This window comes from Nonomuraea sp. NPDC050540, from assembly GCF_044457485.1.
In the GTDB taxonomy this organism is placed as follows: Bacteria; Actinomycetota; Actinomycetes; order Streptosporangiales; family Streptosporangiaceae; genus Nonomuraea.
The window spans coordinates 1-113,104 of sequence record NZ_JBITHA010000019.1; the positions used below are offsets into that span (position 1 = coordinate 1).

Annotated in this window: 101 protein-coding genes and 1 riboswitch (1 of these 102 cut by a window edge); of the genes, 53 read left to right on the plus strand and 48 right to left on the minus strand. The window is 71.6% G+C overall.

Annotated elements, in window-relative coordinates; all coding sequences use genetic code 11:
* Window positions 1-240 precede the first annotated feature (240 nt).
* Window positions 241-1,047, plus strand: coding sequence for an SMP-30/gluconolactonase/LRE family protein (locus ACIBI5_RS43685; RefSeq protein ID WP_397256114.1), 807 nt, complete (start codon window positions 241-243; stop codon window positions 1,045-1,047).
* 87 nt (window positions 1,048-1,134) lie between these two features.
* Here ACIBI5_RS43685 and arfB read toward each other — a convergent pair whose 3' ends face one another.
* Entirely contained in the window at window positions 1,135-1,542 is a 408-nt protein-coding gene (arfB, locus tag ACIBI5_RS43690) for an alternative ribosome rescue aminoacyl-tRNA hydrolase ArfB (protein ID WP_397256115.1), read from the minus strand.
* 134 nt (window positions 1,543-1,676) lie between these two features.
* On the opposite strand from arfB, the gene ACIBI5_RS43695 reads away from it, so the two are divergent.
* The 3 genes from ACIBI5_RS43695 (at window position 1,677) to ACIBI5_RS43705 (ending at window position 6,346) form a co-directional block, all read left to right on the plus strand.
* A complete protein-coding gene (locus ACIBI5_RS43695; protein WP_397256117.1) occupies window positions 1,677-2,453 on the plus strand; it encodes a hypothetical protein in 777 nt (258 codons plus the stop codon).
* 65 nt (window positions 2,454-2,518) lie between these two features.
* The gene (locus ACIBI5_RS43700; protein WP_397256119.1) at window positions 2,519-2,911 is read left to right on the plus strand and encodes a hypothetical protein; all 393 of its coding nucleotides are present in this window, start codon (window positions 2,519-2,521) and stop codon (window positions 2,909-2,911) included.
* 3 nt (window positions 2,912-2,914) lie between these two features.
* A complete protein-coding gene (locus ACIBI5_RS43705; protein WP_397256121.1) occupies window positions 2,915-6,346 on the plus strand; it encodes an NB-ARC domain-containing protein in 3,432 nt (1,143 codons plus the stop codon).
* On the opposite strand, the gene ACIBI5_RS43710 is transcribed toward ACIBI5_RS43705, so the two are convergent.
* Entirely contained in the window at window positions 6,343-6,591 is a 249-nt protein-coding gene (locus ACIBI5_RS43710) for a helix-turn-helix domain-containing protein (protein ID WP_397256122.1), read from the minus strand. The two genes, ACIBI5_RS43705 and ACIBI5_RS43710, sit on opposite strands and share 4 nt — an antisense overlap.
* A gap of 138 nt (window positions 6,592-6,729) precedes the next feature.
* On the opposite strand from ACIBI5_RS43710, the gene ACIBI5_RS43715 reads away from it, so the two are divergent.
* The 4 genes from ACIBI5_RS43715 to ACIBI5_RS43730 all read left to right on the plus strand — a co-directional run bounded on the left by ACIBI5_RS43715 (window position 6,730) and on the right by ACIBI5_RS43730 (window position 11,278).
* Complete coding sequence (locus ACIBI5_RS43715) at window positions 6,730-7,545, plus strand: hypothetical protein (protein ID WP_397256124.1); 816 nt, start codon at window positions 6,730-6,732, stop codon at window positions 7,543-7,545.
* Window positions 7,542-8,132 carry an HAD family hydrolase gene (locus ACIBI5_RS43720; protein ID WP_397256126.1) on the plus strand — a complete coding sequence of 197 codons (591 nt, stop codon included), beginning with the start codon at window positions 7,542-7,544 and terminating at the stop codon, window positions 8,130-8,132. The genes ACIBI5_RS43715 and ACIBI5_RS43720 overlap by 4 nt, the downstream gene beginning before the upstream one ends.
* 71 nt (window positions 8,133-8,203) lie before the next feature.
* On the plus strand, window positions 8,204-9,706 hold the full coding sequence (locus ACIBI5_RS43725; RefSeq protein ID WP_397256127.1) for a hypothetical protein: 1,503 nt from the start codon (window positions 8,204-8,206) through the stop codon (window positions 9,704-9,706).
* Between the two features lie 66 nt (window positions 9,707-9,772).
* Complete coding sequence (locus ACIBI5_RS43730; RefSeq protein ID WP_397256129.1) at window positions 9,773-11,278, plus strand: alkaline phosphatase D family protein; 1,506 nt, start codon at window positions 9,773-9,775, stop codon at window positions 11,276-11,278.
* A gap of 21 nt (window positions 11,279-11,299) precedes the next feature.
* Here ACIBI5_RS43730 and ACIBI5_RS43735 read toward each other — a convergent pair whose 3' ends face one another.
* A complete protein-coding gene (locus ACIBI5_RS43735; protein WP_397256131.1) occupies window positions 11,300-12,688 on the minus strand; it encodes an FG-GAP and VCBS repeat-containing protein in 1,389 nt (462 codons plus the stop codon).
* 67 nt (window positions 12,689-12,755) lie between these two features.
* Between ACIBI5_RS43735 and ACIBI5_RS43740 the strand changes: the two genes are divergently transcribed.
* Genes ACIBI5_RS43740 through ACIBI5_RS43750 form a run of 3 tightly spaced genes read left to right on the plus strand, consistent with a single transcriptional unit; the run spans window position 12,756 to window position 18,115 of the window.
* Window positions 12,756-13,985, plus strand: coding sequence for a cytochrome P450 (locus ACIBI5_RS43740; RefSeq protein ID WP_397256133.1), 1,230 nt, complete (start codon window positions 12,756-12,758; stop codon window positions 13,983-13,985).
* 42 nt (window positions 13,986-14,027) lie between these two features.
* The gene (locus ACIBI5_RS43745) at window positions 14,028-15,794 is read left to right on the plus strand and encodes an HSP90 family protein (protein WP_397256135.1); all 1,767 of its coding nucleotides are present in this window, start codon (window positions 14,028-14,030) and stop codon (window positions 15,792-15,794) included.
* Window positions 15,791-18,115: a hypothetical protein gene (locus ACIBI5_RS43750; RefSeq protein WP_397256137.1), complete on the plus strand. Its 2,325-nt coding sequence runs from the start codon at window positions 15,791-15,793 to the stop codon at window positions 18,113-18,115. Before ACIBI5_RS43745 ends, ACIBI5_RS43750 begins: the two co-directional genes overlap by 4 nt.
* Here ACIBI5_RS43750 and ACIBI5_RS43755 read toward each other — a convergent pair.
* From ACIBI5_RS43755 to ACIBI5_RS43770, 4 genes are all read right to left on the minus strand, one after another.
* Window positions 18,106-19,515 (minus strand): MFS transporter, encoded by a 1,410-nt coding sequence (locus tag ACIBI5_RS43755; protein WP_397256139.1) that lies wholly within the window; start codon window positions 19,513-19,515, stop codon window positions 18,106-18,108. The two genes, ACIBI5_RS43750 and ACIBI5_RS43755, sit on opposite strands and share 10 nt — an antisense overlap.
* A 54-nt stretch (window positions 19,516-19,569) precedes the next feature.
* Complete coding sequence (locus ACIBI5_RS43760; RefSeq protein ID WP_397256140.1) at window positions 19,570-20,154, minus strand: TetR/AcrR family transcriptional regulator; 585 nt, start codon at window positions 20,152-20,154, stop codon at window positions 19,570-19,572.
* Between the two features lie 27 nt (window positions 20,155-20,181).
* The gene (locus tag ACIBI5_RS43765) at window positions 20,182-20,823 is read right to left on the minus strand and encodes a heme oxygenase (biliverdin-producing) (protein WP_397256142.1); all 642 of its coding nucleotides are present in this window, start codon (window positions 20,821-20,823) and stop codon (window positions 20,182-20,184) included.
* A gap of 206 nt (window positions 20,824-21,029) precedes the next feature.
* The gene (locus ACIBI5_RS43770) at window positions 21,030-22,382 is read right to left on the minus strand and encodes a phenylacetate--CoA ligase family protein (protein ID WP_397256143.1); all 1,353 of its coding nucleotides are present in this window, start codon (window positions 22,380-22,382) and stop codon (window positions 21,030-21,032) included.
* A 140-nt stretch (window positions 22,383-22,522) separates the two neighbouring features.
* On the opposite strand from ACIBI5_RS43770, the gene ACIBI5_RS43775 reads away from it, so the two are divergent.
* The 6 genes from ACIBI5_RS43775 to ACIBI5_RS43800 all read left to right on the plus strand — a co-directional run bounded on the left by ACIBI5_RS43775 (window position 22,523) and on the right by ACIBI5_RS43800 (window position 30,230).
* A complete protein-coding gene (locus ACIBI5_RS43775; RefSeq protein ID WP_397256145.1) occupies window positions 22,523-23,854 on the plus strand; it encodes an ABC transporter substrate-binding protein in 1,332 nt (443 codons plus the stop codon).
* Complete coding sequence (locus ACIBI5_RS43780) at window positions 23,851-24,726, plus strand: carbohydrate ABC transporter permease (RefSeq protein ID WP_397256147.1); 876 nt, start codon at window positions 23,851-23,853, stop codon at window positions 24,724-24,726. The genes ACIBI5_RS43775 and ACIBI5_RS43780 overlap by 4 nt, the downstream gene beginning before the upstream one ends.
* Window positions 24,723-25,532, plus strand: coding sequence for a carbohydrate ABC transporter permease (locus ACIBI5_RS43785; RefSeq protein ID WP_397256149.1), 810 nt, complete (start codon window positions 24,723-24,725; stop codon window positions 25,530-25,532). Before ACIBI5_RS43780 ends, ACIBI5_RS43785 begins: the two co-directional genes overlap by 4 nt.
* Window positions 25,529-27,247 carry a glycoside hydrolase family 36 protein gene (locus tag ACIBI5_RS43790; protein ID WP_397256150.1) on the plus strand — a complete coding sequence of 573 codons (1,719 nt, stop codon included), beginning with the start codon at window positions 25,529-25,531 and terminating at the stop codon, window positions 27,245-27,247. The genes ACIBI5_RS43785 and ACIBI5_RS43790 overlap by 4 nt, the downstream gene beginning before the upstream one ends.
* On the plus strand, window positions 27,244-28,236 hold the full coding sequence (locus ACIBI5_RS43795) for a LacI family DNA-binding transcriptional regulator (RefSeq protein WP_397256152.1): 993 nt from the start codon (window positions 27,244-27,246) through the stop codon (window positions 28,234-28,236). The genes ACIBI5_RS43790 and ACIBI5_RS43795 overlap by 4 nt, the downstream gene beginning before the upstream one ends.
* A 65-nt stretch (window positions 28,237-28,301) precedes the next feature.
* Window positions 28,302-30,230: a hypothetical protein gene (locus tag ACIBI5_RS43800; RefSeq protein WP_397256154.1), complete on the plus strand. Its 1,929-nt coding sequence runs from the start codon at window positions 28,302-28,304 to the stop codon at window positions 30,228-30,230.
* Window positions 30,231-30,248: 18 nt separating this feature from the next.
* On the opposite strand, the gene ACIBI5_RS43805 is transcribed toward ACIBI5_RS43800, so the two are convergent.
* The gene (locus ACIBI5_RS43805; protein ID WP_397256156.1) at window positions 30,249-30,908 is read right to left on the minus strand and encodes a response regulator; all 660 of its coding nucleotides are present in this window, start codon (window positions 30,906-30,908) and stop codon (window positions 30,249-30,251) included.
* Window positions 30,905-32,167, minus strand: coding sequence for a sensor histidine kinase (locus tag ACIBI5_RS43810; RefSeq protein ID WP_397256158.1), 1,263 nt, complete (start codon window positions 32,165-32,167; stop codon window positions 30,905-30,907). Before ACIBI5_RS43810 ends, ACIBI5_RS43805 begins: the two co-directional genes overlap by 4 nt.
* 153 nt (window positions 32,168-32,320) lie before the next feature.
* On the opposite strand from ACIBI5_RS43810, the gene lon reads away from it, so the two are divergent.
* The 8 genes from lon (at window position 32,321) to ACIBI5_RS43850 (ending at window position 42,725) form a co-directional block, all read left to right on the plus strand.
* Window positions 32,321-34,681, plus strand: coding sequence for an endopeptidase La (gene lon / locus ACIBI5_RS43815; RefSeq protein WP_397256159.1), 2,361 nt, complete (start codon window positions 32,321-32,323; stop codon window positions 34,679-34,681).
* A gap of 419 nt (window positions 34,682-35,100) precedes the next feature.
* Window positions 35,101-36,045 carry a methionine ABC transporter ATP-binding protein gene (locus tag ACIBI5_RS43820; protein WP_397256161.1) on the plus strand — a complete coding sequence of 315 codons (945 nt, stop codon included), beginning with the start codon at window positions 35,101-35,103 and terminating at the stop codon, window positions 36,043-36,045.
* Between the two features lie 355 nt (window positions 36,046-36,400).
* A complete protein-coding gene (locus ACIBI5_RS43825) occupies window positions 36,401-37,057 on the plus strand; it encodes a methionine ABC transporter permease (protein WP_397256163.1) in 657 nt (218 codons plus the stop codon).
* Between the two features lie 28 nt (window positions 37,058-37,085).
* Window positions 37,086-37,919: a MetQ/NlpA family ABC transporter substrate-binding protein gene (locus tag ACIBI5_RS43830; RefSeq protein ID WP_397256164.1), complete on the plus strand. Its 834-nt coding sequence runs from the start codon at window positions 37,086-37,088 to the stop codon at window positions 37,917-37,919.
* Between the two features lie 164 nt (window positions 37,920-38,083).
* Complete coding sequence (locus tag ACIBI5_RS43835) at window positions 38,084-38,674, plus strand: hypothetical protein (RefSeq protein ID WP_397256166.1); 591 nt, start codon at window positions 38,084-38,086, stop codon at window positions 38,672-38,674.
* Between the two features lie 112 nt (window positions 38,675-38,786).
* On the plus strand, window positions 38,787-39,815 hold the full coding sequence (locus tag ACIBI5_RS43840; RefSeq protein ID WP_397256167.1) for a C39 family peptidase: 1,029 nt from the start codon (window positions 38,787-38,789) through the stop codon (window positions 39,813-39,815).
* 18 nt (window positions 39,816-39,833) lie between these two features.
* Window positions 39,834-41,357, plus strand: a complete 1,524-nt coding sequence (locus ACIBI5_RS43845; protein ID WP_397256169.1) for an acyl-CoA synthetase — start codon at window positions 39,834-39,836, stop codon at window positions 41,355-41,357.
* A gap of 150 nt (window positions 41,358-41,507) precedes the next feature.
* Window positions 41,508-42,725, plus strand: a complete 1,218-nt coding sequence (locus ACIBI5_RS43850) for a S1C family serine protease (RefSeq protein ID WP_397256170.1) — start codon at window positions 41,508-41,510, stop codon at window positions 42,723-42,725.
* A gap of 80 nt (window positions 42,726-42,805) precedes the next feature.
* Here ACIBI5_RS43850 and ACIBI5_RS43855 read toward each other — a convergent pair whose 3' ends face one another.
* From ACIBI5_RS43855 to ACIBI5_RS43890, 8 genes are all read right to left on the minus strand, one after another.
* Window positions 42,806-43,546, minus strand: coding sequence for an ABC transporter permease (locus tag ACIBI5_RS43855; protein ID WP_397256172.1), 741 nt, complete (start codon window positions 43,544-43,546; stop codon window positions 42,806-42,808).
* Window positions 43,547-43,555: 9 nt separating this feature from the next.
* The gene (locus tag ACIBI5_RS43860) at window positions 43,556-44,437 is read right to left on the minus strand and encodes an ABC transporter ATP-binding protein (RefSeq protein WP_397256174.1); all 882 of its coding nucleotides are present in this window, start codon (window positions 44,435-44,437) and stop codon (window positions 43,556-43,558) included.
* Window positions 44,434-44,742 (minus strand): winged helix-turn-helix domain-containing protein, encoded by a 309-nt coding sequence (locus ACIBI5_RS43865; RefSeq protein WP_397256175.1) that lies wholly within the window; start codon window positions 44,740-44,742, stop codon window positions 44,434-44,436. The genes ACIBI5_RS43860 and ACIBI5_RS43865 overlap by 4 nt, the downstream gene beginning before the upstream one ends.
* Window positions 44,739-45,365, minus strand: a complete 627-nt coding sequence (locus ACIBI5_RS43870; RefSeq protein ID WP_397256177.1) for a hypothetical protein — start codon at window positions 45,363-45,365, stop codon at window positions 44,739-44,741. The genes ACIBI5_RS43865 and ACIBI5_RS43870 overlap by 4 nt, the downstream gene beginning before the upstream one ends.
* Before the next feature lie 79 nt (window positions 45,366-45,444).
* Entirely contained in the window at window positions 45,445-47,124 is a 1,680-nt protein-coding gene (gene cydC, locus ACIBI5_RS43875) for a thiol reductant ABC exporter subunit CydC (RefSeq protein ID WP_397256178.1), read from the minus strand.
* Window positions 47,121-48,800 carry a thiol reductant ABC exporter subunit CydD gene (cydD, locus tag ACIBI5_RS43880; protein ID WP_397256180.1) on the minus strand — a complete coding sequence of 560 codons (1,680 nt, stop codon included), beginning with the start codon at window positions 48,798-48,800 and terminating at the stop codon, window positions 47,121-47,123. Before cydD ends, cydC begins: the two co-directional genes overlap by 4 nt.
* A gap of 6 nt (window positions 48,801-48,806) precedes the next feature.
* Complete coding sequence (locus ACIBI5_RS43885) at window positions 48,807-49,538, minus strand: cytochrome d ubiquinol oxidase subunit II (RefSeq protein ID WP_397256181.1); 732 nt, start codon at window positions 49,536-49,538, stop codon at window positions 48,807-48,809.
* Between the two features lie 10 nt (window positions 49,539-49,548).
* Window positions 49,549-50,712: a cytochrome ubiquinol oxidase subunit I gene (locus ACIBI5_RS43890; protein WP_397256183.1), complete on the minus strand. Its 1,164-nt coding sequence runs from the start codon at window positions 50,710-50,712 to the stop codon at window positions 49,549-49,551.
* Between the two features lie 93 nt (window positions 50,713-50,805).
* Between ACIBI5_RS43890 and ACIBI5_RS43895 the strand changes: the two genes are divergently transcribed.
* Window positions 50,806-51,129: a helix-turn-helix transcriptional regulator gene (locus ACIBI5_RS43895; protein WP_379626893.1), complete on the plus strand. Its 324-nt coding sequence runs from the start codon at window positions 50,806-50,808 to the stop codon at window positions 51,127-51,129.
* Here the strand turns inward: ACIBI5_RS43895 and ACIBI5_RS43900 are convergent.
* On the minus strand, window positions 51,101-51,772 hold the full coding sequence (locus ACIBI5_RS43900; RefSeq protein ID WP_397256185.1) for a permease prefix domain 1-containing protein: 672 nt from the start codon (window positions 51,770-51,772) through the stop codon (window positions 51,101-51,103). The two genes, ACIBI5_RS43895 and ACIBI5_RS43900, sit on opposite strands and share 29 nt — an antisense overlap.
* Before the next feature lie 90 nt (window positions 51,773-51,862).
* Here ACIBI5_RS43900 and ACIBI5_RS43905 point away from each other — a divergent pair, with 90 nt between their 5' ends.
* From ACIBI5_RS43905 to ACIBI5_RS43915, 3 genes are read left to right on the plus strand one after another with little or no spacing between them, the layout of a single operon-like run.
* Window positions 51,863-52,207 (plus strand): VOC family protein, encoded by a 345-nt coding sequence (locus ACIBI5_RS43905; protein WP_397256186.1) that lies wholly within the window; start codon window positions 51,863-51,865, stop codon window positions 52,205-52,207.
* A complete protein-coding gene (locus ACIBI5_RS43910; protein ID WP_397256188.1) occupies window positions 52,207-52,548 on the plus strand; it encodes an ArsR/SmtB family transcription factor in 342 nt (113 codons plus the stop codon). Before ACIBI5_RS43905 ends, ACIBI5_RS43910 begins: the two co-directional genes overlap by 1 nt.
* On the plus strand, window positions 52,538-52,978 hold the full coding sequence (locus tag ACIBI5_RS43915) for an SRPBCC domain-containing protein (RefSeq protein ID WP_397256190.1): 441 nt from the start codon (window positions 52,538-52,540) through the stop codon (window positions 52,976-52,978). Before ACIBI5_RS43910 ends, ACIBI5_RS43915 begins: the two co-directional genes overlap by 11 nt.
* A 256-nt stretch (window positions 52,979-53,234) precedes the next feature.
* Here the strand turns inward: ACIBI5_RS43915 and ACIBI5_RS43920 are convergent, their stop codons facing one another.
* Window positions 53,235-53,609, minus strand: a complete 375-nt coding sequence (locus ACIBI5_RS43920; protein ID WP_379626905.1) for a thioredoxin family protein — start codon at window positions 53,607-53,609, stop codon at window positions 53,235-53,237.
* Window positions 53,610-53,947: 338 nt separating this feature from the next.
* Here ACIBI5_RS43920 and ACIBI5_RS43925 point away from each other — a divergent pair, with 338 nt between their 5' ends.
* Complete coding sequence (locus ACIBI5_RS43925; RefSeq protein WP_397256192.1) at window positions 53,948-55,330, plus strand: pentapeptide repeat-containing protein; 1,383 nt, start codon at window positions 53,948-53,950, stop codon at window positions 55,328-55,330.
* 166 nt (window positions 55,331-55,496) lie between these two features.
* Here the strand turns inward: ACIBI5_RS43925 and ACIBI5_RS43930 are convergent, their stop codons facing one another.
* Window positions 55,497-56,834, minus strand: a complete 1,338-nt coding sequence (locus ACIBI5_RS43930; protein ID WP_397256193.1) for a class II 3-deoxy-7-phosphoheptulonate synthase — start codon at window positions 56,832-56,834, stop codon at window positions 55,497-55,499.
* A gap of 100 nt (window positions 56,835-56,934) precedes the next feature.
* Complete coding sequence (locus ACIBI5_RS43935) at window positions 56,935-57,894, minus strand: NAD(P)-dependent alcohol dehydrogenase (RefSeq protein ID WP_397256439.1); 960 nt, start codon at window positions 57,892-57,894, stop codon at window positions 56,935-56,937.
* A gap of 67 nt (window positions 57,895-57,961) precedes the next feature.
* Between ACIBI5_RS43935 and ACIBI5_RS43940 the strand changes: the two genes are divergently transcribed.
* Complete coding sequence (locus ACIBI5_RS43940) at window positions 57,962-58,597, plus strand: TetR/AcrR family transcriptional regulator (RefSeq protein ID WP_397256195.1); 636 nt, start codon at window positions 57,962-57,964, stop codon at window positions 58,595-58,597.
* Here the strand turns inward: ACIBI5_RS43940 and ACIBI5_RS43945 are convergent.
* Window positions 58,594-59,799 (minus strand): FAD-dependent oxidoreductase, encoded by a 1,206-nt coding sequence (locus ACIBI5_RS43945; RefSeq protein WP_397256197.1) that lies wholly within the window; start codon window positions 59,797-59,799, stop codon window positions 58,594-58,596. The two genes, ACIBI5_RS43940 and ACIBI5_RS43945, sit on opposite strands and share 4 nt — an antisense overlap.
* 178 nt (window positions 59,800-59,977) lie before the next feature.
* Between ACIBI5_RS43945 and ACIBI5_RS43950 the strand changes: the two genes are divergently transcribed.
* Window positions 59,978-61,009 (plus strand): anti-sigma factor domain-containing protein, encoded by a 1,032-nt coding sequence (locus ACIBI5_RS43950; RefSeq protein WP_397256198.1) that lies wholly within the window; start codon window positions 59,978-59,980, stop codon window positions 61,007-61,009.
* Here ACIBI5_RS43950 and ACIBI5_RS43955 read toward each other — a convergent pair.
* Window positions 61,001-61,567: a TetR/AcrR family transcriptional regulator gene (locus ACIBI5_RS43955; RefSeq protein WP_397256200.1), complete on the minus strand. Its 567-nt coding sequence runs from the start codon at window positions 61,565-61,567 to the stop codon at window positions 61,001-61,003. The two genes, ACIBI5_RS43950 and ACIBI5_RS43955, sit on opposite strands and share 9 nt — an antisense overlap.
* A 65-nt stretch (window positions 61,568-61,632) precedes the next feature.
* Between ACIBI5_RS43955 and ACIBI5_RS43960 the strand changes: the two genes are divergently transcribed.
* Window positions 61,633-63,381, plus strand: a complete 1,749-nt coding sequence (locus ACIBI5_RS43960; protein WP_397256202.1) for an ABC transporter ATP-binding protein — start codon at window positions 61,633-61,635, stop codon at window positions 63,379-63,381.
* 128 nt (window positions 63,382-63,509) lie between these two features.
* Here the strand turns inward: ACIBI5_RS43960 and ACIBI5_RS43965 are convergent, their stop codons facing one another.
* The 10 genes from ACIBI5_RS43965 to ACIBI5_RS44010 all read right to left on the minus strand — a co-directional run bounded on the left by ACIBI5_RS43965 (window position 63,510) and on the right by ACIBI5_RS44010 (window position 75,108).
* On the minus strand, window positions 63,510-64,475 hold the full coding sequence (locus tag ACIBI5_RS43965) for a phosphotransferase family protein (RefSeq protein ID WP_397256204.1): 966 nt from the start codon (window positions 64,473-64,475) through the stop codon (window positions 63,510-63,512).
* Between the two features lie 52 nt (window positions 64,476-64,527).
* On the minus strand, window positions 64,528-65,376 hold the full coding sequence (locus ACIBI5_RS43970) for an aldose 1-epimerase family protein (RefSeq protein WP_397256205.1): 849 nt from the start codon (window positions 65,374-65,376) through the stop codon (window positions 64,528-64,530).
* Between the two features lie 48 nt (window positions 65,377-65,424).
* Window positions 65,425-66,432: a LacI family DNA-binding transcriptional regulator gene (locus ACIBI5_RS43975; protein ID WP_397256207.1), complete on the minus strand. Its 1,008-nt coding sequence runs from the start codon at window positions 66,430-66,432 to the stop codon at window positions 65,425-65,427.
* Entirely contained in the window at window positions 66,404-67,801 is a 1,398-nt protein-coding gene (locus ACIBI5_RS43980; protein WP_397256209.1) for a GH1 family beta-glucosidase, read from the minus strand. The genes ACIBI5_RS43975 and ACIBI5_RS43980 overlap by 29 nt, the downstream gene beginning before the upstream one ends.
* A complete protein-coding gene (locus tag ACIBI5_RS43985; protein WP_397256210.1) occupies window positions 67,798-68,622 on the minus strand; it encodes a carbohydrate ABC transporter permease in 825 nt (274 codons plus the stop codon). Before ACIBI5_RS43985 ends, ACIBI5_RS43980 begins: the two co-directional genes overlap by 4 nt.
* On the minus strand, window positions 68,619-69,707 hold the full coding sequence (locus ACIBI5_RS43990) for a carbohydrate ABC transporter permease (protein WP_397256212.1): 1,089 nt from the start codon (window positions 69,705-69,707) through the stop codon (window positions 68,619-68,621). The genes ACIBI5_RS43985 and ACIBI5_RS43990 overlap by 4 nt, the downstream gene beginning before the upstream one ends.
* Before the next feature lie 152 nt (window positions 69,708-69,859).
* Window positions 69,860-71,173 (minus strand): ABC transporter substrate-binding protein, encoded by a 1,314-nt coding sequence (locus ACIBI5_RS43995; protein ID WP_397256214.1) that lies wholly within the window; start codon window positions 71,171-71,173, stop codon window positions 69,860-69,862.
* Between the two features lie 609 nt (window positions 71,174-71,782).
* On the minus strand, window positions 71,783-72,712 hold the full coding sequence (locus ACIBI5_RS44000; protein WP_397256216.1) for an oxidoreductase: 930 nt from the start codon (window positions 72,710-72,712) through the stop codon (window positions 71,783-71,785).
* A gap of 576 nt (window positions 72,713-73,288) precedes the next feature.
* On the minus strand, window positions 73,289-73,981 hold the full coding sequence (locus ACIBI5_RS44005) for a CHAP domain-containing protein (protein WP_397256217.1): 693 nt from the start codon (window positions 73,979-73,981) through the stop codon (window positions 73,289-73,291).
* Between the two features lie 13 nt (window positions 73,982-73,994).
* Window positions 73,995-74,131: riboswitch (cyclic di-AMP (ydaO/yuaA leader) on the minus strand.
* Window positions 74,132-74,283: 152 nt separating this feature from the next.
* Window positions 74,284-75,108, minus strand: coding sequence for an aldo/keto reductase (locus tag ACIBI5_RS44010; RefSeq protein WP_397256219.1), 825 nt, complete (start codon window positions 75,106-75,108; stop codon window positions 74,284-74,286).
* A gap of 84 nt (window positions 75,109-75,192) precedes the next feature.
* Between ACIBI5_RS44010 and ACIBI5_RS44015 the strand changes: the two genes are divergently transcribed.
* Together ACIBI5_RS44015 and ACIBI5_RS44020 are read left to right on the plus strand one after the other, a co-directional pair.
* Window positions 75,193-76,113: a hypothetical protein gene (locus tag ACIBI5_RS44015; RefSeq protein ID WP_397256221.1), complete on the plus strand. Its 921-nt coding sequence runs from the start codon at window positions 75,193-75,195 to the stop codon at window positions 76,111-76,113.
* Complete coding sequence (locus tag ACIBI5_RS44020; RefSeq protein ID WP_397256222.1) at window positions 76,110-77,291, plus strand: DUF6716 putative glycosyltransferase; 1,182 nt, start codon at window positions 76,110-76,112, stop codon at window positions 77,289-77,291. Before ACIBI5_RS44015 ends, ACIBI5_RS44020 begins: the two co-directional genes overlap by 4 nt.
* 12 nt (window positions 77,292-77,303) lie before the next feature.
* On the opposite strand, the gene ACIBI5_RS44025 is transcribed toward ACIBI5_RS44020, so the two are convergent.
* The 6 genes from ACIBI5_RS44025 to ACIBI5_RS44050 are packed head-to-tail and all read right to left on the minus strand — an operon-like array spanning window position 77,304 to window position 84,728.
* Complete coding sequence (locus ACIBI5_RS44025) at window positions 77,304-78,251, minus strand: FkbM family methyltransferase (protein WP_397256224.1); 948 nt, start codon at window positions 78,249-78,251, stop codon at window positions 77,304-77,306.
* Between the two features lie 42 nt (window positions 78,252-78,293).
* On the minus strand, window positions 78,294-79,535 hold the full coding sequence (locus ACIBI5_RS44030; RefSeq protein ID WP_397256226.1) for a polysialyltransferase family glycosyltransferase: 1,242 nt from the start codon (window positions 79,533-79,535) through the stop codon (window positions 78,294-78,296).
* The gene (locus ACIBI5_RS44035) at window positions 79,532-80,509 is read right to left on the minus strand and encodes a glycosyltransferase family 2 protein (protein ID WP_397256228.1); all 978 of its coding nucleotides are present in this window, start codon (window positions 80,507-80,509) and stop codon (window positions 79,532-79,534) included. Before ACIBI5_RS44035 ends, ACIBI5_RS44030 begins: the two co-directional genes overlap by 4 nt.
* Window positions 80,509-82,557 carry an N-acetylneuraminate synthase family protein gene (locus ACIBI5_RS44040; protein ID WP_397256229.1) on the minus strand — a complete coding sequence of 683 codons (2,049 nt, stop codon included), beginning with the start codon at window positions 82,555-82,557 and terminating at the stop codon, window positions 80,509-80,511. Before ACIBI5_RS44040 ends, ACIBI5_RS44035 begins: the two co-directional genes overlap by 1 nt.
* 60 nt (window positions 82,558-82,617) lie before the next feature.
* The gene (locus tag ACIBI5_RS44045; protein ID WP_397256231.1) at window positions 82,618-83,283 is read right to left on the minus strand and encodes a response regulator; all 666 of its coding nucleotides are present in this window, start codon (window positions 83,281-83,283) and stop codon (window positions 82,618-82,620) included.
* Window positions 83,280-84,728 (minus strand): ATP-binding protein, encoded by a 1,449-nt coding sequence (locus ACIBI5_RS44050; protein ID WP_397256233.1) that lies wholly within the window; start codon window positions 84,726-84,728, stop codon window positions 83,280-83,282. Before ACIBI5_RS44050 ends, ACIBI5_RS44045 begins: the two co-directional genes overlap by 4 nt.
* 100 nt (window positions 84,729-84,828) lie before the next feature.
* Here ACIBI5_RS44050 and ACIBI5_RS44055 point away from each other — a divergent pair, with 100 nt between their 5' ends.
* The gene (locus tag ACIBI5_RS44055) at window positions 84,829-86,166 is read left to right on the plus strand and encodes a cation:dicarboxylate symporter family transporter (RefSeq protein WP_397256235.1); all 1,338 of its coding nucleotides are present in this window, start codon (window positions 84,829-84,831) and stop codon (window positions 86,164-86,166) included.
* A gap of 232 nt (window positions 86,167-86,398) precedes the next feature.
* Here ACIBI5_RS44055 and ACIBI5_RS44060 read toward each other — a convergent pair whose 3' ends face one another.
* The 5 genes from ACIBI5_RS44060 to ACIBI5_RS44080 form a co-directional block, all read right to left on the minus strand.
* Window positions 86,399-87,220, minus strand: a complete 822-nt coding sequence (locus ACIBI5_RS44060) for an SAM-dependent methyltransferase (RefSeq protein ID WP_397256236.1) — start codon at window positions 87,218-87,220, stop codon at window positions 86,399-86,401.
* A 32-nt stretch (window positions 87,221-87,252) separates the two neighbouring features.
* Window positions 87,253-88,641: a sensor histidine kinase gene (locus ACIBI5_RS44065; protein ID WP_397256238.1), complete on the minus strand. Its 1,389-nt coding sequence runs from the start codon at window positions 88,639-88,641 to the stop codon at window positions 87,253-87,255.
* Between the two features lie 81 nt (window positions 88,642-88,722).
* Window positions 88,723-89,751 (minus strand): LacI family DNA-binding transcriptional regulator, encoded by a 1,029-nt coding sequence (locus ACIBI5_RS44070; RefSeq protein WP_397256240.1) that lies wholly within the window; start codon window positions 89,749-89,751, stop codon window positions 88,723-88,725.
* The gene (locus ACIBI5_RS44075; RefSeq protein ID WP_397256242.1) at window positions 89,748-90,908 is read right to left on the minus strand and encodes an MFS transporter; all 1,161 of its coding nucleotides are present in this window, start codon (window positions 90,906-90,908) and stop codon (window positions 89,748-89,750) included. The genes ACIBI5_RS44070 and ACIBI5_RS44075 overlap by 4 nt, the downstream gene beginning before the upstream one ends.
* Window positions 90,905-91,801 carry a hypothetical protein gene (locus ACIBI5_RS44080; RefSeq protein ID WP_397256244.1) on the minus strand — a complete coding sequence of 299 codons (897 nt, stop codon included), beginning with the start codon at window positions 91,799-91,801 and terminating at the stop codon, window positions 90,905-90,907. Before ACIBI5_RS44080 ends, ACIBI5_RS44075 begins: the two co-directional genes overlap by 4 nt.
* Window positions 91,802-91,864: 63 nt before the next feature.
* Here ACIBI5_RS44080 and ACIBI5_RS44085 point away from each other — a divergent pair, with 63 nt between their 5' ends.
* The 3 genes from ACIBI5_RS44085 to ACIBI5_RS44095 are packed head-to-tail and all read left to right on the plus strand — an operon-like array spanning window position 91,865 to window position 95,437.
* Window positions 91,865-92,773: an NAD(P)-dependent oxidoreductase gene (locus tag ACIBI5_RS44085; RefSeq protein ID WP_397256245.1), complete on the plus strand. Its 909-nt coding sequence runs from the start codon at window positions 91,865-91,867 to the stop codon at window positions 92,771-92,773.
* Window positions 92,766-94,004, plus strand: coding sequence for a M24 family metallopeptidase (locus ACIBI5_RS44090; RefSeq protein ID WP_397256247.1), 1,239 nt, complete (start codon window positions 92,766-92,768; stop codon window positions 94,002-94,004). Before ACIBI5_RS44085 ends, ACIBI5_RS44090 begins: the two co-directional genes overlap by 8 nt.
* A 14-nt stretch (window positions 94,005-94,018) precedes the next feature.
* On the plus strand, window positions 94,019-95,437 hold the full coding sequence (locus ACIBI5_RS44095; RefSeq protein WP_397256249.1) for an NAD-dependent succinate-semialdehyde dehydrogenase: 1,419 nt from the start codon (window positions 94,019-94,021) through the stop codon (window positions 95,435-95,437).
* Here the strand turns inward: ACIBI5_RS44095 and ACIBI5_RS44100 are convergent.
* Window positions 95,427-95,918, minus strand: a complete 492-nt coding sequence (locus ACIBI5_RS44100) for a VOC family protein (protein WP_397256250.1) — start codon at window positions 95,916-95,918, stop codon at window positions 95,427-95,429. The genes ACIBI5_RS44095 and ACIBI5_RS44100 overlap by 11 nt on opposite strands.
* A 45-nt stretch (window positions 95,919-95,963) precedes the next feature.
* On the opposite strand from ACIBI5_RS44100, the gene ACIBI5_RS44105 reads away from it, so the two are divergent.
* The 12 genes from ACIBI5_RS44105 to ACIBI5_RS44160 all read left to right on the plus strand — a co-directional run bounded on the left by ACIBI5_RS44105 (window position 95,964) and on the right by ACIBI5_RS44160 (window position 106,625).
* The gene (locus tag ACIBI5_RS44105; RefSeq protein ID WP_397256252.1) at window positions 95,964-98,141 is read left to right on the plus strand and encodes a thiamine pyrophosphate-dependent enzyme; all 2,178 of its coding nucleotides are present in this window, start codon (window positions 95,964-95,966) and stop codon (window positions 98,139-98,141) included.
* 6 nt (window positions 98,142-98,147) lie between these two features.
* Complete coding sequence (locus ACIBI5_RS44110) at window positions 98,148-99,455, plus strand: dihydrolipoamide acetyltransferase family protein (protein WP_397256254.1); 1,308 nt, start codon at window positions 98,148-98,150, stop codon at window positions 99,453-99,455.
* Between the two features lie 65 nt (window positions 99,456-99,520).
* Entirely contained in the window at window positions 99,521-100,033 is a 513-nt protein-coding gene (locus tag ACIBI5_RS44115) for a flavin reductase family protein (protein WP_397256256.1), read from the plus strand.
* A gap of 14 nt (window positions 100,034-100,047) precedes the next feature.
* Entirely contained in the window at window positions 100,048-101,106 is a 1,059-nt protein-coding gene (locus ACIBI5_RS44120; protein ID WP_397256257.1) for an LLM class flavin-dependent oxidoreductase, read from the plus strand.
* A 13-nt stretch (window positions 101,107-101,119) separates the two neighbouring features.
* Complete coding sequence (locus ACIBI5_RS44125; protein WP_397256259.1) at window positions 101,120-101,629, plus strand: DoxX family protein; 510 nt, start codon at window positions 101,120-101,122, stop codon at window positions 101,627-101,629.
* Window positions 101,626-102,471, plus strand: coding sequence for an ABC transporter permease (locus ACIBI5_RS44130; protein ID WP_397256261.1), 846 nt, complete (start codon window positions 101,626-101,628; stop codon window positions 102,469-102,471). The genes ACIBI5_RS44125 and ACIBI5_RS44130 overlap by 4 nt, the downstream gene beginning before the upstream one ends.
* A complete protein-coding gene (locus tag ACIBI5_RS44135; RefSeq protein WP_397256262.1) occupies window positions 102,468-103,268 on the plus strand; it encodes an ABC transporter permease in 801 nt (266 codons plus the stop codon). Before ACIBI5_RS44130 ends, ACIBI5_RS44135 begins: the two co-directional genes overlap by 4 nt.
* Window positions 103,265-104,023 carry an ABC transporter ATP-binding protein gene (locus ACIBI5_RS44140; protein ID WP_397256264.1) on the plus strand — a complete coding sequence of 253 codons (759 nt, stop codon included), beginning with the start codon at window positions 103,265-103,267 and terminating at the stop codon, window positions 104,021-104,023. The genes ACIBI5_RS44135 and ACIBI5_RS44140 overlap by 4 nt, the downstream gene beginning before the upstream one ends.
* 10 nt (window positions 104,024-104,033) lie before the next feature.
* Window positions 104,034-104,990: an ABC transporter substrate-binding protein gene (locus tag ACIBI5_RS44145; RefSeq protein ID WP_397256266.1), complete on the plus strand. Its 957-nt coding sequence runs from the start codon at window positions 104,034-104,036 to the stop codon at window positions 104,988-104,990.
* Window positions 104,991-105,029: 39 nt separating this feature from the next.
* Entirely contained in the window at window positions 105,030-105,449 is a 420-nt protein-coding gene (locus ACIBI5_RS44150) for an ester cyclase (protein ID WP_397256267.1), read from the plus strand.
* On the plus strand, window positions 105,446-106,138 hold the full coding sequence (locus ACIBI5_RS44155) for a Crp/Fnr family transcriptional regulator (RefSeq protein ID WP_397256268.1): 693 nt from the start codon (window positions 105,446-105,448) through the stop codon (window positions 106,136-106,138). The genes ACIBI5_RS44150 and ACIBI5_RS44155 overlap by 4 nt, the downstream gene beginning before the upstream one ends.
* Before the next feature lie 178 nt (window positions 106,139-106,316).
* Window positions 106,317-106,625 (plus strand): hypothetical protein, encoded by a 309-nt coding sequence (locus ACIBI5_RS44160; RefSeq protein ID WP_397256270.1) that lies wholly within the window; start codon window positions 106,317-106,319, stop codon window positions 106,623-106,625.
* Here the strand turns inward: ACIBI5_RS44160 and ACIBI5_RS44165 are convergent.
* Both ACIBI5_RS44165 and pulA read right to left on the minus strand, forming a co-directional pair.
* On the minus strand, window positions 106,594-107,145 hold the full coding sequence (locus ACIBI5_RS44165; RefSeq protein WP_397256272.1) for a TetR/AcrR family transcriptional regulator: 552 nt from the start codon (window positions 107,143-107,145) through the stop codon (window positions 106,594-106,596). The two genes, ACIBI5_RS44160 and ACIBI5_RS44165, sit on opposite strands and share 32 nt — an antisense overlap.
* 9 nt (window positions 107,146-107,154) lie before the next feature.
* Complete coding sequence (gene pulA, locus ACIBI5_RS44170; protein ID WP_397256274.1) at window positions 107,155-111,783, minus strand: pullulanase-type alpha-1,6-glucosidase; 4,629 nt, start codon at window positions 111,781-111,783, stop codon at window positions 107,155-107,157.
* Between the two features lie 250 nt (window positions 111,784-112,033).
* Here pulA and ACIBI5_RS44175 point away from each other — a divergent pair, with 250 nt between their 5' ends.
* Together ACIBI5_RS44175 and ACIBI5_RS44180 are read left to right on the plus strand one after the other, a co-directional pair.
* Window positions 112,034-112,432, plus strand: coding sequence for a hypothetical protein (locus ACIBI5_RS44175; RefSeq protein WP_397256275.1), 399 nt, complete (start codon window positions 112,034-112,036; stop codon window positions 112,430-112,432).
* On the plus strand, window positions 112,429-112,767 hold the full coding sequence (locus ACIBI5_RS44180; protein WP_397256277.1) for a hypothetical protein: 339 nt from the start codon (window positions 112,429-112,431) through the stop codon (window positions 112,765-112,767). Before ACIBI5_RS44175 ends, ACIBI5_RS44180 begins: the two co-directional genes overlap by 4 nt.
* 20 nt (window positions 112,768-112,787) lie before the next feature.
* Here ACIBI5_RS44180 and ACIBI5_RS44185 read toward each other — a convergent pair whose 3' ends face one another.
* Window positions 112,788-113,104 carry the 3' end of an alpha-amylase family glycosyl hydrolase gene (locus ACIBI5_RS44185; RefSeq protein WP_397256279.1) on the minus strand. 1,021 nt of this gene lie beyond the right edge of the window, so the window shows 317 of its 1,338 coding nt (coding positions 1,022-1,338); its start codon lies beyond the right edge, outside the window; it ends in the stop codon at window positions 112,788-112,790.

The following is a 113,104-nucleotide window of genomic DNA, read 5'->3' on the forward strand; positions in this document are numbered from 1 at the left end:
ATCCGCTGCCTCAAACGCTACATCGCCCGCGAGCTCTACCAGATCATCACCAAAAACGATCAAGAATCCGCCGCTTGACATCTATAGGAGCATCCAGCCCGCCCCGCTTTCCACCGGCCCCGGAGGTTCCGGCCGGGCCGCGGAAAATTCGTGAGGAATCTTGGGCCCGTCATGTCGAGAACGCCGCTTCGGCTTCTACGTCCCGGATGAGAACACAACCTCACAACAGGAGGAAGTCAGATGGAGGCTCTCATCGGCGGCGGCGCGTTCTTCGAGGGTGCGCGCTGGCACGAGGGGCGGCTGTGGGTGTCGGACTTCTGGCGGCGCCACGTCCTGGCGGTCTCGATGGACGGCACCGCGGAAGTGGTGGCCGAGGTCCCGGGGTCACCGTCCGGGCTGGGCCGGCTGCCCGACGGAAGCCTGCTGGTCGCCTCAATGATGGACCGCAAGGTGCTCAGGATCGCCGACGGTAGGACGAGCGTGCACGCCGACCTGTCCGCACTGACCGAACTGCCGGTGAACGACCTGGTCACGGACCCGTCCGGCCGCGCCTACGCGGGGGCGTGCGATTTCGGCGGGGCGCCGACCGCCCTGTACCGGGTGGACCCGGACGGCGGCGTGCACGAGGCGGCCGCCGGCATGGCCTTCCCGAACGGCCCGGCCATCACCCCGGACGGCCGCACCCTCATCATCGCCGAGTCCTACGCCAACCGGCTGACCGCCTTCGACCTCGCCCCCGACGGCGCTCTGGTGAACCGCCGCGTCTGGGCGGACCTGGGCTCCGCCAACCCCGACGGCATCGCGCTGGACAGCGAGGGCGCGGTCTGGGTGGCCGACGCGGGCGGCAACCGGGCGATCCGGGTGCGGGAGGGCGGCGAGATCGTCCAGGAGATCAGCACCGGGGACGTGGGCGTCTTCGCCTGCGCCCTCGGCGGCCCGGACGGCCACACCCTCTTTCTGTGCACCGCCCCCACCTACGACCCGGAGGAGGCCGCCCGCATCCTGAAAGCCGAGATCCGCACCATCCGGGTGGCCGTCCCCGCCTGACCCCCGCCGGAAGGCCCGCGCACAGGGCGCGGGTGGTGATGGCTCGGGGGTCGTTGATCGGGTACGGCAGGCGCGCCGCCGTACCCGCTAGACGTCGCGGCGCAGGCGCTTCACGTCGGAGCGGGCCTTCTTGGAGGCCAGGCGGCGCTCGACCGAGCCCCGGGTGGGCTTGGTCGCGCGGCGGCGCTTGGGCGGCGGTGCGATGGCCTCGCGCAGCCGCTGGGCCAGGCGCTGGACGGCGGCCTCACGGTTGCGCAGCTGGGAGCGGTACTCCGAGGCGGCGATGGTGATCAGCGGCCCGCCCAGCCGGGCCAGCGCGCGCTCCTTCAGGGCGGGCGGCAGCGCGGTCGTGGCGGAGACGTCGAAGAGGAGTTCCACGCGGCTGTCGGTGGTGTTCACGCCCTGGCCGCCCGGCCCCGACGAGCGGGAGAAACGCCAGACGAGCTCGGCGTCCGGGATGACGACCGAGTCGTTGACGACCAGCGGGGCGGGCATGGGAGATCTCCTTTGGTGAGTGCTCCTCTACGGTATCTGCCCGGTATGTGCGGCCAGCAACGGATTTTCCGGATGTGCCGAACAGGGCGCGCGTGTGACTATGAGGGGAACGCTCTGCGGGAGAGGCGGATTCCATGGACGACCTTGCCGTGCGCATAGGCCTGACGGTGGTGCTGGCCGTGATCTCGGCGACGGCGTTCCTGCTCCTGCGCTGCCAGGGCAAGGGCCGGCCTTTCGGACCGGAGGGACGCTGGCTGGCGGTGTCCATCATTATGCTGACCGGGCTGGTCTCGGCGGGGGTCGCCCTCCTGTTCGGCGCGATGCTCAACGACAACCTCGCCACCCTGCTCGGCGCGGTGGCGCCCAGCGGGTTATGGCTCAGCCAGGTACGCGCCCACGAGGAGGGCCGCCGCTCGCTGGCGAAGGAGGCGGCGACGTTCTGGCTGGTCTCGCTGCTGGCCAGACTCGACCAGGCGATGGCCGAGGACCAGCGCGCCTGGTGCGAGCGACGGATCGACGACGAGTGGAGCGTGTACGAGCTCAGCATGGCCGCCAACCGCTACCACGAGCGCATCGGCGAACGCCTGACCCCCGACGAACGGCGCCGCGAACGCATCCACGCCCGCCTGGACGCCATCGACAGAAAACTCGACGTGGCCGCCCTGATCGAGGACGGCGCCCCGCGCTCCAAGGTCGTCACCGCCCTGGGCGGCTCCCGCCACACCCGCCTGGCCCGCTACGACCGCTACCTCAACGACCTGACCCGCCTGCGCGGCATCCTGCGCCACGACGCGGAGAGCGAACTGCTGCGCCTGCTGTCGTCGGCCTATCGCAGCGGTTACCGTTCGCTACCCCTCTACACTCCGCCCTCACGTCTTGCCGCCGCCGGGCCCGTGCGCCCGCATCCCTAGCGGGAACCGGCTGCCGCGCGGGAGCCTGAGGTGACACCATGGCCGCATCTCCCAGAGGAGGCGGGATGGATCCGGTCACCTTGGTTGTGACGGCGCTGGCCGCAGGCGCGGCGCTGGGGCTGAAGGACACCGCGTCGGCGGCGGTCAAGGACGCGTACGAGGCGTTGAAGGGGCTGGCCAAACGGCGGCTCGACGGCCGTCCCGACGGTGAGCTGGCGCTGGATCGCCACGAACAGGCACCCGACACCTGGCGCAATCCCCTGCTGGCCGAGCTGGCCGCCGCCGGCGCCGAGGGCGACGGCGAACTGGTCACGGCGGCGCGGGCGCTGATGGAACTGGCCGACGCCGCGGGGTCGCGGGCGGGCAAGTACACGGTCGACGTGCGCGGCGCCCAAGGCGTGCAGGTGGGTGACAACAACCAGCAGGCCAACGTGTTCCACGCCCCGCTCGGCCGGTGACGGGTGGACGCGCGCGCCGCCCAGGGCGTCCAGATCGGCGACGGGAACCAGCAGTTCAACACGTTCATGATGGCGCCGGGGGCCGCGGACGCGCCGCCGTTCACGGCGCCCGGCCTGCCGCGCCACTTCGTGCCACGGCCCAGGGAGCTCGAAGGCGTCGTCGGGCGCCTGCTCGGCGGGGCCGTCGTGGTCGTGCACGGCGGCGGCGGGTTCGGCAAGTCGACGCTGGCGGCCGCCGCCTGCCACGACGACCGCGTCCGCGCCGCCTTCCGCGACGGCATCCTGTGGCTGCGCTTCGGCCAGGCCACCACACGCGAGGGCGCGGTCGCGCTGCTGCACGACCAGATCCGGCTCCTGGCCCCGCACACCCACGCGGCCAACGACCTCGGCGCCGCCTCCGCCCAGCTTCGCTCCCTGCTCGCCGGCCGCGCCGCCCTGCTCGTGCTGGACGACGTCTGGTCCGCGGGCCTGCTGCCGTACTTCCTCTTCACCGGTACGCCCTGCCTGGTCACCACGCGGCTGGACGCGGTCCTGGGCAGGGCGGGCGGGCGGCCGGTGCCCGTCGGGGAGCTCACCGCGGAGCAGGCCGCCGAGCTCCTCATGAGGTGGCAGCCGGAGCCGCCGGACGCCGTGGCCGCCGCCCTGCTGACCGCCCTGGCCGGGCGGCTGGGGGAGTGGCCGCTCATGCTCGAACTCGTCGGCGCAGAACTGCGCTCGCTCGTGGCGGCCGGCCGTACGACGGCAGAGGCGGTGGCGCACGTGGAGCGTCGCCTCGCGCTCGACGTCGGCTACCTCGACCGCCACAGCGACGAGGACCGCAACGCGGCGATCTCGTCGTCGCTGGACGCGAGCGTGTCGCTGCTCAGGCCGGAGCACCGGGCCCGCTTCGCCGAGCTCGCCGTCTTCCCGGCGGGCGCGGACGTCCCGTTCGGCACGATCTGGCGGCTGTGGCGGGCGACGGCGGGCTACGACGCGCTGGCCGCCGAGGACGCGGTGGAGGAGATGTACCGGCTGGCCCTGTTCACCCGCTACGACGTCAGGCGCCGCCTGCTGCGGCTGCACGACGTCGTCCAGCGGCTGATCGTGGGCAGGGCCGGCGACCTGGACCTCCTGCACCGCCGCCTCCTGGAGTCGTGGGGCGACCCGCGCCACCCGCCCGACGCGTACGCCTGGACCTTCCTCATCCACCACCTGCACCAGCTCGGCAAGGACGAGGAGATCAGGCGGCTGCTGTCCGACTTCGACTGGGTGTACCGCAGGCTCCAGGCGACACCGGCGGCCGGGCTCATCGCCGACTTCGCCGAGCGCTGCCCGGATCGCGACGGCGAGTTCGTCACCGCCGCGCTGCGCATGGCGGGGCCGGCGCTGTCGGACCCGGCGCAACTGGCCGCCCAGCTCGTGGGACGGCTCGCCGGCGTGCCGCCGGGCCTGCCGATGGTCGAGCGGCTGCTGGAGGAGGCCCGCCGCTACGAGTCCGCGCCGTCGCTGCTGCCCGAGCGGGTTCACCTCCTGCCCGCCGACCGTGGCGTGCACACCAGGGTGCACGTGGGCTCGCCGATCCTGTCCGCGGCGCTCAGCGAGGACGGCGCGTACCTGCTGACCGGGCAGAACGACGGCACGATCGGCGTCTGGGACTGGCGCCGCCACGAGCGCGTCTCCGTCCTGGACTGCGGGGTCGGGCAGCCGTGGTCGCTGGCCGTCCAGGGTGAGCTGGTGGCCGTCGGCGGCGCCCACGGCTCGCGGTCCGAGCAGGCGCCGCGGGCGCCCGTCCAGGTCTGGAACTGGCGCACCGGTGAGCACGTCCGCGACCTCGGCGGTGATCTTCCGGACGTCGGCGAGGGCTACTGCACGCACGTGTGCGGGACGCTGGCCGCCGTCACGAACGGGGAGATGAACAACCGGATCGAGCTCCTGGACTGGATCCGGCACACGCGCCTGACGCTCGACGCCGACACCGGATCCACCGGCAACAGTCCCGACGAGGTCTTCCTGGCTCCGCCGTACCTGCTGCACCACTCCAGGTCGTCGCGCCACACCCACGTCTACGACCTGCGCCGGCAGGAGTGGCTCGGGGGCACGAACGGGCAGGTCGGCATCCGCACGATCCCGTTCGTGGTGGGCGAGGCGGTGTGCCTGGCGGCGCGCTGGACGGACGTGCCCGACGTGCCGGGGCTGCTCTTCCGGCGGAGGGCGGAGGCCGCGCGGCAGGGCGGTCAGCCGCGGTCGGCCGACGCGGTGTGCGACATCTGGGGCTATGCGGCGACGGTCTCGGCGGTCGCCCGCGACGGGGCCCGCACGCTCGTCGGCGGCCACGTCGTGGACGTCTACGACCGGCTCGACCAGCCCCCCGTCGGCTGTCTCGAAGGCCACTCCGAGCTCATCACGAGCATCCACCCGGCGGGCGACGCGCTGCTCACGACCTCTCACGACGGCACGATCAGGATCTGGGACCGGCGGCGCCCGCAGGCGCCGCCCGCGGGCGGGCGCTTCCATCAGCCCCCGATCTCGGCGCTCGAAAGGGAAGGCGAGTCCGTCTTCGCCGGGACGCTGTCGGGCACGATCGAGGAGTGGGACTGGCGCACGGCCACGCTGCGCGCGAGCGCCTCGGCCGGTACGGCGGTGCGCGTCCTCGCCGCCAACGACCGGTGGCTCGTCCACAGCACCTTCGACCATCCGAAGCGCAGCGAGTTCACCGTCCGCGACCGGCGCCGGTGGACCGATCCGGCGGCGTCGGCGCCCGTGCGCGCCGGCGGGTCGGCGCGCGCGGCCATCCTGGAGGCGCACCAGGCCGTGGTGGGCGCGCGGCTGTGCGGCGACTCCTGCGCCGTGGTCGTGCGGCCCTACTACACCCCGGACAACTCCCTCGGCGGCGGTCCGTTCACCGGCAACTGGATCTGCGTGGCCGACCTGGCCACCGACACGGTCGAACTCGTCGTGGGCGAGTGGGTCTCCGCCGTCGACCTGTCCGCCGACCTGGTCGTCGCGGGCACGGCCGGGGGCGAGGTCAACCTCTGGACCAGGAGCGGCGCCCCCGTGTGGAAGTTCCCCGCGCACGAGGGCCTCGTGCTCGACCTGCGCGTCTGCGGGGAGTGGCTGTTCACCTGCGGCGTCGACCGCATGGTCAGGAGCTGGCAGCTGCGCACGGGTATCGCGCGCCGCGCGTTCGGCCCCTTCGCGGGCCCGGTGACCGGGCTGCACGTGCGCGGCCGGCTGCTGGTCACGGCGGCCGAGGACCAGTGCGTCACGGTCTTCGACCGCTACGACGGGCGCGAGCTGGCCCGCTTCGACGACGACGTCGCGGTGACCAGGGCGGTGGCGCTGGGGGATGACCTGGCCACGTTCGCGGCCGGCGGGATGTCGGGCTTCCTGCACGTGCTGCGGGCCAACGGGCCGCTGCGCGCGGTGTTCGGGGCGAGCCCCGGAACGGGTGCCTAGGTGTGCCGGTCCTCGGCGTCGGAGAGGGTGAAGTCGAGGCGGGCGCCGAGGGCCGTGACGACGGCGCCGAGCGTGCGCAGGGTGAGGTTCTCGTCGCCCGAGAGGATCTGGCTGACGCGGCCCGCCGACACGCCCATGGAGGCGGCCAGGTCAGCGCGAGTGATCTTGTGTTCGCGCATGTACCAGGTGATCTCGTCCACGACTTCCTGCGCGAACGGCGACGTTTCCTCGCGTCTGCTGGCCATCTCCGGCTCACTCTCTGCTGACTGACTCCACTTTAGCTCTACCTAAACCTTTAGGCAAGCCTAAAGGTGGTCAATCCAACTGCAAGTCGGATATGCCACGATCTTGCCGACATCAACGGGGCCAAGTGGGGAGGCGCTGTGACGGCGATCGTCGGCGTGCACGGGATCGGCAAGTACAAGTACTACCTGGAGGCCGGCAACGACGTCGCCCGCGCGGCGACGGCGATGCGCGCCAAGTGGGACCGCTACCTCCACGCGTCGCTCGGGGGCGAGACGCGCGCGTACTTCGCCGAGGTCGCCTACTTCGCGCATCTGCTCAACGACCCGCGCCCGCCCGGAGTTCGCGAGGCCGAGGCGATGCGGGTGCGCGAGCAGATGGTGCTGGCCGCCTGGGCCAAGGAGCTCGGCGTCGGCGAGCACCTCACCGGGGCGCTCAAGACGTTCGCCGGCTGGCTCCTGGACCGGCTCGACGGGCGGGCGGCGGCCTTCGCCAAGCTGTTCTGCCCCGAGGTGGCCACCTACCTGGCCGACGCGGGCCGCCGCGAGGAGGTCCGCGGGCTGGTGGCCGCGTCGCTGCGCCGCCACCGCCCGAAGGTGGTGATCGCCCACTCGCTCGGCAGCGTGGTCACCTACGAGACGCTCTGGGCCAACCCGGACATCGAGGTGGACCTGCTCATCACGCTCGGCAGCCCGCTCGGCATGCGCAACGTGATCTTCGAGAAGCTGCTGCCCGCCCCGATCGACGGCCGCGGCGAGCGCCCCCGCGGCGTCGGGCGCTGGGTGAACATCGCCGACAAGGACGACATCGCCGCCATCCCTCCCGAGCTGCGCGAGAGCTTCGCCGGCGTCGACGAGGAGCAGCTGGTCAACCTCGACTGGATCGACTTCCACACCGCGGGCAAGTACCTCGGATGCGGCGCGCTCAACCCGTACCTGCGACCCTATCTGGCATGACCTGGATAGTTTTCGACTACGGCGAAGTCCTTTCCCTGCCGCAGCCCGCGGCCGACGTCGCGGCCATGGTGCGCGCCGCGGGCGCCGAGCCCGCCGCGTTCGAGCGCGGGTACTGGGCGCACCGGCTGGAATTCGACCGGGGCGCGCTGAGCGATGAGCAGTACTGGTCGAAGGTGCTCGGGCGCGAGGTCCCGCGCGGGGAGGTGTCGCGGCTGGTCGCGCTCGACGTGGTCAGCTGGACACACCCGCACGACGGTACGGTGGCCGTCCTGCGCGAACTCCTCGACCGGGGCCAGGACGTGGCGCTGCTGTCCAATGCCCCGGTCTCCATGGCCGACGGCGTGGACCGGCTGCCGTGGATCGCCGGGATCGGCCCCCGCTTCTACAGTGGCCGCCTCGGCCTGGTGAAACCCGACCGGGAGATCTTCGAGCTGATGGCCCGCGAGCTGGACGCCCCACCGCGGGAGATCGTCTTCATCGACGACCGGCAGCTGAACGTGGCGGGCGCCGCGCGGGCGGGCCTGACCGGCCTGCACTTCCGCGATCCCGAGACCCTGCGGCAGGAGCTCGGCGCGCTGCTGAGCTGACACCCGGCCGCCTTCTGGATCCCCAATAAATGTGGGCGGTTTGTCGGGGTTGGTGATCTATGGTGACCGGCATGGACGTGGAGAGCCTGCTCGGTGAGGCGTACGGCATGCCGTACGGCGAGGCCAGGACCGTCGTGACCGAGCGCGCGCTGCGTGCGGCGCAGGCGGCCCGTGACCCCGGGCTGGTGGTGCTGACCCGCTTCGAACTCACCGCCGCCTACCAGCTCGGCGGCGAGCCGGCCAAGTCGTTCGCGGTCTTCTCGCGCAACCTGGCCGACTACGACCGCGACCCCTCGCTGTTCGGCGAGCGCCGGCTGTGGCGGCTGCTGTGGCAGTACAAGTGGATCGTCGGCAGCCTGCGCAGGTTCCCGGAGATCCCGCTGCGCCGCGCCCTGGACGGCCTGGACGACATGGAGCGGCGCTACCGCGAGGCCGGCGAGGGCCTGCAGGCCGTGTACGCCCGCCGCTGCCACGTCGCCCAGCACCTCGGCGACCGGGCCGCCGCCGAGGAGTGGTTCCACCGGTGGCGTACCGCGCCGCGCGACGAGCTGTCCGACTGCGCCGCCTGCGACGTGCGCGGGGTGATCGCCTACCTGTCCTGGACGGGCCGGGACGAGGAGGCCATCGTGGCGGCGGCGCCGGTCCTGTCCGGGGCCATGACGTGCAGTTCCCAGCCGCAGGGCATCCTGGAGGCGCTGCTGCTGCCGTACGTGCGCACGGGCCGGCTGGAGGAGGCCGCATCGGCGCACCGGCGGGCGTACCGGATCGTTCAGGGGCGGCTGTCCGACCTCGACGACATGGGCACGCACCTGCGGTTCCTGGCCCTGACCGGCAACGAGAGCCGCGGCCTTGAGATCCTCCAGCGCGAGCTGCACCTGCTGGAGCGGCCGCCCTCGCCCAGCGCCGCCCGCGCCTTCATGACCGGGGCGGCCGTGCTGCTGCGCCGCCTGGAAGAGCTCGGGCACGGCGGCACACCGGTACGGCGCGGCGGCGCCGACGTCCCGGTCGCCGGGCTGCGGGCCGAGATGGAGGCGGGCGCACGCGGCGTCGCGGCGGCCTTCGACGCCCGCAACGGCACCGGCGAACACATGCGCGACCTGGAGGAGGTGCTGGCGGCGGCGCCGTACCTCACGCGACTGGTGCTCGCGCCCGCGGCCGGGGAGAGCGACCCCGCCAGGCTGCTCGCCCGCGCGGGAAGGCTGCGCGGCGACGGCGAGGACGCCGAGGCGGCGGCGCTGTTCGAGCGCGCGGCGAGCCTGTACCGGCGGGCGGGCGACCGGGCGGGGGAGGCGCGGGCCATGCTCGCCTACGCCAAGTCCGTGTACTACGCCGCCGACGAGGAGGAGGAGATCCGCGCCGCCTACGCGCGGGCCCGCCCCGTCGTCGAGGCGGCGCAGGAGGAGTCGCCGCAGGATCTCGCCGAACTGGCCTACGACGAGGCGGTCGCGCTCGACTGGCTGGAGCTCCACGAGGACGCCCTGCGCGCCTGCCGCGAGGCCGTCGCCCGCTACACCGCGCTGGGAATCACCCACGACGGGGCGATTTCCCTGCTTGAGGTGCTTGAGCATGACTGACGCTGTTCATCTGCCCTTGACTCCAGGGTCACGACCGGGTCAGCGGAGCCGGACATATCTGGAATCGTGGACCGCAGATCCTTCCTCGCAGCGGCAGCCGCCACCCTCGTGCTCCCCGCCCCCGTCACCTCCTCCTCCCGGACCCTCGCCCGCGACCCCTTCACGCTCGGGGTCGCCTCGGGAGATCCCTCGGCCGACGGCTTCGTGCTCTGGACCCGCCTCGCGCTCGACCCGCTCGGCGCCAACGGGCGCGGCGCCATGCCCTCCCGCGACGTCGAGGTGGACTGGCAGTTGTCCGCCGACGAGCGCTTCGGCACCATCCTCCGATCCGGTACGGCCACCGCCCGCTGGAAGGACGCCCACAGCGTCCACGTGGAGCTGGACGGCCTGGAGCCGGGCAGGGAGTACTTCTACCGCTTCCGCGCCGAAGGTCGCCTCTCGCCCACCGGCCGCACCAGGACGGCCCCGTCCGGCGCCACCCAGCCGCTGGCCTTCGCCGTGGCCGCCTGCGCCCACTACGAGCACGGCTTCTACACCGCCTACCGCCGCCTGGCCGAGCAGGAGCCCGACCTGGTGCTCTTCCTGGGCGACTACCTCTACGAGTACGGCCCCTCGGGCTACACCGCCCTGGCCGGCCGGGTGCGTACGCACACGCCGGGCAAGTGCGCCACGCTGGCCGACTACCGGCTGCGGCACGCCCAGTACAAGAGCGACGCCGACCTGCAGCGCGCCCACGCCGTCGCGCCCTGGCTGGTCTCCTTCGACGACCACGAACTGGAGAACAACTGGGCCGGCCCCGTCTCCAGCACCGGCGCCCCCGCCTTCGCCCACCGGCGCGCCAGTGCCTTCCGCGCCTACTACGAGAACATGCCGTTGCGCCGGGCCAGCCTGCAGGGCGCCGTCCTGCGGGTCAACCGCCGCGTCTCCTGGGGCACGCTGGCCCGCTTCCACCTGCTCGACACCCGCCAGTTCCGCGACGACCAGGCCTGCCTGGACGGCGTGCGGGCCGGGTGCGACGAGCGCCTGTCCGAGCGGCGCACGCTGCTGGGCGGCGACCAGTGGCGCTGGCTGTCGGACGGCCTGCGCGCCTCCACGACCCAGTGGAACCTGCTCGGCCAGCAGATCCTCATGATGCAGCGCGACTACAAGCGCGGCCCCGGCCGGGAGGTCAACCTCGACGCCTGGGACGGCTACGCCGCCGAGCGCGCCCGCCTGCTGGAACTGATGTCCACCACGTCCAACCCGGTCGTCCTGACCGGCGACGCCCACATGCACCACGCCGCGTCGCTGAAGCTGAACTTCGACGACCCCGACAGCCCGGTCATCGCGCCCGAGCTGGTCGCCTCCTCGATCGCCAGCGACGGCGACGGCTACCGCGACAAGGTGTGGATCGAGGAGGGGCTGGCGGAGAACCCGCACATCTCCTACATCGACCAGCGGCGCGGCTACATCATGGCCCGCCTGACCTCCACGGAGCTGTCGGCGGAGTTCCGCACGCTGGAGTACATCTCCCGCAGGGGCGCCCCGGCCAGGACCACCCACCGCGTCACGGTCCCGACCTCCGCGCCCTGACCTCTGACGGAGCCGGCCGGGTCAGCCGAAGGCGTAGCCGTACAGGCCGGAGCCGGCGCCCAGCTTGGTGGCCTTGTTCGCCCGCAGGCCCGGGTGCGCCCCCGGGCGGCGGGCGCCGGGCAGCAGGGTCAGGACGCCGTCGCCGGGGGCCGCCACCACCAGGCCGTAGATCGGGCGGGAACGGCCCAGCAGCCTGTAGCGCGGGGTCGAGGCCAGAGCGGTCATCGCGGCGCCGAAGTCGCGGCCCTTGCCCTTGATCAGCAGGTCGCCGTGGCGGGTGAGGCCGCCGGAGCGGGTTCCGGCCAGCACCTGGACCGCGCGCTCGCCGGGCACGCCGATGGCCAGTTCCGCGTCGCCGTCGCCGTTGAAGTCGCCCGCGGCCAGCGACGCGCCGAAGCGGTCGTAGTAGCGGGGCTCGCCGTTCAGGACCCGCTGCGTCCACGCCTCGCTGCGCGTGGTCCGCAGCCCCGAGCGCGAGCCGTAGATCACGTGGACCATCCCGTCGCCGTAATCCATGGCGCGCTGGTTGGCGCTCAGCCCCTCGCCGGGCGCGCCGATCGCCAGGTCCGCGCGGCCGTCGGCGTTGAAGTCGCCGGTGGTCAGCGAGGCGCCGAACGCGTCCCACTTCTCCGAGGAACCCTTGATGCCGCGGCTGTCCTGGGTGATCTGGACCGCGTGCCGGCGTACCGGGTCGAGGACCGTGGCCGAGCCCTGCCCGTCCGTGGTCACGCTGTCGGCGGGCGCGCCCACGACGAGCTCGGCGCGGCCGTCGCCGTCGAAGTCGCCGGTGGTCAGCGCCGCGCCCCACTGGTCGGTGACGCGCCCCTGCTGGCCGACCCAGCGGGTCTGCTGGGTGATCTGGTACGGCTTGCGCTTCTTGAGGAAGTGCACGACCACACCGCCTCCCGCCCCGAGGCCGGGGGCGCCGACGGCCAGCTCGTCGTCGCCGTCGCCGTCGAGATCGCCGGCGGCCAGCGCGGCGCCGTACCTGTCGCCACGCGGCCTGCCCAGGGCCAGCTGCCGCCAGGCGACCAGGCCGCGCGGGCCGCCGCGGTACACCTGCACGACCCCGTCGCCGTCGGCGCCTGGCCGGGCCGTACCGGTGAACTCCTCCGACACCCCGACCGCGAGGTCGGCGCAGCGGTCGCCGTCGAAGTCGCCCACGGCCAGCGCGGAGCCGAAGGAGTCGCCGGTCTCCGCGCCGTCCTGGCGCAGCGTCGCCTTGCGGCCGGAGCCGTAGAGGACGTTCACGGATCCGGCCCTGGAGCCGGTGTACGGCGCCGCCACCGCGAGGTCGGCGCGGCCGTCGTCGTCGAAGTCGGCGAGCCGCCCGCCGCACCCGGCGGAGGCGCCCGCGGAGGCGGGGGAGAGCAGGGGCACGACCAGGCAGGCGGCCAGCAAAGCGTTCATGTCTCCAGTCATGTCCGCACCGGCCGAACCCGGCATGAACACGGCAGGAACGTGCCACGATAGGCGGGTGAGCATCGACCTCGCGGATCTGGACTTCTGGCGCAGACCCCTCAAAGAACGGCACGAAGCCTTCGCCCGGCTCCGCCAGCTCGACCGGCCGGTGTTCTTCCCGGAGAAGAAGATCCCCTTCTTACGCTCCGGCGCCGGCTTCCACGCCCTGGTCCGCCACGCCGACGTCGTGGAGGCCAGCCGCAACGCCAAGGTGTTCTCCAGCGAGCCCGCGGTCACGAACCCGGAGCCGCCCGGCTGGGTCAAGCACGTGTTCGGCGAGTCCATGGTCAACCTGGACGATCCCCGGCACGCCCGGCTGCGCCGTATCGTCACCCGCTCCTTCAGCCCCCGCATGCTGGGCAACCTCCAGAACGACATCGACGCCGCCTGTACGCGCATCGTCGACGACGTCGTGGCCCAGGGCCCCGGCGACTTCGTCGGCCAGGTGGCGGCCCGCCTGCCCATCCACGTCATCTGCGACATGATGGGCATCCCGCAGCAGTACCGGGCCAAGGTCCACGAGCACGTCGACGTCTCCACCGCCTACACCGGCGTGCGCCCGAGCCTGCTGCGCAGCGTCGCGCTGGCCGGGCAGAACATGCTGGCCCTGCTCGCCCTGCAGCGCCTGGTCATCAAGCTCGGCCACGAGCGCCAGCGCGAGCCCACGGGCGACCTGGTCTCGCTGCTCGTCAACGCCAACCCCGACGGCGAGCGGCTGACCGACAAGGAGCTCGGTTCGTTCTTCGCCCTGTTGCTGGTCGCCGGCAACGAGACCGCCCGCAACACGATGGCCCACGGCATCAAGCTTCTCACCGACCACCCCGCCCAGCGCGAGCTGCTGCTCGGCGACTTCGACGCCCACATCGGCGGCGCGATCGAGGAGATGGTCCGGCACGTCTCGCCGATCATCCAGTTCCGCCGCACGGTGACGGAGGACTACGAGCTGCGCGGCCTGCACCTGAAGAAGGGCGACAAGGTGGTGCTCTTCTACGGCTCCGCCAACCGCGACGAGAGCGTCTTCCCCGACCCGGACGCCTTCGACATCACCCGCGACACCAAGCCGCACGTGGGCTTCGGTGGCCCGGGGCCGCACTTCTGCCTCGGCGCCAACCTGGCCAGGCAGGAGATGCGCTCCATGTTCCGCGAGCTGTTCACCCGGCTGCCGGAGATCAGGACGGTGGGCGAGCCCGAGCTCCTGCTGTCGAACTTCGACAACAGCGTCCGCACGCAGCGCTTCACAAGCTAACAATTCGGCTTATGTCACCTCGGGGAACTAGGGTGACTCGGCGTGGAGAACGCCTTTCAAGTTGACCTGCGCGGTGTCGTCGATCTCCTGAGCCGGCACCTGTATTCCAGCCCGCGCGTCTACGTGCGCGAGCTGCTGCAGAACGCCGCCGACGCGATCACGGCCCGCCGTACCGGTGACCCCGACGCCCCCGCGGCGGTGACGATCGAGGTCGGCGACGGCCGGATCGAGGTCAGCGACAGCGGCGTCGGGCTCACCGAGGACGAGGTGCACCTCCTGCTGGCCACCATCGGCCGCTCCTCCAAGCGCGACGAGCTCGGCTTCGCCCGCCACGAGTTCCTCGGCCAGTTCGGCATCGGGCTGCTGTCCGGCTTCCTCGTGGCCGACGAGATCCGCGTGGAGACCCGGTCCGTCACCGGCGCGCCCACGGTCGTGTGGACCGGCCGCTCCGACGGCCGCTACAGCGTCGAAGCCGCTCAGGCCGAACGCGCCGAGCCGGGCACCACCGTCACCCTGGCCGTGCGCGCCGACGCCGCCGACTGGGTCACCGAGCGCACCGTCACCGAACTGGCCGAGCTCTACGGCTCGCTGCTGCCGATCGACGTCACCGTCAACGGCCGCCCCACCACCGTCGGCGGCCCGCCCTGGCAGGCCCGCCACGAAGGACCGGAAGACCGGCGCGCCGCCCTCATCGCCTACGGGCGCGACCTGTTCGGCTTCACCCCGTTCGACGTGCTCGACCTGAACGTCCCGGAAGCCGGGCTGAGCGGCGCCGCGTTCATCCTGCCCAGCCAGGCCAACCCCGCCGTCAAGGGCGCCCACCGCGTCTACCTCAAGCGCATGCTCCTCACCGAGCACGCCGAAGGGCTGCTGCCCGGCTGGGCGTTCTTCGCCCGCTGCGTCGTCGACGCCGGCGAACTGCGCCCCACCGCCTCCCGCGAGGCGCTCTACGAGGACGACCTGCTGGAGCACGTACGCGAGCAGCTCGGCGCCCAGCTGCGCGCCTGGCTGGTACGGCTGGCCGAGACCAACCCGGACGGCCTGCGCGCCTTCCTGCGCCTGCACCACCTCGGCGTCAAGGCCCTGGCCCTGCACGACGACGACATGCTCCGCCTGGTCGACCGCTGGCTCGAGTACGAGACCAGCTCAGGACCCATGACCCTCGCCCAGTTCCGCGCCCTGCACCCGCGCGGCCGCTACACCGCGAGCGTCGACGAGTTCCGCCAGCTCGCCGGCGTCTCCGGCGCCCAGGGCGTCGGACTGCTCAACGGCGGCTACGTCTACGACGGCGACATCCTGCGCGGCCTGTCCCGCATCGACCCCGAGGCCCGCCTCGAACCGCTCGACCCCGCCGAGCTGGCCACCCAGCTCGCTCCGGTCGACCCGGCCGCCGAGCTGGCCGCCCGCCCCTTCCTCAACGCCGCCGCCCGCGCGCTCGACCCGCTGGGCTGCGAGGTCGTGCTGCGCGACTTCGACCCCGCCTCGCTGTCGGCCCTGTACCTGACCAGCCGCGCCGCCGAGCACCACGCCCAGCTGCGCGAGGCCAAGGACGCCAGCGACGAGCTGTGGGCCGACGTGCTCGGCGCGATGGAGCGCTCGCTGGCCGCCGACCGGCCCCGTCTCGTGCTCAACCACCGCAACCCGCTCGTCCGCAAGGTGCTGTCGCTCAGCGACATGAACCTCGCCGGAACCGCCGTCGAAGCCCTCTACGGCATGGCGCTCCTGCACGGCCACCACCCGCTGCGCCCGGCCGACAGCGCCGCACTCAACCGCTCCTTCCTCGGACTCCTTGATTGGGCCACTTCGTGATCGACATCGACGACCTCATCGACGAAGCCTCCGACCTGCCCTACGGCGAGGCCAGGACCCTGCTCCTGGAGCAGGCGCTGCGCCACGCCGAGTCGGGCGGCGACCGCGAACAGATCCTCGCGGTGCGGATGGAGCTCACCGAGGCCTACCAGTTCGGCTCGGAACCGGCCAAGTCGTTCGCCACCTTCTCCCGCTGCGTGGCCGACTTCGACGCCGACCCCGAACTGTTCGACGACTGGCAGACGCACACGCTGCTGTGGCAGTACAAGTGGATCGTCGACTCCATGCGCGACTTCCCGCAGGTCCCGCTCGGCCGCGCGCACGACGCGCTGGCCGAGATGGAGCGCCGCTACCGCGAGGCGGGCGCCGGGCTGCACGCCGTGCACGCCCAGCGCTGCATGGTCGCCGGGCACGTCGGCGACCGGGCCGCCGCCGAGGAGCACTTCCACCACTGGACCATCACGCCGCGCGACGAGATGTCCGACTGCGAGGGCTGCGACCCCGACGGCAAGATCATGCATCTGGCCGCGCTCGGCCGCGACGAGGAAGCGGTCGCGCTCGCCGCCCCGGTCGTCGCCGGGCACCTGACCTGCGAGAACCAGCCGCAGAGCATCCTCAGCTGCCTCCTGCTGCCCTACGTCAGGACGGGCCGGTACGCCGAAGCCGCCCAGGCCCACCTCAAGGCGTACCGGCTGATCCAGGCCCTTCCCCACTACACCAGCAACCTCGACCTCCACCTGGAGTTTCTGGCCCGCACCGGCAACGAGAACCGCGGGCTCGAGATCCTGCAGCGCGAGCTGCCGCGGCTGGAGGAGCGGGCCTCGCCGCACACGCTCATGAGCTTCCTGGGCGCGGCCGGGCTGCTGCTGCGCCGCCTGGAGGAGCTCGGCCACGGCGACCTCGCCGTCGCCGTGGGCGGCGCCGAGACGTCGGTCGCCGCGCTGCGGGCCGAGGTGACCGGGCGGGCGCGCGAGCTCGCCGCCGCCTTCGACACCCGCAACGGCACCCGGGAGCAGAGCGCCAGGATCGAGGCCTGTCTGACGGCGGAACCGCTGGTCGACCACCTTCCCCTGGTGCCCCACGCGCGCCGGGTCACCCTGTCCGGTACGGCGCCGCGCGAGGGCGAGGGCGAGGCGCCCGCGGCGGAGACCCTCCCCTCGATCAAGGTGCCCGGCGGCGACCAGGCCGTGGCCGAGCTCACCCGGCTGGCCCAGGAGCACGCCGAGGCCGGACGCCGCCAGGAGGCCCTCGACCTGCTCGCCGGCACGCGCGACGGCTCACTGCTGTTCCTGCGCGCCCGCCTGGAAGAGCCCGTCACGGCCGCCCGCACCCTGCGGGCCGCCCGCGTGGCCCTGCGCGCCGAAGGCGACCTCGCCCTGCTGGCCACCGCCGCCCTGACCCACGGCGAACTCCTGCGCCACCTGGCCACGACCCCCCAGGACGCCGAGCTGGACACCACCCCGGACGAGCTGCCGGAGGAGCCGGGCTCGCTGGAGGAACTGCTGGCCGCCTACGGCGAGGCCGCCGCGGTGAGCAGGGACCCGGAGCAGAGGGCCGTCGCCCACGCGGTGCGCGGCGAGGTGCTGGTCGCGGTCGATCGGCCCGAGGAGGCGGCCGAGGACCTGATCGAGGCGGTGGCCCTGTTCACCGCGCTGGGCGGCACCGCCAACGCCGCGCTGGCCCGCGTCGACCTGGCCGCCGCGTACCTGTCCACGGACCGGGTGGTCGAGGCCGCCATCGCCGCCGAGGAGGCGCTCGGCCTCCTGGAACCCGGCGACTACGACAACCGCGTCAACGCCCAGTGGACCAGGGCGCACGCCCGCCGCATGCTCGGCGAACGGGAGGCGGCGCTGGCCGACTTCACCGAGCTGGCCGGGCTCTACGCCGAGCCGATCCGCGCCGCCCGCGCCTGGGAGGCCGCCGGCATGCTGCTGGGCGAGCTCGACCGGGACGAGGAGTCGTCCGGCGCGTTCTCCCAGGCCGTCCAGAACTACGTGGACGCCGGCGCCCGCGAGGAGGCCGGCACCGCGATGCGCAAGCAGCTGTCCGCCCTGTACTGGGCCGACCAGGCCAAGGCCGCGCTGGAGGCGGTGGCGCCGGTCAGGGACTTCCTGCGTACGCTCGACGGCGAGCAGGCGGCGTTCGAGCTGGCGGCGCTCGACTACGACGAGGCCAGGATGCTGCTCTCGCTCGACCGCCACGCGGAGGCGGCGATCCGCGCCCGCGAGGCGGTCGCCGCCTTCACCGCCCTCGACCTGGCCGACCTCGCGGAAGCCGCCGCCGACCTCCTCGAGCACCTCGAACAGCCGGATCAGGACTGAACGCTCTCGTCCTCCTCGTCGGGGGCGAGCACGTTCCGCCGGATCGTGACCACGGTGATCAGCGCGGCCACCAGCATCATCCCCGCGCTGATCAGCATCGCCGTCTCGAAGCCCGCGTCGAACACCGCGGGCTTCTTGAAGGCGTCGCCCACCAGCCCCACCACCGGCGGGATGGCGGCCACGGCGAACAGGCTGCCGGTCCTGGCCACCGCGTTGTTGACGCCGCTGGCCGTACCGGCGTAGCGCTCCTCCGCGCTGGCCAGGACGGTGGCGGTGAGCGGGGCGACCACCGCGGACAGGCCCAGGCCGAAGAGCGTGACCGACGGCATGACCTGCAGCCAGTACGAGGAGCCTTCGCCGATCGTGCCCATCCAGAGGAACGCCGCACCGGCCACCAGGATGCCGATCGTCATGGGCCAGCGCGGCCCGGCCCGCTTGGCCAGCTCGCCCGCCCGTGACGACAGCAGCAGCATGAGGATCGTCACCGGCAGCATGGCCGAGCCCGCCGCGATCGGGCCGAACCCGGACACCACCTGCAACTGCACCACCAGCAGGAAGAAGACGACGCCCATGGCCGCGTACACGATGAACGTGACCACGTTGATCGCGGTGAACACGTGGTCGCGGAAGATCCCGACCGGTACGAGCGCGTCGGGCGAACGCCGTACCTGCACCCAGACGAACGCGGCGCCCAGCAGGAGTCCGGCGATGAGCGGGACGGGGGTGCCCGTCTCGATGAGGCCGTAGGTGATGCCGGCCAGCGCGAGCGCGGCGAGCGCGGCGCCGAGCACGTCGAAGCGGCCCGTGGCCTGCTCGTCGCGCGTCTCGGGCACGTGCCTGATCGTCACCCACACCACGAGCGCGGCGAACGGCAGGTTGATGAGGAACGCCCACCGCCAGCCGGCCGACTGCACCAGCCAGCCGCCGAGCAGCGGGCCGATCGCGCTGGCCACGCCGCCGAGCCCGGACCAGGCGCCCACCGCGCGCGGACGTTCGCCGCGCACGAACGACGCCTGGATGATCGCCAGGGAGCCCGGTGTGAGCAACGCGCCGCCGATGCCCTGCAGGGCGCGGGCGGCGATGAGCATTTCGATGTTCTGCGCCGCCCCGCACAACGCGGAGGCGATCGCGAACCAGACGGTTCCGATGAGGAAGACCTTGCGCCTGCCGTAGCGGTCGCCGAGCGAGCCGCCGAGCAGGATGAGACCGGCCAGCGTGAGCGTGTAGGCGTTCACCGTCCACTGCAGCCCGGCCATTCCGGCCTTCAACTCCTCGCCCAGAGCCGGCAGCGCGACGTTGACCACGGTGCTGTCGAGCATGGCAAGTCCCGAGCCCAGCACGGTCGCCGCGAGGATCCACCGCCCCTGTGCGGATTTAAGAGTGATGTGGCCGTTGTCCATGGGGCAATCCTGTCACCGGGCTCCGCGAACGCTCGGCCGCCCCCGGGTTCCGCGTCAGCCCTGGCCGAGCGCGCGCAGGACGAAGCCGGAGACCAGCTTCTCCGCCTCCTCCGGCGTCAGCGTGCCGCTGATCAGGGGAACCCGCTCGGCCCCGATCACCGCGAGGATCATCCGCGCGGTCGCCTCCACGTCGGTGACCTGGAAGGCCCCGCTCTCCAGGATCTCGACGAGCACCCGCTGCATCGGCGCCACGTGCTCGGCCAGCTGCTGGTAGGCGTCGGGGCCGAGGGTGGCGCTCAGGTCGGCGGCGCCGGGATGCGGGTGCGCCAGCAGCCCGGCCAGCTGCAGGCGGATGAACGCGCGCAGCCGGTCGGCGGGGGAGGCGTCCGCGGGCAGGTCACGCTCGTAGCTGTCGAGAAAGTACTGGGTGACCCGCTCGGTGAAGGCCAGCAGCAGCGCGGCCTTGTCCGGGTAGTAGTTGTAGAGCACCGTGCGGGTGATGCCGGCCTCGCCGGCGACGTCGGTCATCGAGATGGCGTCGATCCCCTGCACGCGCGACAGCCGCGAGACCGCCTGCAGGATGCGGTCCTGCGTCTGGGCGCGGTGCTCACCTATGGTCGCGGCGCTGATCCGGGGCATAACCTCATGTTAGGCGTACGGCGCCGCCTAAGCCGCTGCCTTGACCGTGTGAAGGAGTTCGGCCAGCACCTCGGTGTTGAGCTGGTAGGCCAGTTTGACCTCGCGGATCACCCGCCGCTGCTCGCGATCGTCGAGGTCGAGCGCGTCGAGGCGGGTCCGGTACTCGTTCTTGAACCGGGGCAGGCTGCCCACCTGGTCGAAGATGTAGAAGTCGACGCCGCCGCCCTTGGCGTAGCCGTAGATCTTCTGCAGCTCCATGCGGATGAACTGGCCGCCGGACAGGTCGCCCATGTACCGGGTGTAGTGGTGGGCGATGTAGCCGCAGGGCCAGTCGGCGACCTGGTTGATCCTGGCCACGAGGGTGCGGGTGGCCTTGGAGGGGGCGATCCGGTCGCGCCAGGCGGGGCCGTAGACGGTGTGGAGGTCGCGCTCCAGGGCTTCCTGGCGGTAGAGCTCGGGGAAGACGAAGCGGCCGGCGACCGGGTCCCCGGCCAGGGCCTTGGACGCGCCGTCGAGGGCCAGGTAGGCGAAGTAGTGCTGGGCGATCATCTCGCCGTACTCCTCCGCGCTCAGGCGGCCGCCCATGAGCTCCTTGAGGTAGCTCTCGTCCTCGGCCGACTCGTGGTCGGCCCAGGTGGCGGTCTTCAGGATCTCGGAGAACGACGTCACGGCTCACCCCGTACTGGACTGGTGTTTCACGACACAGTGTCACAAAGCGTGGGGCGGCCGTCAAGCTGACACGATGTCATCAACCTTTGGGGAACCCTGTTCGGAGCGCGTAACCGCGAAGATCACTCCTGAGCGTGGAGGAGGGCGCGTGGGTCCCGCGTGTGCTTGCCGGGGGTTCGGGGGAGCGTCTCGTGTGCGGGCGGTGGTTACTGGGGTGGGCGGGTGTAGCGGTGTTTGGTTCCGGGTGGGAAGTAAGTCGGGTCGGCGGTTTCGCGTAGGCGGATTATGGGGGTTTGGTGGGGTTGGGGGACGTAGGCGGTGAACTCGCTGTTCAGGCGGTTCAGCTGGGTGCGGATCGAGGTGGCGGCCAATCTGGACAGGGAGGGGGTGGGTGGGGTGCCGGGGGAGAGTTCTATGGTGATGATCAAGTGGCGGTTTCTCGTCTTGTCCTCTTCCACTTCCATCACGAATTTTCCGGTGACCGAGCCGGCGATCTCCGGTTGTTCCAGGCCGATGGCGATGTTCTCCGGGTAGATGTTGGCGCCGTAGTACGACACGGTGAAGTGGCTGCGGCCGAACACGTACGCGAACGGGTGCTCAGGGCCTCGGGCCGACGGAGTGAGGCCGTGGGACCGGGCGAAGGCGAGCATGCCGGCGTACGGGATGAGGCCGCCTTCGTCGGCGATGTGGTAGCGGATCAGCGGGATGCCGTTGTCGCCGGTGAACACCAGCGTGCCCGCGTGCTCCTCGAAGTAGCGCACGGACGGGTCGTACTGGACCAGCGTGGGCAGCCGGGACTCCCCGAACAGGCGCCTGGCCAGGTCGGGACGGCCTGACAGGAAGCGGCGCAGTTCGATGGAGAGCGGGGTCTCGTTGCCGAGGACGCCCGCGTCGGCGGTGCCGTACAGGCTGGCGGTGGAGGTGACGGGGTCGGCGATGCCGGCGCGCTCGCACACCAGCGTGCGCCACTCCTCGCTGAAGACCTCGCCCGCGGTGACCAGCTTGAGGTGGTACGCGGGCCAGCCGGACCCGGCGTCGATCACGTCCTTCAGGAACGGCGGGTAGCCGAGCAGGACGATCTGGTCGAAGTGCGGCGCCAGCGGCGGGATCACCCGCAGGATCTCGCGTTTGTCGCTGCCGGGCGCGATCGTGGTGACGCGGTGGCCGCGCTCGGCCAGGTGGCGCACGCAGTTGAGCGTGAACAGCCCGCCCACCCAGGTGCCGAGGGCGAAGCAGACGACGGCGAGCGTACGGCGGGAGCGGGTCTCGAAGGCGTCGAACACCTCCTCGAAGCGGTCGGCGATGACCCGCTCGTCGGCGACGGAGCGGGGCCAGAAGGACGGTTCGCCGGTCGAGCCGGAGGAGACGGCGATCATGTCGCCGATCACGCCGCGCCTGCACAGGTCGGGCAGGGGGTAGCGGCGCGTGTAGGTGTCCTTGGTGGTCAGCGGGAGGTCGTGGAACGGCGTGGCGCGGGGGTCGGCGCCGTGCGCGGCGAGGAAGGCGCGGTAGGCGGGCACGCTGTCCGCCACGTCGTGGAAGAGCTGGACCGGATCCACGGTGCGACTGTACGCCACGCCGGACTTGCGGCGCAGCCGTCACAGAAAAACGAAAGTTTTCATCGAAGGATTGCAAGCGCGGAAATGCCCCGGTAACGTCCCGGGCAATCCTCGCGAACCCCCCACAGGAGAGACCGCCCATGGACCGTCGCCGTTTCCTCCAGCTCAGCGCCCTGACCGCCGGAGGCACCCTGCTCAGCGCCTGCGGCGGAGGTGGCGCCCAACCGGTCAAGGCGGGTCCCACCGGCACCGCCGCGACCGGCGAGATCACCGTGTGGAGCTGGCAGGGGCCGGCGGCGATGATGAAGGAGCTGGTCCCGGCCTTCACCAAGCGGTTCCCCGGCGTCAAGGTCGACGTCCAGGACATCGGCAACCCGGCCATCTGGGACAAGATCACGACCGGGCTGGCCGCCGGTGGGCAGGGGCTGGGCGACGTGCTGCACATCGGCGTCGACTACCTGCCCGCCTATATCGAGAAATTTCCGGATGGCCTCGCCGACCTCGTCCCCCTCGGCGCCGACAGGCACAAAGGCGGCTTCGCCCAGGGCATGTGGGAGACCGTCAGCCGCGACGGCAAGGTCTACGCCCTGCCCTGGGAGGCCAACTCCGCCGGCTTCTACTACCGCGCCGACCTGTTCGAGAAGGCCGGCGTCGACGTCGAGGCCGTCCAGACCTGGGACGAGATGATCGAGGCCGGGATCACGCTCAAGGAGAAGACCGGCGTCCAGCTCCTCGGCATCGACAAGGCCGCCACCCAGGCCGACTCCGCCAACCTCTTCCAGGCGCTCATGCAGCTCCAGGACGCCTTCTACTTCGACATGCGGGGCAACATCACCCTCGACTCGCCCGCCGGGGTCACCGCGCTGACCATCATCAAGAAGCTCAACGACGCCGGCCTGGTCGCCGACTACGGCGGCGGCTGGGAGGCGATGATCGGCTCGATCAAGAAGGGCGGCGTGGCCGTCCAGCCGATGCCCACCTGGTTCGGCGGCATCATCGAGGAGACCGTCCCGGCCGAGAAGGGCAAGTGGAAGGTACGGCTCCCGCCCGCCGTCACCCGGGGCGGCAAGACCTCGGCCGTCGTCAACTCCACCCACCTGGCCGTCACCGGCACCAGCAAGCACCGCGAGGCGGCGTTCGCCTTCGCCGAGTTCGTCCTGACCCGCCCGGAGAACCAGGTCGCGATCTACAAGGGCAAGGGCATCGCGCCCGCGCTCATGTCCGCCTACGAGGACCCGGCCTTCCACCAGGCTTCGCCGTTCTTCAGCGGCCAGAAGAAGGGCGAGATCTTCCTCGACTCGCTCAAGCAGCCCTCCTACGTCACCAACTACTCCGCCGACTACCCGCGCGCGCTCAAGGCCGTCACCGACGCGCAGACGAAGGTGCTGCTCAAGGGCGCCGACCCGGCCGCGGTTCTCAAGGAGGCGGCCGACCTGATCGCCGGCCAGACCGGCCGCAAGGTGCTGCGGTGACGGCGAGCGCCCTCAGGTCGCCGATGCGGCTGGCGCCGTACCTGTTCGTGCTGCCCGCCGTCGCGCTGTTCGCGATCTTCAAGCTGTATCCGATCGCCTGGTCGTTCGTGCTCAGCCTGTTCAGGACCGACGGGGCGCTGCAGACGTTCGCCGGCGCCGCCAACTACGAACGCCTGGCCGGCGACCCGCTGTTCTGGACGGCGCTGCGCAACACCGCGCTCATCATGGTCGTGCAGGTGCCGCTGATGCTGGGGATCGCGATCGCGCTGGCGGTGGCGTTCAACTCGCCACTGCTGAAGCTGAAGGCGTTCTTCCGGCTGGGCTTCTTCCTGCCGATGGTGACCGGGCTGGTGGCGTACGGCATCCTGTTCGGGGTCCTGCTCAATCCGCAGGGCGGGCTGGTCAACTGGTTCCTCGGGCTGTTCGGCGTCCCGGAAATCCCCTGGCTCACCGACACCCTGTGGGCGCGCGTCGCCGTCGGCCTCGCGCTGACCTGGCACTACACCGGCTACAACGCGGTCATCTACCTGGCCAGACTGCAGGCGCTGCCCCAGGACCACTACGACGCGGCCTCGGTCGACGGCGCGGGCGCCTGGCGCCGGTTCTGGCACGTGACGCTGCCGGGACTGCGGCCGGTGCTGCTGCTCACGGTGGTCATGTCGACGATCGGCACGCTGCAGCTGTTCGACGAGCCGTACGTGCTGACCGGTGGCGGCCCCGACAACGCCACCCTGACGCTCGGCATGTACCTCTACATGAACGGCTTCCGCTACTTCGACTTCGGCTACGCCTCGGCCATCGCCTACGCGCTGGCGGTCATCATCGCGATCCTCGGCATCGTGCAGTTCAAGTTCCTGGGTGAAAAATCGTGAAAAAGGTGATGCTGACCTCGACACTGCTCATCACCGTCACCGTCGTCCTGGTGCCGTTCTACTGGCTGGCCATCGCCGGCACCCACAGCACCGGCGACATCTTCGGCAGCCCGCCACCCCTGCTCCCCGGCGGCCACCTCCTGGACAACCTCGCCAACCTCGAAGAGGGCATCGGCTTCAGCAGGACCGTGCTCAACTCCCTGCTGATCTCGCTGATCTACACGATCCTGTCCGGCGCCGTCTGCACCCTGGCCGGGTACGGCTTCGCCAAGTACTCCTTCAAGGGCAGGGAACTCCTGTTCGGCCTGCTCATGCTCGGCCTGGTCATCCCGAGCCAGGTGACGCTGGTGCCGTTGTTCAAGATGATGCTGGCTCTCGACTGGCTCAACACCTACCAGGCCATCGTCCTGCCGAACCTGGCGCTGCCGTTCGGGATCTTCCTGATGCGCCAGAGCATGTCCGCGCTGCCGGACGAGCTCCTGGCGGCCGGTCGCGCCGACGGCTGCGGCGAACTGCGGCTGTTCGTCCGCATCGTCCTGCCACCGATGCGCCCGGCGCTGGCCGCCCTGGGCATCTACCTGTTCCTCTACCAGTGGAACGACTTCGCCTGGCCCCTCATCGCGCTCCGCACCAAGGACGCCTACACCATCCCGCTGGCCATCGCCTCCCTGCAGGGCGCCACGGAGACCGACTACGGCCAGATCCTCGCCGGAACGGCCGTCGCCGCCCTCCCGATGGCCGTGCTGTTCCTGTTGCTGCAACGACACTTCGTGTCCGGACTTCTCGCTGGAGCTGTGAAAGAGTGAGCGTCACGACGGCGGGGCTGATGCCCGCGCCCACCGCCCACCTGCTCGATGACGTACGGCTGGCGGTGCTGCCCGCCTCCGCGCGCCGGGAGCTGAAGCGGCTGCCCGGCGGCGCCGCGGTGCTGGAGATCCACTCCGGGCAGGAGATGGAGATCCGGCTGTCGGTGGCGCTTGGGGACGCGGTGGGGTTCTGGCACCCCGACTGCCGCTGGAGCCGGACGATCGTGGCCGACTGGGCGGGGCGGGCCGACATCTCGCTGGTCAAGGGGGCCGCGGCCGGATGCCTCTATGACAGTTCCGGACGGACGATGCTGGCCTTCGCCGCCGCCGATCCGGTGCCCGAATGTTCGATGCGGTTCGGGGTGTCGGAGGAGAACAAGGCGTTCGTGGTGCATCTGCGGGCGCCCGCCGGGACCTACCGGCTCTACCTCGCGCCCCGGTCGGACAGCGTCGCGGTGGCGATGCGGCTGCTGCGGGCCGAACTGGGACGAGGGCCGGCGCCGGTGCCCGCCGCGGCTCGCGAGCCGGTCTATTCCACCTGGTACGGCTTCAGCCAGGCCGTCGAGCAGGAGGCCGTCGAGCAGGAGGCCCGGCTGGCGGCGGATCTGGGTTGCGGTGTGGTCATCGTGGACGACGGCTGGCAGGAGAAGGGGAACGGGCGCGGCTATCCGGGCGTCGGCGACTGGCAACCCGATATCACGAAATTTCCGGATCTTAAGGGTCATGTCGCTCGCGTGCGGGCGCTCGGCCTCAAGTACCTGCTCTGGGTAGCGCCCCTCCTGCTCGGGGCCGAGGCGGACCGCTTCGACGCGCTCGCCCAGTACGCCCCCGCCTCCAGCGGCCCGCCCGGCGCCCGTGTGCTCGACCCCCGCCACCCCGAGGTGCGGGCGCATGTCGTGGACACGTGCGCCCGCCTGGTCCACGACTACGGCCTCGACGGGCTGAAGATCGACTTCCTGGACGACGCCATGGTCTACGCCGGCAAGCCCACCCACGGCGACGTCGCCGACGTGGGCGAGGCCATGCGCCTCCTGCTGACCGAGGTGCGGGCGGCGCTGGGGCCCGAGGCGCTGATCGAGCTGCGCCAGCCGTACGTGGGGCCGGGCATGGCGGGCTTCGGAAACATGCTGCGCGCCGACGACTGCCCCGCCGACGCCGTGGCCAACCGGGTCCGCACGATCGACATCGGGCTGCTGGCCGTGCGCGGGGCCGTTCACTCCGACATGCTCATGTGGGATCCGGCGGCGCCGCCCGCGAGCGCCGCCAGGCAGCTGATCGGGGCGCTGCACGCCGTACCGCAGATCTCCGCGCGTCTGGCCGGCCTCGGCGCGGAGCAGCGCGAGATGCTGCGCTTCTGGCTCGCGCAGTGGCGGCGGCTGCGGCCGCTGCTGCTCGACGGCGAGGTCGAGCCGGGCCGCCCGGACGAGCTCTACCCCGTCGTGCGGGCCGGGCGCGGCGACGCGTGCGTCGTCACCGTCACGGCCGAGCGGGTGGCGGCCCTGGACACCGCCCGGCACCGTAAGATCACCTTGGTCAACGGTACGGCGGCGCCGCGCCTCGTCGTCGAGGTCGCCGGGCCGGGAGGGGTGTTCGCCACCGTGGTCCACGACGCCGCCGGCCGTATCATCGAGCGGGCGCGGCGCCGGCTGGAGCCAGGCCTGAGCGTGCTGTCCGTGCCGCCCTCCGGGCTGGCGATTCTGGAGGGGACCCCGTGAAGATCGGCATCACCGAGCTGGCCGCCCGCGCGGGCGTGAGTGAGGCCACGGTCAGCCGGGTCATCAACCGGCGCTCCGGGGTCGCCGCCAAGACGCGCGAGGCCGTCGAGCGCGCCATGAACGAGCTCGGCTACGAACGCTCCACCCGCGGCCAGATCGTCGCGGTGATCACGCCGTGGCTGTCGAACCCGTTCTTCTCCGAGGCCAGTGAGCTGATCGAGGCGGCGCTGGCGCCCCACGGGCTCAAGGGCGTGCTCTGCCCGGCGCTGCCCGGCGGCATACAGGAGCGCGAGTTCGTCACGTCGCTGGCCGACCACGGCGTCGCGGCGGTGGTGTTCCTGTCGGCCAGCAACACCGTCGAGGGCGCCGACCCCGAGACCTTCAACGTGCTGGCGGCGCGCCGCATCCCGTTCGTCGGCGTCAACGGCGGATTCGAGGGCCACGACGCGCCCGTCTACTCCACCGACGACTTCCAGTCGGCCGAGCTGGCCGTCGACCACCTGTGGGCGCTGGGACACCGCGCGATCGGCATCGCCTCGGGCCCGGTCGGCAACCAGCCCGCCGACCGGCGGGTCAAGGGCTTCCGCGCGGCGCTGGCCAGGCGCGGCGCGGCCGAGACCGAGCGGTGGATCGTCCGGCAGCACTACACCATCGAGGGCGGCCAGTCCGCCGCGCTGAGCCTGCTCAAGCAGGGCGTGACCGCGATCGTCGCGGCCAGTGACTTCATGGCGCTCGGCGTGATCCGCGGAGCCCGCCGCGAGGGCCTGTCGGTGCCCGCCGACCTGTCCGTGGTCGGGCACGACGGTTCCATGATCATGGAGTTCGCAGACCCGCCGCTGACCACCGTCCGCCAGCCGGTGGACCGGCTGGCCAAGGAGGTCGCCCGGGGCGTGGTCGCGCTGGTGAGCGGCCGCGAGGTGCCCACGGGCGAGCTGCTGTTCAACCCCGAGCTGGTCGTGCGCGGCTCCACGGCCGCGCCCCGCGCCTGACCTCTTTCGTCCCGGCTCCTTCCTTCCGTAGTACCGCACGATTCATCCGATCATCGGGAGACCCCATGAAACGCGTCGTGTTAACCTCCGCCCTCCTCGCCGCCGCTCTCGTCACCCCCGCCGAGGCCGCCTCCGCCGCGGCGCCGCTCGTCATCGTCAACCCCGGCTTCGAGAAGGGCCCCGAGGGCTGGACGTTCACCGCCGGCTCCGGCGTCGCCACCAACAACCCCCACGGCGGCGCGCGGCTCATCTACCTCGACTCCGGCCCCGGCAAGAGCGTCAGCCAGTCGATCACGGTGCCGGCCGCGGGCCGCTACTCGATCTCCGCGTGGATCGCCACCGGCGGCGCGGACGGCACGTTCTCCGCCAAGGTCAACGGCGCCGAGGCGGCGAGCGTCACGTTGCCCGCCCGCGGCGTCTACAGCCGCTACACCCTGTCGCGCCTGAGCCTGAACGCCGGCGACACCCTGGAGATCGTGTTCGGGTCCGGCTCCGGCTGGGTCAACGCCGACGACCTCATGATCTCCCCGGCCGCCCCCGCCGACCCGCGGGTGAGCTCGGGCAACCCCAAGGTCGTCGCGATGTTCGACTGGGCCAAGGCCAAGGCCGCCGGGTGGGTTCACCAGGACGGCGTCGTCGGTCCCATCAACATCGGGGCCACCAACCCGGTCGACCCGGGCGAAGCCCCGTACACCCCGACCTACTGGGGCGGATACGCCCACCGCACTGCGTACTATTCGCGTGACTTCGCCCACCAGCTCGCCGGCGCGCACATCCTGGGCTTCGACGCGGAGAACAAGAACATGCTGCGCTCGTTCGCCGCCAGCGCGACGCCGGAGCACAAGTTCTATCCGGTGTGGGCGATCAACTTCGACGCCAGGACCTGGCACACGATCGACTACAAGTCGCCGACGAACTTCGTGCGCGAGGTGCCGGCCACGTTCGAGCTGGTGGAGAAGGCCAACCAGGCCTTCCGCTGGACCGGCGACCGCGCCTACCTCGACGACCCGATCTTCTGGGACTACTACCGCAACGCCACGACCGGCTTCGTCGAGCAGCACGACGGCGCCAAGCCGAACGGCGTCGCCGAGGGCACCGGCAGGGGCATCTTCCAGGGCGTGGCCAGCTACAACGAGGTCAGCCGCGAGCCGCTGGCCGAGGCCGGCGACGGCATCGGCGCCCAGTACCAGGCCTACCGGGCGCTGGCCGACATGGCCCTGGACAAGCGCGAGGTGCGCCTGTCGATGGAGACCGGGGCCCGCGCCCGCGACCTCAAGCGCTACTTCAACCAGACGTGGAGCGTGAAGCCCGGCACGGATGAGTTCGTCCGCGCGTACACGATCGACGGCGCCCCGCTGACCGGCTTCGGCAAGGAGAACAGCTGGTTCATGCCGATGAAGGGCATCATCGACGCCGGCCCGCGCAACGACGCCTACCTCGACTTCGTCGACGCGCAGGCCTCGGGCCCCGACCGGCCGGCCAACATCGAGGCGATCACCTACCTGCCCGACACCTTCTTCCGCCACAACCGCAACGACACCGCCTGGAAGTGGATGCAGCACGTCTACGACCAGCGCGACGCCCGCCACGTCAGCAACCGCCAGGGCCTCAACGGGGACTATCCGGAGGTTCCGTTCACCCTGGTCAGCCAGACCGTCGAGGGCCTGATGGGCGTCCAGCCCGACGCCCCGAGGCGCACGGTCGCCACCCAGTCGCGCCTGCCCGGCGACATTCCCTGGCTGCGCGTGGACGCCGTACCGGTCGGCGGCGGCACCGTGGACGTCCGCCACGACGGCCGGACGTCGACCACCTTCACCAACCGCACCGGTGAGCTCACGTTCTGGGAGGCCCGCTTCCCGGCCGGGCACCGCTGGCTGACGGTCGCCGGACACCGCGTGCCGGGCGTCCAGAAGACGATCGACGGCGTCCGCCACACCGTCGCCGTCCTGCCCGTCCGCGACGGCCGGACGGTCACGGTCTCGGTCGCGAGCTGACGTCCCGGGAAGCCGTCGTCAGTCTCCCGGGCGGACGAGGCCGCTCTCGTAGGCGTAGACGATGGCCTGGGCGCGGTCGCGCAGGCCGAGCTTGGTCAGCACACGGCCCACGTGTGTCTTGACCGTCTGCTCCGACAGGACCAGCTTGGCGGCGACCTCCTGGTTGGACAGGCCGCGCGAGACCAGGACGAGGACCTCGGTCTCGCGCTCGGTCAGCCGGCCCAGGCGGCGGGTCGACGGGGCGCGCGGGCCGCCGAGGCGGGCGAACTCGCGGATGAGGCGCCGGGTCACCGCGGGGGCCAGGAGGGCGTCGCCGCCGGCGACCACACGGACGGCCTCGGCGAGCTGGACGGCCGAGGCGTCCTTCAGCAGGAAGCCGCTGGCACCGGAGCGCAGGGCCTCGTAGACGTAGTCGTCCAGATCAAAGGTGGTCAGGATCAGGATTCTGGCCGAAATATCCTCGCGTTGAGCGATGATTCGGGTTGCTTCGAGGCCGTCCATCACCGGCATGCGCACGTCCATCAGGATCACGTCGGGCCGCAGCTCCGCCGCCCGCTCGACCGCCTGCGCGCCGTCGGCCGCCTCGCCCACCACCTCGATGTCGCTCTGGGCGCCGAGGAAGACGGTGAAGCCGGTGCGCACCATGCCCTGGTCGTCGGCGATCATGACCTTGATCACGCCGCCTCCAGGGGCAGCCGGGCGACGACCTCGAAGCCGTCGGCGATCGGCCCCGCCTCCAGCGTGCCGCCGAGCAGCACCGCCCGTTCCCGCATGCCCACGAGCCCGTGCCCGGCCCCGGCCGAGGATTCGGCGGGCCTGGCGCCGGGGCCGTTGGCGACCCGTACGACCAGTTCGTCCCGCTCCCGCGCGACCTCCAGGGAGACGGTCGCCCCCGGCGCGTGCCGCATGACGTTGCTCAGCGACTCCTGCACGATCCTGTACGCCGACAGTCCCACGGCCTGCGGCACCTCCTCCACCTGCGGCGATCTTCTGAACAGCACGGCCAGCCCGGCCGCCCGCGCGTTGGCCACGAGCGCGTCGATCCGCTCCAGGTCCGGCTGCGGCGTGGTCTCCTTGCGCCCGTCGGCGTCGCGCAGCACGCCGAGCACCTGCCGGAGCTGGGCGATCGCGTCCAGCGACAGCGAGCGGATCACCGCCAGCCCCTCCTCCAACTGCCTGGCGTCCCCGGCCGCCTTGAGCGGCACCGCCTCGGCCTGAATGGCGATCACCGACATGTGGTGCGCGACCACGTCGTGCAGCTCGCGCGCGATGCGCGCCCTTTCCTCCAGAACGGCCTGCGCCCCCTCGGCCACCACCTTGAGCTGCGACTCCTCGGCCAGCCTGGCCGAGGCCCCGCGCCGGGCCCGCACGTTGTAGCCGAGCACCAGCGGCACCGCGAACACGGCCCCGGCCATGGGCAGCACGTTGGTGTTGACCACCCCGACGAAGGCCATCGAGACGACCCAGACGGCGATGGACACGCCCTCGGTGTTGCGTGAGGCCACGGTGTACAGGACCAGCACGTACGTCAGGACCAGAGGCCACGTGTAGGAGATGCCCTGAGGGGGAAACCCGTCGATCGTCCGGTCGACGAACACGTACGCCGGCAGCGTCACCAGCGCCGCCCGCCACGCGCCCAGCGGCCAGCGGTCACGCAGGGCCACGGGCAGGGAGAGCGCCAGGAAGGCCATCTGGAGCACCAGCGGCGAGGGCGCCTCCACCTTCTGCGCGTCCAGCCGGTCCCACAGGTCGGAGCCGGCCACGCCGTACAGGTAGAGGGCGAGGGCCAGCTCGGCCAGCCGTACCCCGTCGAGGGTGGTGAAGGGGGTCAGCCAGCGCGGCGCGGGGACGCGCGTGCGGCGGGTCGCGAAGGGAGGCGGCTCGGCTTTGCCCGTGAACAGTGCGAACTTCAGCGGCCGCACCAGGGCGGATATCACCTGAACGACCCTATGGCCGGTGCCGGGTAGCCGGCGTCACTCTCAAGGGCTACTTACATGATTACGATCGCCGTGAGCGAACATCGGCAAGCTTGGGAACATTCAGAGGCTCCGATGAATTGAGTCGGTATAACTCAACCCTTGGGAGTTCGCATGAGTGAGAAGCTGATCCTCCCGGTGCTGCCGCTGGACGACGAGGTCGTCCTGCCCGGAATGGTGGTGCCGCTCGACCTGTCCGACTCCGAGGTGCGTGCTGCGATAGACGCGGCCCAGGCATCCGGTGGCAACAAGCCACGGGTGCTTCTCGTTCCCCGGATCGACGGCAGATATGGCGCGATCGGTGTGCAGGCCGTGGTGGAGCAGGTCGGACGACTGCCGGGCGGTGAGCCCGCGGCGGTCGTACGCGGCGTGAACCGCGTGCGCGTGGGCACCGGCACCACCGGGCCCGGCGCGGCCCTGTGGGTCGAGGCCGACAGCGTCGACCGCGTGGAGCCCGGCGAGCACGCGCATGAGCTGGCCCGCGAGTACAAGGCGCTGGCCACGACCATCTTGCAGAAGCGCGGCGCGTGGCAGGTGGTCGACCAGGTCAACCAGATCGACGACCCCTCCGTGCTGGCCGACAGCTCCGGCTACACGCCGTGGCTGACCACCGCGCAGAAGGTCGAGCTGCTGGAGGCGCCCGACCCGGCCGACCGGCTGGCGAAGCTGGTCGACTGGTCACGCGAGCACCTCGCCGAGCTCGACGTCGCCGAGACGATCCGCAAGGACGTCCAGGAGGGAATGGAGAAGCAGCAACGCGAGTTCCTGCTCCGCCAGCAGCTCTCCGCCGTCCAGAAGGAGCTCAGGGAGCTCAAGGGCGACTCGGCCGAGAGCGAGGAAGAGGACTACCGCGTCCGCGTCGAGGCCGCCGACCTGCCCGAGAAGGTGCGCGAGGCCGCGCTCAAGGAGGTCGACAAGCTGGAGCGGACCTCCGACCAGTCGCCCGAGACCGGCTGGATCCGCACGTGGCTCGACACCGTCCTCGACATCCCCTGGAACACCAGGACCGACGACACCTACGACATCAACGGCGCCCGTGAGGTGCTGGACTCCGACCACACCGGCCTCGACGACGTCAAGGACCGCATCATCGAGCACCTGGCCGTGCGCAAGCGCCGCCAGGACAAGGGCCTCGGCGTGGTGGGCGGCCGCCGCAGCGGAGCCGTCCTCGCCCTCGCCGGTCCTCCCGGAGTCGGCAAGACCTCGCTCGGCGAGTCCGTCGCGCGCTCGATGGGCCGCAAGTTCGTCCGCGTCGCCCTCGGCGGCGTGCGCGACGAGGCCGAGATCCGCGGCCACCGGCGCACCTACGTGGGCGCGCTGCCCGGCCGCATCGTCCGCGCGATCAGGGAGGCGGGCTCGATGAACCCCGTCGTCCTGCTCGACGAGGTCGACAAGGTCGGCGCCGACTACCGGGGCGACCCGACCGCGGCGCTGCTCGAAGTGCTCGACCCGGCCCAGAACCACACCTTCCGCGACCACTACCTCGAGGTCGAGCTCGACCTGTCGGACGTGCTCTTCCTGGCCACGGCCAACGTCCTGGAGGCCATCCCCGGGCCGCTGCTCGACCGCATGGAGGTCGTCACCCTCGACGGCTACACCGAGGACGAGAAGTTCGCCATCGCCCGCGACCACCTGCTGCCCAAGCAGCTCAAGCAGGCCGGTTTCGAGGCCGCGGAGATCTCCTTCGAGGAGGGCGCGCTGCGCCGCCTGGCCACCGAGTACACCCGCGAGGCGGGCGTGCGCTCCCTGGAGCGCGCGGTCGGCCGGGTGATCCGCAAGATCGCGGCGAAGGACGAGGTCCCCGTCACCGTCAGCGCCGAGGCGCTCGTCGACTACCTCGGCCGCCCGCGGTTCGTGCCCGAGTCGTCGCTGCCGGAGTCCAAGCAGCGCACGTCGGTGCCCGGCGTGGCCACCGGCCTGGCGGTCACCGGAGCGGGCGGCGACGTCCTCTACGTCGAGGCGTCGCTGGCCGACCCCGAGACCGGCGACACCGGGCTCACGCTCACCGGCCAGCTCGGGGACGTGATGAAGGAGTCGGCCCGGATCGCCCTGTCCTACCTCCGCAGCCACGGCGCGGAGCTGGAGCTGCCGGTCACCGCGCTGAAGGACCGGTCGGTGCACGTGCACTTCCCGGCCGGCGCCGTCCCCAAGGACGGTCCGTCGGCGGGCGTCACGCTCACCACCGCCCTGGCCTCGCTGCTGTCCGGCCGCCTCGTCCGCAACGACGTCGCGATGACCGGCGAGATCTCGCTCACCGGGCGGGTCCTGCCGATCGGCGGCGTCAAGCAGAAGCTGCTCGCGGCGCACCGGGCGGGCATCACCACGGTGCTCATCCCGGCCCGCAACGAGCCCGACCTGGACGATCTGCCCCAGGAGATCCGCGACGAGCTGACCATCCACGCGGTCGGCGACGTGCGCGAGGTCCTGGACATCGCCCTCGCCCCGGCCAAGGTCGCCGCCTCCGCGGCCGCCTGACGCCTCCCGCGCCTGCCCCGCCGTACCAGCTGGATCTGGTACGGCGGGGCAGCTTGGCGTCCCACGCCCGTGAGGCAGCTCACAACCGGCCGGGGGAATAGGGCACGGTAAAGAGGTCGTTGGCACCAGCGTGAACGAGGCATACGCGAAAGACATGAGCGCCATGGGCGACGTCATGTGTCGTGGCATGCGCCGAATGCGCGCGATGGCCTGTCAGGCCCGCTGAGCGACCCGCCCGCCCGTTCTCGCCGAAGGTACCTCCTCATGATCGCACCACCCAGCTACGTGCTGCGCAGGCTCAGCCACCTGCCCTTCCACCCCGGCACGCGCTAGCCCTTCCCCCTCACCAGCCTGTTCCAGCTCGAGTTCGTCTCAGCGGCCCGCCCACGCGTGGTCGCCATCCGTGATGGGGAAATTTCGTGATCCAGGCTTCCGGCCTGCGCAAGCAGTACGGGGACACCGCCGCGCTCGACGGCGTCGACCTGCACGTGCGCAAGGGCGAGATCTTCGGCGTGCTCGGCCAGAGCGGCGCCGGCAAGAGCACGCTGCTGCGCTGCGTCAACCTCCTCGAACGCCCCGACGCCGGCACCGTCACCGTCGACGGCCAGGACCTGACCCGGCTCGGCGACCGCGAGCTCAACCAGGCCCGCCAGCGCATCGGCATGATCCACCAGCACTTCGCCCTGCTGTCGTCGCGGACCGTCGCGGGCAACGTGGCGTTCCCGCTGGAGGTCATGGGCGTGCCCCGGGCCGAACGCGAACGCCGCGTCGCCGAACTCCTCGACCTCGTCGGGCTCGGCGGCCGCGGCGCAGACCGCCCGAGGCAGCTGTCCGGCGGCCAGAAGCAGCGGGTCGGCATCGCCAGAGCCCTGGCCGGCAACCCGGCCGTGCTGCTGTCCGACGAAGCCACCTCCGCCCTGGACCCCGCCACCACCGACTCCATCCTGGGGCTCCTGAAGCGCCTCAACACGGAACTCGGCCTCACCATCCTGCTGATCACCCACGAGATGAACGTCGTCAAGGCGGTCTGCGACTCGGTGGCCATCATGGCCGGCGGCCGCATCGAGGAATCCGGCACCATCGCCGGCCTCATCTGCACCCCGGGCTCGCGCCTGACCCGCGAGATCTTCCCCCTGCCCGCACCGTCACCGGGCGACATCACCCTCACCTTCACCGGCCACGCCGACGAGCCGGTGATCTCAGAGGTCGTCCGCAAGTTCGACGCCGACATCAACGTGCTGGGCGGCGCCATCGAAGACCTCGCCGGGTCCCGCGTGGGCCGCCTGCGCGTCACCCTCTCCGGCGACCCGGCCGCGCTTTCGTACCTGCGCGACAAGGGCCTGCTGGTGGAGGTGGCCTCGTGATCTTCCCGCTCTCCCCTGCCGCGCGTCCGTTGCGACGACTCGCCGTTCGCCCGCTGCCCGTCCGGGCGGGCGCCGCTCTTCCGCTACGGCGGGGCCAGGTGGGCGCCGCCCGCCGCCGTGGGCTCGCGCCGATCATCCGAGCGCCGCGCACGTCGGACGTGGCCCTCGCCGCCACGACGCGTACGTGGCCCGCCACCGTGCCCCTGTCACCCGCCGCACCTGCTGCGCCGCCCACCCCCGACCACCACCCCGCCGTCTCGGCGCAGGGAACCGGGCCGGGGCGGGTGCGTGGTGCGCTGGGCTTTCAGGTCGGTGGGGCGGGAGCTGCTTCGGTGGCTGAAGGGTGGGGGGTTCTGTGAGCTGGGATGAGATTGTTCCGCTGCTCTGGGAAGGCGCCGGGCAGACGGCGGCCATGGTGGGGCTGGCCACTCTGTTCACCGTGGTGCTCGGGCTGCCGCTCGGCGTCTCGCTGGTCGTGTTCGATCGGGGTGGGCTGCGGCCGGTTCCGGCGCTCAAGGCGGTGCTCGGGGCGGTCGTCAACGTCGGGCGGTCGCTGCCGTTCATCGTGCTGATGATCGCGATCATCCCGTTCACCCGCCTGGTCGTCGGGACGACGATCGGCACCATCGCCGTGGTCGTGCCGTTGACCGTGGGCGCGGTGCCGTTCTTCGCGCGGCTCGTGGAGACGGCGCTGCGGGAGGTCGGCGGGGATGTGGTCCAGGCGGCCCAGGCGATGGGCGCCGGCCGTACCGCGATCGTGCGGAAGGTTCTGCTGCCGGAGGCGCTGCCCGGGATCGTCGCGGGGATCACCGTCACCGTGGTCGCGCTGGTCGGGTACTCGGCCATGGCGGGGACCGTCGGCGGCGGCGGGCTTGGGGACCTGGCCGTCCGTTATGGGTATCTGAGGTTCGAGGGGCAGGTCATGGTCGCCACGGTCGTGGTGCTCATCGTGCTCGTGCAGCTGATCCAGAGCCTCGGGGACCTCGTCGCGCGGCGCATGTCGCACAAGTAGTTCTTTTCACATCAAAAGGAAGATCAATATGAAGATTCGCGCTTTCGTGGGTGTCGCTGCCCTGTCGTTGTTGCTCGCCGCATGCGGTACGTCGCAGTCCGCCACCAGTTCGGCCAAGCCGGCCGCCGAGTCGGCCGACACGGTGCTCAAGGTGGGCGCCAGCCCGGTGCCGCACGCGGAGATCCTCACCTTCGTCAAGGACAACCTGGCCAAGCAGGCCGGGCTGAACCTCGAGGTGGTCGAGTTCACCGACTACGTGCAGCCGAACGTGCAGCTCAACGAGGGCCAGCTGGGTGCCAACTTCTTCCAGCACAAGCCGTACCTGGACGACTTCAACAAGTCCAAGGGCACCAAGCTCAGCTTCGTCACCCCGGTCCACCTGGAGCCGCTGGGCCTGTACTCGAAGAAGATCACCAACGTCGCCGCGCTGGCGAACGAGGCGACCGTCGCGGTGCCGAACGACGCCACGAACCTCGGCCGCGCGCTCAAGCTGCTGGCCGACAACGGCCTGATCACGCTGAAGGAGGGCGTCGGCACCGCCGCCACCGAGCGCGACGTCACCGGCAACCCGAAGAAGCTGACCTTCAAGCCGCTGGAGGCGCCGCTGCTGCCCCGCTCGCTGGAGGACGTCGACGCGGCGGTCATCAACGGCAACTACGCCATCGAGGCGGGCCTGAAGCCGGCCTCGCAGGCGCTGGTGCTGGAGAAGACCGAGGGCAACCCGTACGTCAACGGCCTGGTCGTGCAGGAAGGCCACGAAAAGGACGCGGGCGTCGTGACCCTGGGCAAGCTGCTGCAGGACCCGAAGGTCAAGGAGTTCATCAAGAGCAAGTACGCGGGCGCGGTCATCCCGGCCGAGTGACGCGGAAAATAAAGATCCCCCTCCACGGCGATTTCCGGAGGGGGATCTTTATTGTTTGTCAAAGATCGGGAAAAGAGCCTTATCAAGTAATTTGAAAGTGTTCGGCAATCCCCGCGGCGTACCAATGACGAGTCAGCACAACCTCTCCCGAGGAGGACCTCGAAGTGCGATTCGTCTCACGAATCCTGATCGGCGTCGCGGCGGCCACCATGGCCGCCGTCGCCGCCCCGGCCGTCGCCGGCGCGACGACCGCCACCACCGCGGCCACCACCACCGCTTCGCCCTACTACGAGGCGGACTGGGGGCCCTACTTCTCCAGCGACCACAAGTCCAGGGCCGAGGGTCACGTCAGCGTCGACAAGAAGCCCTACAAGTTCTGGTACTGGAAGACCTTCCACGTCAAGAAGCAGATCTGCTGGAAGGACAAGCACGGCGACAAGCACTGCAAGTGGGTCGTGGAGAAGGTCAAGAAGAAGGTGTGGAAGTGGAAGCACCACTACTTCTACACAGTCGACAGCAAGCTCACCAACACCAAGTGGTGGGGCGGCAAGAAGTGCGCGTGGGAGACGTTCAAGGTCGTCGGCTTCGACGGCTCGACCTCCTTCAAGAACTTCAGGAACTGCACCAAGAACCCGAAGCACTACTCGTTCTCCGGTAAGAACGCCGCGCACATCTACGTGGACGTGAGCCGGGGCGGTTTCTTCGGGCCGAAGAGCCACCACTCGGGCTGGCAGCCCGTGTACCACTTCTCCTGATCCCCGCGGTTGGGCGGCGAAGCCGCGATCTCTCCCCGTCGAGATCGCGGCTTCGCCGTACCTGGAGGAAATTTTGGGGTGGGACATGCGCGAATGCGGCCATGGATAAAAGGTGCGCATTCTGATCGCGATATTGATGGTGATGCCGGGGCAGGCGGGGGACGGGCGGGTCGTCTACCGGCGGGAGGCCGGTCTCGTGGCCGGTGGCTTCGTACGGGCGGGCGCCTGGGAGGTGGCCCGCTGGACCGGGCCGATGCGGCGGATCGGGTTCGCCGCCACCGAGATCGTGCCGTCGTGGACCGCCGCGACGCCGCCGGGCAGCTGGGTCAGGGTGGAGCTGCGGGTGCCCGGATCGGGGTGGTACGTGATGGGCCGCTGGTCCTATGACGGCGTGCGGACCACCGTGAAAGGGCAGGCCGACGCCCAGGGGCGGGTCGCCGCCGACGTGTTCAAGGCGGGGCGGGCGGTGACCGCCTACCGGCTGCGCGTGTCGCTGTATCGGCGGCCGGGCTCCGCCGCGCTGCCGGAGATCCGAACGCTGGGCGCGGTGGCCTCGCGCGCGGGCGGCACGCGAGCCCGCGGCGGGCGCGCCTGGGGGCGGGAGCTCGCGGTGCCGCGCAAGTCGCAGCTCGCGCACGCCGGCCACGGCGGCGCGGCGTGGTGCGGCCCGACCGCCACCGCGATGGTGCTGGCCTACTGGAAGAAGGGGCCGCGGCCGGAAGAGATGTCCTGGGTGCCGCGTTCCGACCCGGACCCGGCGGTCGACCACGCGGCCAGGCACACCTTCGACAAGGCCTACGGCGGCACCGGCAACTGGGCCTTCAACACCGCATATGCCGGAAGTTTCGGACTCGACGCGTCGGTGGCCAGGATGCGCTCGCTGGCCGAGGTCGAAGACCTGGTCGCGGCGGGGGTTCCGGTCGTGACCTCGCTGGCCTTCACCCGCGAGGAGCTCGGGTACGCCTCCGCCGGCCACCTCATGGTCGTCACCGGCTTCACCCGCGACGGCGACGTCATCGCCAACGACCCGGCGGCGCGTGGCGTGCGGGCGATCTACCCGCGCAAGGCCTTCGAACGAGCCTGGCAACGTTCCAGTACGGGCACCGTCTACGTCATCAGGCCCTTCCGGCCCGACGCTTAACCGAATATCGTTCGGTTCATGTATCCGGGAGCCATCGCAGCAGTCACCCCCGACAAGCCCGCTGTGATCATGGCGGGCTCCGGGGAGGTCCTCACCTACCGCCGGCTGGACGAGGAGTCGAACCGGCTGGCCCACCTGTTCCGCTCCGCCGGGCTGCGGCCGGGCGACCACATCGCGTTCATGCTGCCCAACCATCCGCTCTTCCTGGCCGTGGCCTGGGCCGCACACCGATCCGGCCTGTACTACACCGCGGTCAGCTCCCGGCTGCAGGCCGGCGAACTGGCCTACATCGTGGACAACTGCGAGGCCCAGGTCTTCATCACCAGCGCCGAACTGGCCGACGTGGCGCGGGCCGTGACCGGCGTACGGCTGCGCCTCATGCTGGACGGCGTGGCCGACGGCTTCGACTCCTACGAGCAGGCGGTGGCCGCGCAGCCGGTCACGCCGATCGAGGACGAGTCGCAGGGCGCCGACATGCTCTACTCCTCGGGCACCACCGGCAGGCCGAAGGGCGTCAAGCCCAAGCTGTCGCACGCGGCGCTGGACGAGCCGGGGGCGTTGTTCAACCTGGTGTCGTTCCTGTTCGCGCCGGAGCGGGACAGCGTCTACCTCTCGCCCGCGCCGCTCTACCACGCCGCGCCGCTGCGCTACTGCATGACCTTCCAGCGGCTGGGCGCGACGGTGGTGGTGATGGAGAAGTTCGACCCGGTCCGCTACCTAGAACTTGTTGAGAAGTATCACGTCACGCACTCGCAGCTCGTGCCCACCATGTTCATCAAAATGCTCAAACTTCCCGAAGAAGAGCGGACAAAGCACGATATTTCCAGTCTTAAGTTCGCGATCCACGCGGCCGCCCCCTGCCCCGTCCCCGTCAAGGAGCAGATGATCGACTGGTGGGGCCCGATCGTCCACGAGTACTACGCGGGCACCGAGGGCAACGGCTTCCTCTACGCCGGCCCCCAGGACTGGCTCGCGCACAAGGGCACCGTCGGCCGGTCCCTGCTGGGCAAGGTGCACATCCTCGACGAGGAAGGCAACGACCTGCCGCCCGGCGAGCACGGCACGATCTACTTCTCCGACGGCCTCACCTTCGAGTACCACGGCGATCCCGGCAAGACGCGCGCCGCCCAGGACCCGGGGGGCCGCGGCTGGACCACCCTCGGCGACATCGGCTACCTGGACGAGGAGGGCTTCCTCTATCTCACCGACCGCCGCTCCTACATGATCATCTCCGGCGGCGTGAACATCTACCCCCAGGAGTCGGAGAACGTCCTGGCCCTCCATCCCAAGGTGGCCGACGTGGCGGTCTTCGGCGTACCGGATGAGGAGATGGGCGAGCAGGTCAAGGCCGTGGTGCAACCCGCCGACATGAGCGAGGCGGGACCCGCGCTGGAGGCCGAGCTCATCGCGTACTGCAGAGAGCGGCTGGCGCACTTCAAGTGCCCCAAATCCGTGGACTTCCGGGAGGAGTTGCCCCGCCATCCCACCGGCAAGCTCTACAAGCGGTTGCTCCGTGACGAGTACTGGCCGAAGCCGGCCTGAGAATCGCATGAGAATCTCACCGCCCCGGACTCATCCGACCAGGGCGGATAAGGCCCGCGTCAGCCCGTTCAGAAGCCTCTGATCACCGGCTTAAGCTGCCTTAACAGCGACATTGGCACCCTTGAGGCATCGGGACTTGAGGAGATGACGATGGACGCGAACGAGCCTCGCGAGCAGGGCTGGACCCAGTTCGGCGCCAAGCCGCCGGCCGCCGGGGGCTTCCCCAGCCAGGACACGGCGATCCTGGCGCCGCCCCCGCCGCCGCCCGCGGCCAAGAAGCAGGGCTTCACCGGGGGACAGAAGGCGATCGCCGGCCTGGCGCTGGCGGCCATGGCGATCGGCGGCGGCGTCGCGGGGGCGGCCATCACGAGCGCCTTCCAGACGCCGCAGATCGTCCAGTCGGCGCCGAGCCCGGCCTTCAAGCCGGCCTCCAACCAGATGACGATCAGCGAGGTGGCGACCAAGGTACAGCCGTCCGTCGTCATGATCCAGGGCCAGAACGCCGGCGGATCCGGCGTCGTGCTCTCCGAGGACGGCCTCATCCTCACCAACAACCACGTCGTGGCCGCCAACGGCAAGGGCAGCCAGCTGTCGGTCAAGTTCAGCGACGGCAAGACCGCCAAGGCCACCGTCGTCGGCACCGACCCGTCCACGGACCTGGCCGTCATCAAGGCCGAGGGCGTCTTCGGGCTGACCAAGGCCGAGCTCGGCGACAGCGACCAGCTGAAGGTCGGCGACGCCGTCCTGGCGATCGGCAGCCCGCTCGGCCTGGAGGGGACGGTCACCTCCGGCATCGTCAGCGCGCTCGACCGCACGCTCAACGTCGGCGGCGAGCAGGAGCAGCAGGTTCCGCCCGGCTGGGGCCGCGGCGGTCAGGACTCCGCCCCGCCCACCAGCATCGGCGGCGCCATCCAGACCGACGCCTCGATCAACTCCGGTAACTCGGGCGGCGCGCTCGTCAACGCCGCCGGCCAGGTGGTGGGCATCAACACCGCGATCGCCACGAACGGCAGCAACGGCAGCATCGGCCTGGGCTTCGCCATCCCGGTGAACACCGCCAAGCAGGTGGCCGACCAGCTCGCCGCCACGGGAACCGTGAAGCACGCCTTCCTCGGGGTGAGCGTGACCGACGCCAGCGGAGACGTGCCCGGGGCGCTGGTCCGCCAGATCACCGAGAACAGCCCCGCCGCCAAGGCCGGCCTGAAGCAGGGCGACCTCATCACGCGAATCGGCGACAAGCCGGTCGATGGTGGGGATACGGTGGTCGGACAGGTCAGAGGTTTCAAACCAGGCCAACAGGTCAAGATCATATACATGAGGGATGGGAAGCAGAGCGAAGTGACCGTTACCCTCGAAGAGAAGAAATAGGACCCCCTCACGGACGGGTGCGCCGTCGAGATCGCTGCGGACTTGGCGGCGCACCCCCGTTCGTACCCCTGGGCGGGCGGCTAGGCGAAGCGGCGTCCCTCGTCGCGGCGGTAGGCCCAGGCGGCCAGCGCGGCCGTCGCGACGATCCAGCCGGCCAGCGTCACCAGGGCGGTCACGTTCGGGGACATGCCCGTGACGGTCCACCACATGAGCTCGCCGGCGCCCCTGCTGGGCAGGAACAGCGACAGCGTCCGGACGAACGACGGCATGATCTCCAGCGGCAGCATGAGCCCGCCCAGGATGGCCAGCGGGAAGAACGCCACCTGCGACACCGCGATCGCCCCCTTCGACGGCATCATGTAGCCGATGAACAGGCCCAGCAGCATGAACGGGATCGTCGCGACGACCAGCGCGCCCAGGGCGAGCGCCAGCCGCACCGGGGTGATCCGCGCCGAGGTGAAGGCGGCGGCGATGATCAGGACGGGGATCACCGAGATGAACATGGAGATCACCGTCGTCACGATCCGGCCGGCGAAGGCGGGCACCGGACCGGCGGGCAGCGTGCGCAGGTAGGGGTTCCAGGGTTGCTCGCGATCCTGTGACACCGAGACGGCCAGTGAGATCAGCGCGGCGGAGATGGCGCCGAAGAGCATCATGGAGCCCGTGGAGCGCGTGGCGGCGACCGGGTCGTCGCCCGCGAACGGCACCACGAACGCCAGCATCGTCGCGGCGGGGAAGAAGGAACTGGCCACGAGGCCGATCGGCACCCGCAGCTGCTCGATCATCAGGTAGCGGGTGTGAGCCAGGATCAAGCTGGACATGCGCACTCCTCAGGCGGTGACGGGCTCGGGGGCGGTCAGGTGGAGGAACGCCTCCTCCAGGGAAGTCGGCCGGATCTCCAGGCCGGTGAACGGCGTCCCGCTGCGGACCAGCGTCACCACCAGGTGGTCGGCGTCGGCGGTCATCAGGTGGGTGCGCTCGCCGTCCCGCTCGCTGGACAGCACGCCGGGCAGGTCCGGCAGGGCGGCGGCGGTCAGCGAGACGCGCTGCACGCCGACCATGTCCCGCACGGCGCGGACGGTGTCGTCGGCCAGCACGTGGCCCTGGGCCACGACGATGACCCGCTGGGCCAGCGCCTCGATCTCCTCCAGGTAGTGGCTGGTCAGCAGCACGGTGCCGCCGTCCTCGTGGAAGGCGCGGATGCCGTCCCAGAGGGTGCGCCTGGCCTCGACGTCCAGGCCGGTGGTCGGCTCGTCGAGGAAGACCAGCCGCGGGTCGCCGGCGAAGGCGAGGGCCACGGCCAGGCGGCGCTTCTGCCCGCCGGACAGCCCGCCGATCTGGCGCCGGTCCAGGTCGGACAGGCCGAAGCGCTCCAGGACCTCGCCCTTGGGACGGGCCTTCGGGTAGTGGCTGGTGACGAAGCCGACGACCTCGCCCACGCGCAGCGCCTCCGGCAGGCCGGTCTCCTGCGGGGTGACGCCGATGCCGCGCCGTACCAGAGGGTCGAAGGGGGAGCCGCCGAGCAGCTCGACCGTGCCGGAGGTGGGGCGGCGCAGGCCGACGAACAGGTTGATGAGGGTGGACTTGCCGGCGCCGTTGGGGCCGAGCAGGCCGACGAGCTCGCCGGCGCGGATCTCCAGCGAGACGCGGTCGAGGGCGAGCACGCCGCCGTAGCGCCGGGTGACGTCGATGGTTCGCGCGAGAACGCTCATGGGGTGCCTCCAGCGGTGTCGAGCAGGGCGCGGATCGCTTTGGTGTACTCGTCGAAGGCCGCCCTGCCGCGCTTGGTCAGCGCGACGTAGGTGACGGGGGTGCGGCCCTTGTGCGTTTTGGTGATCTCCACGTAGCCGGCCTCTTCGAGCTTGGACAGGTGAACGGACAGGTTGCCGGCGGTCATGCCGAGCACGTCCTTCAGGCCGGGGAAGGCGAGCCGGTCACCGCCGGGCAGCGTGTTGAGCGTCGCCACCACCCTGAGCCTGGCCTGGGCGTGGATGACGGGGTCGAGCTCGTCGTTCACCGCTGCCTCCGCAGCCACAGGCCGGTGGTGACGGCGCCGCCACCTCCGAGGACCGCCAGGAGCAGGTAGATCCAGCCGCCGCCCAGCACGGTGCCGACCACGTCGACCACCATGACCCAGACGCCCAGCAGGAACTGCGGCCACAGCCGGTAGATCGCGCCGCCGGCCATGTAGAGCAGGCCGGCGACCAGCATGAACAGAGAGGTATAGAACGGCCCGATCGTGTCTTCCTGAAGATGCGGGACGAAGCGTGCGGCGATGACGCCCATGGCGTTGAAGCCGACGAACCAGGCCAGCCCGTACATCGCGCCACGGGTCTCGGACTCGCCCTTGATGTGGCCGCCGGAGCGGAGCAGGGCGATGATCATGAGGACGAAGGCGATGATCTGGGTGCCCCAGAGCACGGCCAGACCCACCTGCCAGGTGATCGGCAGCAGCCCGTTGCCGTCGCCCTGGAGGCCCTGGCCGAGGAAGAGCGTGCCGAAGCCGATGAACCAGGACACCCCCCATGGCACGTACATGAGCAGCGGGTCCGGGAGGAACCGGCGCATCGCCGCGGTCTGCTGCTGCTCGATGAGCCGGAGCATCTCCTCCGGGCTCGGGGTGGCCTCGTGGTCTGTCATCGCCAAACTCCTCGATAGCTCAAACTGGTTTGAACTATAAACCAAAGGGGTTTGCGATGTAAACCTGTCGGCCGGGGGATCAGCGCCGGGTGAGGGCCTCCGACTGCCAGAGGTCGCGGTAGTAGCCGGGGACGGCGACCAGGTCGTCGTGGCGGCCGCGCTGGATCGCCCGGCCGTGCTCCATGACGATGATCTCGTCCACCTGCTCCAAGCCCTTGAGGCGGTGAGTGACCAGCAGCGTCGTGCGCTCGTGGGTGACGTCCAGCAGGTCGGCCATCAGGGCGTCGGCCGTCTCCTCGTCCAGCGCCTCGGCGGGCTCGTCGAGGAGCAGCACCTGCGGGTCGTACAGGAGCGCGCGGGCCAGAGACAGGCGCTGCAGCTGACCGCCGGAGACCGTCCTGCCGTCCTCGCCGAGCTCGGCGTCCCAGCCGGTCCTGCTCACCCACTGCTCAAGCCGGGCATCGCGTACGGCACGCGCCAGATCGTCGTCCGTCGCGTCGGGACCGGCCAGCCGGAGGTTGTCGCGCAACGTGGTCTGGAAGATGTACGGATCCTGGGTGAGGCCGGTCATCAGCGTTCTCACCTGGCCGGAGTCGAGCTCCGCCGTGTCGACGCCGTTGACGCGGACACTGCCGGACTCCGGCTCCAGCAGGCGCATGAGGGCCGCCAGGACCGTGCTCTTGCCCGCGCCGCTCGGGCCCACCAGGGCCACGCGCCTGCCGGGTTCGAGCGTGAACGAGATGCCGTCCACGGCCGCGGGCGCGCCGGGCGCGTGCCGTACGACGAGGTCGTCGACCGCGACCGTCACCGGCCCCTCGGGCAGCGCGGTCGGAACCGGCGGCTCGGCGACGGCCGGGGAAGCCGAGCGCACCTCGCGCAGGCGGCGCAGCGCGGACGTGATGCCCGCCATGCGCTCGCCCGCCGCGGCCAGCGGCAGCACCGGCTCGAACGACACCAGCGCGGTCAGCGCGAGCACCGCCGTCGCCACCGTGTCCGCGCCCGCCGCCCGGGCGGCCAGGACGATCCCGGCCACCGTCAGGCCCTGTACCAGCGTGCCCACGCCGAGCGAGGCCGCGTGCACACGGGACTGGCGGCGTTCCAGAGCGGCCAGTTCCGCGTCGGCCTCCATGGCCTTGGCCAGGGCGCGCTCACCCGCCCCGTACGCGGCCAGGTCGGCCGAGCCGTGCACCAGGTCGGCGACCCGCTCGGCCAGCGTGGCCCTGGCCGGGGCCAGGCGGGCCGACCAGCGGCGGGCGGCGGCGGCCGTGCCGGCGGGCAGCAGCACGCCCGCCACCACCAGGCCCGCCAGCAGAACCAGCGCGGCGAACGGCGCCAGCGTCAGCGCGATCACGACCGCCGCCGCGCCGGTGATCAGCGCGGCCGTCGCGGGCAGCAGGACGCGCACCAGCAGGTCCTGGACCGCCTCGGTGTCGTCGACCATGCGGCTGAGCAGGTCCGCTCCGCCGTGCCTGGGCTGCTGGGGCGCGATGAGCGAGCCGTAGAGCCGTTCGCGGGTCTCGGCCTGGGCGCGCAGGGCGACGTCGTGGCCGGTCAGGCGTTCGGCGTAGCGGAAGACGCCGCGGCTGGTGGCGAAGGCGCGGGTGGCCACGATCGCCACGCTCAGCGCGGCCAATTCCGGCTGCTCGGCGGCCCGCGTGATCAGCCACGCGGCGGCGGCGATCAGCCCGAGCCCGGCCAGATCGGCCGCGGCCCCGGCCAGCACGGCCCAGACGATCCGCAGGCCCATGCGCCGCTTCACCGGATCTCCCTCACGTCGTCGCCGGAGCCCGCCACGGTGGTGGCGTCCCGGCGGGTGTCGGACACGACCCGGCCGGCGTGGATGCGGATCACCCGGTCGGCCAGGTCGATCATCGCGGGGCGGTGGGCGACGATGACCGCGGTGCGCCCTTCGGCCAGGGCGGCGGTGGCCTCCACGACGGCGGCCTCGCTGCGGCCGTCGAGGCGGGCCGTGGGCTCGTCCAGGAGCAGGACCGTCGCGCCGGGCAGGCAGAACGCCCTGGCCAGGGCGATGCGCTGGCGCTGGCCCGCCGAGAAGTTGGCGCCTCGCTCGCCCACCAGGGTGTCGTACCCGTCGGGCAGGGCCTCGACGAAGGCGTCGGCGTGGGCGGCCTTGGCGGCCCGCCGTACCTCGGGAAGGGTGGCGCCGGGGGCGCCGAGGCGGATGTTGTCGGCGACAGAGGCCGCGAACAGGTGCGGGCGCTGCGGCACGAACGCCAGCTCGTCGGGGGTGTCCGGCGGGCGCCCGCCGACCAGCACCCGCCCGGAGGCGGGGGAGACGAAGCCGAGCAGCAGGTGCAGCAGTGTGCTCTTGCCGCCGCCGCTCTCGCCGACCAGCGCGACCCGCTCGCCGGGCGCGATCACCAGCGAGACGTCCTCCAGCGCCGCGGCCTCGCGGCCGGGGTAGCGGACGGTGACGTTCTCCAGCCGGATCTCCGGCGGCCCCTCGCCGCGCTCCGTGCGGGCGGGCGCGGGCGTGGGCCCGACCTCTTCCTCCAGTACGGCGAAGGCCGCGTCGGCCGCCGCCACACCCTCCATCGAGGCGTGGAAGCGGGTGCCCATCATCCGCAGCGGCAGGTACGCCTCGGGCGCCAGCAGCAGGACGAGCAGCGCGGTGGTGAGGTCGAGGTTGCCGCCCAGCAGCCGGAGCCCGATCGGCACCGCCACGAGCGCCAGCGACAACGACGCGCACAGCTCCAGCACCAGCGACGACAGGAACGCCACCCGCAGTGTGCGCATCGTGGCGCCCCGGTGCGCGTCGGCGACCTGCTCGATGACGGTGGCCTGGTAGCGGGCCCGGCCGAAGGCGCGCAGCGTGGGCAGCCCGCGCACGACGTCGAGGAAGTGCCCGCCGAGCCTGGCCAGCGCGTGGAACTGCCGCTCGGTGGTCGCCTTGGTGTGCATGCCGACCAGCGCGCCGAAGATGGGGATGAGCGGCAGCGTGACCAGCACGATGACCGCGCTGGCCAGGTCCGCGGCGAACAACCGGATGAGCACCGCCAGCGGCACCACCCCGGCGACCGCCATGGCGGGAAGGTAGCCGGTCAGGTACGGGTCGAGCCGGTCGAGCCCGCGCCCGGCCAGCGTGACGAGCTCACCGGAGCGGTGGTCGGCCAGGCGCGCGGGTCCCATCTCCCGCAGCCGGCCGAGCAGCCGCTCGCGCAGCGCCGACTTCACCCCGGTCGCGGTACGGCCGGCGAACACGCCCTGGCTCCACCCGAGCAGCGCCCGCAACCCGACGGTCAGCGCCAGCACGCCCAGCGCCGCCAGCGTGAACCTGCCGGACAGCACCCCGGCCAGAAGCTCGGCCTGGACGAGCACGAGCAGTCCCGCCAGCGTGGCGGCGGCCAGGGTGACGGCCAGATGCCTGCGCACCGACTGCTCGGCCCGCATGAGCCGCAGGAGATCTTTGTGCACGAGTCCTCAGAAGAACGACGGAGTACGGATGGCGCCCCGGAAGGTCCGCCAGACCCATACTTGCGCGCCGACCATGACGGGCGCGAACGGCAACACCATGAAACTGAGCACATTCAGGCTGGAACCGGCCGCCGATGAGGCCATGAGGAAGCCGGCCGACCCGATGAGCAGGGCGATCACGGGCGCCGCCGCGGCCAGTCCGGTGAGCAGGAGCCGCCCGGCCTTCCCGCCCTCGCGCCAGTTCAGGAACGCCCGCCCGTGCATCGCGAACAGCACGGCCAGCAGCGCCCCGAGCCCGAGTCCGAGCGGGTGCAGCAACGAGGCGGTGAACCCGGTGGCCGCGGCGTACAGCGCCACACCCCACCCGGCCGACAGCCCGAGCGAGCCCAGCGTGATCATGAGGTCCCAGAACGAGCGCCACGCGGCCCCGTCCATGCGGCGGCGGAACCACAGCCCCGCGTCGCGCAGCACCCACGACAGCAGCATCGCCACGACGATCGGGTAGAGCCCGAACAGGACGGGCCCCTCCAGCATCGGGTAGACCCCGAACAGCGCCCCGGCCACCGCGACCAGCCACACCTCGTTGGCCAGCACGTACGGCGCCATGGCGGCCACCATCCGGTCCCTGCGCTCCTGGGGGCGGCCCAGCATCAGCAGGCCGACGCCCAGGTCGAAGCCCTCCAGGGCGAAGTAGCCGGCCAGCAGCACGGCGAAGATGACGAACCAGATCAGTTCCATGTGAAGGCTCCTAGAGGCTCATCGCCGGCCGGCGTTCCTCGGCGGGGGCGCCGAGGGCGAGGCCGGCGGGGCCGCGCCGTACCACGCGGACGATGAGGACGTAGTCGACGACGGCCAGCAGGCCGAGCACGCCGACGAACCCGATCAGAGAGGCGGTGATCATCCCGGACGTGAGCCCGGGGGACATGGCGTCGGCGACGGAGAGCTTCTCCCAGATCATCCAGGGCTGGCGGCCGATCTCCCTGGCCATCCAGCCGAGGATGGACGCGACGAACGGCAGCGGCGTCATGATGATGATGATCAGGTGGGTCCAGCGCCACTTGGGCAGCCAGTGGATCAGCGGCAGCATCACCAGCACCACCATGAACCAGAGCAGATGCCCCAGCTCCATCATGAAGCCGAGCCCGACGGCGGCCGCGGTGTTGTTCTCGAACTTGCCGGTGTCGATGACCCCGAACTGCGCGTACCCGGCGCCGAGCGCGAGCGTGCTGCCGATCGCGGCGGTCGCCACCCCCATGCGCAGCGACCTGGTGAAGAACTCCCCCTCGTGGGTGCGGCGCCTGAGCTGGTACGCGCCGGCGCCCGCGAAGACCATGCCGCCGGTGAACAGCGCCGCCCCGATGATGTGCGGGAAGGCCAGGACCAGTGAGGGGTTGGTCAGCAGCGCCCCGAAGTCGACCAGTTCCATGTGGTCGCCCTTGACGACGGAGCCGACCGGGTTCTGCAAAAAGGAGTTGGCGACCATGATGTAGAACGCGCTGGCGTAGGCGGTGAGCGTGACGATCCAGATGCAGGCCAGGTGGAGTTTCTTGGGCAGCCGGTGCCACCCGAAGATCCACAGCCCGAGAAACGTCGACTCCAGGAAGAACGCCACCAGCGTCTCCATGGCCAGCGGCGCCCCGAAGACGTCGCCGGCGTAGTGTGACAGCCCGCTCCACGAGAGTCCGAACTGGAACTCCATCACCAGTCCGGTCACGATGCCCAGGGCGTAGTTGATCACGTAGATCTGGCCCCAGAAGCGGGTCATTCCCTCATAAAGCCGCTTGCCCGACAGCACCCAGCGCGTGTTGAGGATGGCCACCAGCGGGGCCAGTCCCAGCGTGAGCACCACGAACAGGAAGTGCAGGCTGCCCGTCAGCGCGAACTGCGTGCGCGCCAGATCCAGTGCCTCCATGGACTCCGTCCCCGTCGTTGTTGTGTCTGCCTACATATAGAGAGCCTACATGTAGACTGTCTATATGACGAACGGGAACCTAGGATTGTCGCCATGAACCCGGACGCGCTCCGCGGCCATCTGGACGCCCTGCTGCTCTCCGTGCTGGAGCACGAGCCACTCCACGGCTACGCGATCATCGAAGCCCTGCAGGAACGCAGCGGCGGCGCGCTCAGCGTGCCGACGGGCACGGTCTATCCGGCGTTGCGCAAGCTGGAGCGCGTGGGCTATCTCGCCAGCGAATGGGCGACGGTCGGCGGCCGCAAACGCCGCACCTACCGGCTCACCGGCTCCGGCAGGCGGCAGCTCGAAGGCGAGCGATCCGCCTGGCGGGAGTTCACCGCCACGATCAGTGGTGTGCTACGGCCGTCCTCGTGATCCGCAGGCACCGCACCGCGCAGTACAACTGCACACCGGCCAGCACGTAGCTCGCCACCGTCACCATGACGCCCGGGGGATAGGCCGTGAAGCCGATCGGCCCCTTCACCCCGATCGTCAGGATCATGCCCAGGATCGTGGTGAGCGCCAGCATGGCCAGCACCAGCCCGCCCAGCGAGCGGGTCACCAGCCGCGCCTTGGGCAGCAGCCGCGCGCCGCGCCCGAGAGCCAGCAGCGACAGCCCGCCGCTCACGCCCACCGCGACCTGCACCAGGTCCAGCGCCAGAGAGATCGCGCCGAACCAGGCCGGCTTCTGCGCCCAGATGGACGGATCGAGCGGAAACACCTGCCAGATCATCGACCAGGCCAGCGCCGTCAGCGGCACGCTCACGAACAGCAGCCCGCCCAGCCTGCGCCCCGCGCACGCCGTCAGCTCGCTCTGGTACCCGGGCGCGATCTCCTCGACACTCCCGAACTCCTGAACGGCCAGCCGCTCGGCCTCCTCGCGCGCCAGCCCGTCCGCCTCGTAGGCGTCGGCCGTGTCGACCAGGCTGTCGCGGGCCTCGACGACCATGTCGCGCCTGGGTCCCGTCGGCCCGTACAGGGCCCGGCCCAGATCGGCCACGTAGTCGTCGATGAGCATGCCTCGATTCTACGGACGACGGCCTCGGGGACTCATCAGGGATTCCCCCGATATTGATGCGTAGGATATTTCCTACGTATAGTGGGCGACATGGAAATCTCCACTGTGACCATCCCCGTCTCCGACCAGGAGACGGCCCTGGCCTTCTACACCGGCCCCCTCGGCATGGGGATCAGGACCGACAACCCGTTCCCGATGGGCCGCTGGCTCACCGTCGCGCCCGAGGGCGGCGCGACGACGTTGCTGCTCGCCTCGTGGTTCCCCGAGATGGCCCCGGTCGGCGGCCTCATCCTGACCGCGCCCGACCTCGACGACCTGGCCGCACGCCTGAGGTCGGCGGGAACCGCCGCCGACGGCCCCTCCGACGAGCCCTGGGGACGCCGGCTGCTCTTCCAGGACCCGTTCGGCAACGGCTACGTCGTCAGCCAGGGCTGATGTCCTCCGACGCCCTGTTCGCGGCGCTGGCCAGTCCCGCGCGGCGGCGGCTGCTGGAGCTCCTGCTGCGCGAGGGGGACCAGCCGGCCGGACGGCTGGCCGAACGGTTCGAGATGAGCCGCCCCAGTGTGTCCGAGCACCTGAAGGTCCTCAGGGACGCCGGCCTGGTGGCCGAGGCCCGCCAGGGACGCGAGCGCCATTACCGGCTGGAGGCCGAGCCGCTGATGCGGCTGCGCGACTGGCTCAGCCCGTACGAGCGGTTCTGGCGGGAGAGGCTGGCCGCCCTCGGCACGGTCCTCGACGAGATGCCCGAGACGATGGATGAGCAGGATGATGACTGACGACCTGACCGCGATTCGCGTCGACCACTTCTACGCCCACCCGCCCGCCAAGGTCTGGCGCGCCCTCACCGACCCCGAGCTGATGGCCAGGTGGCTGATGCCCAACAGCTTCCGGCTGGAGATCGGCCACGAGTTCACCTTCACCACCGAGCCACGCCCGAACGTGGGCTTCGACGGCATCGTGTACTGCCGGGTGCTGGAGATCGAGCCGCGGAAGCTCCTCAAGATCAGCTGGAGCGACCGCAAGAAGGCCGACTGGACGGTGAGCTGGCGCCTGGAGGGCGAGGGCCGGGGGACGCGGGTCTTCCTCGACCACGAGGGCTTCGACCCGGACGACCCGGCCCAGCAGTTCAGCCGCAAGATCATGGGCGGCGGTTGGCGCACCCACCACTTCGCCAAGATCGCCGAACTCCTCGCCACCCTGCCCTGACCCACTCCCGGCCCTTGGACCACGCCGGCTCGCCGACCGGAGGCCGGTGGGCGCCCGTGCACGTCGCGCCGGTCTCCGGCGCGGGTCTTCTCGCCCACCCGGCGCTCCAAGCGTGGGGGCGGCCATGGCTGGAGAGCCCCGGCCGCCTCCGCCGCGTCTCAAGGGCCGGTGTCACCGGGCGATGGCCGCACCGTCCGCCCGGGACGTGAGAAGGACCTCGCCGTCGACGAAGGGCGAGGTCCGGAGGGTCAAGCCGTCAGGTCTGGTCGGCCTTCTTGAGCTCCTCGGCCAGCTCCGACCGGATGGAGTCCATGTCCAGCGCCCGTACCTGTCCGATCAGGTCCTCCAGGGCCGGGGCCGGAAGGGCGCCGGGCTGGGCGTAAACGACGATGCCGTCGCGGATGGCCATGATCGTCGGGATCGAGGTGATCTCGAAGCCCTGGGCCAGCGCCTGCTGAGCCTCGGTGTCGATCTTGCCGAAGGTGATGTCGTCGTGCTTCGTAGACGCCTTCTCGAAGATCGGCCCGAAGGTACGGCAAGGCCCGCACCACGCAGCCCAGAAGTCGAGCAGGACGATCCCCTTGTCGGCGATGTCGTTGAAGTTCTTCTCTGTTACTTCGATAGTCGCCACAAGTGGCTCCTCGTATCGTCGTTGAAGTTGCAACGGTGTCAACCACTCACCGCTTTCCAGCATTCCATGTCCCGCCGGGCCCGCACACCAGGCTCCGGCGGGACACGCGATGCCGGTGCCTCGGACCGCTCGGCCTCGCTGTAGTGAGCTGAGGTCGCCGCCGCTCACGGGCAGCCGGTACGGCGCCGGCCGTGGGGCGGGTGCGGATCGCCGGCCGGGTTGAATCGCGGATGACCAGCGCTTCAAGGACACGTGGTGTCGTATATGTCCGCATGAAGGTGGATAGAGCATTGATACGGCGAACCTTGACCGGCGCCGTGCCCGGGTATGACCACTGCATGGACTGGGTCACCTGCGCGCATTCCGGCGCCTGCACAGGCTTCGCACACCAGCCTCACGGCACCTGCCTGCTCCACACCACGCCCGAGGCGCGCGCGGAGGTGCTCCGCACCTTAACCCCCGGCCGCCTCGTGGACCTCCGCGGCACCACCATCGACGCCGAACTCCTGGACCAGGTCCTGGAGGCCACCGAACGCAGACCCGGCAGAACCCGCCTCGACCGCGCCCACTTCACCTGCGAGACGCGCTTCGCCGGAGTCGCCTTCCTCGGCGACGTCTCGCTCGACGGAGCGAGGTTCGACCGCCTGGCGTCCTTCTTCGGCGCGCGTTTCGAAGGCAACGTCTCTCTGGCCGGCGCCCGCTTCGCCCGCGAACTGTCCTTCCACGGCGTCAGGGTCCGCGGCCACCTGTCGCTGGACAGGGCCGTCCTGGCCCGCGACGCCCTGTTCAGCCAGACCGCCTGCGGCCGCGGCCTGTCCTGCGAGCGAACCCGGTTCGACGGGTTCGCCACCTTCGACGCCGCGACGGTCGGCGACGGCGCCAGTTTCCGCGGCGCCCGCTTCGGCCGCACGCTGTCCTTCCGCAAGGTCGTCGGCCCGGCCGCCTTCGACGCCGCCCACTTCCTGGGCAACGTCTACGTCTCGGTCACCGGCCGCCTCTCGGCCGCCCACGCGCACGCCGAATCGGGACTCGACCTGTGCGTCACCGGCTCGGGCGCGGACCTGCGCCACGCCGAGATCACCGGCCCGCTGCTGCTGCGCCTCACCGACGCCCAGGCCGACCTGGAATCGGCCGTCCTGCACCACCCGTCCGCCATCTCCGGCCGGGGCCGCGCCGCCCTCACGTCCCTTCGCGAGGTGAACGCCCCCGCGCTGAATCTGACCGGCCTGGACCTGTCCACCTGCCGCTTCGCCGGCTACGGCGACCCGGCGGGCCTGCGCCTGAAGGACTGCGCCTTCGCGTTCACACCCAGCGGCGTCCGCTTCGGGCTGCGGTGGCCGCCGATGCGCTGGTTCTCCCGCCGCCGCTCGCTGGCCGACGAACACCTGTTAAGAGGCTGGACCGCCCCCGGCGAGACCGCCGCCAGCGCGGAACGCCTCGCCGTCCTCTACACCGGCCTGCAGGCAGGCCTGGACGACGAGTCCATAGCCAGCGACTTCGCCTTCGGCGCCATGGAAATGCGCCGCAAGGCCGGGGCGTCACGGCGATGGTGGCTGGCCCTGTCGTGGCTGCTGTGCGGCTACGGCCTGCGGATGGGCAGAGCGGCACTGTGGCTGGTCATCCTCATGGCCATCACGGCCGGCGTCTTCTGGACCTCCACCAGCCAGGCCACTCGCCGCCCCGTCCCCACCCAGCCCGACCCCTCCATCCACCTTCCCTGACACCCGCCCCCGGGCCGGATCGCGCGTGGCACCGGTCACGAGCGGAGTTGTCGCGGCGAGCGGCCCGTGAGCCCTCACGACCATCGCTCGACAGAGGGAAGGAAGTACGGCGGGGCGGGCGAGCCGGCCCCGCCGTAACGGAAAGGCGCTTGAAACAGATGCGTCGCTAGACCGAGCGGTAGAGCTCGGCGACGCGGAAGGCCAGGTCCAGGGACTGGGAGCGGTTGAGCCTCGGGTCGCAGGCGGTTTCGTAGCGGAGGGCGAGGTCGTCCTCGGCGATCTCCTGGCCGCCGCCCACGCACTCCGTCACGTCGTCGCCCGTGAACTCGATGTGGATGCCGCCCGGGTGCGTGCCGAGCGCGCGGTGCACCTCGAAGAAGCCGGCCACCTCGTCCAGCACGGCGTCCAGGCGGCGCGTCTTGTGGCCGCTCGGCGCCTCGAACGTGTTGCCGTGCATCGGGTCGCAGATCCACGCCACCTGCGCGCCCGACGCGGTGACCTCCTTGACCAGCGGCGGCAGCAGTTCGCGGATCTTCGGCGCGCCCATGCGGGTGATGAACGTCAGGCGGCCGGGCTCGTTGGCGGGGTTGAGCTTCTCGATCAGCGTGAGCGCCTCGTCGGCCGTCGTCGTGGGGCCGAGTTTGACGCCGATCGGGTTGCGGATGCGGGAGAAGAACTCCACGTGCGCGCCGTCGAGCTGACGGGTGCGCTCGCCGATCCACACCATATGAGCGGAGACGTCGTACGGCAGGCCGGTGCGTGAGTCGATGCGGGTGAGCGCCTGGTCGTAATCGAGGATCAGGGCCTCGTGGGAGGAGTAGAACTCCACGGTGTGGAACTCCTCCGGGTCGGCCCCGCAGGCCCGCATGAACGCGAGCGCCTGGTCGATCTCCCTGGCCAGCTGCTCGTAGCGGCGCCCGGCGGGCGACTCGAGCACGAAATCCTGGTTCCAGGCGTGCACCTGGCGCAGATCGGCGTAGCCGCCCTTGGTGAAGGCGCGGGCGAGGTTGAGCGTGACCGCCGAGGAGTGGTACGCCTTCAGCAGCCGCCACGGGTCGGGCACCCGGGACGCCTCGGTGAAGTCGAACCCGTTGACCATGTCGCCCCGGTAGGCGGGCAGGGTGACGCCGTCGCGGGTCTCGGTGCCCTTGGAGCGCGGCTTGGCGAACTGCCCGGCGACCCGGCCGATCTTCACGACGGGCACCTTGGCCGCGTAGGTGAGGACGATGGCCATCTGCAGCAGCGTCTTGAGCTTGTTGCGCACGTTGTCGGCGGTGGCGCCGGCGAACGTCTCGGCGCAGTCGCCGCCCTGCAGCACGAACGCCTGGCCGCGGGCCACGTCGGCCAGCTGAGCCTTGAGCTGGTCGCACTCGCCGGCGAACACCAGGGGGGGAAGAGAACGCAGCTCGTCCACGACCTTGCCGAGCTCGGCGGGGTCGGGCCAGTCAGGCTGCTGGGCGGCGGGAAGCGCCCGCCAGGAATCGAGGTTGCTCAGTGCGCTCACGACAAACGAGGGTATTCCACTCCGCCTTCCTCTCCGACCCCGGATTCCGCATTCTGAGAACGTGTTCTCACCTGGCGGCCCATCAAACCCGGTAAACCGGTCATATCACTTGGATGACATGCTTCCCGCGGACCCCGCCCGCCTCCAGCGCCCGGTGCGCCTTCGCGATGCCGGACAGCGGGTGGATCGTGTCCACGACCGGCCGGAGCGCCCCGGACTCCGTCAGCCGGGTCAGCTCGGCGAACAGTTCGTGGGTGGGGGCGCCGCTGAAGGCCCGCACGCGGTGCCTGCCGTACACGGTGGACGCGAGGATGTAGCCGATCGAGGCGGCCACGTGCGCGGCGTCGAACGCGATCGCCACCATACGGCCCCGCGGCGTCAGCAGGCGGCGCCACGCGGGCAGGTCTCTGCCCACGGTGTCGAGGACCACGTCGAACGGGCCGAGGCCGGCCGGGCCGGTCGTCGCGTAGTCGTAGGCCTCGTCGGCGCCGAGGTCGCGGACGAGGTCCAGGTTCGCGGCCCCGGCGAGTGCGGTGACGTGGGCGCCGTAGGCGCGGCCGAGCTGGACGGCGAGGCTGCCGACGCCGCCCGCGCCGCCGCGCACCAGGAGGCGCTCGCCGGGGGCGAGGCGGGCCTTGTCGCGCAATGCGGTGATCGCGGTCGTGCCCACGGGCAGGGCCGCGGCCTGGACCAGGTCGAGCCCGGCGGGGGCGAAGGCGAGCTGCCGGGGCCGCACCACCACATACTCGGCGGCGCTGCCGAAGCCCTGGGACCTGGCCATGGAGCCCCAGACCCGGTCGCCGGGCTTCAGGCCCGACCTCGGTGAGCCGAGGCCGGCGACCTCGCCGGCGAAGTCGATCCCGGTGCGCTTGGGCCAGCCCGGTCCGGCGAGCGCGGTGACCGGCCGTACCTTTCCGGCCCGGCCCAGGAGTTCGCCGCCGTTCACGGTGGTGGCGTGGACGCGTACCAGGACCTCTCCGGGGCCCGGGACGGGCTTGGGCAGCGTGCCCTCGTACAGCACTTCAGGGGGGCCATAGCGGTCGTAAAGGGCCGCGCGCATCTCACTCATGCCGTCACGCTAGCCCGCTAAACGGAGAGGCCACTCCATTTGAGCTAATGTGAGAAGCATGTCTGCGGAATCCTCTCGGATGGAGCTGCGCGCGGACGCGCGTCACAACCGGCGGCGCATCCTCGAAGCGGCCGGCGACCTGTTCGCCGCGCGGGGCCTCGACGTGCCCATGGCCGCGATCGCGCGGCGCGCGGGCGTCGGCGTGGCCACGCTCTACCGGCGCTTCCCCACCCGCGAGGCCCTGATGGCGGAGGTGTTCCGCGAGCATCTCGGCGCCTGCGTGGGGACGATCGACGAGGCCCTGGAGGACCCCGACCCCTGGCACGGGTTCCGCACGTTCATCGAGACGCTGTGCGCGATGAACGCCGTCGACCGCGGCCTCGCGGCCGCCTTCCTGAGCGAGTTCCCCGGCGCGGTCGACTTCGGGCGCGAGCGTGAGCGGGCCGAGCGGGGCTTCGCCGAGCTGGTACGGCGGGCCAAGGCGTCGGGCCGGCTGCGGGCCGAGTTCGAGCGCAGCGACCTCTCGCTCATCCTCATGGCCACCGACGGCATCACCGCGGCCTCCGCCGAGACCGCGGTGGCAGCCGCCCGCCGCCTGGCCGCCCTGATGCTGCGCTCCTTCCACACCGGACCGGCCGCGCCCCTGCCGCCGCCCGCTCCGCTCGCCCTCTACCACCTGCCCGTGCCGGACTAGGCGCGGATCAGGGCTTTCGTGCGCACGTGCTCGGGCCGGACGCCGAAGCCCACGAACCGCCGCAGCGCCGCGCCCAGGATCGGGACGCCGGTCACGTTGGCAGGGATGCGGGGTGGTTTCCGCCGGTTCTCCAGGGCGACGCTGATGACGCGGTCCTGGAACAGGCGCTGCGCGGCCTGCGTGACCTTCGCCGGGAACAACCGCCGACGCTGCACCAGGTGAAGCGCAGACTCCGGGATCGGCGCCCCCGAGCGCAGCGACCCGGCCAGCAGGTTGGCCGTGGCCACCGCGTCCTGGACGGCCAGGTTGATGCCGACGCCGAACACCGGCGACATCGCGTGCGCCGCGTCCCCGACGCACAGGAAACCGGGCAGGTGCCAGCGTTCCAGCCGGTTGACCGCCACGGTCAGCATGCTGAGGTCGTCGTAGCTCTGGACGAGGTCCACCCGGTCGGCGAGGAACGGCAGCAGCCGCCGTACCGGATCCCTGAAGGCGTCGATGCCCTGGGCGCGCAGCCGGTCGAAGCCGCCCTTGGGGATCACGTAGGCCATCTGCCAGTAGCTCTCCCGGTTGATGGCGACCATGAGCTTGCCGGCCGCCAGGCGCAGGAACGTGTGGTCGGTGTCGCCGGCCTCCCGCGGCATGCGGAACCACAGCACGTCCATGGGCGCCCCGAACTCCTCCGGCACGAGCCCCGCCGCCGCGCGCAGCGTGGAGCGCCGGCCGTCGGCGGCTACCGTGAGCGCGGCCCTGATCTCGTGCTCGCCCGAGGCGTCCCGGTAGCGCAGGCCGCGCACGACGCCGTCCTCGCGGATCAGGCCGGTCGCCCCGGCGTTCATGAGCAGCCGGAACGACGGGTACTCCTTGGCCGCCCCGACGATCAGGTCCAGGAAGTCCCACTGCGGGACCATCGCGATGTAGTTGTACGGCGTGCGCAGCTCCCTGAGGCTGGCCACAGGCCGGGGGCCGTCGTCGGTCAGCGCGTGGACCTGGTACGTCTTGCGGTGGGGCAGGTTGAGGAAGTCGTCGATGAGCCCGAGTTCGTCGAGCACCATCATGGTGGAGGGGTGGATCGTGTCACCCCGGAAGTCCCTGAGGAAGTCGGCGTGCTTCTCCAGCAGCGTCACCTCGACGCCGGACCTGGCGAGCTGCAGGGCGAGCATGGCGCCCGCTGGACCGCCTCCTGCGATTACACAGCTCATAATTCATCACCCAATGAAATTGTCGCACGACACGGGAAAAGCGCAAGGCCCGGCATCCGGCGGGCCCGAGGGGCCGAAGTACAGACGTGAGCGTCACGACCGCCCCGCCACGGCCGCGACGCGCACCCCGTTCGCGGCGCTCACCGCGCGACGGGCCGTACCGGCTGGGAGCGACCCCATGAACGAAGACCTCCACGCCCTGTCCGGCGCCTACGCCGTGCACGCCCTGCCCGAGCTGGAAGGGGAGTTGTTCGAACGGCACCTGGTCCGGTGCGTGGCCTGCCAGGGCGAGGTGCGCCGCCTGCGTGAGACGGCCGCCCGCCTCGCGCTCCCCGCGGCCGTCCCGCCGCCCGCCGCGCTGCGCCGCCGCGTGCTCGCCTCCGCCGCCCAGGTACGGCAGGCCCACGCCCCCGCCACCATCTACCCCTGGCCGCTGGCCGAATCGGGAGCCACCGTCTGGTACCCCAGGACGGAGCCGACGGGCACCCTCCCGTTCGGGACCGGCGCTCCAGGACCCGACCGGCCCGGCCCCCAGCGGACCGGCGCCACGGGGGCCGGGTCCTCACCGGCGCCGGACACGCCAGGCGTACGGCCGGAAGCGGGCGGCCCGGGGCAGGAAACGGGCGGCCCGCGCCCCGGAAGGCACGGCCGGGCGGGGCCCAGGGGACCCGGCCGGATGGGGTCCGGGGGGTCCGGCCGGGCGGGGTCCGGGGGGTCCGGCCGGCTGGGGGCCGGGTGGCGGGGGCGGGTGGCGGCGGGGCTGGCGGCCGTGTCCGCGGCGGCGGCCGTCGCCCTCGGGGTCCTCGCGGTTCAGGGCCAGCAGAGATTGGAGACGGTGATCGCCGGCCGGCAGGAGGCGCTCGACCGGCAGAAGGACCTGCTGGACGTCATGGCAGCCCCGGACGCCCGGGTCCTTCGGCGGCCGGTTACCGCCGGGGGCGAGGCCACCATCGTGGTCTCCAGGGAGCGGGGCAGGATGGTGTTCGCGGCGACCGGGCTGCCGCGCCTGAAGGAGGAAGAGGACTACGCGTTGTGGCTGATGGGGCCGCGGGGTGCCCGCCCGGCGGGGTTGCTGGACGACGGTGACGGGATGCTGCGGGCCGTACCGGAGAAAGGGGAGGAGCGGGTGGCGCTGACGGTCGAGCCGGCGGGCGGGTCGCGGTGGCCCACCACGGTGCCGATCATGCTGGCCGAGCTGCCCTCAGCCTGAGACGGCCACGGCCTTGCGGAAGGCGAGCAGGCACAGCCCGAGCGCGTCGTGCTTGGAGGTCTCCTCGTCGCGTATCTGCTGCCACGCGGCGTACAGCAGCGCCCACATCACCTGCTGCACCCAGCTCGCCGGCATCCGCGCGTCGACCGAGCCCTCTTCGCGGCCGCGCTCGATCATGGCGATCAGCTCGCGGTCGCTGGGGGTCTCGCTCTCCCAGTCGGCCGAGTCGATGAGGTGCGGTTCGGTGAAGGCGAGCATGAGGTAGTCGCCGAGCTCGAAGTACTCCTGCAGGAGGCGGTCGAGCACCTGGATGGCCGGTCCGTCGGTGAGCCTGGCCCGGCCGGTGGCCAGGGCGATCTTCTCCAGCAGGTCCTCGGACATCGCGGTGATCAGGTCGGTGCGCTCGGGGAAGTAGCGGTGGATCGTGGTGCGGCCGACCCCGGCGGCCGCGGCGACATCGCTGAGTGAGGCGCCCGAGTTGCCGGTCAGTGTGGAGAAGGCGGCATCGAGGATGGCGCGACGGGTCCGTGCGCGCAGTCCTGTCTCGGCAACGGTCATGGGCTTACCGTACCACTAAGAAACTCATTTGCCTTTCTTGGAACAAATGTGTTCCACTGTCATCCATGACTGCTCCAAAAAAGTTTCCGCGGCTCCGTATTTTGTGGAGCTTTGCCCGGCCCCACCGGGGCAAGCTCGCCCTCGGGTTGTTCCTCGCGCTGCTCGGCTCGGGGATGGGCCTGGCCACGCCGATGGTGACCAAGTGGGTGCTCGACTCGCTCGGCGCCTCGCTGTCGCTGTCCGGGCCCATCACCGCGCTGATCGGCCTGCTGCTGGTCGGCATCGTGATCCTGACCTGGCAGTGGATCATGCTCGGCGCGCTCGGCGAGCGGGTCGTGCTGGAGGCGCGCGAGTCGATGGTGCGCCGCTTGCTGCGCGCCACCATCCCGGCCGTGACCAGGCGCCAGAGCGGTGAGCTCGTCACCCGGGTCACCTCCGACACCGTGCTGCTGCGCGAGGCCGCGTCCTCCAGCGTCATCGGACTGATCAACGGCGCGATCATGCTGGTCGGCACGCTCGTGCTCATGGGCGTGCTGGACCTGGTGCTGCTCGGTACCACGGTCGCCGCGGTCGTCGTGGTGGGCCTGTTGTTCGCCACGCTGATGCCGGCCATCGCCAAGGCGCAGGAGCGGGCCCAGGAGCACGTGGGCCGCGTCGGCGGCCGGCTCGAAGGCGCGCTGCGCGCGATCAGGACCATCAAGGTGAGCCGCGCGGAGGACCGCACCGCCGAGCGGATCATCGACGACGCCCGCGTGTCGACCAAGTACAGCATCCGAGCGGTGCGCAGGGAGGCGATCGCCTGGACGCTGGCCTGGTCCGGCATCCAGCTGGCCATCATCCTGATCCTCGGCGTCGGCGCCTGGCGGGTGAGCCTCGGCGTGCTGGAGGTCTCCAGCCTGATCGCGTTCCTGCTCTACGCGTTCGCGCTGATGGAGCCGATCACCGAGCTCAGCCAGAACGTCACCGCCCTGCAGGCCGGCATCGCCGCCGCCGAGCGCATCCGCAGCGTCGACGACCTGGAGCAGGAGAGCTCCGTTCCCGCCGAGGCGGGCGTCGCGATCGCGGGCGCTCCCGCGCCGGCGATCCTGGAGCTGCGGGGAGTGCGGGCCGCCTACTCGGCCGACTCCGAACCCGCCGTCAAAGGCGTGGACCTGGTCATCCCGCGCCGCGGGCACGTCGCGATCGTCGGGCCGTCGGGGGCGGGCAAGACCACGCTGTTCTCACTGATCCTGCGCTTCCTGCAGCCTCAGGAGGGCGAGATCCTGCTGGACGGCGTGCCGTACCGGGACCTCACGCACGACCAGGTGCGCGCCCGGCTCGCCTACGTCGAGCAGGACACACCCGTCGTGCCCGGCACGATCCGCGACAACCTGCTGCTGTCGCACCCCGAGGCCGGCGAGGACGAACTGCGGAAGGTCCTGCACGACGTACGGCTGACCGAGATGGCCGGGAGCCTCGACCAGGAGCTGTCGCCGACGTCGGTCTCCGGCGGCCAGCGCCAGCGGATCGCCCTGGCCAGGGCACTGCTGCGCACCCCCGACGTGCTGCTGCTCGACGAGGCCACCGCCCAGCTCGACGGCCTCACCGAGGCGGCCGTGCACGACTGCATCGGCGATCGGGCGAGCAAGGGCGCCGTGGTGACGATCGCGCACCGGCTGTCCACCGTGATCGACGCCGACACGATCGTCGTCCTCGAGGACGGCAAGGTACGCGCGCAGGGCTCGCACGCGGCGCTCCTGGAGACCGACGAGCTCTACGCGAGCCTGGTCGAGGCGCTCAGCCTGGCTGAGGGCAAGAGCCCGGCCGTGGCCTGAGCGGGGAGCGGAGCGGCGCGGGGTGACGACGCCGCTCACCCGGTCGTCGCGGCCGAGGATCGGGAAGCGGTCCCTGGGCACGGGGTCTCCAGGGGCCGCCACGATCGTCCATGCGGCGGTGCCGCCGCTCAGCGCAGCGCCTCCACCGCCTTCACCAGCGAGGTCGTGGCCAGGTCGCGCAGCGGCGCGTACTCCTCCTCCGGGTACTGCCGAGGCCCGTTCTCCACCAGAAGGATCAGATAGAGGTAAGTGCGGTAGAGGTCGAGACGGGCCAGCGCGGCGGGCGTGAGCTCCAGCGGGCGCACCTCCCGGTACCCGGCCAGCAGCGGATCGTTCTCCGCGACCTCGCCGAAGATCGTCGGCGTGATCAGTTCGGCCAGCGGATCGCCCCAGAACGCCCGCTCGTGATCGATGATCGCCTGGATCCGGCCGTCGAGCGTGAGGAAGACGTTGCCCGGCCACACGTCGAAGTGGACCAGGCTCGGCGTGCGCACCTCCTCCAGCACGTGCGCGGCGGACTCGGCCACCCGCCGGATCTCCTCCGCGGGCAGCGGCAGCGGCGTCGGATAGCGCCGGGTGTCGTCCAGCAGCGCCCCGAGCATCGCCAGGTACGCCGCCCGCCAGGTCGGGCCGGTGATGCCGTTGTGCGGATAGCCGAACACCTCGCCGGTCACCGAGGCCAGCGTGGCCAGGTGCCGGCCCAGCTCGCGGCGTACGTCGTCGGGGGAGTCCGGCCGGGTACGGTTCCACGGCGTGCCGTCGAGCGCGCGCAGCACCAGGTAGTCGCCGCCGAGCACCGGATCGTCGAAGCCCGCCCGCAGCAGCCCGGCCACCGGCACGCCCGCCGCGCCGGCCAGCTCGATCGCGTGCGCCTCCATGCGCAGCAGGTTGCGCTCGTAGGTGAGCTGGTCGAGGTCGGGCGGCGGGGAGAGCTTGAGCACCACCTCGCGGCCGTCGTCCAGCCGCACCCGCCACACGGCGTTGGCGAACCCGTCGGTCAGCTCGCTCGCGTCGGCGACGCCCGTGCCCATCGCCCGCCGCAGCAACGCGTCGAGCTGCCCGGGGGACAGGCGGCGCTTGGTTCTGCTCTCCACAGAGCGAGATTCTGTCCGCTTCGAGCGGTGATCGTCCAGTGCGTCCGGAAAGCTAGACGGCGCTGATCGTCCAGCTCGCCTCGTGGTGCTCGCCCGGCTTCAGCACCACCAGGTCGGTTCCCGAGTTGAACGCGTCCGGCGGGCACGTCATCGGCTCCACCGCCACACCCTCGTAACCGAGCTGCCCGCCGGTGCACACCTGCACCCACGGCAGCACGGCCGGATCCCACGTCACGCGGGTGCCGCCGACCCGCACCTCGCCCGCCGCCAGCCCGGTGAAGGCGTTGTCGACGTCCTGGCCGCCGAGCGGGCGCGGCGCACGGAAGTCGTACGGCGTGCCGGACACCTCCTCCAGCGCCCGGGGCAGCAGCCGCTCGTCGTTCAGCACCACCTTGGCGGCCGGGACGTGCAGCACGTCGGAGCCGCCCAGCAGCCACGGATGCGGCCCGCACCCATAGGGAGCCGGGCGCCCGCCGGTGTTGCGGGCGGTGACGGTCGTGCTCAGCCCGGCGGCGTCGAGCCGGTGGAGCACCTGCAGCTCCAGCGTGAACGGGTAGCCGGGCGCCGGCGTGATCGTGTGGACCAGGCGGGCGAAGGCGTGGTCGTCCTCGGCGGCCAGCCACTCCGCTACCTGCCAATCGGCGGCGGAGACCAGCCCGTGCAGGGCGTTGCCGCGCTCGGGTTCGGTCAGCTCCAGCCGGTGCCCGTCGCCGTCGAAGGAGTAGCGGCCGCCCGCGACCCGGTTGGGCCACGGGGCCAGGATCGTCCCGGCGTAGAACGGGATCGGGCCGCCCTCCGGCCACGAGGTCACGAGGTCGCGCCCGCCGTGCCTGAGCACGCGCAGGGCGGCGCCGCGCTGGCTGATCTCGGCGGTGTAGCCGCCGCCGGACAGAGAGGGCACGGGGGAGTCCTTTCGCCAACGCTGGGGTCGGTCAAGGATATCCGCTGGTCAAGCGGAGGCTCGCCGTACCAGATGAGTGTCGAGTATGACGACCGGCTGGCTCAGCTCCTCGCCGTTGATGCGCGCCACGAGCAGGTGCGCCATCTGGCGGCCCATCTGCTCGGTCGGCTGGTGGACGGTCGTCAGCGGCGGGTCGGTGTGCAGGGCCGCCTTGGAGTCCTCGAAGCCGACCAGCGCGATGTCCTCGGGCACGCGGCGGCCGGCCGCCTTCAGCTCGCGCAGCGCGCCCACCGCCATCAGGTCGGAGGCGGCGAACACGGCGTCGAGGTCCGGATGGCCGGCCAGCAGCGCGCGCATCGCCGCGGCGCCGCTCTCCTCGGAGAAGTCGCCGTAGGCCACCAGGTCGGGGGCGTTCGAGGCCGGCAGCGCGTCACGGTAGCCGGCCAGGCGGTCCACACCGACGCCCATGTCCTGCGGGCCGGCGATGGTGGCGATGCGGGTGCGGCCGATGCCCAGCAGGTGCTTGATCGCCTGGCGGGCGCCGCCGCGGTTGTCCATGTCGACGTAGCTGTACGGGTCGAGGCCGACCGGGCGGCCGCCGAGCACGGTCGGCACGCCCATCTCCTCCAGCCGTCCCGGCAGCGGGTCGGCGCCGTGCAGCGACAGCAAGAGGACGCCGTCGACGTGCTGGCCGGTCAGGAAGTGCTCCAGCCGCTCGTGCTCTTCCGGCGACTGGGCCATCGCCAGTATGAGCTGCAGGCCGGTCTCGGCCAGCGCGGAGCCGATGCCCCTGATCGTGCCGGCGAAGTACGGCTCGTCGAAGACGCGGAGTTCCGACTCCGACACCACCAGCGCCACGGTGTCGGTGCGGCGGGTGACGAGGGTGCGGGCGGCGCGGTTGGGGATGTATCCGAGTTCGTCGATGGCCTGGCGTACGGCGGCGCGGGCCTTCGCGCTGACGTTGGGCGAGCCGTTGATGACCCTCGACACCGTGCCGCGCCCGACCCCGGCGCGGGCGGCGACTGCTTCAAGAGTCGGTCGGTTCATGGCCACCATTCTGCCGGATGATCTCCGCGTACCAGAGAGCGCTGTCCTTGAGCAGGCGGCGCTGGGTGGCGAAGTCGACGTGGACGAGGCCGAAGCGCTTGCCATAGCCCCATGCCCATTCGAAGTTGTCCAGGAGCGACCAGGCGAAATAGCCCTCCAGGGGGATGCCGCGGCGGGTGGCCTCCAGGCAGGCGGACAGGTGTTCGCGCAGGTAGGACACCCGGCCGGGGTCGTGGACGCGCTCCCCGTCCAGGTGGTCGTCGAAGGCGGCGCCGTTCTCCGAGACCACCATCGGCACCGCCGGGTACTCCTCGCGCACCCGCGTCAGCACCTCCAGCAGGCCGCCGGCGTCGATCTCCCAGCCCATCGCGGTGACCGGCCGCCCGCCCGAGACGAACGAGACGTGCTCGCTGCCGACCCACGGCGAGCCCGTGCCGGTCGGCGCCGCGGCGGCCGATGCGGCTCCGGGGCGGGAGGAGACGGTGAAGCGGCTGTAGTAGTTGACGAGCAGCAGGTCGATGGGCTCGCTGATGACCGCCAAGTCCCGATTGTTCATGAAATCCAGGTCCATGGCGAGGTCTTCCAGGACGTCGGGTGGATAGGAGCCCTTGAGAAGAGCGTCCAGGAAGAAGCGGTTCTGCAGGCCGTCGATGCGGCGGGCCGCGTCGTGGTCGTCCGCGGTGGCGGGCGTGATCGCGTAGAGGTTCACGCAGCCGCCCACGCGCGAAGGCCGCAGCGCCTGTACGGCCAGCCCGTGCGCCAGGTTGAGGTGGTGCGCCGCCCGGATCGCGGCCACCGGGTCCCGCCGCCCCGGCGCGTGCTCCCCCGAGGCGTACCCCAGGAAGGCCGCGCACCACGGCTCGTTGACCGTCGCCCACGTGTGCACCCGGTCGCCGAGCGCCTCGTGCACGGCGGCGGCGTAGTCGGCGAAGCGGTAGGCGGTCTCCCGTTCCGGCCAGCCGCCTCTGTCCTCCAGCGCCTGCGGCAGGTCCCAGTGGTAGAGCGTCAGCCACGGCTGGATGCCGTGCTCCAGCAGTTCGTCGGTGAGGCGGCGGTAGAAGTCGAGCCCCTTCTGGCTGACCGCGCCCGAGCCGTCCGGCTGCACGCGCGGCCACGAGACCGAGAACCGGTAGGCGGTCAGGCCCAGCTCGGCCATGAGCTTCACGTCGTCGCGATAGCGGTGGTAGTGGTCGACGGCCACGTCCCCGTGGTCGCCGCCGACCACCCGGCCGGGCACGCGGGTGAAGGTGTCCCAGATCGACCGGCCGCGCCGGTCGGCGGCGCCCTCGATCTGGTAGGCCGAGGTGGCCGCGCCCCAGGCGAACCCCGCGGGGAAACGTCCGGGCGCGTGCCGTACCTGATCTTCCTGGGTCGTCATGCCTTGACCGCGCCTTCCATGAGCCCGCCCACGATCTGACGGCCGAACAGGACGAACACCACGAACAGCGGCAGCACCGAGGCGGCCGTGCCGGTGAACAACATCACGTAGTCGGTGCCGTGCGCCGAGTTGAGCGCCGCGATCGACGTCTGCACCACCGGGTTGTCCGGGTTCAGCACGATGAGCGGCCACAGGAACTCGTTCCACGTCTGCATGAACACCAGCAGCGCCAGCACCGCCATGCCCGGCCGCAGCGCCGGGAGCACGACCCGCCAGTAGATGCCGAGCGTCGCCGCGCCGTCCACCCGCGCCGCCTCCACCAGCTCATCGGGTACGGCCTGCGCCACGTACTGCGTCATCATGAACACGCCGAACCCGTTGACCAGGAACGGCAGGATCACCGCCTTCAGCCGGCCGGTCCAGCCCAGCGAGACCATCAGCTCATACAGCGGCACCACGCCCATCTGCTGCAGCGGCACCATCATCGTCACCAGGATCAGCCCGAGCAGCAGCCGCGAGCCGGCGAAGCGCAGCTTGGCGAAGGCGAACCCGGCCAGCGTCGAGATCGCCACCACCGACAGCGTCACCGTGCCCGCCACGACCGCCGAGTTCAGCAGGCCCGTCAGGAAGTGGGCGTCCTCGGTGGCCAGCAGCCGCTCGACGTTCTCGCCGAGCAGGCCGCCGGGCAGCAGGGGCGGAGGGGTGTCCAGCGCGTCCTCGTTGGAGCGCGTGGCCATGATGAACATGTAGTAGATCGGGAAGGCCGACAGCACGAGCGCCACCGCCAGCCCGATCCTCGTCGTGATCGTGGCCCGGTTCATCGGATCCGCCTCGTGAACAGGTAGTTGACCAGGGTGCCGAGCAGGATCAGCACGAACAGCAGCCAGGCGGCGGCAGCGGCGTACCCCATGTCGAAGTCGCGGAAGCCCTCCTTGACCACGAACATCGCCACCGTCTGGTACTGGCCCGTGGTGCCGCCGGTCATCATCGGGTTGCCCTCGAACATGACCGGCTCGGCGAACAGCGTCAGCCCGCCGATCGTGGAGACGAACACCACGAACACCAGCGTCGGCCGGAGCATCGGCACGGTGATCCGCCAGAACTGCCTGCGCGGCGAGGCCCCGTCGAGCGCCGCCGCCTCATAGAGGTCGCGGGGGATCGTCTGCATCGCGGCCAGCAGGATGATCGCGTTGTAGCCGGTCCAGCGCCAGTCGATCATCACGGCGATGGCGATCCAGGACGACCACTTCTCGTTCTGCCACGTGATCGGGGTCCCCAGCAGCCAGTTGACCAGGCCGTAGTCGCGGGAGAAGAGCTGGCTGAAGATGACCGCGACCGCCACCACCGAGGTGACCAGCGGCAGCAGCACGCCCAGGCGCAGGATCAGGCGCCCCTTGAGGCGCTTGTTGAGCGCGTTGGCCAGCATCAGGGCCAGCAGTAGCTGCGGCACCGTGGCCAGCGCGAACATGCCGAGCGTGTTGCCGACCGCGTTCCAGAACTCGGCGTCGGTGACCAGTTCGGCGTAGTTGCCGAGCCCCAGCCAGCTCTTGTCCCCGGCCAGTTCCCAGTCGTGCAGCGAGATCCACAGCGTGTACCCGAGCGGGAAGGCGCCGAAGACGGCGAACAGCAGGTAGTACGGCGAGACGAGGAGATACGGGGTGCCGCGAAGATCGAACCGAGACCACCGTCCACCCCCGCCCGCACGCCCGCCCCCGCCTCGCCCGCCCGCACGCCCGGTGCCGCGGCCGTCCTGCCCACCTCCGCGCCCGCGCTCGTCCCGCCCATCCCCGCGCCTGTCTCGCCCGGCCCAGCGCCCGCGCTCGCCTCGCCCGGCGCTGCGCCGAGCCGGCGACCAAGCCTCCTCCGGTGTTGGCTCGTTCGCCTGCGGCTCCTTCACCTGCGGCATCTTTGTCCGCGGCTCCTCCGATCTTGGCTCCTTCGATCGCGGCTCCTTCGTCCATGGCTCCTTCGTCCATGGCTCCTTTGCCCGGGGGTCTTTTGCCCGGGGCCGGGGCGGCTGGTGGGGTGGCTGGGGCGGCGCGAAGTCCATGGCCATGCTCAGCCCGCGGCCTTCACGCCGGCGGCCACGAACCTGGCCCACGCCTCCTCATACGGCACCGCGCCCTGGTCCATGCCCTCGATGACCTTCTCGACGGCGGTCTTGACCTGGGCGTGCTTCTCGCCCAGGAACATCGGCAGCAGATCCTTGACCGAGGCGGAGAAGATCTGGCCGGTCGGGGCGTCGCTGAAGTAGGCGTTCTTCAGGCCGGTGACCTTCGCGTCCTGCTGCGCCGGCAGCGAGCTCGGGAACGCGCCCGCCTCCTCGAACGCCATGACGTGGCCGTCCTTGCCGGTCAGGTAGTTCAGGACCTCGGCGGCCTCCTTGGGGTGCTTGCTCTGCTTAGGCAGGGCCAGCCAGGAACCGCCCCAGTTGCCCGACCCGCCCGGCACCGCCGCGACGTCCCAATTGCCCTTGTTGCCCTCCCCGGCCTTGCCCTCGATGACGCCGAGCATCCACGACGGGCAGCCCATCGTCGCGAACCCGCCGCCCTTGATCGCCTTGTCCCACGCCGGGCTCCACGCCTGCAGCTTCGCGGTCATCCCGGCCTTGCTGAACGTCTGCACCCAGTCGAACGACGTCTTGATCGCCGGGTTCGACTCGATGACGAGCTGGTTGCTCTTGTCGAAGTAGGCGACGTTGCCGTTCTTCGGGGCCTCCTGGGAGAGGATGACGTTGTAGATGGTGTTGGGGCCGTCCATGAACTTCGCCCCGGTCTTGGCGGCCTCGAACTTCCTGCCGGTTTCCAGGAACGCGTTCCAGTCGGGCCAGAGCTTGGCCACGTCCTCCCGGCCGGTGGGCAGGCCGGCCTTCTTGAACAGGTCCTTGCGGTAGCACATCGTCATGCCGCCGATGTCGGTGCCGAGGGCGAACAGCTTGCCGTCGGCGTTGACGCCCGCCTCCCACTTGGCCGCGGGGAAGTCGGCCTTGCGGTTCTGCATGCCGTACTGGCCGAGGTCGGCGAAGAACTGGGGGCGGGCGGCCATGAGGCCCATGGCGCCTTCGTCGATCGCCACCACGTCCGCGGCACCGCTGCCCGCCTGGAGGCGCTGGAGGAGCTGAGGGAGGTAGACGTCCTCGAAGCGGTCGGTCAGGTTCTGGTACTTGACCTGGATGTCCGGGTGGGCGGCGTTCCAGGCCTCGACCGCTTTGTCATAGCCGAAGTTCTCACCGCCGCCGAAGGTGTGCACGGTGATCGTGACGGGTTCCGCCTTGGCTTGGGCAGAGGTCTGGGGCTGGGGGGTGGAGGTGGAGCCGCAGGCGGCCAGAGCGGCGGTCATGACCGCGGCGGTGGCCAGACGCGTGTGCTTCATGTGTGCCCCTTGATGGTGGGGTGGGGGATATGGGAGCGCTCCCATGCAGAGTGCATCAGGGCGATGTCCCCGTCAACGAGGCGACACGCAACCGTTACATTCCGCTCGTCCTCCGCCCTTGTATCGGACTCCAGACCACAAAACACCCACGGACACGCCTGGGAGCGCTCCCGTCTCCCGTATCCAAGCGGTCGGCACCAACCCCGCCACCCCGATCGACCCGCACCGCTCGACCCCGCAGTCGGGACTCCGATCACCCGCACCGCTCGACCTCGCAGTCGGGACTCCGATCACCCGCACCGATCGACCCCGCACCCAGCAGCCCGATCGACCCGCGCGGCCTCGATAAATGTGCGGCTGGCCCAGGAAGTGGCCAGGTAGCCGGGTGGCCAGGTAGCCAGCAGTCAAGGCAGCTTGTAAGTGTGCAGGCTTGCCAAGCGGGCCACCGTGTGGTCAGCGGTCCGGTTGTTGTGCGGGTGTGTGCTCCCAATGGGAGGGAAATGTGATGGCCGGGGTGGCTATTGGGGACTGTGGTGTTTGTGTGGTTTAGGAATGGCCGATCACGAATGAATAACGGGATGGGAGATCTATTTGAGGCGAAAGGGAGATCTATTTGGCGGGAGCCGTATCGGCGGGGAAGTCGTAATGGACGCCGGTGAGGGCTTCGGAGACTGTCCACAGGCGGGCGGCGACGGCGCGGTCCTTGGAGGCGGGGGAGGAGCCGACGGGGGCCGGGTAGCCGCGTGAGCCGAACGGGCCGTCGGGGCCGACGTAGGTGCCGCCGGCCAGGCCGCGTTCGGTGGCGGCGTAGAGGAGCGGCAGGGCGCCGCGTTCGGCGCTCTGGGCGAACAGCACGTTCCCCAGCCGGGAGCCGAACTCCAGGATCGGGTTGCCCTCCATGCGCGGGCCTGCGACCTGGAGGTTGGTGGCGGCGTAGCCGGGGTGGGCGGCGACGCTGGTCAGCGCGCCGGCGGCGCGGCGCTGCAGCTCATAGGCGAACAGCAGGTTGGCCAGCTTGGACTGCCCGTAGGCGGCCCACTTGCGGTAGGACCGTTCGCCCTGGAGGTCGTCGAAGTCGATGCGGCCCGTCTTGTGCATGCCGCTGCTGACGGTCACCACGCGGGGGTCGGGACGCTCCAGCAGCCGCGGCAGCAGCAGGCCGGTGAGCGCGAAGTGCCCGAGGTGGTTGGTCCCGAACTGCATCTCGAACCCGTCCACGGTCTGCCGGTACGGCAGCGCCATCACGCCCGCGTTGTTGACCAGCACGTCGAGACCGCCGGTGTACGCGGCGGCGAACGCTCGGACCGAGGCCAGATCGGCCAGGTCAAGTTGCCTGACCTCGATGGAGGCGTCGGGAGCCGCCTTCTTCATCAGCTGGGCGGCGGCCTCGCCCTTGGCGACGTCCCGGCAGGCCAGGACGGTGGTGGCCCCGCGCCTGGCCAGCTCACCCGCGGCGATCATCCCGACGCCGCTGTTGGCTCCCGTCACCACGGCCGCCAGGCCTGACAGGTCGCCGATGTCCGCTGCGGTCCATCCCATGACCCCTCCAAACGTGATCACCGTCACCCTAACCCGCCCACTCCCTCCCCGGTCATGAGACAACGCCGGGGTGGGACTTGAGGTCCCGGGGGAGCGTGGGCTGGGAGCCGGGTTGTATGGCCGGAGGTTCGCGGGATGGCGTGGCCGTGGGAGGGGCTGGCGGATCGGGGCGCGCACGGATGGAGTCGGCGCAGGTGAGGGGTGCGTGGGAGTGGGACGGGCCCACGGGGTGTGAGGGCGGGATGGGGGTACGCGACGACGGGGCGGCGGCGGGTGAGGGGTGCGCGGGGGCGGGGCGAGGGGGTGTCGGGGCGGGGCGGGGGTGGCGGCGGGTGAAGGGGTGCGCGGGGCGGGGCGTGTCAGGGCGGGGTGGGTGTGCGCGGGGGCGGGGCGAGGGGGTGTCGGGGCGGGGCGGGGGTGGCGGCGGGTGAAGGGGTGCGCGGGAGCAGCGGGGGAGTGTGGCGGTGGGGTGGGGAGGGTGCCGGAGGTTCGCGGGGTGGTGCCGGACATGGGAACGGCGCGCCCGGGGGGAGGGGGCGCGCCGTTCCTGGGAGGGAGAGTGGGGGGAAGGGGAAGTTAAGCCGAGTAGTCGGGGTAGCCGTAGCCGACGACCTGGGAGGCGGGGCGGATGCGCTCCTCGACCTTGCCGTTGCCGGTGTTGCCCTCGACGGTGGTGATGGTGCCGTTGCCGTTGTCCTTGATGACGAACCCGACGTGGTTGATGGAGTCGAGGCTCTTGCTGCCGCTCCACGAGAAGAAGACGACGGCTCCGGGCTTCGCGCCGGTGCCCCATCGGTTGTTGTTCTTGAACCACTTGGCGTGGGTGACGGTGTAGGCGTCCCAGCCGACGGTGGTGCGGGCGCCGGTCTCTTCGCCGACCCAGCTGACGAACATGGCGCACCATGCGGCGTTCAGGTAGGCCTGGCGGTTGCCGCCGTCGCGCTTGACGGTCTCGGCGGCGCGGGGGGAGGACATGTACCACTTCTGGAACTTGGTGCCGCCGCCCCTGGAGTCCTCGCGGGTGCCGATCTGCTTCTTGGCCAGCGCGAGGACCTGGGCCGCCGTGGGCTTGGGCCGGTCGCTGCCGGCCTTCTTGCCGGGCTCGGCCTGGACGACGGTTTCCGGGACGCCCTTGGCGGCGGCGGACGCGGCGTGCGTCTCGGCCTGGGCGGGGTGTGTCGCGAACGCCGCGGTGGCGGCGATGGTCACGCCGAGAGCGGCGCGGGTGAGGTCGATCTTGGGGGCACGGGTAAGACGATGCTTCGCCATCGGGTGGGGTGACTCCTTGCTTCCATGCCGCTTACCGGGTTAGCTGACGGGTTCGGGCATGGAAGCTGCCCTACGGCGCGTGGCGCCGATTCACCCCAAAGGACCTGGGTCCCCGGTTCCGCGAGGGTGCGGATTCAGCGGTCACAGGCAAAGCCTGTGATGTGTGTGCGATGGTCTGGCAACGAACGGGTAGCCCGGACGTATGCCTTGGATGACCTGAAGGTAATACATGGGGCAAGGGGATTACAAACTCATAAATGACCATCCAAGGCTTGGTGCGGCCAAAAGGCCGCACCAGCCGGTCATCCCATCCAGTTAAAATTTGCCGGATCAGGTCCCAGACGGGTGCCGTTGTTGAGGGCTCCTATGGCAGCCATGTCCTCCGGGTCGAGCGTGAAGCCGAAGACCTGGATGTTCTCCCTGATCCGCGCCGGCGTGACCGACTTGGGGATCACCACGTTGCCGAGCTGGATGTGCCAGCGGAGCACGATCTGCGCGGGTGATTTGCCGTGTTTTCCGGCCAATGTGGCGAGGGCGGGGTCGTTCAGCAGGCCCTTGCCCTGGCCCAGCGGGCTCCACGCCTCGGTGAGGATTCCGTTGGCCTCGTGGAAGGCGCGCAGTTCGATCTGGGGGAAGTTCGGGTGCAGTTCGATCTGGTTGATCGAGGGGGTGATCTCGGCCTCGTCGATGAGCCTGGTGAGGTGCTCCACGCCGAAGTTCGATACGCCGATCGCGCGCGCCCGGCCGTTTCGGTAGATCTTTTCCAGGGACTTCCATGCCTGGAGGTATTTGTCCTGATCTGGAACCGGCCAGTGGATGAGATAGAGGTCGACGTAGTCGAGGCCCAGACGGGCCAGGCTCTCCTCGAAGGCCTCCTCGGCGCGGCCGTGGTCGGCGTTCCAGAGCTTGGTCGTGATGAACACCTTCTCCCGTGGCAGCCCCGACTCCCGGAAGGCGCGGCCCACCCCTTCCTCGTTGTAGTAGAGCCTGGCGGTGTCGATATGGCGGTATCCCGCCTGAAACGCGGTGGCGACCGCGCGTTCGGCCTCGTCGTCGGGCACCTGCCAGACGCCGAAGCCGAGCTGCGGGATCTGCACACCGTCGGTGTTGAGCAGCAGCGAGTTCATGCGACCCATTGTTCATATGGCGTTCCCTGCGGCTTAAGGCGACCGGGCTAGCTTGAACCCGTCGTGAAGAAGCAATGGGCTTGGGTGGAATCGCCGCTCCAGATGCTCTGCGCCGTCGAGGCCCACCACGCCGGGCTGCTCGGTGAGCGCACGGTCATCGTGCCGAGGGCGCGTCAGCGCGCACTCGTGGCCACGCGCCGCGAGCTGGCCGGGCTCGACCTGCCCGACGGGCTCGAGCTGGCCAGGCCGAGCGAGGAGATGCCGCGACCGGTCCAGGTGGTCGGTGACGCCTTCTCCGGGCGGGTGCAGCTGCGCTGGCTGACCTCGCGGCCGGGCCGCATCGTCATCGTGGACGACGGGCTGGCCACGCTCCGGCTGCTTGAGCTGCTGGCCGCGGGGCCGTATCGGGCGCTGCTGAGGGCCAGGCACAAGGCGGGACTGCCGCGCAGGGTCCTCGGGACGGCGGCGGCGCTCAGGCTGGCCGCCTCCAGCACCGCGGTGTTCACCGCGCTGCCCGTCAAGGACGACCTCGCCGGCGCCGTGCGCGAGCGCGGCATCGACCTCATCTGCCACGACTTCGGCTGGCTGCGCGCGCAGCCCCTGCGCTCGCCCGGCCCGGCCGAGCGCACGGTCGTGCTCGGCACCTCGCTGGTCCGCAACGGGCTCGTGCACCGCGAGCGCTACCTGCGCTGGCTGACGGAGCTGGCCGCCAGCGAGCCGCTCGCCTACTTTCCCCACCGCCGCGAGGACCCCGTCGATGTGGCCGTGATCAGCGAACGGCCCGGCATCACCGTGCACGACGCCGGGGTACCCGCCGAACTCACGCTTCGCGGCCTGGACGCGAGCCAGCGCGTCCTGAGCCTGCCCTCGACCGCCATCACCTCGCTGCGTGTGCTGCTCGGCACCCGCGGGGTCGCGGTCGAACCGGTCGAGGTGCCGGACGACTGGTGGACCAGCCGGGCGGCCCCGGCGCTTCGCTCACATCTGACGGGGGTTGCCGGGTGAGGATCCTGGCCGTTGCCGACTCTGACTCGTATCTGAAGTGGGCGGCCTGCCTGCTCGCCGACCTGCCCGGGGACTGGGAGCGCGATCTCGCGGTGGTCCGCACGCCGATCGTGCCCTCGCCGCTGCAGATCGCCGCCGCCGTCGGCGACGGTCCCCTGCCGCCGGTGCTGTCGGCGCGGTCCTTGCGGCGTACGGCGCAGCGGACCAGACCCGACGCGATCGTGGTGGCGTGCACGGGCCCGGTGGTGGACGTGCTGGTCGCCGAGGTGCTCGACGAGCTGCGGCCCCGGCCCGTCTTCGTCACCGGCCTGCCCGGCATCTCGGTGCCCGCCACCGACAAGGCCTGGCTGTTCCGCAGCGGGTGCGACCTGTTCGTCGTGCACAGCGAGCGGGAGGCGGCCGAGTTCGGCGAGGTGGCCGGCCGGCTCGGCGGAGGGGGGCGGGTGGGGCTCGCCCGCCTGCCGTTCCTGCGCGTCCCGGAGGACGGGGCCCGCTTCGAGCCGGACGGACGCGAGCGCGACCGGGTGGTCTTCGCCACGCAGGCCAAGGTGCCGCGCGGCCGCGAGGAGCGCGAGCAGGTGCTGCTTGCCCTGGCCAAGCTGGCCGATCGCCGCCCCGACCTGGACGTCGTGGTCAAGCTGCGCGCCCTGGACGGCGAGCGGCAGACCCACAACGAGCGTCACCCCTATCAGCGGCTCTGGCAGGAGCTCGGCGAGCCGGGACGGCTGCGCTTCGCCGCCGGTTCGATGGACGAGCACCTGGCGGTGGCGGCGGGGTTCGTGACGGTGAGCTCGACCGCGGCGCTGGAGGCGATCGCCAGGGACGTGCCGTCGCTGGTGCTGGAGGACTTCGGCGTCAGCGCCGAGATGATCAACCTGGTTTTCACCGGCAGCGGGCTGCTGGGCACGCTCGACGACCTGGCCGACGGGGCCTTCCGCGAGGCGCGGGGGGCGTGGCGGGCGGCGAACTACTTCCACGCGGCCGAGGCGGGGACGTGGGTGGGCCTGCTGGACGAGCTGCTGGCGGGCCCTCGCGAGCCGGCCCGTTCGCTGCTCGACGGAGCCGAGCACCTGGCCGCCCGGCGGCGGGCGCGGTTGCGGGTGGAGGTGCCGCCCGAGGTGCTGCGCATCGGCTACCGCACCAAGCGCAGGCTCTCCCGGGCCCTGCGCGCCGGCTGAGCGAGCCGGGCGTCAGCTTGGGGCGAGGTGGGGCCGGAGCACGTCCAGGTGCTCCGGGCGGCCCGCGGCGACCACGTTCGAGCGGTAGAGACCCACGGCGCCGGGACGGTCGAAGTAGGCGCGCTCGCACGGCACCAGCGTGTTGTGCAGCTCGTCGATCAGATAGACCTGGGGATAGTGCGCGTAGACGAGGTCGAGCAGCTCGCCGGTGTCGCAGCCGCAGTTGGCCTGCAGCTCCGGGTGCAGTTCGAACAGCAGCGCCGGGCGCGCGGCGAGCGTGGCCGCGGCGCCCTTGAGCACGAAGCCCTCGTAACCCTCGACGTCGATCTTGATCAGGTCGGCGGTGCGGCCGTCGAGGTAGGCGTCGAGCGTGGTCATCGCGACCGTCACCGACCGGCCGCCGGGACCGGCGTTGCGGACGTCGGCCGAGTGCTTGCCGGACTGCTCAGCCGACAGGTGCAGCTCAAGGGACCCGGCTTCCGCGCCCACGGCCGTCGCGGCCACCTCGACCCGCTCGCCCAGCCCGTTGCGTTCGACGTTGGCGCGCAGGTGGCCGAGGTTCTCCGGCACCGGCTCGAAGGCGATCAGCCGCCCGGACGGCATCCGGGCGCCGCCCGCGCAGGCGTAGACGCCGATGTTGGCGCCGACGTCGGCGACCAGCCCGCCGAGCGCGGCCAGGTCCTCGAAGAGCGAGACCTCGAACTCCTCGTAGTAGCCGCCCGAGATCGACGGCATGATCGTGTTGTCCCACGCGGGCCCGGTCAGGCGTACGCCGCGGTAGGCCACGACGGCGCCCGGGGCCACGCCCATGCGGAAGACGCGGTGGTAGACGACGTTGACCAGCGGCAGCCCGCGCACGCTGCGTCCACGCAGCAGCACCCGGGCCAGCCGACTGCGGTTGGCGGCGCGGGCGGCGCGCATCGTGGTGACGGCGAGCCTGTGCTTTAACTTGCCGATCATGACTCCACCCTGTCACGGAGCCAGGGCGGATGTCAGGAGATCTCAGGACAGGGCCCGGCTCAGCTTCTTCTTGAGCCGCGACAGCGGGCTCGGCTGCTCCGAGCCGGGCAGCAGGCCGACCGCGGAAAGGCGCTGCTTCTTGAAGTAGCGGCCACTGCCGTGGGCCTCGATGAACGCCGCCGCCCGGGGACGCAGCTCGGGATGGGACTCCGGCTGCATGCAGTACCCGACCGCCTGGACCACCTCTTCCACCGGCGGCCGCCCGTCGCACAGCAGCGCGTCCACGATCGTGGCCGGGATGCGGTTGCTGTTCTCGTACGGCGACAGCCGTTCCAGCACCAGCTCGGTCCCGAACGCGGCGGCCGGCAGCCCGTAGAAGTGCCGGGCGCTGACCAGCCCGGTCGAGAAGCAGCCCACGACCAGCTCCGGCCGCAGCGCCGAGAAGCACACCTCGGCCGGCACGCTCTCGTCGGCCACCGACAGCTTCACCCCGAGCGGCTCGGCCGCGGCCCGCAGCAGCCGGGCGTGCCGGCGTCCCGCCGCCGGGTGCGGCTTGAACACGACGCTGGAGTAGCCGAGGTCGGCCAGGGCGCGCAGCATCGACTCGTGCAGCGACGCCTCCTCCTGCGGGGTGAGGATCTCCAGCGCCGACAGGTACTGGCCCAGGATCATCGCCTGACCGGCCAGCATGTCGGGGGCGGTCGCGGCCACCTCGGTGACGATCCGCAGGAACGCGTCGTCGGAGATGGTCGAGGCGGCCACGCCGTACTCGCTGAGCAGCATGGGCGACAGGCCCGGCAGCAGGTCGAGGTGGAGCAGGCGGGTGATGCGGCGGAAGATCTCGGCGGGCAGCGGGTCGCGGGTGGGGCCGTAGCTCATCAGGCCGTCGGCGTAGACGGTGATGGGGCAGTCGCGCACCAGACCGGCGATCGTGCGCGCGGGCGGCACCGCGATCGACTCCAGCACCAGCTCGTCGACCCGGTCCAGCCTGAGGTGCGTGCGCAGCAGCCGCTCCAGCATCGGCACCTCGATGACGCGGGCCTTCCACGCCGACGGGTGCAGCGGCGCGATCAGCTCGTTCCACGACACCACCTCGTCGAAGCGCGAGCGCAGCACCGCGAAACCGGGCGTGCCGTCCAGCGGCAGCGAGACCTCGGGCACCGCGGCGTTGTTCGACACCAGCAGCGTTCTCCGGCCCTCGTGCGGGCCGAAGGCGCCCTCGTCGATCGCCGCGGCCAGCGACATCGCGCCGTAGAGCGTGGAGGCGTAGAACACCTGCGTCATGCCAGCTCCTCCCGGTCCCGGCGCAGGCGCAGGGCCTTGCCGGGCAGGTCGGGGACGAGCGCGCGCAGCACTTCCTCGCGCTCGACGGACATCCGCGCGACCGAGTCGGCCACGAGGTCGGCGGGCAGGCCGCGCACCATGGCGGCCCCGCGCTCGGTGAAGCGGGCGCGCAGCTCCGGGGTGAAGCGGTCGGCCAGCTCCAGGTGGTGAGCGAGCAGGGCGCAGAAGTTGCGCACCGCCTTGCTCAGATACCGTGCTTCGAGATCCTTGAAGACCAGGTCGAAGGCGTCGAAGAAGTGCAGTTGCCGCTCGTCGCCCACCTGGGTGAGCGAGCCGGAGACCTGCCGCCGGTAGAAGACGCCGGCCGCCGACACCACCGCGAACGTGGCCGCCTCGCGGTGCAGCCGCCAGATCCACGGCCGGTCCTCGGCGGTGTGCAGCGATCCGGGGAACTGCAGCAGGTCGCGCAGCGAGCGCCGGTAGACCCCCGCCCACGCGTACGGGTAGTCGACCATGGTCTTCACCTCGGCGGGCAGGATCGCCTCCTTCGGGTCGACGACCACGCCCCGCCGGGCCCATGGAGCGCGGTGCACGACCCGGTTGCGGCCGGTGACCTGCACGTGGTCGGCACGGACGAAGTCGCAGCCGAGCCCCTCGATGGCGGTGACCATCTCGGCCAGGTAACCCGGGGCCAGCCAGTCGTCGCCGTCGAGGAAGCTCACGTAGCGGCCGGTGGCCGCGGCCAGCCCGGCATTGCGGGCGTCGGCCAGGCCCACCGGCGTCAGGTGCCGCAGCACCGACAGGCCCGGCACCGCCGCGTCCTCGACGATCTGCCCGGTGGCGTCCACGGAGCCGTCGTCCACGACGATGAACTCGAAGTCCGGCCGCGCGTTGCGGGCCAGCGAGGCCACGCAGTCACCGATGTAGGCCTCGCCGTCCCGCACCGGGACGATCACTGTGAGCAGTGCCGCCATCAGACGGTGATGCGGCGCAGGCGGGCCTTGGGGGCCTCCTCACCGGGGAAGACGCGCTTGACGCCGTCGCCCAGTGCCTGCTCGATGATGCGGATGTCGCGCACCAGGTGCTCCAGCCCCGCCGGTTCGAGTGAGGCGGCGTGGTCGGAGCCCCACATGGTCCGGTCGAGGGTGATGTGCCGCTCCACCGCCACCGCGCCGAGCGTGACCGCGGCCAGCGAGATCTGCAGGCCGCGCTCGTGTCCGGAGTAGCCGATCGGCACGCCGTACCGCTGCTTGAGCGTGGTGATCGTGCGGAGGTTGGCCTCCTCGGGAGGAAGCGGGTAGGTGCTGGTGGCGTGCATGATGATCAGCTTGTCGGTGCCGAGGATCTCGACGGCCTCGTCGATCTCCGGCAGCGTGGACATGCCGGTCGACAGGATGAGCGGCTTGCCGGTCGCGGCGAGCGCGCGCAGCAGTTCCCGGTCGGCGACGCTGGCCGACGCGATCTTGTGCACCGGGACGTCCATCTCCTCCAGGAAATCCACGGAGGGCACGTCCCACGGCGAGGCGAACCACTGGATGCCCCGCTCGTCGCAGTACTTGGAGATCTGGGTGTACTCGTCGCGGCCGAACTCGGTCCGCTCCTTGTACTCCAGATAGGTCATCTCGCCCCACGGCGTCTGCCGGATCTGCGAGCGCTGCTCCACCGGTACGCAGATCGACGGCGTGCGCTTCTGGAACTTCACCGCCTGGCAGCCCGCGTCGGCCGCCACGTCGATGAGCCGGCGCGCCAGCTCCAGGTCGCCGTTGTGGTTGATGCCGATCTCGCCGATCATGTACACCGGCTGGTCGTCGCCGACCAGGATGTCGCCGACCGCCACCGGCGCCGACTTCAGCCGCAGCGCCGCACGGACCTGCGCGGGCTCGCCCACGGGCTCCGGCCGCGCCGCCGTCACCCGGTCACACAGCTCGCGTACGGCTCCCGCCCCGCCCGCCCTGGTCAGCACGACGCGCGCGGCGGCACGTACCCGGGGGTGCGCGTCGGGCACCGCCACCGGCCAGCCCACCAGCCCCATCGGGCCGAGGTCGTTGACGTCGTTGCCGACGTAGGCGACGCGGGCCGGGTCGAGGCCCTCGATGGCCAGCCAGTCGCGCAGCACCGTCGCCTTGTCGGCCAGCCCCTGCAGCACCGGCACGCCGAGCTTGCGGGCCCGTGCGGCCACGACCGGGTTGTGCTCGGTGGACATCACGAGCAGCTTGACCCCTGCCCGGCGCAGCAGGGCGATGCCCATGCCGTCGGAGCGGTTGACGAGGACCATCTCACGGCCGTCGGAGTCGACGTAGGCGCGGTCGTCGGTGTGCACGCCGTCGAAGTCGGTGATGACGGCGTCGACGTCGATCGGCTCAGGGGTGTCGACGAACGGGGCGAGCGCGCGCACGATCTCCAGGTCGGCGGCGGAGTCCACCTCGACCGAGTGGCTCGGGGAGACCGGCTGGACGGCGACCTCGCCGAAGAAGCGGTGGCCGTGCTCGCGCAGGCCGGCCGCGCGCATGACGTAGAAGGCGCCGGTCTCGCGGTACTGCGGGTCGAGCTGCTGGCGGGGCAGGCGTACCGAGCGGTCATGGTTGATGCCGACGCCCGCGGCGTTCCATAGGAACTCGTGGGTCGCGGTCGCGGAGAAGACCGCGTCTGCCCCGCCGTCCAGGACCTTGGAGATCGCCACGTCGAGGTCGGCCGGGTCGATGAAGGCGCTGGTGCACTGCACCAGAAGCACGACTTCGGGCTCTTCCCGCGCGGTGTCGAGCGCGTGCAGCACCGCGGACTCGCTGGAGGCCGACGGGCCGCTCAGCTCCGCCGGGCGGTCCACGACCCGGGCCCCGGCCTCGCGCGCCGCGGTGGCGATCCCCTCGTGGTCGGTGCTGACGACGACCTGGTCGATCAGCTCCGCGCGCACGCAGGCGCGTACGGCCCGCGTGACCAGCGGGATGCCGCCCACCGGGGCGAGGTTCTTCAGGGGGACGCCCACAGAACCTCCGCGGGCGGGAATGACGGCCAGGACTCGCAAGGTGACTCCTTGAGATACGTAGGTGCCACCCGAAGCTAGGCCCCCGAATTGAACCCCGAATTAACTGCGCGGGGTCATCCGGTAGAGAAGTTCTGGCCGTCCGACGCCCCCGTAGCGCGGGAGCCGTACCGCTGAGCCGATTTCTACTAGATATTCCAGATATCGGCGGGCGGTGACGCGCGACATTCCGGTCGCCGTGCCCAGGGCCTGCGCGGACATCCCCTCCTCGGCCGTGCTCAGCTCCGCGGCGACGGCGTCCAGGGTGTCCTGCTGCATGCCCTTGGGCAGGCGCGAGGTCCCGCGCAACGTGCCCAGGACCCGGTCCACGTCGCCCTGGCCGATGATCTGCCCGGCGTCCTGGCGAAATCTGGCGTACCTCTCGAGTTTCTCGTGGAGGGCGGTGAAGGTGAACGGTTTGAGAAGGTATTGCGAGATGCCCAGAGAAACGGCGGAGCGCACCATCGCCAGGTCGCGCGCGGAGGTGATGGCGATGACGTCGCACAGCAGGCCGCCGGCGCGCACGGCGCGGATGACCTCGAGTCCGTGCATGTCGGGCAGGTAGAGGTCGAGCAGGATCAGGTCCACCGGGCCGGCGCGCAGGAAGCGCAGCGCCTCGCCGCCGGAGCGGACCACCCCGGCCACCTCGAAGCCGGGGACGCGCTCCACGTAGATGCGGTTGGCCTCGGCCGTGATCTCCTCGTCCTCGACGACGAGCACGGAGATCACGGCAGCCTCACCGTGAAGGCCGAGCCGTCCACCTCGATGGTGCCGCCCAGGCGGCGTACCGCCTGGCCGACCAGCGCGAGGCCGAGCCCCCTGCCGTCGCCCTTGGTCGTCCATCCCTTCGCGAACGCCTCCGGTTCCGGCAGCCCCGGGCCGTCGTCGCTCACCCTGACCAGGATCCCGTCCGGTTCCGTGCGCACCGTCACCTCCACGCGCGAGGCCACCTCGATCGCGTTGTCCAGCAGGTTGCCGACGATCGTCACCAGGTCGCGCGCCGCCATCTCCACGTCGTCCAGCCGGCTGTCCTCGCTGATCACCAGCTCCACGCCGCGTTCGGCGGCCTGGGCGCTCTTGCCCAGCAGCAGCGCGGCCAGGACCGGCTCGCGCACCGAACCCACCACCCGGTCGGTGAGTTCCTGCGCCGAGCGCAGCTCCGCCGTCGCGAAGGCCACCGCCTGCTCGGCCCGCCCCAGCTCCACCAGCGTGATCACGGTGTGCAGGCGGTTGGCCGCCTCGTGCGCCGCCGAGCGCAGCGACTCGGCGAAGCCCCGCTCGGCGTCGAGCTGCCCGGCCAGCGCCTGCAGCTCCGTGTGGTCGCGCACGGTCACCACCGCGCCCAGCTCGCTGGGCGCGCTGCTCACCTGCAGGACCCGGTCCCCGATCAGGTGCACGCGGTCCTCGCCGAGCTCGGGCGCGGGCCGTCCCTCCGCGTCGGGCGGCAGTTCCAGCAGCGTGCGGGCCGCGTCGTTGCAGAGCGTCAGCGTCCCGTCCCTGCCGACGAGAAGCAGTCCTTCCCGTACGGCATGCAGCACCGCCTCGTGGTGGGCATGGATGCGCCCCAGTTCCACCGGCCCGAGCCCGTGGGTCTGGCGGCGCAGCCGGGCGGTGACCAGCCAGGTGCCCGCCCCGCCCGCGAGCAGCGCCAGCAGGGCCACCAGCCCCCAGACGAGCTGGTCGTAGAGCCGGGCGGTGATCCGGTCGATCGTGAAGCCCACGCTGACCAGCGCGACGACCCGTCCGTCGCGCGTCACCGGGGTGACGGCGCGCTTGGAGGGGCCGAGCGTGCCGGTGTAGGTCTCGGTGAAGGTGTTCCCGGCCAGCGCCGGGGCCGTGTGGCCGAGGAAGCGCTTGCCGATCTCCGCCGGTTTCGGGTGGGTGTATCGGGTGCCGTCCGGCCTCATGATGGTCACGAAGTCGACGCCGGTGCGCAGCCGTACCCGCTCGGCGTAGGGCTGCAGCGTCGCCGACGGATCGGCCGCGCCGAGGCCGGCCAGCACGTCCGGCGAGGTGGCGACGGTCTGCGCGACCGCGCTCGCCGTGTTCGCCGCCTCCTCCGTGAGCAGATGGTGGGCCTGCACCACCGCCAGCACCGCCCCGCCCGCCACGGTGACGGCGACCACCACCAACTGCAGTAGGAGCATCTGACCTGCGAGGCTCCAGCGCCTCATCGATCCTCCCGATGTACGAAATGAACGCAATGGTGACCTGGGTCACTGTGCAGCGCATAGTCGCACAACCAGAAGTTTCCTCCAAAGCCGGAGACCCCCCATGCGTGATCGCACCCGCTATCTCTACCTGGCCGTCATCGTCGCGGTGGTGGCCGGAATCGCCATCGGACTCGTCTGGCCGGACGTCGGCAAGGAGCTCAAACCCCTGGGCACGGGCTTCGTGGCGCTGATCAAGATGATGATCAGCCCGATCATCTTCTGCACCATCGTGCTCGGCGTCGGCTCGGTCACCAAGGCGGCCAAGGTCGGCAAGGTCGGCGGTCTCGCGCTCGGCTACTTCATCGCCATGTCGACCGTCGCGCTCGTCATCGGCCTGGTCGTGGGCAACATGCTCGACCCCGGCGCCGGGCTGCAGCTGACCGACGCGGCCAAGGAGTCGGCGGCGGCGGAGGCGGCCAAGGGCGGCGAGGCCAGCACCACGGACTTCCTGCTCGGCATCATCCCGACCACGCTCGTGTCGGCGTTCACCGAGGGACAGGTGCTGCAGACGCTGCTCGTGGCGCTGCTGGCCGGCTTCGCCCTGCAGGCCATGGGCGCCAAGGCGACGCCGGTACTCAACGGCATCGGGCACATCCAGCGGCTCGTGTTCCGGATCCTCGCCATGATCATGTGGGCCGCGCCGGTGGGCGCCTTCGGCGCGATCGCCGCGGTGGTGGGCTCGACCGGGGTCAAGGCGCTGCAGTCGCTGGCCGTCATCATGATCGGCTTCTACGCGACCTGCCTGCTGTTCGTCGGGCTGGTGCTCGGGCCGATGTTGTGGCTGGTCGCCCGGATCAACCTGTGGTCGCTGCTGCGCTACCTCGGGCGGGAGTTCCTGCTCATCCTGTCCACGTCGTCGTCGGAGTCGGCGCTGCCGCGGCTCATCGCCAAGATGGAGCACCTCGGCGTCAGCCGTCCGGTCGTGGGCATCACGGTGCCGACCGGCTACTCCTTCAACCTCGACGGCACCGCCATCTACCTGACCATGGCCACGCTCTTCATCGCCTCCGCCACCGGGGCGCCGCTGGGGGTGGGGGAGCAGATCTCCCTGCTGCTGTTCATGGTCATCGCCTCGAAGGGGGCGGCGGGCGTGACCGGGGCCGGGCTGGCCACGCTGGCGGGCGGGCTGCAGTCGCACCGGCCCGAGCTCGTGGACGGGGTCGGGCTCATCGTCGGCATCGACCGGTTCATGTCCGAGGCGCGGGCGCTGACGAACTTCGCGGGCAACGCGGTGGCGACGGTGCTGGTGGGGACGTGGACCAGGGAGTTCGACCGGGAGCGGGCCCTGGACGTGCTGGAGGGGCGGGCGCCGTTCGACGAGGCGACGTTGCTGGACGAGGACGAGCACACACCCGACAAGCCCGGCTCCCGCACCCCCGACATGCAACCCGTCAGCTAGCCCCTTCCCGCCAGACCACCTTCTCGGGTCAAACCCCTCGGGGGTCACCGCTCTGAGGGGGTCACGGCCCTGGGGGTCACACCCCCAGGGCCACTCCTCTGCCCGAGGGCCGCCGCCCGGGGTCGCCGCCCTGGGGGTCACCTCTCCGCCCTGCTCCCGCCCGAGGAGGGCTGACCCTCCGGGGTTCCAGGAGACGGGATCTCGGGGCCCTCGGGAGGCGTGGGCCGTACCGCTAGAGAGGGGTGGGTTTGCGGCCGATGCCGGCGTATCCCATGCGGGCCAGGTCCTCGTCCAGGAACATCGTGGCCTCGGGGTCGGCGAACGGCCAGACGGTGCCGAGGCCGGTGTCCAGCCCCGGCGGGATCAGCTCGAAGTCGCCGAAGAACGCCTCGATCTCCGTGCCGGGACGGGGGCAGAACGGGGCGCTGGCCTGCTGGTAGACCTCGACGATCTGCTGTGTGCGCTCGCTCTTCCAGTCGGTGCTCAGGTGGGTCAGCGCCAGGTAGCCGCCGGGCGCGAGCGCCTCCCGGTACGCCGCCACGAACCCGTGCGGGTCGTCGGAGTCGGGCACCAGGTGCAGGAAGAACATCATGAGCAGCGCCACCGGCCGCTCGAAGTCGATCAGCTTCCTGACCCCGGGGTCGCCCAGGACGTGCTCCGGCCGCCGGGCGTCGGCCTCCAGCATCAGCACCCGTTCCGGGTCGGCCAGCAGCGCCCGGCCGTGCGTGCAGACGACGGGGTCGTTGTCGACGTAGACGACCTTGGCCTCGGGCGCGTACCGGTGCGCCACCTCGTGCACGTTCTCCCGCGCGGGCAGCCCCGAGCCGAGGTCGATGAACTGCGTGATCCCCTGGTCCACGAGGTAGCGGACCACGCGGCCGATGAACAGGCGGTTCTGCAGCGCTCCCTCGCGGGCCTCGGGCAGGACGGCCAGCACCAGCTCGGCCAGTTCTCTGTCGGCCTGGAAGTTGTCCTTGCCGCCGAGGAAGTAGTCGTACATGCGGGCCGCGTTCGGGATCCGCGGGTCCACGCCCAGGGGAGCCTGCTCCGTCATCCCCACATGATCGCGGCAGGGCGATGCGATTTCTATGGATTCGCGTTATCTGTCCATTGTGTGGGTCCGATTTCCTGTGGGCCGGGGGCCAGCGGGAGGCGTACCACGAAGCGGGCGCCGCCGGGCGCCTCCTCGGCGCTGATGATGCCGCGGTGGGCCAGGGCCACGTCACGGGCTATCGCGAGGCCCAGGCCGGTGCCGCCGGCGTCGCGGCTGCGGGCGGCGTCCAGGCGGGTGAAGCGGTCGAAGATGCGCTCGCGGTCCTGCGTCGGGATCTCGGCCCCGTCGTTGGCGACCTCCAGGACCGCGTAGCCCTCCTCGGCCTCCACGGAGATGGTCACGTGGGTCTCGGCGTGGCGCTCGGCGTTGTCGAGGAGGTTGGTGAGCAGGCGAGACAGCTGCATGCGTACCCCCTCGACGATCACGCCGCCGGCCAGGGCGTCGCGCACGGGGATGGGGTCGTGGCGGCCCATGAGCTCCTCGCGCACCAGCTCCGACAGGTCGACCGCCTCCTTGGCCACGTCCACGCGCGAGCCGATGCGGGCCAGCAGGAGCAGGTCGGTGATGATGGCCTCCAGCCGGTCGGTGTCGCGCAGGGCGCCGGCGACGAGCTCGCTCACGTCGGTGTCCTCCGGGTAGAGCTGGGCGGACTCCAGCTGGGCGCGCAGGCCGGCGATGGGCGTGCGCAGTTCGTGGGAGGCGTCGGAGGCGAACTGGCGCTGCTGGTCGGCCGAGCGTTCGAGGCGGGCGAGCGTGCTGTTGATGGAGCGGGCCAGCTCGGCCACCTCGTCGTCGCCAGGGGGCTGGGCCACGCGGCGGCTGAGGTCGCTGGCGTTGACGGCGTCGAGTTCTGCGCGCATCACGGCGACGGGGCGCAGCGCGCGGCCGGTGACCAGCCAGGTGGCCCAGGACGCCAGCCCCACCAGGAGCGCCACCTGCGTGAACACCACGGCTTCCAGCACCCGCGTGGACAGCACGCCGGGAGTGGCGCGGCCGGCGTAGACGACGAGGGAGTCGGGGGAGGTGTCGATCCGGATGGCGCTCAGATGGACGCACAGCTCGTCCTGGCACCTGACGGAGCTCATGATGCGGTTGTCGGGCGGCGGCCACAGCGTGGTGAGCGGCGGCATGTTCGCGGCGGCGGCGCTGCGCGCGATGACCCGCCCGCCCGGCTGGACGACCTGGATGAGGTTCACGGTGGCGTCGGTCAGCGGGATCGTGCCCCCGCGCAGGCCGCCGTCGCGCACCTGGGCGGACACCTGTGAGGCCGCCTCGCGGGTGGAGCGCCACAGGCCGTTCTCCACCACGGATCTGGCCACCGCGACGCCGCCGACCCCAGCCGGGATCAGCACGGACGCGGCCACTGCGGTGGCGATGAGCGTGACCCGTCCGCGCAGGGACCCCGCCCATATGCGTGACACGTCCCGAGGCTACTAAGTGTGATTTGTCGTGCACGCGGAAGAGACGAAAGGTTTGCGCGATCCATACGGTAAAAGACCGGTTCAGCGGGGTGCCGTAGAACCCCTGACGACCAGCGAGACCGGCAGCAGCAGCGACCGGGCGGGCCGCTCGGGATCCTCGATGCCCTCGAGCAGCATGCGCGCCGCCTCCACCCCGACGTCGTGGTGCGGCACGTGCACGGTGGTCAGCGGCGGGCGCAGCTTGTCGAGGAACGGCATGTCGTTGAAGCCCACCACGCTGATGTCGCCGGGGCAGTCGATCCCGCGCTCGCCGAAGACGTCGTAGCAGCCCAGGGCGATCAGGTCGTTGCCCGCCACCACCGCCGTGACGTCCGTGCGCGCGTCCAGCAGCGAGCGCGCCGCGCTCGCCCCCGCCTCCTCGCCCCACTGCGCGCACTCCACGACGAGCCCCGGCTCGTCGGACAGTCCCAGATCCCGTACGGCATGCCGGAACGCCTTGGCCCTGGCCGTCCCCGTCGAGGTGGTCTGCGGCCCGGCGAGGTGGGCGATGCGCGTGTGCCCGAGCCCGGCCAGATGGGCGACGGCGGCGCTCACCCCGGCCGCGTCGTCGGCCGTCACGCACGGCACGTCGATGCCCTCGACCCGCCGGTTGACCAGCACGAGCGGCACACCGGCCGCGTGCAGCTCGGACAGCAGCGGGTGCTCCAGCCGCGCGGTCGCCACGATCAATCCCTCGACCTGCCGCGAGCGCAGCGACTCGATGAGCTTGCGCTCGCGCTGCGGGTCGTTGTCGGTGTTGACGATCCACCCGCTGTAGCCGCCGGCCTCCAGCGCGCTCTCGATGCCGCGCACGATCGGCGGGAACAGCGGGTTGGTGATGTCGGGGATGACCAGGCCGACCGTGCGCGAGCGGGAGGTGCGCAGGCTGAGCGCGATCGGGTTGGGCTGGTAGCCGAGGTCCTTGGCGGCCTTGCGCACCCGGCGCACGGTGTCGGCGCCGACCTGGTTCTGCGTCCGGGGGTTCAGCGCCCGCGAGACGGTGGTGGTGTGGACGCCCACGGCCTCGGCGATGTCGCGCAGAGTCGGAGCGGATGGCCGGTTGGCTTTCATCGGCCGGGCTCTCCTTCTGGTCGGATCCATCGTTTGCGTCCCAGGGCCCCGAAGAGGCCGAGCGGAGCGGCCAGCGCCGCTGCCCAGCCGAAGATCTGAGCATACCGGTGCTGCTCGGCCAGACCGGCGACCACGACGGCGGCCACCGCGCTGCCGAGGAAAAGGGACCCGGCGAACGCCGACACCACCGTCGCCCTGGCCGCGGGCAGCACCTCGGTGGCCCAGGTCTGCAGCGAGGAGTGCATGGCGGCCCACGCCGCGCCGAGCAGCGTCGCTCCGGCGAGAGCGGCGGCGGGCGACCTGGACAACGCCACCAGCGCGCAGGCGGCCACCGCGGCGGCGGCGCCGTACGCGATGAGCCGCCAGGCGTGCACACGACGCGAGAGAAAGCCGACGAGCTGCGAGAACGCCAGGACGGCGATGCCGTAGGCGGCGGTGACGGCGCCCGCGACGGCCGCGTTCACGCCCGCCGCCTCGACGGCGGCGGGCAGCAGCGTCAGCACGCCGATGAGCACGCCGCCCTCGACGAACGCGAGCGCGAGCACGAGCAGCGCGGGCCGCGAGCGCGAGACGGCGGCCAGCGGGGAGAGAAGGCCGAGGTGGGCGCGCGAGCGCGGGGGAGCGGGCAGGCGGCCGAGCGCCCACGCCAGGGCCAGCGCGGCCAGGCCGGTCGCGGCGAAGGCGACCCGCCAGGTGGCGTACTGGACCAGCGCGCCCGCGGCCGTCGAGGCCACCGCGGTGCCCACGGCCACGCCTGCCATCAGGTTCGTGATCTCCCGCTGGCGGCGCTGGGCCGGGACGGTGTCGCCCAGGTAGACCAGGCTGCCGGGGATCGCCGCGGCGAAGCAGGCCCCGGCCAGGCCGCGCGTCAGGGCCAGCGCGAGCGCCGAGCCGGTGAACGCCGAGGCGATCGTGCTCACCGCGCCCAGCGCGAGCGCCACCCGCATGGTCCTGACCAGTCCCGTCCGGTCGGAGACCATCCCCCAGACCGGCTGCATGATCCCGTACGCCAGGACATAGGCGCCGATCGCGTGCACGACCTGCGACAACGGCAGCCCGAGCTGGGCGGCCATCGAGACCATCATGGGCGGCATGGCGAAGCGGTCGAGCGTGCTGACGAACGGGACGGCCAGGAGCAGTCGGGGGGCGGGGGTCATACCTCGATCAGACCACGAGCGGGGTCGAGGGCGCCCACCAGCCCCTCGTCGGGGAGATGGCGCAGCCGCAGGCCGAGTACGGTGCGCAGCGCGCCCTGGTCGACGGCGCCGCCGGGGATCAGCCCTTCGAGCGGGTCCTTGAGGCGCCGGAGGTAGCGGCGGGCCGGCGAATCGGTCAGGCCGAGCGCCGCCCCGGCCTCTTCGAGCACGAGCGCGTCCGCCGTCCCGGCCAGGATGCGGTCGCAGGCCTCGCGCAGCGCTCCGGCCAGCGCCCGCGCCGCCACGAGGTCCGGGCCCTTGGCGGCGAGCACGGTTCCCAGGTACGGCCCGCAGACCTCGGCCAGCCCGGCCAGCCGTACCATGCCCCGGTCCTCGGCGATCAGCTCGTTGCCCGCGTTGAGCATCGTGACCTCGCACCGCCCGGCCAGCAGCGCCTCCAGGCGGCGGGGAGTGGAGCCCATGGCCTCGACCCGGTACTCGCGCAGGCCCACGTGCTCCATCAGCGTGTAGAGCCCGAAGGCGAACCCCGAGCCGGGCACGTCGACTCCGGCGGTCACCGGCCTGGACGGCGTGGGCAGGTGGAGGGCCGGATGGGCGTACAGGCCGAGGCCGAGGCCGCGGTCGACCGCCGAGACGATGCGCACGTCGGCCGTCTCGCCGAGCGGGTTGCCGGCCGTGAAGCGGTAGGCGAGCACGTTGTCCGGGCTGGTCAGCACCGCGTCCACCCGGCCGTCCAGCAGCGCGCGGAACTGCGCGGGCGAGGAGGCGACCGGCTCCTCGGCCACCGTCAGCCCGTACGCGTCGAGCAGCCCGAGGCGGCGGCACACCCGCAACGGCACCGAGGGGCTGAAGGCGCCTAATGTCAGCGAAGTCGATTGCTTTGCTCTTGACATGTTGGGGAATATACTCCCATGCTGCTGGCAGCGCAATCGATTGCGTAACGACGAGGAGGCACGATGAGAGTCGGCTGGATCGGCACCGGCCGCATGGGATACGCCATGGCCGCACGCCTGGCCGGGCCCGGTACGGACCTGGCCGTCTGGAACCGCACCCGCGCCAAGGCCGAGCCGCTCACGGAGCTCGGCGCCACGCTGGCCTCCTCGATCGCTCAGCTGCGCGATCGCGAGGTGGTGTTCACCATGCTGTCCACCTCGGAGGATCTCGCCGAGGTGCTGGGCGAGCTGCTCGGCGGCGAGCGGGCGCCCGGCCTGGTCGTGGACTGCTCGACCGTCTCCGCGCAGGCCTCAGCGCAGGCCAGGCTGGCCTGCTCCGAGCGCGGCGCGGCCTTCCTGGCGGCGCCGGTGAGCGGCAACGCGAAGGTGGCCGCCGCGGGCGGGCTGAGCCTGGTGGTCTCCGGGCCGCGCGAGGACTACGACCGGGCGGAGCCGCTGCTGGTCCGTCTGGGCAGGGCGGTCACCTATGCCGGAGAGGGCGAGAGCGCCCGGCTGGTGAAGATCGCGCACAACCTCATGCTCGGCGTGGTCACCCAGTGCCTGGCGGAGATCACCGTGCTGGCCGAGAAGGGCGGCGTGTCCCGCCACGCCTTCCTGGAGTTCCTCAACAACAGCGTCATGGGCTCGGTGTTCACCCGCTACAAGTCACCGGCCTTCGTCAACCTCGACTACACCCCCACCTTCACCCCCGTCCTGCTGCGCAAGGACTTCGACCTGGGCCTGGCCTGCGCCCGCGAGCTCGGCGTGCCCATGCCGCTGGCCGCGCTGACCGCCCAGCTCGTCCAGGCCGGCGTCAGCACCGGCCGGGTGGAGGAGGACTTCGCGATCCTGCTCGACCTGCAGGCCGCCGCCTCGGGCCTGGAGCTGAAGCCGGAGAACGTGCCCGTCGACGACGGGCTGGGCCGTGCCTGAGGACGCGCGGCCGCTGCCCGCGCCCGGACACATGGCGGTCGACTTCGAGCAGCGCGTCGACTTCGGCCGCTTACGCGCCTACCGGCTGGAACGGGCCCGCGCGGCCCTGGAGGCCGGCGAGTGCGGCGCGTTCCTGCTGTTCGACTTCTACAACATCCGCTACGTCACGCAGACCTGGATCGGCGGCGCGCTCGGGGACAAGATGACCCGATACGCGCTGCTGACCAGGGACAAGCCGCCGATGCTCTGGGACTTCGGCTCGGCCGCCCGCCACCACCGCCTGTTCAGCCCGTGGCTGGACCCGGCCGACTGCCACGCCGGCATGCTGGGCCTGCGCGGCGCGATCGCGCCGAGCGCCGGCCTGATGAGGGAGGCGGTCACCCAGCTCAAGGACCTGCTGGACGACCCGTCCGCCCCGGTCGGCGTGGACCTCGTGGAGCCGCCGTTCCTGTTCGAGATGGAGCGTCAGGGGCTTCGGGTACGTGACGCCCAGCAGCACATGCTGAACGCCCGCGAGATCAAGTCCGCCGACGAGATCACGCTGCTCAACCAGGCCGCCGCCATGGTGGACGGCGTCTACCACGACGTGGTCCAGGCGCTCAGGCCCGGCATACGCGAGAACGACATCGTCGCGCTGGTCGCCAAGCGCCTCTACGAGATGGGCTCCGACCAGGTCGAAGCGGTCAACGCGGTCAGCGGCGAACGCTGCAACCCGCACCCGCACAACTTCTCCGACCGCCTCATCCGCCCCGGCGACCAGGCCTTCTTCGACATCATCCACTCCTTCAACGGCTACCGGACCTGCTACTACCGCACCTTCGGCGTCGGCAGCGCCACCGCCGCCCAGCGCGCGGCCTACGCCAGGGCCCGCGAATGGATGGACGCCGCCATCGCCGCGGTCAAGCCCGGAGCGGGCACCGACCAGATCGCCGCGCTCTGGCCCAGGGCGCAGGAGTTCGGCTTCGAGAACGAGATGGCCGCCTTCGGCCTGCAGTTCGGCCACGGCCTGGGCCTGGGCCTGCACGAGCGGCCGATCATCTCGCGGCTCAACAGCATGCGCGAGCCGGTCGAACTGCGTCCCGGCATGGTCTTCGCGCTGGAGACGTACTGCCCGGCGAGCGACGGCTTCTCCGCCGCCCGCATCGAGGAGGAGGTCGTCGTCACCGAGGACGGCGCCCGCCTGCTCACGCTCTTTCCCGCGCAGGACCTCGTCATCGCCAACCCGTACTGAACCGGGAGGTTCCCATGCTTCACATCGGGGGTCGATCAACGCCCGCCGCCGACGGCGGCCGGTTCGATGTCACCGACCCCGCCACGGGCGAGGTGATCGCGTCGGTGGCCGACGCCACGCCGGCCGACGCGCTCACCGCCGTCTCCGCCGCCGCCGACGCGGCCGAGTCCTGGTCGGCCACGACGCCGCGCTACCGCTCCGAGGTCCTGCGCCAGGCGTTCGAGCTCATGAGCGAGCAGGCCGATGACCTGGCCACGCTGATCTCCCGTGAGAACGGCAAGGCCCTGCCCGACGCCCTCGCCGAGGTGGCCTACGCCGCCGAGTTCTTCCGCTGGTACGCCGAGGAGGCCGTGCGCGCCGGCGGCTCGGTGCTGACCGCGCCGTCGGGAGGCAACCGCATCCTGGTGCTGCGCCGCCCGGTCGGCGTCTGCGTCCTGGTCACCCCGTGGAACTTCCCCGCCGCCATGGCCACCCGCAAGATCGGCCCGGCGCTCGCGGCCGGCTGCACGGTCGTGCTCAAGCCCGCCAGCGACACGCCGCTCACCGCGCTGGCCCTGGCCAGGCTGCTTGAGGAGGCCGGCGTGCCGCCGGGAGTCGTCAACGTGCTGCCCGCCCGCCGCTCCGGCGAGGTCGTCGCGACCATGCTGCGCGACCCGCGCGTCCGCAAGCTCTCCTTCACCGGCTCCACCGAGGTCGGCCGCCTGCTGCTGCGCGAGGCGGGCGGCCAGGTGATCAACAGCTCGATGGAGCTCGGGGGCAACGCCCCCTTCCTCGTCTTCGCCGACGCCGACCTGGACGCCGCGGTCGAGGGCGCGATGATCGCCAAGATGCGCAACGCCGGCGAGGCGTGCACGGCCGCCAACCGCTTCTACGTCGAGGAGCCGGTCGCCGAGGAGTTCGCCCGCCGCCTGGCCGCCCGGATGTCGGCGCTGCGCCTCGGCCCCGGCACGGACCCCGGCTCCGAGGTCGGCCCGCTGGTCAACCAGGAAGCCGTGGACAAGGTGGACGGCCTGGTCCGGCAGGCGCTGGAAGGCGGCGCGAAGGCCCTCGCGGGCGGCGGTCGCCCGGACCGTCCCGGCTTCTTCTACGAGCCGACCGTGCTGGCCGGCGTCCGCCCGGACGCGCCGATCCTGCGCGAGGAGATCTTCGGCCCGGTCGCGCCGATCGTGGCCTTCTCCGGCGAGGAGGAGGCGCTGCGGCTGGCCAACGACACCGAGTACGGGCTGGTCGCCTACGTCTACACCGGCGACCTGGCCCGCGGGCTGCGGGTCGGCGAGCGGATCGAGGCCGGGATGATCGGCCTCAACCGGGGCCTGGTCAGCGACCCGGCCGCGCCGTTCGGGGGGATGAAGCAGAGCGGCGTCGGCCGGGAGGGCGGCCACGAGGGACTGCTGGACTACCTGGAGACCCAGTATGTGGCGGTCAGCTGGTGACGCCCCGGTCGAACGCCTTGCCGTCCGGGTAGGAGACGAGCTCGAACTGCATGCCCCACGGCGACAGGAAGTAGATCCAGCGCTGGCCCTCGCTGGGACCCCTGCTGGCGGTCGGGCCGCTGTGCACGGTCAGGCCGCGGTCCTTGAGGTAGGCGACGGCGGCGTCGAGGTCGTCGACGTACAGGGCGATGTGGTGGCCGCCGATGTCGCTGTTGCGGGGCTGGGTCTTGCTCTGGTCGGGGGCCTCGTACTGGAAGACCTCGAAGACGGCCTGGCCGCCGCAGCGGAAGAAGTGCAGCTCCCGCATGACCGCGCGGGGGTGCACGTTCAGGTGCTCGGCCATCCAGTCGTCGGCGTGCTCGTAGGGGCCGAGCTTGTACATGAACTCGCAGCCGAGCACGTCCACCAGGAACGCCCTGGCCTCGTCGATGTCGGGCACGGTGAAGCCGATGTGGTCGAGCCTTGCCAGTCCGGGGAGCATCGTGACCCTTTCCGTCGCGGGGCGCAATCGATTGCGGAGACTAACATGAGCGAACACCACAGGCTAGAACCCGTCGTCCCCTGGGTCGAGGTCGTCGCCACGGAGGCCGACTGGGACGCCGCGGACCCGTCCCTGCTGACCGCCATGTACGGCCAGCTCGTCCTCATCCGCGCCTTCGAGGAGCAGGTGCTGGAACTGGCCAAGGCCGGCCTCGTCCACGGCCCCGCCCACGCCAGCATCGGGCAGGAGGGCGGGGCGGTCGGCTCGGTCCTCGCCCTGGCCCCCGGCGACACGGTGAACGGCTCCCACCGGGGACACCACCAGTTCCTGGCCAAGGCGCTGTGCCACGTGGAGCCCCAGGGCCTCGACCCGCGCGTGGACCTTTCGCCGCGGGCGCGCGCCGTCCTGTTGCGCGGCCTCGCGGAGATCTGCGGGCTGGAACGCGGCTTCAGCCACGGCAGGGGCGGCTCCATGCACCTGCAGTGGACCGAAGCCGGAGCCATCGGCACCAACGCGATCGTCGGCGGCGGGGTGCCGCTGGCCGCCGGCTCGGCGTGGGCGCATCGGCAGGCGGGCACCGACGCCGTCGCCGTCACCTACTTCGGCGACGGCGCGATCAACATCGGCTCGACGCTGGAGACGTTCAACCTGGCCGCCGCGTGGAAGCTGCCGCTGTGCTTCTTCGTCGAGAACAACCGCTACGCCGTCTCGACCGGCGTGGAGGAGGCCACCGGCGAGCCGCGGCTGTCGGCGCGCGGGCCCGGCTTCGGCATCGCCAGCTTCAAGGTCGACGGGATGGACCCGCTGGCCGTTCACCAGACCATGCGCGAGGCCCTGACCCTGCTGCGATCCGGCCGCGGACCGGTTCTCATCGAGGCCGACGTCTACCGCTACTTCCACCAGAACGGCCCCTTCCCCGGCAGCGCGTTCGGCTACCGCACCAAGGAGGAGGAACGGCGGTGGCGCGCCCGCGACCCGCTCGACCAGGTGGCGCGGCACCTGGAGCGCCGCGGCCTGTTCACCCCCGCGGAGCTGGAGAAGGCCCGCGCCGCGGCCACCGCGCTCATGGCCGGGATCGCGGACACGCTGCTGGAGCCGGACCCGGGCGCCGGCCGCCCTGGAGCAGCCGGGCAGGTGGTGCGGCGGATCAAGCCCGCCGAGTGGCCGCGGCCGTCGTTCGCCGACGTGGGCGTCAGGGGCGACCTGAGCGAGTTCGGCGACGCCCGCTTCACCTTCGAGGGCACGCTGGCCGAGCAGAAGTTCATCGACGCGGTGGCCGCCGTCATGGCCCGGCGCATGGAGACCGGCCCCGGCGTGGTGGTGCTCGGCGAGGACGTGCACCGCCTCGGCGGCGGCACCAACGGCGCCACCCGAGGGCTCAAGGAACGGTTCCCCGACCGCGTGCTCGGCACGCCCATCAGCGAGAACGCCTTCTCCGGCCTCGCCGGCGGCATCGCGCTGGACGGCCGCTTCCGCCCCGTGGTCGAGTTCATGTACGCCGACTTCATGTGGGTCGCCGCCGACCAGCTCTTCAACCAGATCGGCAAGGCCAGGCACATGTTCGGCGGCGAAGGCCCGGTGCCGCTCGTCCTGCGCAGCAAGGTCGCCATGGGCACCGGGTACGGCTCGCAGCACTCCATGGACCCGGCCGGGATCTTCGCCACCGCCCCCGGCTGGCGCATCGCCGCCCCCTCCACCCCCTACGACTACGTCGGCCTGATGAACAGCGCCCTGCGCTGCCAGGACCCCGTCCTCGTGCTGGAACACGTGGACCTCTACGGCACCGTGGGCGACGGGCCCGTGGGCGACCTCGACTACTGCCTGCCCGTCGGCAGCGCCGCCGTCCGCCGTACCGGCGCCGCCGTCACCGTGCTCACCTACCTCGCGATGACCCCCCTGGTGCTGGAGGTGGCCGGCGAGGCGGACGCGGAGGTGATCGACCTGCGCTGGCTGGACCGCGCCAGCCTCGACTGGGACACCGTCGGGGCCAGCGTCCGCAAGACCGGCGCGGTGCTGATCGCCGAACAGGGGGCGCTCGGCACCTCCTACGGCGGCTGGCTGGCCGACGAGATCCAGCGGCGCTACTTCGACTGGCTCGACCAGCCCGTGCGGCGGGTGACCGGAGGAGAAGCCTCGCCCAGCATCAGCAAGGTGCTCGAACGCGCCGCCATCGCCGGGGCCGCCGAGGTGTCCGCGGCGCTGGCCGAGATGACGAGGAGCTGACAAGCCATGGCCAGAGTCCTGCGCATGCCCGAGGTGGCGGCGGGCGCGATCCAGGCGATCCTGCGGGGGTGGGCGGTCGCGGCCGGCGCCCCGTTCGGGAAGGGGGAGGTGATCGCCACCGTCGAGACGGACAAGGCGGTGGTGGAGGTGGAGGCCGAGGAGGCGGGGGTCCTGCTGCGCACGCTGGTGGAGGAGGGGGCCACGGTGGAGGTGGGGGCGCCGATCGCGGTGCTGGGCACCCCCGGCGAGCCTCCCGGCACGCCCGTCCCGGACGTCGCGGACGCTCCCAACGTCACGCCCGCCGCGGAGGCCCCGCCCGCGCCGGTCGGCGCCCTTCCGGCAGACGGGTCGGCCGCGGGTGGGCCGCCGCCCGGGGGTCCGCCCGGCTCCGGTCAGGCGGGCCGTACCGGAGAGCGGGTCTTCACCAGCCCGCTGGCCCGGCGCCTGGCCAAGGAGGCGGGGTTGCGGGTGGAGGACATCCCCGGCTCGGGGCCCAACGGCCGCGTCGTCCGCAGGGACGTCGAGGCGGCCGTGGCCGCCTCGGCGAAGGCCCCGCGAACGCCCGCCCCCACCAACACACCCGCCGACATCGAGACGCGCGCCCCCACCAACACGCCCGCCCGCACCGAGACCCCCGCCTACACCGAGATCCCGCACACGCCGATGCGCCGGGCCATCGCCGCCCGGCTCACCGAGAGCAAACGCACCGCCCCGCACTTCTACCTGCGCGGCACCGCCGGAGCCGACGCCCTGCTGGCGACGCGCGCCCAGCTCAACCAGGGGGGCGGCCCGCGCGTCTCGGTCAACGACCTGATCGTCAAGGCCGCCGCCCACGCCCACGTCCGGGTCCCGGCGATGAACGTCACCTGGACCGACACCGCCGTCCGCGCCCACGCCCAGGTCGACATCGCCGTGGCCGTCGCCACCCCGGGCGGCCTGCTCACGCCCGTCCTGCGCGCCGTCGAGCGCGCGCCCGTCTCCCTCGTGGCCACCACCCTGCGCGAGTACGGCGAGCGCGCCCGCACCGGCCGCCTGCGCCAGGACGAGCTGGAGGGCGGCACGCTCACGGTCACCAACCTCGGCATGCACGGCACGGAGGAGTTCGCCGCGATCGTCAACCCGCCGCAGGCCGCGATCCTGGCCGTCGGCGCGGCCAGGCAGGCGCCGGTGGTCCAGGACGGCGCGGTCGTGGCGGCCACGGTCCTGACGGTGACGCTGTCGGTTGACCACCGGCCGGTGGACGGCGTGGTGGCCGCCGAGTGGCTGCGCGTCTTCCTGTCGCTGCTGGAGAATCCGCTCGCGATCCTGGCCTGACCAGCGGTTGTTGCATGTTCCACATCCGCTGGCCCGCCTCGCGGCAGGTCACGCAGGATGGCCGCATGAGCCTCACCGACGACGCCGCGGCGGTGCCCGCGCAGCTGTTCAAGACCCTGGCGGGCTCGCTGCCGACCGGGGTCACGGTGGTGACGAGCCTGGCAGGACCCGGGCGCCCGGCGGGCCTGACGTCGGGGGCGGTGTGCGCGCTGTCGGCCGACCCGCCGCTGATGCTCGTGTGCATCGGCCGCGGCTCGCGCACGCTGACGGCGATCGAAGGTTCCGGCGCCTTCTGCGTGAACGTCCTCGACGCCGGCGCGGCCTCGCTGTCGGAGCGCTTCGCCGGCGGCGGGGACGGCAAGTTCGACGGCGTCGCCTGGCGGCCGGGGCGCCACGGCGTCCCGGTGCTGACCCAGGGCACCGTCGCCCACGCGATCTGCGAGGTGCTGGAGACCGTCGGCGGCGGAGACCACCTCATCGTCATCGGCCTCGTCGTCGAGGGCGCCCGCGAGCGGGAGGCCGCCCCACTGCTCTACCACCGCCGCCGCTACGCCGGATTCCCGGCCCAGCGGCCATGAAGGAGGAACCCCGGATGCGCTTCTCCATCTACCTGAACGCCCAGACCCGCGGCCCGCACGAGGACGTCGGCATCATCGAGACCCTCACCCGCCAGGCGCTCGAGGCCACCCGGGCCGGCGTCCAGGGCATCGTCCTCACCGAGCACCATTTCTCCGGCTACAACACCTATGGCGACAACTTCATGTACGCCGCCCACCTGGCCGCGATGGCGCCCCGCGGCACCCGGTTCTCCCTGGCCGTGGCGGTGCCCCCGCTGCACAACCCCATGCGGCTGGCCCAGCGCTGCAACCTGCTGGACATCCTCACCGGCGGCGAGCTGATCGTGGGGTTCGCCGCCGGCGGCTCCCCGCTGGAGTACGCCGGCATGGGCCGCGACCCCTCCCAGCGCCACGCCCAGATGACGCGCAACCTGGAGATCCTCGAAGCCGCCCTGGCCAAACGACCCGGCGATCCGCCCCTGGAGTGGGAGACCGCCTTCGAGCGCGGCATCCTGCACACCCGCATCATGCCCGCCGCCCACCACCGCGCCGCCCCCGCCTTCGCCCGCGCCACCCAGAGCGATTCCGGCGCCGAATGGACCGGCCGCAAGGGCTGGTACCTGTTCACCGCCCGGGAGAAACCGCAGCCGCTGACCGCCCGCTGGCGCGTCTACGAGCAGGCGCTGCGCGACGGCGGCCTCGGCGAGGAAGCCGTGCAGGACAGGCTCGACTGGAGCATGGTCCAGAAGCAGGTCTACGTGGCCGACACCGACGAGCAGGCCGAACGGGAGATCCGCGAGCGCCTCGTGCTCATGGCCGAGCACCAGCGGCGCAGCTTCGGCATGGTCAAGGACGTGCGCGACGCCGCCCACCTCAAGAGCGTCGTCGGCGTCTCGCCGCAAAACCCCGACGAGTTCCTCGACCAGGCCATGCTCATCGGCCACCCCGGGTCGGTGTCCGAGCAGATCAGGGAGTACGAGGCGGCCGGAGTCCGGCACATGGCGCTGCTGTTCAACTACGGGTTCATGCCGCCCGAGGTCTCCGACCGGTCGCTGCGCCTGTTCCTCGACCAGGTACTTCCCGCCTTCAGCTGAACGGAGCACGGTGATGGACATCGGGTTGCTGATCCTCCGCCTGGCGGTCGGCCTGGTCATGGCCTACCACGGCACGGAGAAGCTGTTCGGCTGGTGGGGCGCCGACGGGCTGAAGGGCGCCGCCGCGTTCTTCGGCCGCATGGGCTACCGGCCGCCGCTGCTGATGGCGGCGGTGGCGGGTCTGGCCGAGACCGCCGGCGGGCTGCTGCTGGCCGCCGGGGCGCTGACGCCGCTCGCGGTGCTGATGCTGACCGGCACGTTCGCCAACATCGTCATCCTGCATCTGCCGAACGGGCTCTCGCGCCGCCGCAACGGCTTCGAGTACGAGCTGGTGCTGCTCGCCGCCACCTGCTGCATCGCCTTCACCGGGCCGGGCGCGCTGGCCGTGGACACGCTGCTGGGGCTCTCGCTGGCCGGCGCCACCTGGGGCGCGGTGCTCGTGGGCGCGGGACTGCTGGCGGGGGTGATCGTCTCGGCCGGCCGTACCGGGAAGGTCTCCGCGGGACCGGCGGGGGCGCCGTGAACGCGCCCGTCACCACCACCGGCGTGCGCGCCGAGCCGCGCCGCCCCGGCGTGCGCCGCCGCACCTCTCCTCGCGGCGCGCTCGCCGCCTTCCTCAGGGGTACGGCGGGCGCCGCGCTGCTGACCCTCGCCTTCGAGGTGTTCGCCCGGCTGGAGCTGGTCGACCCGCGGCTGCTGCCACCCGCCGGGGTGATCCTGGGCGAGGCGCTGCGGCTGCTGGTGGATCCGGCGTTCCTGGCCGAGGTGTGGGCCACGCTCGTGGCGGTGCTCGGGGGCGTGGCGCTGGCCACGGCGATCGCGGTGCCGCTCGGCGTGCTCATCGGCTCCTACCGGCCGGCCGCGCTGGGGCTGACGCCGATCATCGACTCGTTGCGGTCGGTGCCGGGGATCGCGATCATCCCGCTGCTGGTCCTGGTCATGGGCCAGGGACTGTCGATGAAGGTGACGATCGTGGCGTTCGTGGCCGTGTGGCCGCTGTTGTTCAACACCGTCTACGGCGTGCGCGGCGTCGACCCGGTCGCGATGGAGACCGCCCGCGCCTTCCGGGTGCCGGTGCCGCGGACCTGGTGGCGGGTCGTGCTGCCGAGCGCGCTGCCGCTCATGCTCACGGGGCTGCGGCTGGCGCTGGCCACCGGGCTGACCGTGGGCATCGCCGCCGAGATCGCGGTCGGCACGCGCGACGGGGTCGGCTACTTCATCCTGCGCGCCAGCTATGCCGGATTCCACGCCGACACCGTCTTCGCCGCGGTGACGCTCGCCGGAGTGCTCGGCTACCTGATGAACGGGATCACCGTCGCGGTGACGAACCGCCTGGTGGTCTGGGACGGGAAGGGACCCTCGTGAGCGCCGCGCACGCCCCGGCGGGCGGGAGAGCGCGCGGGCTGGCCCAGGGGGCGCTCGCCCGGCTCGGGCCGGTGGTGCTGGCCGTGCTGCTCTGGCAGTGGGCCGCGCTGGCCGCGGGCTCGCCGTTCTTCCCGCCGCCGGGGCGGATCGCGGGGCGGGTGGCCGAGCTGTGGTTCAGCGAGCCGCTGCTGACCGAGCGGTTCTGGCGGGACGCCGGGCCCAGCGTGCTCAGGGCGCTGACCGGCTGGCTGGCCGGGGCGGCGGCCGGGGTGGTCGTCGGGCTGGCCGCCGGGCGGTGGAAGGCCGCCGCCGGATACGTCGATCCGCCGGTCGGCTTCCTGCGTTCGCTGCCCAAGCCGGCGATCGTCCCGGTGTTCCTGCTGGTCTTCGGCTCCGGCGACCTCATGCGGATCGGGCTGATCACCTTCGGCTGCGTGTGGCCGGTGCTGCTCAACACCCTGCAGGGGGTGCGGTCGGTGGACCCCATGTACCTGGAGACGGCCCGTGCCTTCCACATCCCGTCCCGCACCCAGCTCCTGCGGGTGGTGATCCCGGCCGCGCTGCCGAAGATCATCGCGGGCATGCGGGTGACGTTGTCGCTCTCGCTCATCCTCATGGTGCTGTCGGAGTGGCTGCTGGCCGACCACGGGCTCGGCCACTTCCTCATCACCGCCCAGCGCACCTTCGAGATCCTCGACGTGTGGGCGGCGATCGTCCTGCTCGGCCTGCTCGGATACCTGCTCAACGTGCTCTTCCTCGCCGCCGAGCGGCGCGTTCTAAGGAGTCGCCCGTCATGACCGCACTCCAGGTGAGCAACCTGTCCAAGACCTACGGGGAGGGGAACCCGGCGCTGCACGACCTCTCCTTCGAGGTGCGGGAGGGCGAGCTGCTGTCGATCGTCGGACCGTCGGGATGCGGCAAGACGACGCTGCTCAAGTGCGTGGCGGGGCTGATCCCGGCCACGCGCGGCGAGGTGCGGGTGCACGGCGAGGAGGTACGCGGCGTCCCGGATGGCTTGGCCGTGGTCTTCCAGGACTACGGGCGCTCGCTGTTCCCGTGGATGACGGTGGGACAGAACGTCGCGTTCCCGCTGGAGACGCTGCGGCAGCCGAAGGCCGAGCGCCAGGAGCGGGTGGAACGCTCGCTGGCCGCGGTCGGGCTGGAGGGCAGGCACGAGCGCTACCCCTGGCAGCTGTCCGGCGGCATGCAGCAGCGCGTGGCCATCGCCCGCGCGCTGGCCTACCGGCCGAAGGTGCTGCTGATGGACGAGCCGTTCGCCTCCGTCGACGCCCAGACCCGCTCGGGCCTGGAGGACCTGACCCGCCGGGTCCATCTGGAGTTCGGGATGACGATCCTGTTCGTCACCCACGACATCGACGAGTCGGTCTATCTGGCCGACCGGCTCGTCGTCCTGCGCAGGTCGCCGGGGAGCGTGCTGGCCGAGCTCGTCATCGAGCTGCCTCGCGTACGCGATCAGATCGTCACCAAGTCGCTGCCGGCGTTCGTGCGCCAGCGCAGCGTCGTGGCCCAGCACATCAAAGACGCGTCCTGAGGAGAGCCCCGTGAAACGCACCATCGTCATCTGCGTGGCAGCCCTGCTCGTCGCCGGCTGCGGGGGCGGGCCGGCACCGGCCTCCCCGGGCGGCCCCGTCGCGATCACCATCAGCAATCCGGCCAACGTCAGCAACGTTCCGCTGCACCTGGCCATGGACAAGGGCTTCTTCGCCGCCGAGGGCCTGACCGTCACAGCCGACGTGGACCTCGGCTCGGGCAGCACCGTCGAGGCGGTCGTCGGCGGTCAGGTGGACATGGCCTGGTCCAACGTGGTGAGCGGGCTGAGCGCCTACTCCAAGGGCCTCGGCGTCAAGCTCGTCGCCCTGACCGACACCGCGGTCACCGGGTCGCAGCAGGTGCTCGTGGGCAAGGGCTCGCGCGCCCGGAGCCTGGCGGACCTGAAGGGGCAGAAACTGGCCGTGCTGTCGCCGAGCACGGTCTGCATCCTCAACGTGCGCTCGGAACTCAAGGCGAGGGGGCTGCCCGCGGACACGATCGCGTTCACGCCGGTGGCGCCGCCGGAGCACGCGAACGTGCTGGAGTCCGGAGAGGTGGCCGCGACCTGCACGAGCGACCCGTTCAGGACACTCATGATCGACCAGCTCGGGGCCAGGTCCGTCTACGACACCTCCTCCGGGGAGCTGGAGGGGTACGCCGTGGGCGGCTACCTGGTCTCGGACAAGTACGCCGCGGCCAACGGCAAGGCGCTGGCCGGGTTCCGGCGGGCCCTGCTCAAGGCGACCGCCTACGCCAACGCCCATCCGGCGGAGGTGAAGGCGGCGCTGCCGAAGTTCACCACGATCGACGCGGCCGTGGCGAACAAGGTCATCGTCAACAGGTACCTGGAGACGGCGGACGTCGCCACGCTGCGTCCGCAGGTGCAGCGCATCGCCGACGCCATGCGCACGTACGGGCTGGCCGAAAAGCCCATCGACGTGTCCGGATATTTCCTGACCAGCCCATGAGAGCCTGGAATCAGGGGAGCCCGTGAGAGGAGCACTCCGTTGCTGGTAGAGCCCGCCGCGCAGGCGCACACCGACGAGGAACTGCGCAACCTGGAGGTCGTGCGCGCCCTGCGCCACGCCACCGTGGAGGGCCGGAAGGCCCACATGGCGCCCGGCGCCCGGATCCACCGGCGGGGCATGGCCCACCTGGCCGCGCGCTCCGGCGCCGCCTACGCGCCGGAGGGCCTGCCCGACCGGGCCGACGAGATTCACGCGATGATCGCCAAGGGGGACCGGGTGTGGGCGGTGTGGACCATCCACGCCACCCACGGCGGCCCGCTGTTCGGCCACGAGCCGACGGGGCGGCCGGTGGAGGTGCTGGAGGTCGGCATCTGGCGCCTGGCCGCGGGCAAGGTGGTCGAAGCCTGGTTCCTGGCCGACGAGTACGCCCTCGCCCAGACCTTCGGACTGCTGCCATGACCGGCGGGATCCCGCTGCTGGACGGGCTGGCGGAGGAGGTGGTGGCCGGCTTCCTCGCGCTGGCCGCGCGGGCCGCCTTCCCGCGCGGCGCCCGGCTGTTCACCGAGGGGGAGCCGGGTGACTGCGTCCTGGTCCTGCTGAGCGGCAAGGTGAAGGCGACCAGGCCGAGCCCGGAAGGCGGCGAGATCCTGCTGACCATGGCCGGACCGGGGGAACTCCTGGGCGAGCTGTGCCTGTTCGACGCGGCCCCGCGCCAGGCCACGGCCACCGCCGTCCAGGACACGACCGCCTACCGCGCTCCGGTCAAGGAGATGTCGGACTGGATCGACCGGCATCCCGAGGCGGCCCGCCGGGTCATGTGCCTGCTGGCCGCGCGCATCCGGCGCATGAACGACCGCATCGAGGACGCCGCGGGCGTGGACGTGGCCACCCGGGTGGCCAGGGTGCTGGTGGAGCAGGGGGCCCGGTTCGCCCGCCGTACCAGCGTGGGGCTGCGCCTGACGCTGGACCTCAGCCAGGACGACCTCGCCCACCACGTGCGGGCCTCGCGCGAGCGCGTGAACCAGATCCTCGGCGACTTCACCCGCCGGGGCTGGATCACCAGGGACGGCGGCGACCTCCTCATCCTCGACGCCCCGCAGCTCACCCGCCGCGCCCGCCACCGCTCCCGCCGCCCGTCGCTGCCGTAGGGGCGCCGCGTGTGACGGGCCTCACGGGAGATCACCGCTCGTCCCGCCGCCCGTAGTCGTGCTGAGGGCGCCGCGTGTGACGGGGCTCACGGGCGATCGCCGCCCGCCGTCCTCCTGGGTGTAGTAGACATGAGACAGCTAGATCCATTCGTCTCAGCGTCTCGGTTGAGGAGGGTCGATGCGGACCCGGCGAGAGGAACTCCAGGCCGCCCTGGCGAGGGCCGGGGCGAGCGGCGATCCGGCGGTTCCCGAGGACGTGCTGAGCGATCTGGCGCGGCGGTGGTACGCCGCGCTCGGCGCCCGCATGGACGCGCTCCTGGAGGACGGCGCCCCGCCCGACGTCGTCCGGCGGGCCTACGACGAACAGGCCCGGGCCGACCCCACGTGGCGCTGGGTGCTCGACGCCCACCGCGACCATCCGGCCGTGGCGCGGACCGAGGAATGGTTCATGCGGGTCACGCTGGGCGGCCAATCGCTGCCCATATGAACCGGGCGATCTCCGCGCTGCCGCCGAGCGAGGTGGTCGGGTGGGCGATCAGGCTGAGGATCACCCGGGTGGTGAACTCGACGGCCTGCTCGGGCGTGACCCGCAGCAGGTGGGCGTTCGGGCCGGCCGCCAGGAACGGCGCCATCCCCTCGGTCAGGAACGTGATGAACGCCGTGTGGCCCGGCCGTTCGATGAGCATCGTGAACAGCTCCTCCGGCTCCTCCATGAGCATGCGCTGCAGCACGTCGTGGTTGCCGGTGAACTCCAGCGCGAACTCCACCGAGCGCGCGATCTGCTCCTGGGGCGGCTCGCCGGAGGCGAAGATCTCCTCGATCTGCTCGATGAACCTGGTGCCCTCGTGGCGTACCACGAGTTCGCCCATCCGGTCCTTGGAGCCGAACGCGCGGTAGACGGTGGCCCGCGAGACCCCGGCTTTGGCGGCCACGTCGCTCAGGGAGGTCTTGCGGTAGCCGTAGGTGGCGATGCATTCCAGCGCCGCCTGAATGAGCCGGTGGTCCACAGGCGGATTCTAGGGCGCGCTCACGAAGACCGCGGCCGTCCGGCCCGGCACGGTGAGCGCGCCGGTGGCGGCGTCGAAGCGGGACTGCCCGGCCACCGGGTCGGCCTGCTCCGGGTGGAGCGTGGTCGCGGTGCCCTTCAGTTCCGGCACGGTCACGCCGCGCGCCTCGGGGGTGGCGTTGAAGACGACGGTGACCGCCGTCCAGCGCGGGTCCAGGCCGGTGCCGTCCAGGCGCATGGCGATCACGCCCGGCGGCGCGGCCGGGAAGGAGACCCGCTCGTGCGCCCGCGCGCCCAGCGCGAACAGCGGGGAGGAGCCCCGGATGCGCAGGAACTCCCCGAACCGCGCCCGCGCCGCGGAGATGGCCGCGCAGTCCGGCCGCAGTCCCGGATCGGCCAGCAGTGGCCGCGCGTAGGGCCACCTGGCCTCGTTGTCCGCCTTCGGCGGCAGCCCGGCGCCGAAGCCGTTGCCCCGCGCGCAGTCCCAGTGCAGGCGGTTGAACCAGTCGCCGGAGTCGTAGGAGTTGCGGTCCAGCGACTTCGAGCGCAGCCGCTCGCTGCCGGCGTGCACGAACGCGGTCCCCTGCCCCAGCAGCGCCGTGGCCAGCGAGAGCGCCTGCATCCGCACCCGCGCCGCCATGTCCGTGGCGGGCGGGAGCTTGTAGGCGAGCGCATCGTAAAGCGTCTCGTTGTCATGCGCGTCCACATATGTCACGACATCAGAGGGGTGGGCGGCATATCCGGCCTTGTGGCCGTTGTAGAGCACATCCGCGCCGGTACGGCCGTCGGGCAGCACGTAGTCGCGCAGGTTGCCGGTCAGCCCGAGCATGATGAGGTCCCGGTAGTGCGCCAGGCGCGCCGCCGCGTCCCCGTTCGCCGGGCCGCCGTTGAGGTCGCCGGCCAGACCGGAGCCGAAACCCTGCACGCGCGGGTCGGCGTCGAACGGCCCGCCGCCCCGCACCCCGTCACGCAGCCGGTCGTTGAAGGTGGCGATCCCGGTCCCGGCCAGGTTGGCCTGCGTGGCCTGCTCGAAGCGGGCGTCGTCGGCCACCTCGCCGAAGTTCCAGCCCTCGCCGTACAGCAGGATGTCCTTGCCGTTCACGCCGTCTTCGGCAGGTGTCAGGGCGTCCAGGGCCCGGCGCACGGCCAGGATGTTGGCCTTCGGGTGGTGTCCCATGAGGTCGAAGCGGAAGCCGTCCACCTTGTAGTCGCGGGCCCAGGTGACGACCGAGTCGACCACGAGCCGGCCCATCATGGCGTGCTCGGGCGCGGTGTTCGGGCAGCACGTGGAGGTGGCGACGGTGCCGTCGGGCAGGAGCCGGTGGTAGTAGCCGGGCACGATCGTGTCCAGCACGTCCATGGAGTGGGTGTGGTTGTAGACGACGTCCATGACCACGCGCAGCCCCGAACGGTTGAGCGCGGCCACCATCGAGCGGAACTCGCGGGTGCGGGCGTCGGGGTCGGTGGCGTACGAGCCCTCGGGCACGGTGTAGTGCAGCGGGTCGTAGCCCCAGTTGAAGCCGTCCTTGGCCGCCGTCTTGGCGACGCACTCCTGTTGCAGCGGCGAGTCCGGCGGCAGCGCGGCCAGGTCGCAGGGCGGCTCGCTCCGGTCGGCCCGGCGTTCCGGCACGGTGGCCAGGTCGAAGACGGGCAGCAGATGCACGTGGGTGAGACCGTCGCGGGCCAGGTCGCGCAGCGCCTGCATGCCCGCGCCGTCGCCGGTGAACGCCCGGTAGGTGCCGCGCAGGTCTTGCGGGACGGTGGGGTCGGCGGCCGAGAAGTCGCGTACGTGAAGCTCGTAGATGGTCTTGGCGGGTTGGGGCGGGGGCTTGGCGAGATCCGTCCAGCCGGGCGGGCGCTGCGCGTCCAGGTCGGCGAGCCTGCTGCGCACGCCGTCGGCGGCCACCGCCAGGCCGTAGGGGTCGGTGACCTCGTTGGTGACGACGCCGCCGTGCGCGGGGGAGTGGACGGTGACGAGGTAGGTGTAGTCGCGCCCGTGCCAGGATCGGGGGACGCGCACGGACCACACGCCGGTCTTCGCCTCGCGCCGCATGGCGTGTTCCGTGTACGCCGCCGAGTCGCCGTCGTACAGGGCCAGCCGTACCCGCTGGGCGGTCGGGGCCCACAGGGCGAGACGGCCGCCGGTGTAGCCGAGCGGCTCGTCGGTGGCGTACAGGTCGTCGAGCACGCCGGGCAGCTGGACGCCGGACGCGGTCAGCAGCCTGCCGTCCGCGTCGCGCTCCACCGCCGCCACCTGGCCGCGCAGCGCCTCGGGCACCAGGGCGGCGTCGCGCGGGTCCACCCTGAAGGCGGGCAGCGCCTTGAGGTGCGGCCACCTGGCCTTCTGCGCGTCGGTGAGCGTGCCGGGCAGCAGCCGGACGAGCCGCTTGACCGTGCCCGTCGTCGACTCGAGTGCCTTGACGGTGTCGTCGCCGGCCTGCCAGACGACGGTGTCGCGGGCGATCCAGTGGGCGCGCAGCTTCCTCAGGTCCACGTCCGCGCCGCCCGCCCGCTGCGGCAGCACGTACCCGTCGGCGCCCGACAGCTTCCACGCCTCGTCGCCGTCCAGGCGCTGGTCGGCCGGCTGGTCCTTCTCCTCGCCCTTGTGCACGACGTAACTCAGTCCCTTCGCGCCGTCGGCCAGCGGCACCCTCCAGTACACACCGAAGGCGTCGCGACCGGACGGATGCAGCGGGGCGTTCCACTCCGTCGGGGTGGCCGCGCCGCCCCACACGTGCAGGCCCCAGTCGTCGTAGTTCCCGTCGGGCCGGTGGTAGTGCAGCACCGCGACGCCGTCCGCCGCCGCGCGGGTCGCGTGGACCCGCGCCTGGCCTGAGTTCACGTACGCCTCCGGGCCGGTGAACGTCTGGTCCGGGCCCGGATCCTTCTCGTCGCCCCGGTGCACGATGAAGTTCACCGGCCGGTCAGGGGCTTTGAGCGGCACCTTCCAGAACGCGCCGAAGGAGTCGATGCCGTCCGGCGGCTTCGGGCCGGCCCAGTCGGTCGGCTCGGCCACCGCCTCGCCCCAGAGATGCAGGCCCCAGCCGGTGTACGCGCCGTCGGGGCGCCGGTAGCGCACCGTGGTGTAGCCCTGGGCGGCCTGGCGAGAGGCGTACACCGGCTCCTTGCCCGGCACGAGCCAGACCTCGCCGGTGCGCGCCGGGTTGACCTCACGGTCGCCGCCGTCCTTTTCGTCGCCCTTGTGGGGGAGGAGGCCGACGCTGGTGGCGCCGGGCTTGAGCTTGATCCAGGCGAACCGGCCGAACGCGTCCTCGCCCTGGAAGGCCGCCGGCGTGCCCCACTCGGTGGGCCGCTCGACGTCGCCCCAGACGTGCAGGCCCCAGCCGTCGGAGTCCTGGCGCTGGTAGTGCACGACCAGCCAGTCGCGGGTGACGGGCTCGCCCGGTTTCGGGCCGGGGCCCTTTCTGGCCTGGGCGGTGGCCGAGGCGTGCCGTCCCGCGGAATCCTTGACGACCGCCTTGTAGAGGATCGGGGTTCCGGCCGCGATTCCCCTCAGGTCATGAAATATCCGGTACGTACGGCCGGTGCCCGGCGCGTCATCGGTCCCCAGCACCCGCCACGGCCCGTCACCCGCCTTGGCCACGAAGGTGACCTGGTCGAACCCGCCGCCCGGGACCGTCGCCCTGATCTCGACCCGCTCGTCCTCGGGGGTGCCGCGGATCTCCTCGCCGGGCAGCGTGAGCGAGATCCTGGGGCCCTGGGCCGGAGTGGCGAGCTTGCCGCCCGCCCGGAAGACGACGGCGGACATCGGGGGAACGCTCACGTCGAGCGCGGCGTCCGCCCCCGAGGTCAGCGTGGCTCCCGTGGTCGAGGCGGCCGGTCGCGCACCCGCGGGCTCGGTCGTCGTGGTGACCGGAGCGGCCTTCGTGCCCTTGCTCGGCGAGGCGCCCGCGTCCGGGGCGGCCTCGGTGACTTCGCCCGGCGAGGCGGTCGTGCCCGGGGCCGTCTTCCTGCCCTCGCTTGGTGGGGCGGCCACACCCTCGCTCGGCGGGATGGTCCCGTCCGGGGTGGCCGTGCCTGGGGCCGCTGAGACGGGCGGGCCTGTGGGCGGCTTGGTGTCCGGGGTTGTGGTGGTTGGGGCGGGGCCGTACAGCTGGTGGAAGGGGGTGGACGGGGAGTAGGTCGGGACGCGCGCGCTCGCGGGTGCCGTGGCGTTGTTGATCGCGACCACGTACTCGACCTGCTGCCGGGCGTCGATGCGGGAGAAGGCGTAGAGGCCCGCCTCGGACAGCCGCTCCACCTGGGCGCCGTCGGCCAGGGCGGGGTGGCGGTCGCGGAGGCCGGCCAGGGCGGCGATGTGGCGGTACAGCGGGTGGGACGGGTCGTGGTTGTCGCCGGCGTGGGTGGCGTCGGTGCCGATCAGGTCGTCGTCGAGGTAGTCGGGGGTGCGGGAGGCGAACAGTGAGGCGCGGGCGTCCTTGTCGCCGCCCGCGCCGGTGAAGCCCTGCTCGTCGCCGTAGTAGACGACCGGCTGGCCGCGGGTCAGGTACATGAGCTCGTGGGCGAGCTTGTCGCGCTGGAGGAGCTCGGCCGCCGGGGCGTCCTGCGGCGAAAAATTCAACGAGGGATCGTCGGTCAGGTTACCGACGATGGTGATCGTGGTGTCTCCGATAGACATGACTGGTCTTCTCCTTGTTCGAAGGTGCGGGAGGCGAGATCGGCGATCTGCCGGTCTCGGCATCAATGCAGTTGACGGGCCGGGCCGTGATCGAGAATCTGGGCGGCATGGCGACGAGGCTGATCGCGTGACTGGGAGTGCATCGGGTCCTGATAGTCGGTTTCGGGATCGGCGCGAACGCAAGTACGGGTACGACTTCATCGACAAGGTGCTGGTGCGCTGCCCTCGATGCGAAGGGTGCGCTGTCGTCATGCCGCACCTTGCGGCGCCCGAGGATGGCGAGGGAGCTTCCGCCGGGTTTATGAGCCTCCGCCGGCGCTTGCACTGCAAGAAGTGCGGCTTCTTCAAGGACGAGACAGTCAGCTCCGCCATCGTCGGCGGTCCTGTTGACCCTTTCTTCCAACGGCCAGTGTGGTTGCAGGCAAGCTGCTGCGGACACGTCCTCTGGGCTTACAACGTCCACCATCTCGATCTCCTGGAGGCCTATGTGGCCGCGAAGCTGCGCGAACGCGGAGATCTGGTGGCTTGGGCTCCGTCGAGCCTGGTAGAGCGCCTCCCTACCTGGCTCAAGACAGCCAAGAACCGTGCCGAGATCTTGAGGACGATAAGGCGATTGCGTTCGACACTGCCGGCTGAAGAGTCGCCATGAAGAGCTGGTTTCGCGCCTACTGGGACGAGGAAGACATCTGGTTCTACATCGAGACCGCAGACGACGGCTGGGTCACCCGCCAAATCGAGTTCCAAGGTCTTGACCAGCGTCCCCTCGCCGCCGCCTCCCTGACCGAGTGGCAGGCCGCCTTCGAGACCGGCGACATCACCCGATATGAAGCCACCTACGGCCGAACCGCGGAACTGCCTGTCCACGAGTGGGAAGGCCACGACCCTCAGCCGCTAACGCTCATCGAGTTCGACGACGCGTGGGCCAAGGCCCGGCAGAGCCTCACCGGGCCGGACGATGCGGCCGCCTCTGCTCCCAGTTCGTGAACCGAAGCACTCGAACCCCATCACGAGCTACCCTGCAGCCGCGAGTTCGACCGGACAGCCGCTTCAGTAATCGCGAACTCGCGGGAGACGGCCAGGAAGTGCCCGATGCGGCCCATGTCGTGGTTGCCGAGGAAGGTCGGCAGGGAGGCGGCGTTGGAGTCGGCGTCGAGGTGGTGGTCGTCGGCCGCGTACAGGGCGGAGAGCTTGGCGGCGCCGCCCTTGCCGCCCGCGTAGGAGCGGGCGGCGTCCTGGAAGGGGAAGTCGAGGGTGGCGTCCATGCCGCCGCGGGTGGAGTAGCGGCTGGTGAAGGCGGGGTCGGAGCTGAACACCTCGCCGA

Bases quoted from the DNA above. Each gene is read 5' to 3' on its own strand.
- ACIBI5_RS43685 (WP_397256114.1), top strand. From the start codon at position 241: ATGGAGGCTCTCATCGGCGGCGGCGCGTTCTTCGAGGGTGCGCGCTGG.
- arfB (WP_397256115.1), bottom strand. From the start codon at position 1,542: ATGCCCGCCCCGCTGGTCGTCAACGACTCGGTCGTCATCCCGGACGCC.
- ACIBI5_RS43695 (WP_397256117.1), top strand. From the start codon at position 1,677: ATGGACGACCTTGCCGTGCGCATAGGCCTGACGGTGGTGCTGGCCGTG.
- ACIBI5_RS43700 (WP_397256119.1), top strand. From the start codon at position 2,519: ATGGATCCGGTCACCTTGGTTGTGACGGCGCTGGCCGCAGGCGCGGCG.
- ACIBI5_RS43710 (WP_397256122.1), bottom strand. From the start codon at position 6,591: ATGGCCAGCAGACGCGAGGAAACGTCGCCGTTCGCGCAGGAAGTCGTG.
- ACIBI5_RS43720 (WP_397256126.1), top strand. From the start codon at position 7,542: ATGACCTGGATAGTTTTCGACTACGGCGAAGTCCTTTCCCTGCCGCAG.
- ACIBI5_RS43725 (WP_397256127.1), top strand. From the start codon at position 8,204: ATGGACGTGGAGAGCCTGCTCGGTGAGGCGTACGGCATGCCGTACGGC.
- ACIBI5_RS43735 (WP_397256131.1), bottom strand. From the start codon at position 12,688: ATGAACGCTTTGCTGGCCGCCTGCCTGGTCGTGCCCCTGCTCTCCCCC.
- ACIBI5_RS43755 (WP_397256139.1), bottom strand. From the start codon at position 19,515: ATGGACAACGGCCACATCACTCTTAAATCCGCACAGGGGCGGTGGATC.
- ACIBI5_RS43760 (WP_397256140.1), bottom strand. From the start codon at position 20,154: ATGCCCCGGATCAGCGCCGCGACCATAGGTGAGCACCGCGCCCAGACG.
- ACIBI5_RS43775 (WP_397256145.1), top strand. From the start codon at position 22,523: ATGGACCGTCGCCGTTTCCTCCAGCTCAGCGCCCTGACCGCCGGAGGC.
- ACIBI5_RS43800 (WP_397256154.1), top strand. From the start codon at position 28,302: ATGAAACGCGTCGTGTTAACCTCCGCCCTCCTCGCCGCCGCTCTCGTC.
- lon (WP_397256159.1), top strand. From the start codon at position 32,321: ATGAGTGAGAAGCTGATCCTCCCGGTGCTGCCGCTGGACGACGAGGTC.
- ACIBI5_RS43830 (WP_397256164.1), top strand. From the start codon at position 37,086: ATGAAGATTCGCGCTTTCGTGGGTGTCGCTGCCCTGTCGTTGTTGCTC.
- ACIBI5_RS43845 (WP_397256169.1), top strand. From the start codon at position 39,834: ATGTATCCGGGAGCCATCGCAGCAGTCACCCCCGACAAGCCCGCTGTG.
- ACIBI5_RS43850 (WP_397256170.1), top strand. From the start codon at position 41,508: ATGGACGCGAACGAGCCTCGCGAGCAGGGCTGGACCCAGTTCGGCGCC.
- ACIBI5_RS43855 (WP_397256172.1), bottom strand. From the start codon at position 43,546: ATGTCCAGCTTGATCCTGGCTCACACCCGCTACCTGATGATCGAGCAG.
- ACIBI5_RS43860 (WP_397256174.1), bottom strand. From the start codon at position 44,437: ATGAGCGTTCTCGCGCGAACCATCGACGTCACCCGGCGCTACGGCGGC.
- ACIBI5_RS43870 (WP_397256177.1), bottom strand. From the start codon at position 45,365: ATGACAGACCACGAGGCCACCCCGAGCCCGGAGGAGATGCTCCGGCTC.
- ACIBI5_RS43885 (WP_397256181.1), bottom strand. From the start codon at position 49,538: ATGGAACTGATCTGGTTCGTCATCTTCGCCGTGCTGCTGGCCGGCTAC.
- ACIBI5_RS43890 (WP_397256183.1), bottom strand. From the start codon at position 50,712: ATGGAGGCACTGGATCTGGCGCGCACGCAGTTCGCGCTGACGGGCAGC.
- ACIBI5_RS43895 (WP_379626893.1), top strand. From the start codon at position 50,806: ATGAACCCGGACGCGCTCCGCGGCCATCTGGACGCCCTGCTGCTCTCC.
- ACIBI5_RS43900 (WP_397256185.1), bottom strand. From the start codon at position 51,772: ATGCTCATCGACGACTACGTGGCCGATCTGGGCCGGGCCCTGTACGGG.
- ACIBI5_RS43905 (WP_397256186.1), top strand. From the start codon at position 51,863: ATGGAAATCTCCACTGTGACCATCCCCGTCTCCGACCAGGAGACGGCC.
- ACIBI5_RS43910 (WP_397256188.1), top strand. From the start codon at position 52,207: ATGTCCTCCGACGCCCTGTTCGCGGCGCTGGCCAGTCCCGCGCGGCGG.
- ACIBI5_RS43915 (WP_397256190.1), top strand. From the start codon at position 52,538: ATGATGACTGACGACCTGACCGCGATTCGCGTCGACCACTTCTACGCC.
- ACIBI5_RS43925 (WP_397256192.1), top strand. From the start codon at position 53,948: ATGGACTGGGTCACCTGCGCGCATTCCGGCGCCTGCACAGGCTTCGCA.
- ACIBI5_RS43935 (WP_397256439.1), bottom strand. From the start codon at position 57,894: ATGCGCGCGGCCCTTTACGACCGCTATGGCCCCCCTGAAGTGCTGTAC.
- ACIBI5_RS43940 (WP_397256195.1), top strand. From the start codon at position 57,962: ATGTCTGCGGAATCCTCTCGGATGGAGCTGCGCGCGGACGCGCGTCAC.
- ACIBI5_RS43945 (WP_397256197.1), bottom strand. From the start codon at position 59,799: ATGAGCTGTGTAATCGCAGGAGGCGGTCCAGCGGGCGCCATGCTCGCC.
- ACIBI5_RS43950 (WP_397256198.1), top strand. From the start codon at position 59,978: ATGAACGAAGACCTCCACGCCCTGTCCGGCGCCTACGCCGTGCACGCC.
- ACIBI5_RS43955 (WP_397256200.1), bottom strand. From the start codon at position 61,567: ATGACCGTTGCCGAGACAGGACTGCGCGCACGGACCCGTCGCGCCATC.
- ACIBI5_RS43960 (WP_397256202.1), top strand. From the start codon at position 61,633: ATGACTGCTCCAAAAAAGTTTCCGCGGCTCCGTATTTTGTGGAGCTTT.
- ACIBI5_RS43975 (WP_397256207.1), bottom strand. From the start codon at position 66,432: ATGGTGGCCATGAACCGACCGACTCTTGAAGCAGTCGCCGCCCGCGCC.
- ACIBI5_RS43980 (WP_397256209.1), bottom strand. From the start codon at position 67,801: ATGACGACCCAGGAAGATCAGGTACGGCACGCGCCCGGACGTTTCCCC.
- ACIBI5_RS43985 (WP_397256210.1), bottom strand. From the start codon at position 68,622: ATGAACCGGGCCACGATCACGACGAGGATCGGGCTGGCGGTGGCGCTC.
- ACIBI5_RS43990 (WP_397256212.1), bottom strand. From the start codon at position 69,707: ATGCCGCAGGTGAAGGAGCCGCAGGCGAACGAGCCAACACCGGAGGAG.
- ACIBI5_RS43995 (WP_397256214.1), bottom strand. From the start codon at position 71,173: ATGAAGCACACGCGTCTGGCCACCGCCGCGGTCATGACCGCCGCTCTG.
- ACIBI5_RS44000 (WP_397256216.1), bottom strand. From the start codon at position 72,712: ATGGGATGGACCGCAGCGGACATCGGCGACCTGTCAGGCCTGGCGGCC.
- ACIBI5_RS44005 (WP_397256217.1), bottom strand. From the start codon at position 73,981: ATGGCGAAGCATCGTCTTACCCGTGCCCCCAAGATCGACCTCACCCGC.
- ACIBI5_RS44010 (WP_397256219.1), bottom strand. From the start codon at position 75,108: ATGAACTCGCTGCTGCTCAACACCGACGGTGTGCAGATCCCGCAGCTC.
- ACIBI5_RS44025 (WP_397256224.1), bottom strand. From the start codon at position 78,251: ATGATCGGCAAGTTAAAGCACAGGCTCGCCGTCACCACGATGCGCGCC.
- ACIBI5_RS44030 (WP_397256226.1), bottom strand. From the start codon at position 79,535: ATGACGCAGGTGTTCTACGCCTCCACGCTCTACGGCGCGATGTCGCTG.
- ACIBI5_RS44035 (WP_397256228.1), bottom strand. From the start codon at position 80,509: ATGGCGGCACTGCTCACAGTGATCGTCCCGGTGCGGGACGGCGAGGCC.
- ACIBI5_RS44050 (WP_397256233.1), bottom strand. From the start codon at position 84,728: ATGAGGCGCTGGAGCCTCGCAGGTCAGATGCTCCTACTGCAGTTGGTG.
- ACIBI5_RS44055 (WP_397256235.1), top strand. From the start codon at position 84,829: ATGCGTGATCGCACCCGCTATCTCTACCTGGCCGTCATCGTCGCGGTG.
- ACIBI5_RS44060 (WP_397256236.1), bottom strand. From the start codon at position 87,220: ATGACGGAGCAGGCTCCCCTGGGCGTGGACCCGCGGATCCCGAACGCG.
- ACIBI5_RS44070 (WP_397256240.1), bottom strand. From the start codon at position 89,751: ATGAAAGCCAACCGGCCATCCGCTCCGACTCTGCGCGACATCGCCGAG.
- ACIBI5_RS44075 (WP_397256242.1), bottom strand. From the start codon at position 90,908: ATGACCCCCGCCCCCCGACTGCTCCTGGCCGTCCCGTTCGTCAGCACG.
- ACIBI5_RS44080 (WP_397256244.1), bottom strand. From the start codon at position 91,801: ATGTCAAGAGCAAAGCAATCGACTTCGCTGACATTAGGCGCCTTCAGC.
- ACIBI5_RS44085 (WP_397256245.1), top strand. From the start codon at position 91,865: ATGAGAGTCGGCTGGATCGGCACCGGCCGCATGGGATACGCCATGGCC.
- ACIBI5_RS44095 (WP_397256249.1), top strand. From the start codon at position 94,019: ATGCTTCACATCGGGGGTCGATCAACGCCCGCCGCCGACGGCGGCCGG.
- ACIBI5_RS44100 (WP_397256250.1), bottom strand. From the start codon at position 95,918: ATGCTCCCCGGACTGGCAAGGCTCGACCACATCGGCTTCACCGTGCCC.
- ACIBI5_RS44105 (WP_397256252.1), top strand. From the start codon at position 95,964: ATGAGCGAACACCACAGGCTAGAACCCGTCGTCCCCTGGGTCGAGGTC.
- ACIBI5_RS44110 (WP_397256254.1), top strand. From the start codon at position 98,148: ATGGCCAGAGTCCTGCGCATGCCCGAGGTGGCGGCGGGCGCGATCCAG.
- ACIBI5_RS44115 (WP_397256256.1), top strand. From the start codon at position 99,521: ATGAGCCTCACCGACGACGCCGCGGCGGTGCCCGCGCAGCTGTTCAAG.
- ACIBI5_RS44120 (WP_397256257.1), top strand. From the start codon at position 100,048: ATGCGCTTCTCCATCTACCTGAACGCCCAGACCCGCGGCCCGCACGAG.
- ACIBI5_RS44125 (WP_397256259.1), top strand. From the start codon at position 101,120: ATGGACATCGGGTTGCTGATCCTCCGCCTGGCGGTCGGCCTGGTCATG.
- ACIBI5_RS44140 (WP_397256264.1), top strand. From the start codon at position 103,265: ATGACCGCACTCCAGGTGAGCAACCTGTCCAAGACCTACGGGGAGGGG.
- ACIBI5_RS44155 (WP_397256268.1), top strand. From the start codon at position 105,446: ATGACCGGCGGGATCCCGCTGCTGGACGGGCTGGCGGAGGAGGTGGTG.
- ACIBI5_RS44160 (WP_397256270.1), top strand. From the start codon at position 106,317: ATGCGGACCCGGCGAGAGGAACTCCAGGCCGCCCTGGCGAGGGCCGGG.
- pulA (WP_397256274.1), bottom strand. From the start codon at position 111,783: ATGTCTATCGGAGACACCACGATCACCATCGTCGGTAACCTGACCGAC.
- ACIBI5_RS44175 (WP_397256275.1), top strand. From the start codon at position 112,034: ATGCCGCACCTTGCGGCGCCCGAGGATGGCGAGGGAGCTTCCGCCGGG.
- ACIBI5_RS44180 (WP_397256277.1), top strand. From the start codon at position 112,429: ATGAAGAGCTGGTTTCGCGCCTACTGGGACGAGGAAGACATCTGGTTC.